Origin of the sequence: Dactylosporangium sp. NPDC048998 (assembly GCF_043197855.1) — a bacterium.
Taxonomy (GTDB): Bacteria; Actinomycetota; Actinomycetes; order Mycobacteriales; family Micromonosporaceae; genus Dactylosporangium.
The window spans coordinates 173,949-287,997 of record NZ_JBICTV010000008.1 but is presented as its reverse complement, the minus strand read 5'-3'; the positions used below and the strand labels follow the sequence as shown (position 1 = coordinate 287,997).

The following is a 114,049-nucleotide window of genomic DNA, read 5'->3' as shown; positions in this document are numbered from 1 at the left end:
CCGGCCTGGTACCGCGGTACTACGCCGGAGCGGGGAGATCGTTCCGCGGTACCGCCGCCGGAGGTCGTTCGGTCTTTACCGTCGTCGACGGGACGCCGGAAATGCGGCGGGTAGAGGCGAGGAACGGCCGATGATCGTGGCACGGCAGCTGACGAAACGGTACGGCGAGAAGACGGCGGTCGACCGCCTCGACTTCGAGGTGAAGCCCGGCATGGTGACCGGCTTCCTCGGGCCGAACGGCGCGGGGAAGTCCACCACCATGCGCATGATCATCGGCCTGGACGCGCCGACCAGCGGGTCGGTGACCGTCAACGGCCGGCGGTACGCGCGCCACACGGCGCCGCTGCAGGAAGTCGGAGCGCTGCTGGAGGCGCGCTCGATCCACCCGGGTCGCACCGCGTTCGACCACCTGATGGTCCTCGCCCACACGCACGGCATCCCGCGGCGGCGGGTCGACGAGATGATCGAGCTGACCGGGCTGCAGTCCGTGGCGCGCAAGCGCGCCGGGTCGTTCTCGCTCGGCATGGGGCAGCGGCTCGGCATCGCCGCCGCGCTGCTCGGCGACCCGGCCACGGTGATGCTCGACGAGCCCGTCAACGGCCTCGACCCCGAGGGCGTGCTGTGGATCCGCAACCTGCTCACCCGGCTCGCCGAGGAGGGCCGCACGGTGTTCGTGTCGTCGCACCTGATGACCGAGGTGGCGCTCGTCGCCGAGCACCTCATCATCGTCGGGCGCGGGCGCCTGCTCGCCGACACCACCGTGCACGACCTGGTGCGCCAGGCCGGCGGCGACGCCGTCGCCGTGGCCACCGCGGACCCGGCCCGGCTGCGCGCCGCGCTCGCCGGCCCCGGCGTGGAGATCACCGGGCGGGCCGGCTCCGAGGAGCTGCGGGTGACCGGGCTCTCGGCGCGGCAGATCGGGCTCGTGGCCGCCGAGCACGGCATCGCGCTGTTCGAGCTCACGCCGAAGCACGTATCGCTGGAGGAGGCGTTCATGGATCTGACGAGGGACGCCGTGGAGTACCACGGCGGCGTGACGACGAGCGGGGTGGCGGCATGAGCACGGTCATGGAGGCGCGCCCGGCGGGAGCCGACGCCGGGCCGGTGGCGCGGCCCGCGTACAAGGTCACCGGGCGGCGGGTGCTCCGCTCGGAGTGGGCGAAGCTGTGGACGCTGCGCTCCACCTGGATCACGCTCGCCCTCGGGCTGGCCGGCCTGCTGGTGTTCGGCAGCATCGCGGCGGTGCGGTACAAGTCGCTGACCACCGCCGGCGGCACCCGGGTGGGCTCGGGGGAGTTCGCCCACGCGACCGCGGTGAGCCTGACGCTGTTCGGCGTGCGGTTCGGCCAGCTGGCGCTCGGCGTGCTCGGCGTGCTGTTCGCCGCCGGCGAGTACTCCACGGGCATGATTCGCTCGACGCTGGCCGCGGTTCCGCGCCGGCTGCCGGTGCTGTGGTCCAAGGCCGCCGTGTACGGCGTGGTCGCCTTCGTCGTGGCCGTCGCCGGCGCGTTCGGCGGGTTCCTGATCGTCGACGCCGTCGTGTCCGGCACCCCGGCCCACATGTCCCTGTCGGACAGCGGCGTCACCCGGTCGCTGCTCGGCGCCGGACTCTATCTGAGCCTCGTCGGGGTGATCGGGGTCGGGCTCGGGATGCTGATGCGCTCGGTCGCCGGGGGCATCTCGGTGCTCGTCGCCACGCTGCTGCTGGTGCCCGGGCTGCTGTCGCTGCTACCGAGCTCCTGGCAGGACAACATCGGCCCGTACCTGCCGAGCAACGCCGGCGAGTCGCTGTACGCGCTGCAGCACGGCCCGGGCATGCTGTCGGCGGGGACCGGCGCGCTGGTCCTGCTGGGCTGGACCGTCCTGGCGCTGGCCGGCAGCGCCTACCGCCTGGTACGCAAGGACGCATGACGATCGCAAGGGGGTCGGTGACGATGAGCTCCGCCGGCACCGACCACCTCGCCGCCCACCCGCTGGTCGACGGGCTCACCGGCCTCGGCCAGCGGCTGCGGCGGCTCGACGCCCGGCGGCCATGGCTGTTCGACGCGGCGGTGGTGGCCGCGGTACTGCTGGTGTTCTGCGCGCCCGACTTCGTCCGCCACAGCGACGATCGGCGGGACCTGCAGATGCTGCTGTACCACCCGGCGCCGGCCGGCACGCTCGCCCTGCAGCTCGGCCTGGTCCTGCCGCTGTTCTGGCGTCGGCGGGCCCCCACCGCCGCGTTCTACACCATCGCCGCCGTGTTCGTCCTGCAGTGGTCGCTCGGCGTGCTGCTGCGCGCCGACGTCGCGCTGGTCATCGCCGTCTACAGCCTGGTGCTGCGGGTGCATCCGGCACGCCTGCCGTGGGCCGGGCTGACCGTCGCCGCGGCGCTGGGGCTGGTCGCGTGGCGGGTCTCCGCCGTGGTGTCGCCGTGGGACGCGCTGTTCTTCCTCTACAGCGCCGCCACCGCGGCCGCCGCCCTGGGCTTCGCCATCCGCATCCGCCGGGCCCAACTGGCCGCGCTGCGCGACCGGGCGCAGCGCCTGGAGATCGAGCGCGACCAGCGCAGCCGGCTCGCGGCGGCCGCCGAACGCACCCGGGTGGCCCGCGAGATGCACGACATCGTCGGCCACAGCCTCTCGGTGATCATCTCACTGGCCGACGGCGGCTCGTACGCGGTGGGCGGCAACCCGCAACGCGGCCGCGAGGCACTCGAGCTCATCGGCGACACCGGCCGGCAGGCCCTCGCCGAGCTGCGCCGGGTGCTCGGCGTCCTGCGCGAGGAGACCGAGGCCGCCGAACTGCACCCGCAGCCCGGCATCGCCGAGATCGGCGCCCTCTGCGAGCGCATCCGGGCGGCCGGGCCCGACGTCGTCTACCGCACCGCCGGCGACGTCGACGCCCTCGACCGCGGGGTGCAGCTCACGGCGTACCGGATCGCCCAGGAAGCGCTGACCAACGCGCTGCGGTACGCGGGGCCTCGCACCGCGCTCGACGTCGGTCTCGCCGCCGGCGGCGAGCGCCTGCAGATCACCGTGCACGACACCGGCCCGCAGCCGCCCGAACACCCGCCGCCGCCGGCCGCGAAGCCCGGGCACGGACTCGCCGGCATGCGCGAGCGCGCCGCCCTCTACGCCGGCACCGTCGAGGCCGGACCGCGCCCCGGCGGAGGCTGGACGGTACGGGCGACCCTCGACCTGACCCCGCTCCCCGCACCCGAAGGCCGGCCATGATCACCGTACTCATCGTCGACGACCAGCCCTTGCAGCGGCTGGGCTTCCGCATGCTGCTGGAGAGCAACGAGGACACGGACGTCGTCGGAGAAGCCGGCAACGGTACCGAGGCGGTGCGCCGCGCCGAGCAGCTGCACCCCGACGTGATTCTCATGGACGTACGCATGCCCGGCATGGACGGCATCGAGGCCACCCGCCGCGTCGTCGCGGCCGGCGGCCGGTCCCGGGTGCTCGTGCTGACCACGTTCGACCTGGACGAATACGCGCACGCCGCGCTCCGCGCCGGGGCCAGCGGCTTCCTGCTCAAGGACGCGCGGCCCGAGGAGCTGCTGGCCGGCATCCGGGCGGTCGCGGACGGCGACGCCGTCATCGCGCCCGCGCTGACCCGGCGGCTGCTGGACCGCTTCGCCGGCCACCTCGGCGCCGACGCCGCGCCGCCGGGCCGCACCGACCCGCGCCTGGCCAGCCTCACCGACCGGGAACGCGAGATCCTGGTGGCGATCGGCACCGGCTGGACCAACCGGGAGATCGCCGAGCGGCTCGTGCTGTCCGAGTCCACCGTGAAGACCCACGTCGGCAAGGTCCTGGCCAAGATCGGCGCACGCGACCGCGTGCAGGCCGTCATCTTCGCCTACGACCGGGGACTCACCCGGCCGAACACCGGCGGATGACCACGGTGGTGTCCGCTCGCTGCCCCAGGGCAGGACACAGCCGTCAGCACACCTGCGGGTAGCGGCACAGGTCGGTCGTGGTGGTGTTGCGGCCCATCGCGCCCGTTGTCGCCGCGGGCAGCCTGTCCGGCGCGTGGCCGTGCTCGACCCAGTCGACGAGGGCGGCGAGCGGGTCGATCGGGACGGGTCCGGGCCCGCCCCCGCAGTGGCCCACGCCCGGGGCGAGGAAGACGCGGTAGAACCGGTCGGTGGCGTCCGCGCCGCCCATGAACGCCTCGACCCGCCGGCGGTAGTCGATCGTGCCCTGCGGGAAGACGACCCGGTCGGCCAGGCCCTGCCAGGTGATCAGTTTGCCGCCGGCGGCGCGGAACGCGGACAGGTCGGGGTCGTCGGTGCCCATGACGGCGTGGTAGCGGGCTCGGGATCGCTGGAACAGCCGCTCGAACCCGACGTGGCCGATCGTGGACGTGTCGAAGCCGGGCCGCTGTTCGAGGAAGTACTTGATCCAGTTGTCCGCGACGGGGAACGGCGCGCCGTGCCGGGGCCCGAAGGGCGACTTCGTGGTGGCGGCCAGCGGGGTGAAGGGCGTGCCGCGCAGCAGGCCGTACCAGAGCTGCCTTCCGGACGTGCTCCGGGGACCGTCCCAGATCTTGCGGACGATGTCGGCGTCCGCCTGGCCGATCCGCACCCGCCTGCCGTGGCAGACGATCGTCCGGCCGACCAGCGTGCCCGGGTCGAAGGCGCACCGCTCGGGCCGGCCGATGATGCCGTCGGTGACGCCGTCCTCGGCGTCGCAGGCGGAGATCGCGGCGCGGTTGAAGGCGTCGAATGCACACGCGGTGGGGTAGACGCCCGCGTCGTGCATCACGACCTGCGGCCAGAACTGGGCGACGGTGAGCCGGTCCCAGTTGATGGCGGGCGCCGCCGCGACGATGCCGTCGAAGTCGGAAGGGTAGCGCTGGGCCTCCATCAGGCCCTGCCGGCCGCCGGTCGAGCAACCGTTCCAGTACGAGTACGCCGCGGGCCGGCCGTAGAAACCGGCCGTCACCTGCTTGCCGACGATGCTCATCTCGTGCACCGAGCGATACGCGAAGTTCGTCAGCAGCCCCTCGTTCACCGTCCCGTCGGGGTCAAGGGCCCAGTCCGGTCGCCCCGAGCTGGCGGTGCGGTCACCGGCGTCGGTCGATGCCGCCGCGTAGCCGCCGCGTATCGCCGGGATGAGCGTGCGTTCGGATCCGCCGGCGGAGAACCCACCACCCCCGACCGCCTGGAAGCGCCCGTTCCATCTCGTGCGCGGCAGCCACAGTCGCACCCGCACCCGGTCGCCGGCACCCGGATGGGTGAGCACGACGGTGACGTCGCAGAAGGCCGGAACGCCCGTGACCAGGTGCCCCCCATCGCTGAGGAAGGCGACCCCGCCCGGGTGCCCGGCCACGGCCACGGTCAGGATGCGCGCACCGGGAACCTGTGGCCGGGCCACGGCCGGGCACCCACGTGCGCCGTCGAGCCCGGCCGGCGCGGGCGCCTCGGTGGCCGGCAGCACCAGAGCGGCCAGCATCGGCAGCGCCTTGAGGCGAGCTGACAGGCGTCTCATCGCTATCCCCCGAGCCGGGTGCCGAGACCGACGAGCACGCGAACGACCCGGCACTCACTGCAGCTATCCGCCTCGGGCTACCCAGCACCGTGCCGCCGATGTCACAGACGGCCGGGTTTGCGGCCCGCGGACGCCGCCTGCCCGGTCTTCGTCGTCGTGCCGGTCGTGGTCATGCCGCCTTCTCCAGCGTGAGCAGGGTGGTCTTCGCGTCGAGGCCGCCGACGTAGCCGCCCAGGCTCCCATCGGTGCGCAGCACCCGGTGGCAGGGCACCACCACCGGCAGCGGGTTGGTCGCGCACGCCGTGCCGACCGCGCGGACCGCCTTCGGGTTGCCGACCTGCTCGGCGACCTGCTTGTAGGTCAGGGTGCGTCCGTAGCCGATGCGGGGCAGGTAGTGCTGCACCGTCTGCCGGAACCCGGCCGACAGGGCGTAGTCCAGCGGCACGTCGAAGGCGTGCCGGGTGCCGGCGAAGTACTCCTCCAGCTCCAGCGCGACCACATCCAGCCGCTTCGGGGCGACCAGGATGCGCGGGCTGATCCTCGCCGCGAGCGTGTCGAGGACCGCGTCGAACCCCTCCCGTTCGTAGGCGACGCGCACAAGGCCGCGCTCGGTCGCCGCCAGCAGCAGCGCGCCGACCGGCGTGTCGACGGTACGGTAGGCCACATCCAGCAGCCCGTTGTCGGCCGCCGCCTGCGCCAGGCGGGCATGCAGAGCCGCCAGATCAGCTTCGGGCACGGACAGCAGGGCGGTCACGTCGGGCTCCCCGGCCTCGCCAACGCCGTTGATCATGGTGTTCATCGGGGTGCTCCTTCCCGTGTCTCGCCCGCGTGATACGTCTTCCGTAATGTCTTGATCCCATCCGCCGCCGCCCGGCGCACCGCCTCCGGGGTCCCGCCGATCAGCTCGGCCGTCTCGGCGTGCGGTAGCCCGCCCAGGTAGTGATACGCCACCGCCAGGCGCTGCCGTTGCGGCAACGACGCGACGGCGCCCCACAGCTCCGCGGACTCCGCGTCCGGGACACCCTCGGTCGAGGCCTGCTCCGGCAGGTCGTCGGTGGGGATCGCGTGCCGGGCGCGGGCCCGGGTCACGTCGATCGCCTTGCGGTGCGCGACCCGGACCAGCCACGCCTCCACGTTCGTGTCCTCGTCCAGCCCGGGCCAGGCGCGCAGGGCGGCCAGGAACGTCTCCGACCAGGCGTCGTCCGCGTCGGTACCCGGGCCGAGCACAGCACGGCACACCCGCAACACGGTCGCGCCGTGCCGCTGCACCGCCTGCTCGAAGCGCTGTCTCATGTTCATCACCCCGTAGACGCGCTCGCGTCCCGGAACGTGAGGCCGGCGATTCAGAACAGGCGTGCTGCCCGTGCCTCCTCCGGCTCCTCCACCTCCAGCAACGCCCGCTTCCGTGTCAAGCCACCCGCGAACCCGGTCAACGATCCGTCCGCACCCACCACACGGTGGCACGGGATGACGATGCTGACCGGGTTGTGACCGACCGACTGCCCGACGCGTTGCGCGAGTTGCTTGCCTCCGAGCCGCTCGGCAAGGGCGCCGTAGGTGGTGGTCTGCCCGTACGGAATCTGCCGCAGCAAAGCCCAGACCCGCTCCGAGAACTCGTCCCCGTGCGTCGAAACCGGCACGTCGAAGCCCCGCCGCGAACCGGCGAGATACTCGCGCACCTGCCGCGCCGCCTCAGCGATCACCGGGTCGGCGTTCGCCTCGACACGCTCGCCGATCTCGGACTCCTTCGGCGGATACCAGTGCTTCGGGAAGTACAGACCCGCAAGCGCCGCACCGTCCGCGACGAACAGCAGCTCGCCGAGCGTCGTCCCGACGAAGGCATGCCTTCGAGTTCCGGCAGTCATGATCCCTCCTCATCTGCAGTTCTACCGTGAAGACGCCGGAGGCCGGTCGGACGTGAGAGACGGTCCTCCTGGTCATGGCGCCGTCAGCTGCGGTGGGCGATGCCCCAGCGCGGGCGGTCGGCCGGCGGCGGTGTCAGGTCGTCGGGCAGGTCCGGGAAGGACGCCGAGTCGTCCTGCGGGGCGTAGCCGGGCAGCGAGTAGCCGTACACCTGGGGCGTGTTGTTCGAGACCCCGTGGTACACCCCGTACGGCACGTCCGCGGTGAGGGCCGCGGCGAACAGGCGGTTGAGGTCGGCCGGGCTCAGCCAGCCGCCGCGCCAGCTCAGGCCGAGCGGGCGGTCGCGGACGCCGCCCAGGCGCAGGCACAGCACGCGCAGGCCCCAGACGTCGGTGTAGCAGCGGGCCAGCTGCTCGCCGAGGACCTTGCTGGCGCCGTACGCGCAGCAGGCGTGCGGCGGAAGGTCCTCGCCGACGAAGGTCCGGCCGGCGTCCACGTGGCCGGCGACCGCGTGCAGCGACGAGGCGAGGATCACCCGTGGTACACCCACGGCCACCGCGGCGTCGAGCACGTTCGCGGTGACGTCGCCGTTCGGCGTGCGCAGCCCGGCCCAGGGGGTGACCGGGTCGGCCTGGGCGGCCAGGTGAACGATCGCGTCGGCGCCCTCGGCGACCGAGCGGGCGAACGCCGGGTCGGCCAGGTCCCCGACGACCAGGTCGGGCCACGACGGGTGGGCGACGACGTCGGTGCGCCGGACGGGGCCTTCGAGGCGCAGGAGCGAGGCGACGCCGCCGGAAGCCCCGGTGAGCAGGATCATCGGATTCCTTCCGTGGAGACCCCGGCCTTCAGGCGGGGGAGGAAACGGACCCCCTGCGGAGCAGGACGGGGAAAGCTGATTCGCCGCCATGGCGGATCGGGGTCTGCCCGCGTGTCACCGCAAGGTTCACAAAATAGATCGGCCAAGATGTGAGGTGTGTGCAGGACGGTGAAGCGGGCGTTCAAGTACCGCTGCTACCCGACCGACGTGCAGGCCGCTGAGCTGGTGCGGACGTTCGGGTGTGTCCGGAAGGTCTACAACCTGGCATTGGCCGCCCGCACCGAGGCGTGGACGTTGCGGCGGGAACGGGTCAACTACAACGCGACCTCGGCGATGCTGACCGCGTGGAAGCAGACCGAGGAGCTGGCGTTCCTCAACGAGGTCACGTCGGTGCCGTTGCAGCAGGCGTTGCGGCATCTGCAGGCGGGGTTCGTGAACTTCTTCGCCGGCCGTGCCCGCTACCCGAGCTTCAAGTCGAAGAAGAAGTCCCGGCGGTCGGCGGAGTACACCACCAGCGCGTTCCGGTTCCGTGGCGGCAGGCTCACGTTGGCGAAGATGGCCGAGCCGCTGGACATCGTGTGGTCCCGGCCGCTGCCGGAGGGGGCTTCGCCGTCGACGGTGACCGTGTCGCAGGACGCGGCCGGGCGCTGGTTCGTGTCCCTGCTCTGCGAAGATCTGATCCCCGACGCCCCGGCGGTGGACACCGCTGTCGGGGTCGACGCCGGGCTGGACAGCCTGCTCACCCTGTCCACCGGGGAGAAGATCCCCAACCTGCGGCACGAGCGCGCCGACCGGGCGCGGCTGGCCCGCGCCCAGCGGAACCTGGCCCGCAAGGAGAAGGACTCCAGCAACCGGGCGAAGGCCCGGGTCAAGGTCGCCCGCGTCCATGCCCGGATCGCCGACCGGCGCCGCGACCACCTGCACAAGCTGAGCACTCGGCTCGTTCGTGACAACCAAACGATCGTGATCGAGGACCTGACCGTCCGCAACATGGTCAAGAATCGCACGCTGGCCCGTGCCATCTCGGACGCGGCGTGGCGGCAGTTCCGGACCATGCTGGAGTACAAGGCCACCTGGTACGGCCGCGAGGTGATCGCGGTCGACCGCTGGTACCCGTCCTCCAAACTCTGCTCGGCCTGCGGCGCGCTGGCCGAGCACATGCCGCTCACCGTGCGGACGTGGACGTGCCGGTGCGGCACCACCCACGACCGGGACGTGAACGCGGCACGCAACCTTCTGGCCGCCGGGCTGGCGGTGACGGCCTGTGGAGCTGGTGTAAGACCTCAACGGGAGTCCTCCCGGACGCGGCGGTCGGCGGTGAAGCAGGAAACCCCTGGGGTGACCCAGGCAATCCCCTCCCTTTAGGGAGGGGAGGATGTCAAGCGCCGAGCCTAACGCCGGGCACGACCTGGTCGTGATGCTGCGCCCGCGGGAGCCGGAGTAGCGTTCCGGTCGTGGATCTTCCAGAGGAACTGCTGCGCCTGCTCGAAGGCGCGAGCCTGTGCTACCTGACCACCCTGATGCCGGACGGCTCGCCGCAGATCACCCAGACCTGGGTCGACACCGACGGCCGGCATGTGCTCGTCAACACCGTGCGCGGCCACCAGAAGGTGCGCAACCTCGAGCGCGACCCGCGTGTCGCCCTCGCCGTCGGCGACCCGGCCGAGCCGCGCCGGTACTTCCAGGTCCGCGGCCGCGTGGTGGCGATGACCGAGGAGGGCGCCGCCGAGCACGTCGACACGCTCTCGCACCGCTACCTCGGCGGGCCCTACCCGTGGTTCGGCGGGCGGGACCAGGTGCGGCTGCTGCTGACGATCGAGCCGGAGCGGATCACCGGCTGACCCCGCCTCGTGTACGGACTACGACCGGGGAGGTACGCCCGAGTGCCTCCCACGGCATGACGACTTCCGGCCCTCCGCGGCGAACCATGGACGGCAGTCAACGAAGGGAGCCGCCCATGTCATCGCCGTACCGGTTCGTCGTCCCGGTGCCGAGGCGCGCCGCCACCGGCTCGGTCGCCGAGGTGTACGCCCGGTCGGCCCGCGAGCTGGGCGCCCTGTTCGCGCCGCACCTGTCGGTCGTGCCGGAGCTGCACGCCGCGCTCTGGGCGGTGCTGCGCGAGTCGCTGCTGGTCGGCGCCGCCCCGCGACACCGCAAGGAGGCGGTCGCGGCCGCCGTGGCGGTGGCGAACCGCTGCCCGTTCTGCATCGACGCGCACACCGCGATGCTGCACGCCACGGGCGAGCACCGCCTGGCCTCGGCGGTCCTCCGCGGCGACACGCCCGAAGACCCCGCGGACGCCGCGCTCGTGGCCTGGGCGATGTCCACCCGCCGCCCGTCCCCGCGGCCGTGGCCGTTCCCGCCCGAGCTGGCCCCCGAATACGTCGGTACCGCCCTGGCCAACCACTGCATCAACCGCTTGGTCGACGCGCTGCGCCCCGGCTCCCCGCTCCCGGGTGGCGCCCTGCGCGACCCGTCCCGGCGGGCTGCCGGCCTGGCCCTGTCCCGCACGGTCCGCCGCACCCTGCCCTTGGGCGAAAGCCTCTCCCTGCTGACCCCCGCCGCGGGTGGCGCTACTTCGGCCGCTGGTGAGCCCGCTTGGGCGGCCGGGGCGCCGGTCGGCACGGCCTGGGTGGCGTTCTCGCGGGCGTCGAAGGCGGGCGGTGCGCTCCTCGGCGACGCGGCTCGCGACGCCCTGTTGTCCGCCGTCGACGCGTGGGACGGCGAGCACCCGGAGCTCGGCAACGGCTGGCTCGACCGCGCCGTCACCGGGGTGCCGGAGGACCAGCTGCCCGCGGCGCGGCTGGCGGTGCTCGCGGCGATCGCGCCGTATCGGCTGACCGACAGCGCCGTCGCGGCCTGGCGCAGCTCGGTCGGCCCGGACGGCGCGGGCCGCTCCGACGCCGACCTGGTGCGGCTGCTCGCCTACGGGGCATTCACCGCCGTAGACCGCCTGGCCGCCGCCGTGAGCCACGCCGACGGCGGCCGGCCGGCTTCGCTCTCCACCGGCTGACACCCGGCCCGCGGGTCGGTGCGCGGCGGGGGAGGGGCGTGCGGTACAAGGTCGGTATGGTTTCGGCCCCGAACGCCGCCGTGCACGGTGCGGCCCTCGTCGACCGCGTCATTCAATCCGTCCGGGCCGACCCCGGCCGTCCCGTGCTCGACTACAACCGGTGGGCCGGGCCGTGGGTCGACGGCGAGCCCGTGCCGCTGGACGGCGTCGCGGCGTTCCCCAGCGGGCGGCCGCTGCCGGCGAGCCTGCGGCGCTGGCTGGCGTTCGACACCACCATGCTGCGCCGGCACGGGTGGTTCGACGAGGCCGGGCGGCTCGCGCCGCGGTCGTTGGCGAGCATTGCGATCGAGGCGTACGGGGAGGCGCTCGGCTCGGTGTACGACACGCCGGCGCTGGCCGACCGGTTCGGCGAGTGCTTCCTGCTGCCGGGCGGCAGCGACTCCCGCCGCGTGCTGGCCACCGGCACGCCCGACGCCGAGGGCGAGTATCCGGTCTTCGCCCTCGACGTCGACGACCTGCCGTGCATCGAGTTGATGTACCCGGGCTTCGACGTGTACCTCGCCGACACCGCGGACGTGCTCGGCGTCGAGCGCGGCCCGGGTTACTCGTCCCTGGCCGCCGACCGCACCTACGGCCCACGCATGCGCGAGCACGCCCGCCACGTCTTCGCCGGCGGCTACTCCGAGGATTTCACCGACTGGTGAGCCGACCGCCGGGGGCACAGTGAATGGTCAATGCTCGTCGTAGTGATCGTCGTGGGTGGCGTGCAGATGCCCCCCATGCACGGCCGACCCGGGGCCGATCGCCAACCACGGCATCGACGAGGTCGCGGCCCACTACGCCGGCATCGCCGGCACGTTCGACCGGCCGCCGATCCTGATCGGCCACTCCTTCGGCGGCATGATCGCCGGCGGAAGGTCGGCGTCGCGCCTTGGGTGCGCCGCGCGAGCGAGGCGATCCGCACGGCTCGCTCCGCTGGCGGCGGGTATGCGCGGAGTGACGGGCACCCGCTACGCTGACATCCCAGTCAGGCACGCCGACGCGCGGGCCCGGACAAGGACAACTGACGGATTTGGGGGTCGCCCGTGGTCGAGCAGGGACCAGGTCAGGACGCGCTGCACGGCGCGCTCGACACGTCCGTTCCGCAGCCGGCGCGCCGGTACAACTACTGGCTCGGCGGCAAGGACAACTTCGCCGTCGACCGCGCATCCGGCGACGAAATCGCGAAGGTGTTCCCGACGGTCCGCACCATGGCCGTGGAAAACCGGCGGTTCCTGCAGCGGGCGACCGGATTCCTGGCCCGCGAGGCGGGCATCCGGCAGTTCCTGGACATCGGCACCGGCCTGCCCACCGCCGACAACACCCATGAGGTCGCTCAGGCCATCGCGCCCGAGTCCCGGGTCGTCTATGTCGACAACGATCCGATGGTCATGGTCCACGCCCGCGCCCTGCTCACCAGCAGCGCGCAGGGGAGGACCGCCTATCTCGAAGCCGACCTCCGCGAGCCTGACAAGATCCTCGCCCACCCGGAACTGCGTGACACGCTCGACCTGTCGCAGCCGGTTGGGCTCATGCTCATCGCGGTCATGCACTTCATTCACGGCCACGGCGCGGTCGCACCGATCGTCCGGCAGTTGCTCGACGCGCTGCCCTCCGGCAGCTACCTCGTCGCCAGCAACGCCACCAAGGACTTCTCACCCCCGCACATCGCAGCCGCCTACGACGCGATGATCGCCAGCGGCCGCACCGACGCATGGCCGCGTGACCGCGCCGAGTTCGCCGAGCTGTTCGACGGACTCGACCTCATCGAGCCGGGCATCGGCGCAGTCAGCGAATGGCGCGCCGAGGCGGAGCCGGAGCCCCGTCCCACCCCCGCCGACGTCGCGGTATACGGGGCGGTCGGCCGGAAGCCGTAGAACGACCCGGACATGGCGCGGATACGCATGCCGCGCGTGCCCCCCGTGGAAATGGCCGGAAAGGGTTACTTTCCGGCCATTGTGGTTGAGGGCGCTGAGCCGCTGGGACGGATCATCTCGCGGGCTGCAGGCGGGTGCTGGCGGCCAGGGCCGGCCGCAGGTCGGTGGACAACCGCAGGCCGGGGCGGTCGGGGGCGGGTGCGGCGGCGAGCAGTTGGCGGACGGCGTCGGGGCCGAGGGCCCGGCAGGCGGCGTGGACGGCGGCCAGGTCCCACGCGTGTGTGCCGACCACGGTGAGGCTGCGCGGCCCGCGTCGCTGAAGGATGCCGCGGACCACCAGCAGCCAGGAGTGGAAGAGGGCGTGGGCGCAGGTGGGGTGGGTGTCGTCGAAGAAGGCGAGGTCGACGAGGCCGGTTTCGTCGTCGAGGGTGGTGAAGATGACGCGGCGCCCGGAGCGGATCGGCGGGGTCTGTATGGCGGCTTTCGCGCCGGCGACCAGGACGGCCGCGCCGTCGGCCTGGTCGGTGAGGCGGTTGGCGGGCAGGGCACGCAGTTCGTCCAGCAATGGGCGGTACTCGGTCATGAGGTGGCGGGATGTGTCCATGCGCAGGAGGCCGAGCTCGGCATGGAGTTTCTCACGGTCGGTCAGGTCGGGCAGCGAGCCGGCGGTGTGGGGGCGGGCGTCGGTGCCGGGGACGGTGAGCTGGGCGGCGTGGACTCGCGGGCGGTGGTGGAGCTGCGCGATGTGCTGGAGGGTGTCGCGGCGGGTGAGTCCCGGGGCGAGCGGGTCCAGGGCCCCGAGTTGGGCGAGGTGCTCGGTAGTCGGCCGGCTGGGGCGGGCGCGCTGCCACAGGTCGGTCAGTGAGGTGTAGGGCTGGCCGGCGGTGATCCGGGCGATTTCGGCGGCGTGGATGCCGTAGAGGTCCGAGAGGGCGAGTCTCAGGCCGTATCCCTGGTCGGGGTGGTGGGGGTCGAGGGGTTCGACGCGATAGTCGGCGCCGGAGCGGTTGACGTCCAGGGGCAGGATGGTGATGCCGTGGCGCCGGGCGTCGGCCAGCAGCACCCGTTTGGGGTACATGCCGGGGTCGTGGGTGAGGATGCCGGCGTAGAACGCGGCGGGGTGGTGGGCTTTGAGCCAGGCGGACTGGTAGGTGGGAACGGCGAAGGCGACGGCGTGGGCCTTGCAGAAGCCGTAGGCGCCGAACGCCTCAAGGATCCGCCAGGTCTGCTGGATGACCGCGGGCCGGTAGCCGCGGGTGCGGGCCTGGGTGGTGAACCACTGGCGCACCTGTTCCTGGCGGGCGGTGTCGGCGAGGGCGCGGCGGGCTTCGTCGGCGGTGGCCCGGTCGCAGCCGGTGAGCTGGGCGATGATCCGGACGACCTGTTCGTGCCAGACGACGACGCCGTAGGTCTCCTTCAGGACGGGCACGAGGTCCGGGTGGGGGTAGTGAGGGCGGCGTAGGCCGTGGCGGCCGGCGATGAAGGGGCGGACCATGTCGGCGGCGACCGGGCCGGGCCGGAACAGGGAGATGTCGACCACGAGGTCGTGGATGGTGGTGGGCTGGAGGCGGCCGATGAGGTCGCGCTGTCCGGGGCTTTCGAGCTGGAAGCAGCCCAGGGTACGGGCGGAGCGGATCAGTTCGAGGGCGGCGGGGTCTTCGGGCGCAACCTGGCTGAGGTCGTCGAGGTCGACGAGGCGGCCGGTGGTGCGGTTGATCTCGGCGACGGCGTGGGCCATGGCGGACTGCATCCGCACGCCCAGGACGTCGAGTTTGAGCAGGCCGAGGTCCTCGACGTCGTCCTTGTCGAACTGTGACATCGCCAGGTGTTCGCCGCTGCTGGGCACCACCGGCGTGCGGTCCATGAGTGTGCGGTCGGACAGCAGTACCCCGCAGGGGTGCATGGCGATCGAACGAGGCAGTGCGTCCAGGGCCTCGACGAGGTCCCACAGCCTGGTGCAGCCGGCGTAGCGGGCGGCGACGGTGCGCAGTTCGGGCAGTTCGGCGAGGGCGGTACGCGCGTCCTTGGCGCGGATGTGGGGGAACGCCTTCGCCAGGAGGTCGGTCTCGGCCGGGTCGAGGCCGAGCGCCGTGGCGGTGTCGCGGATGGCGTGGCGGATGCGGTAGGTCTCAGGCATGGAGACGGTGGCGACCCGTTCGGGGCCGAAGCGGTCGAAGATGGCGCGGTAGACCTCCAGACGGCGGGCGGACTCCACGTCGATGTCGATGTCGGGCAGGGTGGTGCGACGCGGGGAGAGAAAGCGCTCCATGAGCAGGTCGTGCTGGACGGGGTTGGCGGTGGCGATGCCGAGGAGGTGGACGACCAGGGATCCGGCGGCGGAGCCGCGGGCGGCGACCCGGATGCCCAGGCGCCGGGTGTCTTCCACGATCTGGGCGACGGTCAGGAAGTAGGCGGGGCAGCCGAGGTGCTCGATGACGGCGAGCTCCTCCTCCAGGCGCCGCAGCATGGCCGGGTCGTGGTCGTAGCCGCGCTCGGCCATGGCCGCCTGGCAGCGGGTCGCCAGCAGGCGGGCCGCGGTGGCCGGGCTCGCGCCGACCAGCTCCGGTTCGGGGAAGTGGACCTGGCCGAGGCCCAGGTCGCCTTCGGGCTCCACGCGCAGTTGTTCGGCGCAGCGGGCGGTGGCGGCCAGCAGGCGTGCGGCGTCCTGGCCGGCGGCGCGGGCGACGTGCTCGGCGATGGCGGCCATGGCGGAGGGTGGTTTGAGCCAGCGCTCGCCGCGGTCGGTGTGCTGCGGGTCGATGCGGGTCAGGCGGCGGGCGGAGTCCAGGACGTCGGCGACGGGCGCCTGGTCGGGATCGGCGTAGCGGACGGCACCGGCCAGTACCGCCTCGATGCCCGCTTCGGCGGCCAGGTTGAGGGTGCGGGCGGCCAGCGGCAGTGAGCCGGGCCCGGTGCCCCGCGGGTCGTAGTAGGCCGCTTCGAGGCGCAGGCGGGGGCCGAAGATCTCACGCCAGCGTGCCAGCAGGGCCACCGCCCGGTCGGGATGGCCGGCGTGGAGGGCCTGGATGGGTTCGGAGTCGGGGCCGAGGAGTGCGGTCAGGCCGGTGGCGTGGCGCTCAAGGTCGGCCCAGGCGAGCAGGGGCGGGGTTTCGGGATGGGCGTGGGCGGCGCTGATCAGGTGGCACAGCGCGGCCCAGGCGCTGCGGTTTTCGGCGAGCAGGACCACGCGGGGTGCGCTGTCGGCGGCGAGCGCCCGCTCGCGTGCCGTGTGCCGGGTGACGGGCCGGTGGTGTGGCGCGGCGCAACGGGCGTGGGCGAGATCGGCGCCGAACAGCGGGCGCACCCCGGCGGCGGCGCAGGCCTTGGCGAAGCGGATGCTGCCGGCCAGGGTGTCCCGGTCGGTCAGCGCCAGCGCGCTGATGCCACGCTCGGCGGCGCGCTCCGCCAGCCGCCCGGGGAGCGCGGCGCCATAGCGCAGCGAGTACCCCGAGACGACATGCAGGTGCGCGAAAGCGGACACCGCCTCCTCCTCGCGAAGGCTCTGCTACCAGCCTCTCTCAGCGCGGTTTTCCGTTCCCGGTCGACGGCGGCGTACGCCGGCGCGCGGTCACGGTACGGCGAGCGCTTCGGTCGGGGCGAGGCGGGCCGCGCGGATGGCTGGGTAGAGGCCGGCGACGCCGCCGATGACGAGGGTGGCACCGACGGCGGTGGCCTGGGCCCAGCCGGGCACGGTGATCGGCCAGCCCTGGGTCAGTGCGTAGCCGGTGGTGACCGCGACGCCGAGGAGCACGCCGCCGGCCCCGCCGAGGGCAGACAACAGCAGCGCCTCGGTGAGGAACTGGATGCGGATCTGGCCTTTGGTCGCGCCGAGCGCGCGGCGCCAGCCGATTTCCCCGCGGCGTTCGAGCACCGAGATGATCATGGTGTTGGCGACGCCGACGCCGCCGACGAGCAGGGCTACAGCGCCGAGGCCGAGGAGCAACGCGGTGAACGTCTGGTCGGTGGCCTCTTTGACCCGCAGGGCGTCGGAGGGCCGCTCGACGCGGACCTCGTTGGGATGCTCGGGGTTCACCGTGCGGCCCAGCTTCGCGCGCACGTCGTCGACGGCGTGCGGCGCGATCCGGGTGTACATGGTGCTCATGTACCCGTCGAAGCCGAGTTGGTCGCGGGCGACGGGCCAGCCGACGAAGGCGGCGCTGTCGAGCTCTGCCGCCAGCGGTACCGGGGCCAGAATTCCGACGACCGTGAACCATTGCCCGCCGAGCCAGACTCGCACGTCCGGGCCGGCGACATGGATGCCCAGGTATCGGGCGGCGGTGGCGCCGAGGACGACCGCGGTGGTGCGCTCGGTCGCGGTGTTGAGCCAGGCGCCGTCGGCGACTGTCGCGCCGACGGCGGCGCACAGGTCGGTCCGGGCGGCGAGGACCAGGATGCCGTTGGTGTTGCTCGCCGGCACACGGTCGGTGCGGTAGACGGTGGCGTTCACCTTGCCGGTGGCGGAGACATGCTCGACGTCGGGGATGCGGGCGATCATGCCGATCGCCTCGGCCGGCAGTCGCGCCTCGTCGCCGCGCAGGTTGACGCCGGGGGTCACGGTCAGCAGGTTCGTGCCGTAGCGCTCGAGGCGGTGTGCCAGGTCGAGCCGGCTGGAGGCGGTGATGCCGACGACGGCGACCATGGCGGCGATGCCGATGGCGATGCCGAGCGCGGACAACGCCGCGCGGACGGGGCGGGTGCGCAGACCGATCGCGCCGACGCGGGCCACGTCGAGCGGCCGCAGCCGGGCCGGCCGTGGCTCGCCGTCGCGCCGGCGCCGTCGCGGGGGCCGGTGGTCACTCATGCTGGCCTCCGTGCGGCCCACCGGCGGCGGGCATGGTCTCGGACGGGATGTCGGTGCTGTTGGTGTCGGCGATGATGCGGCCGTCGCGCATGACGACCTGGCGCGGCAGTCCGGCCGCCAGCTCGCGGTCGTGGGTGATGACCAGGACCGTGGTTCCGGCCGCGTGCAGGTCTCTGAGCAGCTGCAGGACGCCGGCGCCGGCGGCGCTGTCGAGGTTGCCGGTCGGCTCGTCGGCGAGCAGCAGCGGCGGCGAGCCGACGACCGCGCGGGCGATCGCGACGCGTTGCCGCTCCCCGCCGGACAGTTCGTGCGGGCGGTGTGTCAGGCGGTGCTCGAGCCCGACTCGTTCGAGGGCGGCACGGGCGCGCTCCCGGCGCTGCCGCAGTGGCACGCCGAGGTAGAGCAGCCCGTCGGCGACGTTGTCCAGCGCCGACACACCGGCGGCGAGGTGGAACTGCTGGAACACGAACCCGATGGTGCGGGCGCGAAGTCCCGCGAGCCGGCGGTCGGCGAGTCTGGAGACGTCGTGGCCGGCGACCCGGACGTGGCCGCTGGTGGGACGGTCGAGGGTCCCGGCGAGGTGCAGCATCGTGGATTTGCCGGAGCCGGACGGGCCGACGATCGCGACGAGCTCGCCCGGGCTGACGTCCAGCGAGACGCCGTCGAGGGCCACGACGCCGCCCGGGTACTGCTTACGGACGTCCATCAGGGACAGGATGGTCATTGCCCGGCCACCCCGACCTGAGTGCCCTCGCCGAGGCCGGGCGCGCTGACCTCGACCCGGCCCTGCGCGAACATGCCGACCGTGACCGGCACGATCCGCCGGCCGCCGCCGCTGAACACCTCCACGCCGTAGCCGTCACCGACGGCCAGCAGCGCGACGATCGGCACGGTCAGCACGTCCTTCTTCTCGGCCCGCACCACCACGACGTCAACGGAGTCGCCGTCGTTCCCGCCGAGCGCGGACTGGTCCGCCACGCTGACCGTGAGCACGGTCTTGGTCTGCCCGCCGTCCTGCACCGTCTCCGCGGCGGCCATGGTGCCGTCGATGGTCTTCCCGCCGGCCGGCTGGACCTGAACCTTGGTGCCGACCTTGGCCAGGGCCGCCTTCTTATCGTCGAGCTCGACGGTGACGCTACGGTCGGTGCCGGTCACGGTCAGCACCGGCGTGCCGGGAGCGGCCTGTTCGCCGACGCGCTGCTTCTGCTCCGCGACCCGGACCGGCGCGGCGAGGTAGGTGACCCGGCCAAGCTCCACGAAACCGGTCTCGGCGAGGCCGAGCTTCTTCTGCCACTGCTTGACGGCGACCGCTGTCGAGCCGTCGAAGACGGAGTCGACGGTGAAGCCGCGGTAGCCCAGCGCCCGCAGGTTCTCCTTGAACTGCTTCACATCGGGACCCTTAACACCCACGGCGAGCTCCCGGTACGAGGGGATCTCGCCGAGCAGCACCACGACCGGCTGGTCGTCGACGCGGTACGCGACGTCGCCGCGGCGCAGTAGGGTGCCCGGCGCGGCGACCTTGGTCAGGGTGCCGGTGAGCCGGCCGGCAAAGGGCTCCGCGGTACCGTAGCCGACCTTGCCCGTGAGGTGGACCGCGTCGACGAGCGTGGTGCGGGTCACCGCTGCGGTCTTCGGTGGCGGCGCGGCCGGCGAAGCGTCCCTGGCGCCGCGGCCGCCGTAGCCGAGGGTGGCCAGCACGGCCACCGCGACGGTGACCGCCCCGGCGACGACGCCGATGACGATGCGCCGGCTCATTTCGCCGGCGCCGGGCTGTTGACGGCGTCGCACTCGCGGGCGGCGTCCTCCATGCGCTGCATCGCCGCCTCGTCGCCGACGGGGATGCCAGGCACGTCCAGTGCGCCCGCGGGGTTGGGATCCGGGTAGTCGAGGCCGTGGGCGCGCATGCACTGGGCGTACCGCACCCCTTGTTCGAGTTCGGCGGCGGTGAGCTTGCGCGGCTCCCCGCCGTTGGGCAGGAACTCGCGGCACGCCTGGAACGCCGCGCCGTCGGCGTTGGGTAGTTCCACCGCACCCGAACCGTTGATGGTGCCTGGGGTGCCAAGGTCGCCGGTGACCATGTGTCCGTCGCGGGGGTCGGGCATGTCCACGCCGTGGTCGCGCATGCACTGCGCGAACTTCAGCGCCTGCTCCTGGTCGCTCCCGGCCGGCGCCACCGGGCCGGCGTTCGGCTTGCCGGCGGAGCACGCAACGGTGCCGGACAGGAGGATGGCTGCCAGTGCCAGTGCCGGCGCCACGATCTTGAACTTCGTCATGCCGCCATCGTTCGGGTCCGGCCGTGGTACCACCGTGTCGCGTGACGACACACGGATACCACCTGGCAGGGACCACAATGGGCGGATGACCAGGCTTACTACGATCCGCGGGCGCCTCACGCTGTGGTACGCGGCCGTGTTCGCGGCCACCGGCGCGGCAGTACTCGCCCTGATGTACCTGCTGGTGCGACGTGAGTTCTTCACCGCCAGTGACGCCCTGGTCGCTGATCTTTCGGCCGCGGACGTACCGGCCGCCCTGCCCTGTGACGCCGTCATCGCGGCGACCGTGCAGCCGGTCGCCGCGCTCGAACTGGCCACGACCGTCGCCCGTACCGATGCGCTGCGCACCATCGTCATCGAGACCGGCGGCGTCTTCGCCGCGCTCGCCGCCGTGTCACTGGCGCTGTGCTGGCTGGTCGCCGGCCGCGCGCTGCAGCCGCTGCGGCAGATCACGAACACGGCCGCGGCGCTGTCGCACGACACCATGGACGCCCGGATCGGACTGCGCGGACCGCGCGACGAGGTCCGCACGCTCGCCGACACGTTCGACGCCATGCTCGACCGGCTCGCCCGGGCGTTCCGCGGGCAGCGACTGTTCGTCGCCAACGCCTCACACGAACTGCGTACACCCCTGACCATCATCCGCACCGCCGCGGAAATGGCCCTCTCCCGCCAGACCCGATCCGAGGACGAATACCGCCAGGCACTGCACACGATCGCCACGGCCGCGGCCCGCAGCGACGCAATGCTCACCAGCCTCCTCCAACTGGCGCACACGCAGCGTGGCGCCGCGCGTCAGCCGGTCGACCTCGCCACCGAGGCCGCCACCGTGGTGGCGGCCTGGCCGGCGGACGCCCCGACGATGCACCAGCACCTCGCACCGGCGCCCTGCGTCGCCGACCAGGTGCAGCTGGAGCTCGTGCTGCGCAACCTGCTGGAGAACGCCGCACGCTACAACGTCGCCGGCGGCGCCGTGTGGCTGTCCACCGGCCACGACGCCGACAGCTCGTGGCTGCGCGTCGAGAACACCGGCCCCGTCGTCAATCCGGCCGACGTGGCCGCGCTGCGCCAGCCGTTCCAGCGGGGCGAGGGGCGCAGCGCCGGCTCCTCCGGCGCCGGGCTGGGGCTGGCGATCGTCGAGGCGGTCGTCGCCGCGCACGGTGCCATTTGGACCCTCACCCCACGCGACGGCGGGGGATTGTCCGTGACCGTCACCTTCCCGGCCCGGTGACCTGATGCTGCGGGTCCTGGTCGTCGAGGACGACGCCGTCCTCGCCCGGCTGATCGCCGACGGCCTCCGCGAACACGACATGATCGTCGACGTCGTTCACGACGGCGCCGCCGCCGTCGGCCGCGCCACCGATCTGGTACCGGATGTCGTCGTCCTCGACCGCGACCTGCCCGTCCTGCATGGCGACGACGTGACCCGGGCGCTCATCCGCCGCGGCTCCCCGGCACGCATCCTGATGCTCACCGCGGCGGCGTCGCTCGACAGCCGGGTCGAAGGTCTTCACCTCGGCGCCGACGACTACCTCGCCAAACCCTTCGCCTTCGCCGAACTCATCGCCCGCGTGACCGCACTCGGCCGGCGGGCACCGGGCCGGGTAGCGACCGTTCTCCGCCGCGGCGACCTCACCCTCGACGTCGGACGCCACGAAGTCCGCCGCGGCGGCCGCGCGATCACGCTCACCCGCAAGGAGTTCGGCGTGCTCACCGAGCTGCTGCGTGCCGACGGCGAACTGGTCAGCGCGGAACACCTGCTCGACCGGGTCTGGGACGAACACACCGACCCGTTCACCACCGCCGTGCGCACCACGCTCAAAACCCTGCGCCAGAAAGTCGGCGAACCGGACCCGATCGTCACCGTCGTCGGCCGCGGCTATCGCCTGCCGTGATGGTTGACGCTTGACGTTGCGTTTGAGAGCGCTAACATTCACAGCGTCCACTGTGCGTTCCGATGGTGTCCCACGGGAGATCCCTGGGCTTCGGCAACGATCGGCGCATGGTGTTGACGATCACACGGCACGGCGGCCGTGCACGATCGGCTGCGCCCGCGCCGCCGTTGCAACGCTTGCCACCAACTGTCCCGGCATCGGTCTGCTCGGCGCGGCCGTCGCCAACTCCTGACGCTGGTCGCGGGTGGGCAGCCAGATGTTCGTGAGCCGGCGCGACCGCCATGCCGCGCCGGCCCCGTCCGGGAAAGGAATCCTCATGCCTCAGAACAGTCCTCCGGATCGGCGCTGGCGTGTGGCCGGCCGTCCGGTCGTCGTCGTCGCGCTCATCGCCGGGGCCGCAGCCGTGGTCGTCGGGGCGCAGCACTCCGCCATGGCGGCGGTACCCACCGTCGACGGCTTCAACGCCGGCAATGCCGCGATCGCCTCGGTGGATCTGACCGGTCGGTGGTCGTTCACCCCGGAGGGCCGGGCAACGACGTCGATCACCGTGCCGGGCGGTGGCTGGTACAAGCAGGGTTTCACCGACGTCTCGCACGCCGTGTACTCGCGGACCATCACGGTGCCGAACTCGGCGCAGCCGCAGTCGACGTGGATCGAGTTCGGCGCGGTGAACCATCAGGCGACGTTGTCGGTGGACGGCCAGGTGGTGGCAACACAGACGACGGCCTTCACGCCGACGAACTTCGACATCACCGCCTTCGCCGCGCCCGGCACGACGCACACCATCTCGGTGGACGTGAAGGGCCGCGACGCGCTGAAGAACCCGGCGAACGGCAAGTATCTGGTACCGACGGCCGCGGAATGGTCGGAGGCCGTACCGCAGGGCATCTTCCGCTCCGCGTTCCTGCGCGTCTATCCGGCGGTGTACGTCAGCGACGCCTTCATCCGCACGTCCGTGGCGAACCAGAGCCTCACCTACGACGTGTCGGTGACCAACACCTCGGCGAGCGCCCGCACGGTGACGCTGACCGGCGCGCTGTCCTCCGACGGTGGCGGGTCCTTCACGTATCCGGGGCTGCCCAGCCGTACCGTATCCGTCGCGGCGCACTCGACGACCAGGGTGACGGTCGGTCCGGTCGCCTGGAACCTCGGCACTGGTTCGTATTGGTGGCCGAACGTGCCGTACCGCGCGGGATACCGGGCCCAGCTGCACCGGCTGGCGGTGCACGCCGCGACCGACGACGGGCGCAGTAGCGACGCCCTGTACCGGTTCGGGTTCCGGGAGAGCACGCAGAACGGCGAGTACTACTACCTCAACGGCGTGCGCGTGAACTACCGGGGCGACAACCTCCAGGGCGCCGACTACGACCGCATCGACAACGGCGGCGTCGGCGACGCCTACGACACGCTGCCCGGGTTCCTGCCGCCGTCGGCGGGCAACGGCGGCTGGCCGCAGGCGGTGGACAACTACCAGCGGCTCAACTACAATGTGGTCCGCATCCACCAGGAGCCGGCGAGCCCGTACATGCTCGACATCGCCGACGAGATGGGCCTGATGCTCGTCGACGAGACCGCGATCCGCGGCTCCAACGGCCGCGAGGACTTCCAGGCCGGGCACGACAACATGGTCGGCCATGCGCGGGCGCTGACCCTGCGCGACCGCAACCACCCGGCCGTCATGCGCTGGAGCCAGAGCAACGAACCCGGCCTCAGCGGCGACACCGAGCAGTTCGAGCAGGACCTCTACGCGGCCATGAACGGCAGCGACGGCACCCGGCCGATCATCGTCGACGGCGAGGACCCGAACAAGTATCCGAACATGCGGTACGCCAACTTCGCCTCGTTCCCGCACTACCTGGACGGCCTCGGCGCCTACACCGAGCGGGTGGTGTCCACGCCCGGCCGGCCCGACGGGGAAACCGAGTTCATCTGGCCGAAGTGCAACACCAAGCAGGGTTTCGAGTGGTTCGCCACGCTGACGGCCGCCAAGCGCGGCAAGGACGCCAGCGACCTGCGGCCGTACACGCTGCTGTCGGGCTGGGCCGGGTTCGTGCCCGGCGTGCGGACCACCGACTTCGTTCCCGAGGAGGGCGGGCACCCGGTCTACGGCGCGGACAACCTGCCCGATCCGTGGAGCAACCCGCAGATCCAGCGCATCCAGGCCGGGTTCCACCCGATCGCCGCGATCGACCTGCCGTACTGGTCGGCCTCCGGCATGTCGGACGCCGGCGGCACGTTCCCGCTGCCGCAGGCCGTGGACAGTTACGCCTACAACGCCCCGGTGAACCGGACCATCACCGTCTTCAACGACGACTTCGCCGGGACATCGGTCGGCCTGGCCTGGACCGCCCGGCTCGACCGGCCGGACGGCACGGTCATCGCGTCCGGCACCACCAACCTGACGATCCCGCTCGGCTCCCGGGTCGCCCAGCCGATCTCGTTCACCACCCCGACGAGCGGCTCACGGATCTACCTGACCCTGTCGACAACGAAGAACGGCGCCACGACGTTCACCGACTCGGTCGAGTACTTCACCCTCGGCACCAATGGGTCCAATGTGGACGACGCCGATCCGCGGGTGACGTACACCGGGACTTGGGGGCACGCCACGGGGGAGTCCGGGCCTTACGCCGGCACGAACTCCTACACCGACGTGGCCGGCAACACCGCCACCCTGTCGTTCGTCGGCACCGGCCTCACGCTGCACGCGGTCACCGACCCCGGGCACGGCATCATCGGCGTGTCCGTCGACGGCGGCGCCGAGACGCTTGTGGACGAGTACTCCACCGTACGCACCGGCGACGTGGCAGTGTGGACCAGTCCGCGGCTGTCGTCGGGGACGCACACCGTCCGGATACGCGCGACCGGCAGCCAGCGCGCCGGCGCTACGCACAACTGGGCCACCATCGACCGGTTCGAGATCGCTACCGCTCCGACAGCCGGGACGAACTACCGCATCGTCAACCGTAACAGCGGCAAGCCCCTCGCAGTGGCCGGAAACTCCACTGTGGACGGCGCGGGCGTGGTACAGCAGACCGGCGCCGGCTCGTGGACCGTGGCCACCGCTTCCGGCGGCGCGTACACGCTGCGGTACGTGCCGACCGGAAAGGTCCTCGACGTCAACGGCGGCAGCACGACCGTCGGCCTGCAACTGCAGCAGTGGACCGCCAACGGCGGCACCAACCAGCAGTGGTACCTACGCCCGACGACGGACGGCTACTTCACCATCGTCAGCGCGGCCAGCGGTCTGCTCGCTGACGTCTACGGCCAGGCCACGAACGACGGCGCCCAGGTCGTGCAATGGACCGCAAACGGCGGCATCAACCAGCAATGGCAGCTCGTGCCGGCCTGACGCCCGCGTTCTGTGGAGGTTCTGTCCGTGCCGCTCCCGCACGGGCAGAACCTCCGCCGTCGGCCTCCGGTGAGGGTCTCGGGCTTGTGGAATGGCCGAAAGGGCTCGGTTTGGTCAGGAAAGACAATGAACCCACACGACAAGCTGGGTGTACCAGTTGCCCTCTCCCCGGACGTCAAGGACGCCGAGTTCGACGCGTTGGCCGTACTTGCCAGGAGCAAGGCACACGGGACGGTCGCCCCCATGATTTTCGCCTGCCGCGTCGGTCCATGGAACGTGCGCAACCACTGGGACGCTTTCACCCTCGTCGGGCGTCGCGTAGTCGTGGCCGTCGAATCTGAACGCGATCGCCGTCACATCTCCGTTGTCGGAGTCGGCCGCGACCCCGCTCACCGTCCCCCGCACGACGGTCGGCACTCCTCTGCCGCTCGTCATGGAACAGGTCGCCACCGCCCCGCTGGTGGCACCCAACACGAACACGACGAGAAGTACGCGAGTGCTGGCACGCCTGAGCATTTGAAGGACCTCGCTGCGGCCTCGTGCGGCATCGACCATGGCCTCAGCATAGGGATCACCGCAAATCAGGAGCGCGGGTGCTGGACTCCCAGCTGGGCCTGGGGCATCTGCAGTTCCGCAGCGCATACGATCGCTGCATGCCGGCTGCAGCAGTAACGCGATCTTCCCTTCGAAAGGTCGAGCCCGTCGTCGATCCGCAGACTATGGAACTCCTGCCCGATCGGGCTTGGACCGGTGAGCAGTGGCAACGCATCCAGCTGGGCTACCAGTCGCGCGGCATGGACGAGAAATGGAACGTCTTTGTGGAGGGACACGTCGCACATTTCCTACGGAGTTGGACCGGGCACACGATCTACGAAGCCACGTTCTCCGACACCCCGGCTGGTCACCGCATCACCGCCGCTGTTGTGGAGACGAACCCCGCCAAGCACCGCAGAATCTCCCCCGAGCGTGACCGGATCATGCTCGAGCTCGTCATCGCGGCCATCGTGCTCGGCGAACCCGCCACTGATCTCCGCGCCGAACTGATCAAGCTCGCTCCTCACCGCGGCGACGTCCCGCCAGCCGCAATCCTCCATAGCGCCCTGGGTCTGCGTACCGACGATTGAGACTCGACGAGCCAGCGCCAGGGTCGCTGCGTGCTTGCTGTCGACGGTGCGGTCGCGAGGCTCAAACCCGGCCAGCCTTCCCGACCTGCGATCGCGGTGCGTGTCGTCACGGGGACGGCGGCCGGACCATTGCGTTCTCTGCTGCTACGGCCTCCACAAGATGTGGGCACGGCGAACGAGAGAGCCCACGCGGGGCGCGATGCGGGCGCTGTTCGGCGAGGGTCGAGCCGACCGCGCGGGCGACTGCCTGTGGGGCGGCGTGATCGATCATCCTGGGTGATACTGGTATCCGTGAAACTCGCGGAGGCTCTTGCGCTGCGTGCGGATGCGGCGCGCCGAGTCGAACAGCTCCGGGCCCGCATCACTGCCAGCGCCCGCTTCCAAGAGGGCGAGACGCCCGCCGAGGACGCGGCGGCGCTGCTCGCCGAGGTCGGCGCGGTGCTCGACGAGCTGGAGTCGCTGATCCGGCGGATCAACCGTACCAACGCCGCCACCGTGGTCGACGGCGGCACGCTCACCGATGCGCTCGCCCGCCGTGACGTGCTGCGTCTGCGGCACGGCGTCGTGACCGCCGCTGCGGGCGCTGCGGCGGGGGAGGGGCAGCGCGGGTACCGTCAGCTGCGGTCCGAGCTGAAGATGATCTCGGCGCTGCCGGTGGCCGAGCTGCGGGGTGAGGCCGACGATCTGGCCCGGCAGCTGCGCGAGGTTGACACCCTCATCCAGCGCACGAACTGGGAGGCCGAGCTGCTCGACTGAGACGCGGGACGCGGAGCAGGTAGCCGACGTGAAGGCGTGCACGGACCCGAGAGCCGGCGGGTAATTCGGCTCCTTTCTCCGGCGCGCCGCGGGCAGGCGTGGGGTTCGACTCCCCGATACACACCGCAAGCCCAGCACGGCACACAAGTGACGGCGAACTGAGTACGGCACACCACCGGGTGCAGATTCACGACGGCGAGGGCGGGCAAGGGGCACTCCGCGGCCCGCAACTCGGGTGCCACCGCATCTGCCCGATCGCCCGGATGCCGATCGGAAGCAATAGGCGTTGCTCAGAGGTCGGTGACGCCGTCATGAGCAAGGCCCGCCACGGCGGCGAGGAAGCGCTCGAGGAACTCGCGGAGGTCATCGCCGACCACTGAGATGCCGCGCTCACTGCCGTGATAGATGCCTCGGAGGTACTCGGCATCCCGCAGCCGAAACACCGAGCCGTCCTTGGTTGCGATGGCATACAAATCTCCGCTGCCGTTGCTACCGAAGACCACGATGTCGACGCAATCGATGAGCGGCTCGGCGATCTGATCCGCGTACCCGTCATGATCGAGGCAGCCGATCAGACCGTCAACCGGGTGGAGGAAGTAGCCGTTGCCGATGTCAGGCAACGAGACCGGCCCGACCCATCGCTGCAGCGCGACCAGTCCGTCCGGCGCCCACGGCAGACGCTCTCGCAGCAAGGCAAGCTCCGCCGCAGACGCCCGCGGCCCCACCCGATGATCACCTGCGTCGAAGGGAAACGTCGACGCAACGTCGTCCGGCGGCTGCGACCTGTTCCGTGACGGCGGAGAGGCGCTGGCTGCGAGCAGAAGCGCCTGGGTCAGGGAACGAAGACGACCAGCCGGGTCGTGCCTCCGTCGAGGGCGATGGAGGCGATCTTATGGCCGTCCGGGGAGAGCGCGGCGCCGGAGAACTTTCCGGCTCGCACCAGCCGTACCGCACCGTCGGCCGCGTCCACAGTGTACAGCCCGGCCCGACCGTCGCGAGTGGCCGCGACCGCGAACCGCGAGCCGTCCGGGGTGGCCGCGACCTGGATGACGGCGGAGAAGCCGCCGGCAAGCGGCGTCGCGGCACCGGTGAGATCGGCATCGGCGAGGTAGAGCGTCCACGCCGCCGCGTCGCCGGGGTCGCGGGTGGCCAGTGCCGCGACCTTCGCGGTGCCGTCCAGCGTCACCGGGAAGCTGACCCGCCCGGTCTCGGGGCAGGTCTTCGCCCCCTCGGCGGCCCACCGGCTGGCCGGCCAGGCGAGCCCGTCGAACGACGGCCCGGTCTCGATCGCCTCCAGCCGGTCGCCGGCCAGCCGCACCACGCCGACACACGGCCCCGACCACACCGATGAGTACGCGGTGTCGCCGGACCAGACCACGGCGCCCAGGCCCGGCACCGACCGGAACAGCACCGACGTGGCGCCGCTGCCGCGATCGACGGCGAGCATCCGGGTGGTGAAGACGCCGGCCACGTAGCAGCCGGCGGCCACCGCGAGCTCCCCGCCCGGCCGGCGCTCCGGCCGCAGCAGAGCGGGGTGGCAGCGTTCGGCCTTGACGTCGACGCGCTCCGCGGCCGCCGCGCCGTCGCGCCACCGCCACAGCTGGTGCGGGTCGTTGTCGTCCCTCGGTTCGACCCCGAAGTACAGGCCGTCGGCCAGCCAGAGCGGGCCGTACGGCCTCCCGCTGCTGGCGAAACTCACCGTGGTGGTGATGGCGTCCCCGGCCGGCGGGCCATCGGGGGCGACGGCCGGGCGGGCGCAGCCGGGCAGGGCGAGTGTGGCGACGACCGCCGCCGAGCTGAGCAGGATCCGGGCCGGCACGTCAACGCCCTTGCATGCTGAGGCACAGCCCCACGGTCGTCGTGCGGTCCGGTTGCACAGCTTGCATGATGTAAACCTCCGGATCGCCGTTCTCTTCCCGGGCGTTCATGTCGATCCGCACGCCTGATCAGCGCCCGACGGTGTCGTGTCGCTGCGCGACGAACACGTCCGCCTCGAGGATCCGTCCCGCGAGCCGGCCCGCCTCGTGGATCTCGTCGTCGCTCATCCGGGGCACGATCTTGTGCGCCTCGTGGATGCCGTCGCCGCTGCCGGCGTCGAGCATCTGTAGGTACCATCGCAGCGATTGCACCAGGTCGACCGGCCCGCCGAAGCCGTCGCGGAACCAGCAGGCGGCCGCGAACATGCATCCCTTGTGACCGTGAGCGGCGCCGCGCAGGTACCAGCTCAGCGCTTCCTCATCCAGGTCGAGTGCGCTGAGGCGGTCGCCGAGGGAGGGGTACGACTCGGTGATCCCGGCCGCCGCGGCCTGCCGCAACCAGCGGATCGCCTCCTGCGGGTCATGTGCGCTAACGCCGAGGTTGTACGCCGCGTAGGCATCGCCGGCCTCCGCCGCGGCACGGTAGAGCGTCATCGCCCGCGCCTCGTCCTGCTCCACCGCGGGGTTTCGGTGCAGCAGGAACGCCAGCGCCCGCTGCGCCTCTGGGTCGCCGCGTCCCGCCGGGCCCTCCAGCACCCCCACCCCGGCGAGCGGGTCGCCAAGGTGGAACGCGAGCACCACGCCGAGCAGCGTTGCGGCCCGGTCGTCCCCGTCCGCCCGCGCGCGTAGCCGAGGCCCAACCAGCTCCAGCTCGCGCCACGCCGCCACGCTGTCCGCCTTGGCAGCGCGCAGCAGCCACTGCGTGCCGGTCACCGGGTCGTCTCGGTGATGCAGATACAGCAGTCCGAGGTCGAGCAGCGCCCGTGTATCCCCGCCCTCAACCGCGGCGAGCCACAGCCTTTCAGCCTCAGCGTCATCGACCGCGGTGCCCTGCCCCATAAGGTGCATCAGCCCGAGCATCCGCAGCGCGCCAGCATCACCCCGCTGCGCAGCCCGCGCGTACCAGTCGAGCGCGTCGGCGTACCGCTCCTCATTCGCGCTGATAGCCCCAAGGTTGTACGCCGCCTCCGCGCTACCCAGCGCGGCCGCCCGCTCGTACAGCGCCCGCTTCCGCTGCGCGTCCGCCGGCTCCCCAAGCCCGTCCCCGGCGAGCCGCGCGAGCAGCATCAACGCCGCGACATCGTCGCGGGCTGTCTCCAGCACCGCCCGCCCCGCCGCGTAGTCCTGCCGCTGCACCGCGAGCAGCCCGCGGTCATACGCCGTCAATACCACCACCGCAGTGTACGAACGACGCGGCTCCCCCGCGGTCCCCATCAGCACGCCGCATCGGTCCCACGGTCCCGTTCGGCCAGGCCAGCGATCCGGCCCAGTGAGTCTGCTCTGGTCGGCGTTGCGTGGGCTCAAGCCGCGTCACGGCCCGCGCCTCGGTGCGCGCTTACTTCCGCGCGGCGGGCACGGCGTTGTGCAGCGAGTTGACGTCCTGCGGGTGGGCCGCCGCGTAGTCGGCGAGCGTGTCGTCGCGGATCGCCTGCCACAGCTCGTCCATGTCGGGGTCGCCGATCACGTACGAGGTGTCGCCGATCATCTCCGGGTGCGACGGAGTCCTGAGCCCGACCAGCGAGTCGGCCTTGATGCCGCGCAGCGCGAAGATGAAATCGGCCACGGACGTGCCGTTGGTGTCCACGGTCAGCGACTTGCCGATCGCCTGCAGGACCCGGTCCAGCTTGACCGGGTCGGACAGGGTGCCGGCCGAGGTGGTCTGCTTGAGCACGGCCATCAGAAACTGCTGCTGGTGGCGCTGCCGGTCGTAGTCGCCGTTGGGCAGCAGCTCCCGCTGCCGGACGAAGTCGAGGGCCTGCCACGCGGCCAGATGCTGGCAGCCCGGGTAGTACACCTGCGGCGTGACGCCGGGCACCGGGATCGGCTCGGCTTCGGTCTCCGTGTACGGGGTGGCGAGCTTGCCGCTCTTGTCGTGGCCGATGTGGATCGAGACGGTCTTCTCGTCCACGCACATGTCGACCCCGCCGAGGACCTGCACTGCCTTGGTGAAGCCGTCGAAGCGGGCTTCGACCGCACCGTCGAACCGCAGCCCGGTCAGGTCCGCGACGCTCTGCGACATGAGCGGCATGCCGCCGAAGTTGAGTGCCGCGTCGATCTTCTCCGTGCTGCCCCCGAAATGCGTCGGCGGGTACGGCTTGATCGTGTAGTACAGGTCGCGGGGTACCGAGACCAGGAAGGCGCGGTCCATGCTGCGCGGCACGTGCACAATCAGGATCGAGTCGGCGCGCTCGCCGTTGCTCGGGTCCCAGGCGCGGTAGTTGGACCCGATGAGCAGGAAGTTCAGCGGGCCGGCGACGGCCTGATGCGGCCCGGACCGGGCGTCCCCGAGCAGGTCGGCGTGGTTCACCGCGCGGTCGAACCGGCCGGCGAGCACTGCGGCCGTGACCACCGTGCCGCTGGCCAGGAGCATGGCGGTGAGCACGCATACCAGCAGCGCCCGGCGCCGGCGGATCCGCCGGCGGTGCGCCGATCCGAGGTAGACGCCAGGAGCGGCCCGGCGGCCGTCCGGCCCGGTCGTCCGGCGGTCGTCCAACGTCGTCCGGCGGTCGTCCAACCCGGGGCCGCGCACGCGGCCGACCGCTGGCCCGTTGCCGCGCACCCGGCCGACCGCCGGTGCCGCCGCGATCTCGCTCCGCGGGTCGGCCTTCACACGCCGTGCACGATCGGTCGCCCGTCCCATCTCACCCGCCCGTACGCGCCGTCACCCGCCCGCGCGCCGTACGCGGCCTCGGCACGGGCCCTGGACCTACTCTGGCACCTCTGCCACCGCCTCGTACGTCGGCGCGGCGCGCCTCACCTGAGTGATCCCCCGGTGCGCCAGGCCATCCCAGGCGCCTATCGCCCCGTGATGGTCATGAGCGAGGTCCCGGCGATCCCGTCTATGATCCACTGGCAGCGTGACCGTGACGGAGGAGCGCGAGTGATCGGCGCGATCTTTTTCGATGTCGGCGGGACGATTCTCGACGAGTCCCGCGAGTTCGAGACCTGGGCGGACTGGCTCGGCGTTCCACGGCACACGTTTTCGGCGGTCTTCGGTGCGGTGATCGCCCGGGGTCTGGACTATCAGGAGACGTTCCGGGTCTTCCGGCCCAGCTTCGATCTCGCGGCCGAGCGCGAGCGCCGAGCTGCTGCTGGCAAGCCGGAGTCGTTCGGCGAAGCGGATCTCTACCCCGACGCGCGACCGTGCCTGACCTCCTTGAAGGATCAGGGCCTGTTCGTGGGCTTGGCCGGCAACCAGCCGGCTCATGCTGAGGCGATCCTCCGTGCTCTCGGCCTCCCCGTGGACGTGATCGGCACGTCGGACGGTTGGGGCGTGGAGAAGCCGTCGCCGGCCTTTTTCGAGCGGGTCATTCGCGAAGGCGGTGGCGATGCGTCTTCGATCCTGTACGTCGGCGATCGGCCCGACAACGATGCACGCCCGGCTAGGGAGGCCGGCATGAAGACGTGCCTGATCCGGCGCGGTCCGTGGGGTCACATCCTCGACATCCCAGCCGTGACTGAGCAGTGCCTGTTCCGCATCGATTCGCTGGACGAACTCCCGAGCCTGGTCGCGAAGCACAATGCGGCAAGCAGCTACCTGTAGTCCCCGCGCCCATCGGAGAACCCATGGCACGTCTCGACATCACCTTCGGCCGACCCGAGCTTCGCGCGGTCAAGAAGGCCGCCCTTCGTCGCGATCTTCCCGCGCTCGGTGCGGTGCTGACGGCCGGGCTGGCCGGCCCCGACGACCACATCGAGCGGGTACGTGTCGCCGCGGACACGCTGACCGAGTGGACGGGCAAGTCGGTGCCGGAAGGCCTCGACGACTGGGTCCGCGACGACCCCGACAACCCGACCGCGCTCGTGGTCCGCGGCGCCGTCGAGATCAACCGCGCCTGGGAGGTGCGCGGCAGATTGCAAGCCAGGTATACGAAGCCGCAGCAGCTGCTGGACTTCATCTCGATCCTCGGCAATGCAGAGGCCTACTGCCGGGCCGCCGCACAGTCCGACCCGGGCGACGCCGCGCCGTGGCTGTTCCTGTTGAGCATGGCACGCGGCCAGCAGGTCGGCACCGACGAGGTGGTCCGCCGCCGCGACGAGTTGGAAGCGCGAGCGCCGCAGAGCTTCGTTGGCCATCGCCATGCGATCGCCGCGCTCGGCCCGCAATGGGGCGGCTCGATGCAAGCCGTGGACAAGCAGGTCCGGACGTGGACCGCCGAGGCGCCCGCCGGCTCGCTGCTGCCCGCGCTCGTCTTCGTGGCGGGGATCCAGCGCTGGTGGTCGCATGGCCATCGTCGCGCGTTCGCCCGCGACCCCGAACGCCGTGCCCAGGCGTACCGGGCGAGCGGGTTGCTGCCGATGCAACCCTGCCAGACACCGGACGAGTTCCTGGCGCACAACCACGCCGCGGCCTGGTACGCCCTCAGCCGCGAGCCGAAGCGCGCCAACGACCACTTCAAGCTGCTGCGGGGCCACGTCACCGAATATCCGTGGCGGGATCTCTTGGCGCGGTCTATCCGGCAGGGACCGGTTCCACTGTTCCGGGGCAAACGCGTCAACGCCCTGCTGCGCCTGCCATTCTGACACCACGCCGCTGGTGGAACGCCCCGGCTGGCAGCTCAGACGGACAACAACCGATCGAGCAGGCTGTGGTACTGCAGCACGGTGTCGCGCATGCCCGCGATACTGTCGGACGCCCGCGCGCTGCCGTGTTCGAGCTGCTGTTCGCGGCTGTAGACGCTGTCGGCGAGGGCCTTCAACGCCTCGTCCACCAGTTGCCGAGCCTCGATGACGCTGCCCGGTGGGTCCTCGACGAACCGGTTCTGCACCTTGTGCCAGCGCCGCCGGAAATCCTCGGCCTGCGCAGTGTCCCAGATCCCCGGCAGCTGCGCGGCGGCGTGCTGCGACCGCGGGTCATCGGCCGCCCGTGGCTGGCGGGTTGCCTGCTGCGCGTCCGTTTCGTCCGTTCCGTAGACGTCGCCGCCCGGTGGTGTCGCATAGGCCGGGGCACCGGTAGCGTCGGCTTCCATGGGTGGTGGTGCTTGAAACGGCGGTGCTGCCGCGCTGGCCGCCGCCGGATCGATCGCGTCGTCATACATGGCGACCTCGCCTGTCCTGCTGACACCGCGGAGCCGCCGCCCACGCCGCCGCCGCGAAGGGCGGAATCGGCCGAGCGTCGCCGCTGCGACACCGGCGAGGACCAGCAGGATCAGGAGGATGGCGAGCAGGGCTTCAGTCGACGACATGGCGAATCCCTTCAAACGCAACCAGCTCAGACGCTCGCTCGTTCCGGCTCCGGCCGGCCTCACCTTCTCGATCCGGGCCTACCTACCCTCGAGGCGATCCGGGCCTACCTACCCTCGGGGGTGGGTTGTTCCGCGTGACAGGTCGGCGAATCCGACACGTCCATTCCTCACGTAGCGGGGAACAGGTAGCGGTAGAAGGGTGAAGCCCGGAACTGCCGGCCGTGGTGCCGGCTCGACCAGGTTTCCATTTCCGCGACGCCGGTTGCGCCGGGCAGGTCGATCGAGACCTCGTAATCGGGATGGACGCCGTCGTCGCTGAGGCGCCGGCGGAAGGAGACTCGAACGATGCCGCCGGCATCAACGGGGATGCCCGGCAGGGACAGTGGGACGTACACCGGGGCCCAGCTGCGAGTATCGCTGGTCAGTGTGTCTATCTCGGGCCCTTGCGACAAGACGGCGACCCGGCTCCACAGCAGCAGGCCGGTCAGCCGGGCCGCGGGCACGTCGACGCGAAGATCGGTCATGGTCGTAGCTTCCGCCGTCGGCATGTCCTGCCGGCTGTCGAAGATCGCCGACTCGACCGGCGCGGCCGACGACACTCCGATGTCGTGTACCGGTCCGGCCAGGCAGAGCCGCACGTCGAACGGGTGGCCGACGGAGGTGAAGATCTTCCGCAAGTAGGGCACGCTCTCCGTCGCGATGGCGTAGTCGATGTCGTCGGCCGCGCGCGTGAGGTCCACGGCGACGGCCCACGTCTGCATGCGGAACGGAACCCAGGCGCAGTCGGCGGCGCACAGTCGCGCCCGGGCGTCGGCCAGAACGGCGAGAGCGCCCTCCGCCGAGGCGATGTTGCCGACGATCTCCGAGACGCATACTTCGGCCGGCTCGGGAAGCTCCACCTCCATGGAGCTTCCGGTGATCACGGTGATCCGGTCCGCCATGCCGGCTCGAGACACCGCAAGCCGAGCCTGCGCCGCGACCTCGGCCTGCGCTTCGATCGCATACACGTGCCGGGCTCCGCGGCGCGCGGACTCGATTGCCCACAGCGCGTCTCGTCCCGTTCCGACGTCCAGCACGACCTTGCCGGGCGCGACCCGCCGCAACGCGGTCCGGTATGCATGACATCGTTCGTCGACGGCATCGAATCCGTCGTAAACGCCATCGTCGTAGACCGGGTACTCGCCCATGGACGGAAAGAAGACGGGCCGTTCCGCGGACGCCGGAGCGGTTCGTACCATTGTCACGCCGTAGCACGATATCGTCCGCACCGGCCGCGGAGCCGGTCAGGTGCAGTCGCAGTCCAGGCAGAGCTGCTCGTCGTGGACGTGCTCGTCCGTCAGCTCCTCGTGGATGTACGCGCCGCCGCGCAGCAGGGAGACCACCGCCCCGGCGGCGGACAGGCCGGCGGCGAGCACGAAGACCACGACGAGCCCCTCGTGGAACGGGCCGGCCAGCACCCCGGGCAGGTAGGTCCGGGCGGTCAGCGTCGCCACCGTGGCGGCGGGCAGGGAGTGCAGCACGCCGGCGGCGCTCAGCAGGGCGGTGAGCGGGTTGTACCCGAGGAACGCGGCGAACATCATGCCCACCGGCGGCACGGCCGTGACCCGGTCGATCGCCGGCCCCGGGACACCTTCGGCGGCCAGGGCGCCGTGCAGCGTGGCCGGCAGCGAGTCGGACAGCCCGGCGATGAGCAGCGAGAAGAACAGCCCGATGGACAGCACCATGCCGGCGTTCTGGAAGGTGGCCCGGATGCCGGACGCGACGCCGCGCTGCGCCGCCGGTACGGCGTTCATCACCGCGGTGGTGTTCGGCGCGGAGAACAGCCCCGAGCCCACCCCGTTGAGCAGCAGCAGGGCCGCGAACGCCGGGTAGCGGAAGTCGACCGGGATCAGCAGCAGGCCGACGAAGGTCAGGGCCATGAGGACCAGGCCGCCGGTGGCGAAGAGCTTGGCGCCGTACCGGTCGGACAGGTGGCCGGAGACGGGGCCCGCCGCGATGAAGCCGATCGTGAGCGGCAGCAGGTAGATGCCGGCCCACAGCGGGGTCTCGGCGAAGTCGTAGCCGTGCAGGGGCAGCCAGATGCCCTGCAGCCAGATGATGAGCATGAACTGCAGCCCGCCGCGGGCGATCGCGTTGAGCAGCGCGGCGGCGTTGCCCGCCCAGAACGCCTGAATGCGGAACAGCCGCAGGTCGAACATCGGCTGTGCTACCCGGGTCTCGACCACGCAGAAGGCGACCAGCAGCGCGCAACCGCCGGCCAGGCCGCCGAACACGAGCGGGTTGGTCCAGCCCTCGGTGTGGCCGCCGTACGGCTGGATGCCGTACGTCATCGCCGCCAGCAGCAGGGTCAGGCCGGTCGCCAGGCTCACGTTGCCGAGCCAGTCGATCCGCACCTCGCGCGGCGGCGGTGCGGTGGCGCGCAGGTTGCGATATGCCCAGACCGCGCCGACCGCGCCGACCAGCACGCTGACCCAGAAGATCGCCTGCCAGTGCCACGCCGAGAGTAGTCCGCCGAGGACGAGCCCGATGAAGCTGCCCGCGAGGCCGGCGACCTGGTTGACGCCGAGCGCGGTGCCGCGCTGCCGCGGCGGGAACGCGTCGGTGATGATCGCCGTGGAGTTGGCCATCAGCATCGCGCCGCCGACGCCTTGCAGCAGGCGCCAGCCGATCAGCCACAGCGCGCCGGCGCGCCCGCCCGACGGGGTGAGCGCCAGCGCGACCGAGGCGGCGGTGAACACGACGAAGCCGGCGCGGAAGACGCGCACCCGCCCGTACATGTCGCCGAGCCGGCCGAGGCTGACCACCAGCACCGCGGTGACGAGCAGATAGCCCATCAGCATCCAGAGCAGGTAGCTCACGTTGCCGGGGGCGAGCGGGTCGAGGTGGATGCCGTTGAAGATCGCCGGCAGCGAGATGATCATGATGGAGCTGTTCACGGTGGCCAGGAGCATGCCGAGCGTGGTGTTCGACAGCACCGACCATCGGTTGGAAGCAGGCGGAGCACCCGACATGACCCACCCAGCTACCCCCGGGTCACCGCTGTACGCGGCCGGGCTACCGGCCGATGCCCGTCGCGTTCGGGTCCTGCAGCGCGGCGTCGATGTCGGCCGTCGTCCGAGTCAGGATCTCCTGCACCTGCTCGCGCGACAGCGCGCCCGGTGCGTGCCACAGCTCGGAGAAGCCGTACAGCTGCGGGTGCTGGTCAGACCGCGCGCGCCGGGTGAGCACCGTCGCGCTGTCCGGTCCGATACACACGCGGTGGCATTTCAGGTTCGGCTGCTACGTTCCGCGGCGTGGAGCGGATCGAGTGTCAGTGGTGCCGGCTGCAGAACGCGCCGGGGGCGACGTCGTGCATGACCTGCGGGGCCCCGCTCGACGTCAAGAACCTGGTCAGCGACTCCGGCTGGCGCGAGGCGCCCCGGCTGCGGGACATGACGGAGTTCCGGTTCTCCAACTCCGTCGCACAGGTCGAGGGCGAGTTGGTGCCGGTCATCGACATGGCGCTCGCGCCAGGCGACGCCGTCTACTTCGAGCACCACGTGCTGCTGTGGAAGGACGAGGCGACCCCGGTCACCGCGATGCCGACCCAGGGCGGCATGCGGCGGGTGTTCGGCGGCATGCCGTTCGTGCTGACCCTCGCGCACGGGCCCGGCCGGGTCGCGTTCTCCCGCGACTCGCCCGGCGAGCTGGTCGTGCTGCCGCTGCACCCGGGCATGGAGCTCGACGTGCGCGGGCACGCGTTCCTGCTGGCGACGCACACGATCGGGTACGACTTCATCCGCATCCAGGGCCTGGCCAACGTGCTGCACGGCGGCAACGGGATGTACCTGGACCGGTTCGTGACGACGTCCGCGCCCGGCCTGCTGGTGCTGCACGGGTACGGCAACGTCTTCGAGCGCTACCTGCGGCCCGGCGAGAAGATCATGGTCGAGCCCGGCGGCTTCCTATACAAGGACGCGTCGGTGGGCATGCAGGCGGTGCAGATGCCGGTGAAGACGGGTCTGATGCGCCGCGGCATGTACCTGGCGGAGATGACCGGGCCGGGCCGGGTCGGCATCCAGTCCATGTACGTGCACCACCACTCCGAATGAGGACGTGAGGACGCGATGAGCACCGGACCCGGCGTCCCCGAGGGGTACACCGTCTGCCGCTACTGCCGCATGGCGCACCCGCCGGCCGGCTCGTCCTGCCCGAGCTGCGGCGCCGCGCTGGACGTGCGGCAGGTCGTCACCCGTTCGGGCTGGATCGAGCAGCCACCGATCAAGGACATGGCGCGCATCCAGTTCGGCCAGTCCCGGGTGCAGATCGAGGGCAAGTACGTGCCCGTCGCCGACTTCACCCTCTCCGGCCAGGAGTGGATCTACTTCTCCCACCACGCGCTGCTGTGGACGGATCCCGCGGTACACCTGTCGAACACGTCCCTGGCGGGCGGCTGGAACCGGATGCTCGCCGGCCTGCCCCTGATCATGGTGGAGGCGCGCGGCCCCGGCCGCATCGCGCTCTCCGGGGACCGCCCCGGCGAGCTCATCGCCATGCCGCTGACGCCCGGCCGGCACGTGTGGACCCGCGAGCACCGCTTCCTCACCGCCACCGGCAACGTCACCTACACGTGGCAGCCGACCAACATCTGGTACACCACCGGCTCCGGCGACGACCGGGAGACGCACTACCCGCTGGGCCAGTATGGCGACCTGTTCACCGCGCAGCATGCCCCGGGCCTGCTCCTGCTGCACTCGCCGGGCAACACGTTCCTGCGGGACCTGGCGCCGGGGGAGACGATCCTGGTCCAGCCCGGCGCGCTGCTCTACCGGGACATGTCGGTCCAGATGCACCTGCACCTGGAGTACCCGCGCGGCACCCAGCGATTCTCGTGGCGCTCGTCGTTCAGCCAGCGCAACATCTGGCTGCGTCTCATCGGCCCGGGCCGCGTCGCCGTCTCCTCGGTGTTCCACCACACCAGCTCGCTGGCCGTCACCCGCAACTCCGCCGCCACCGTCCAGCGGTGGTAGAACGGGCCGTCAGGTCCAGTCCGGCGGGTCGGCGGGGTGCAGCCGGGGGTCGTCGGCGGCGAACGTGCGCACCGGGCCGGGGCCGGTGCGCGGGCCCTCGAAGCGGACCGTGACGCGGTCGAGCCCGCTGCCCCAGACCCAGCCCGGCCCGTACTCGTCGTGGCGCACGTCCGCGCCGGTGCGCCACCCCGGCGGGCCAGCCGGGCCGGGCCGCTCCGGCTCGGGCGGCGCGTCCGGTGCCGCGGATGCCGGCGCGTCCGGCGCGGGGGATGCCGGCGCGTCCGGCGCGGGGGAGGCCGGCGACGGCTGGGGCGCCGGGGGCTCGAGCAGGGAGAGCAGGTCGTCCTGGGCGAACTCGGACAGGCCCGAGACGCCGACGCCGAGCAGGCGCAGCCCGCCGGTGACGTCGATGTCGGCCAGCAGCCGCCGGGCGGCCTGCAGGATGCTCTGCGCGTCGTCGGTGGGCTGACCCCGGGTGGTGGACCTGGTGATGGTGGTGAAGTCGAAGTAGCGCGCCTTGAGCGTGATGGTGCGGCCGGACAGCCCGGCGGCGCGCAGCCGTCCGCCGACCTGGGTGGCGAGCAGCCCCAGCTCGGTGGCGAGCCGGGTGCGGTCGGCGATGTCGGTGGCGAACGTCTCCTCCGCCGAGACCGACTTGGTCTCCCGCTCGGCGACGACGGGCCGGTCGTCGTCGGCGTGCGCCAGCCGGAACAGGCCGGCGCCGTGGGCCTGGCCGAACCGGTCGACCAGGTCGTCCCGGCCGACCGCGGCGAGGTCGGCGATCGTGTGGACGCCGGTGCGGCGCAGCCGCTCGGCGGTGGCCGGGCCGACGCCGGACAGGCGGGTCACCGGCAGCGGGCCCAGCAGGTCGCGCTCGGTGCCGGGCGCGACGACCGTCAGCCCGTCGGGCTTGTGCAGGTCGGAGCCGATCTTGGCGATGAGCTTGGAGGTGCCGGCGCCCACCGAGCCGGTGACGCCGCCGGTGGCGGCCGCGATGCCGGCCTTCAGCCGGGTGGCGAGGGCCGTGACGCCCGCGACCGTGAGGTCGTGGCCGGCGGCGGCCAGGTCGATGTACGCCTCGTCGATGGAGACGGCCTCGACGAGCGGGGACAACTCGGCGAGCAGGTCCATGACGACGCGGCTGGTGTTGCGGTAGGCGGCGAAGCGCGGGGCGAGGAACGCGGTGCCGGGCGGGCACCGGCGCCGGGCCTCGGCGACCGGCATGGCGGAGCGGGCGCCGTAGGCGCGGGCCTCGTAGGAGGCGGTGGCCACGACGCCGCGGCCGCCGATGCCGCCGACGACGACCGGTCGGCCGCGCAGCGACGGCTTGTCGCGCTGCTCGACGCTGGCGAACATCGCGTCGAGGTCCACGTGCAGGATGCTGGCCGTGTCCCGCACCCGGTCCCTCCGTCCTGGCCGTCGCTCTGAACGGTAGCGCCGTCAGTAGATCGGACCGTAGACCGGACTGCCCAGCGACACCCCAGCTCAGGGGGCATGATCTTTGACGGTTCTGTTACGTCCAGGTATCCGCGGTGTCCTTGACACGCTCGTCGGCCCTCGCCAAGATGTATAAACCAAGCGCTTGTTAGGTTTTGAATCGAGCGAACAATCCGCGCAAGGCTGACGATTCGTATAATTCCGACAGGGGTACACATGGGCGTTTTAGCGACGAGGTCTCGTCGTATCGTCGGCTGCGTGGCGCTCACGGCGCTCGCGCTGGCCGGCTGCGGCGGCAAGACGGGTGACGAGAAGCCGAGCAACGGTACCGCCACCGGCGCTCCCATCATCATCGGCATGGACGAGGACAGCACCGGGCCCGGCGCGTCGTACAGCACGATCGCCGGCAAGACCATCCGCCTGGCCGTCCAGGACATCAACAACAAGGGCGGCGTGCTCGGCCGGCCGCTGCAGCTGGTCGTCGAGAACGACGAGTCCGACCCGACCAAGGTGCCGGCCGTGCTGCAGAAGCTCTCCAGCCAGGGCGCGAAGGTGCTGCTCCTGCAGAGCGGCAGCGCCGCCGTCGCCCAGGCGAAGCCCACGCTCACGCAGCTCGGCCTGCCCGCCATCGCTCCCACCGGCGTGACCGCCACGCTCGTCGCGCCGCCGGACAACGAGCTCATCTACATGCTGGCCAACACCACCAAGGACTGGGCCGACGTGTACTGCGGCGCGTTCAAGGCCGCGGGCATCAGCAAGCTCGGCGTGCTCACCGACGACACCACGACCATCGCCGGCCTGGACAAGGCCCTGTTCGCCGGCATGGGCTGCGTGGAGTTCGTGGCGACGGAGAAGGGCGCGACCAACGCCAGCGACCTGTCGGCCCAGGTCGCGCGGCTCAAGAACGCCAAGCCGGACGCGGTGCTCGTGACCAGCGTCGGCGGCGCGTTCGAGGTGCTGGCCCAGAACACGCTGGCCAGCCAGATGACCGGCACCAAGCGGTTCTCGCTCGCCTCCATCGGCAACCAGCCCGCGTCGTGGAAGCTCGCCGCGCCCGGCGCGCTCAACGGGCTCATCTTCATGGGCTCCATCAACTCCGAGAACCCGCGCACGCAGGCCCTGGTGAAGCTGCTGCAGGACAAAAACGGCAAGGACTACGACATCACCGCGTACGACGCGCAGGCGTGGGACGCCGTGCAGCTGCTCAAGCAGGCCATCGAGAAGGCCGGCGGGGTCGACGACTCGAAGAAGCTCAACGAGGCCATCCAGAGCATCAAGGGATACCAGGCCACGTTCGGTCAGTCCAACTTCACGCTGAGCTTCGGCGCGGACAAGCACCTGGGCGCGGATGGGCCGTGCGGCCTGTCCCTCGTCGAGTTCGGCTCGGACAACAAGCCGAAAGGTCCCTGGGCGACCTACCAGCCCCCGTGTAGCAAGTAACCCACCACGCCAAATACAGGCCAAATAATCCACCAGGCAAGGAGGCGACGTCGTGGGCCAGATGCAGCTGTGGTTGTCCGCGCTGGAGATAGGGTGCTTCTTCGGCCTGCTCGCGCTGTCCTACTACCTGGTGCTCGTCGGGGCGGGGTTCTTCAACTTCGCCATCGGCCCGTACGCCATGGTCGGCGGCCTCTGCACGTCCTACCTCGTGCTGTACGAGGACATGAACGTGTGGGCCGCCGCCGCGGTGGCGGTGCTCGCCTCCGCAGCCCTGGCCGTGGTCACCGAGCTGGCCGTGGTACGGCAGGTGCAGCGCCGATCCGGCCGCGGTGAGCTACCCGCGCTGGTCGCGGTGGCCGCCGTCCTGTTCGCCATCCAGCAGCTCGGCGGCTACCTCTTCGGCTACACGACGCTGCCGGGTCAGAACCTGTTCACGTTCGACCCGGTGGCGATCGGCGACACCGTCGCGCAGCCGAGCACCGTGCTGCTGCTCGGCTTCACCGTCGTGGCGTTCGCCGCGGCCGCTCTGTGGATCCGCTACACCCGGACCGGCCGGCTGCTGCGGGCCGTCGGCGACAGCACGCATGCCGCCGGCCTGCTCGGCCTGCCGGTCAACCGGGTCCGGCTCATCGCGTTCCTCCTCTCCGGGCTGCTGGCCGGCATCACCGGGCTGCTGTTCGCGCCAAAGGCGGGCGTCAGCTCGCTGTCGGGGCTCAGCTGGGCGCTGTCGGGCTTCCTGGCGATGGTGGTCGGCGGCACCGGGTCGGTGTGGGCCCCGCTCGTCGGCGGCCTGTTGCTGGGCCTGGTGGAGGTCTTCGTTCCGTACTACTTCGGTGGCCAGTCCCACGTCTACGGGCTGCTGCTGGTCGCCCTGCTGTTCTTCGCCTTCAAACCCAGCGGCCTGTTCGTCAGAAGGATCAGAGCTTGACATCATCCCCTCCCTGAAGGGAGGGATTCCCTGGGTCGCCCCAGGGGATTCCTGCTTCACCGCCGACTGCCCCGTCCGGGAGGACTCCCGCTGAGGTCTTACACCAGCTCCACAGGCAGACACCGCCAGCCCGGCGGCCAAGCACAAAGCTAGCACACTGACCGATGAATTCCCTGCGGTGACACGCTGGCAGACGCCGATCCGCCTTGGCGGCGAATCGGCTATGCCTGCCCTGCTCCGCAGAGGGTTCCGTTTCTCCCCCGCCTGAAGGCGGGGGTTCTCACGGAAGGAATCTGGTGAAGCGCGTTCCCGGCTCCCTGGGCCTGGTCTGCGGTGTGGTGGGCGCGGCGCTGATCCTGCTGTGGGTCGGCGCCGACGGCTACCGGCAGACCCTGGTCACCACCACCGCGACCTACGCGCTCGTCGCGCTCGGCATGTACGTGCCGTACCTGATGGCCGGCTCGCTGTCGATGGCCTACGGCGCCTATGCGGGCATCGGCGGATACGCCGTCGGCCTGATCTCGGCCCGCTCCGGCCTGCCGCTGATCCTGGCCTGGGTCGCCGGCCCGGTCGTGGCGGCCGCCGTCGCCGTGCTGCTCGGGCTGGCCACCCGGCGGCTGTCCGGCTTCTTCCTGGCCGCCGTCACGCTGCTGTTCGGCATGGCCTTCACGGCGCTGCTCGTCGACGCCGAGGGCCTCTCCGGCGGCTCCGGCGGCCTCGGCTCCCTGCGCAAGCTCAACCTCTTCGGCTGGGAGCCGACGCACTACCAGATCGTCGTCGGCTCGGTCGTCGTCGTGTGCGTCATCGCCTTCCTGCTCGACCGGCTGCGGATGTCGCCGTGGGGCGTCATCGTGCGCACGATGCGCGACGCGCCCCGCGCCGTCGAGGCGGCCGGCGTGCGGGTGCCGGTCATGAACCTCGTGGCGCTGGCCATCGGCGCCGGGATCGCGGCCGTCGGCGGCGGCCTGTTCACCTACTCGGCCGGCAGCGTCACCCCGGACACGTTCACGCTCAACCTGGTGTTCCTGGCCATCTTCATGCCCCTCATCGGCGGCTCCGCCACCCCGTGGGGCGCGGTGCTCGGCGCGGTCATCGCCGTCGAGCTGACCCTGAACTTCCCGGTGATCCAGACCAGCGGCACGCTGATCCTCGCCCTCGGCGTGCTCGTCATCCTGCTGCTCGCGCCGCAGGGCGTGATCGGCTACGCCGCCCGGCTGGCCCGGCTCGTGGGAGGACGACGTGGCTGAGACGCTGCTGGTCGGCGAGGGCCTGACCAAACGGTACGGCGGGGTCACCGCCCTGCAGGACGTCTCGTTCTCGCTGTCGGCGGGTGAGATCCTCGGGCTCGTCGGGCCCAACGGCGCCGGCAAGACCACCCTGGTCGACCTCATCTCCGGCGCCCAGCCGGCCACCGAGGGCTCGCTCACCCTGCGCGGGCAGCGCCTGTCCGGCCCGGCCGCCCGCCGCGCCAAGGCCGGCCTCGCGCGCACGTTCCAGTACCCGCAGCTGGCCCTGGAACTCACCGTCGCCGAAAACCTGCTGCTCGGCCGGGCCGCCCGCCGGCACGGCACCGTGTGGCAGATGGTCGCCGGCGCGTTCGCCGGCGCCTTCCGCCCGCACACCGGCGCCGACGCCGACGCGGTGCGGGCGCTGGCCGACGAGCTCGGCATCGACCGCCTCGACCGCCCGGCCGGCGACCTCTCCCTGGGTGAGCAGCGCCTCGTGGAGGTCGGCCGGGCGCTGGGCCAGGACCCCCTCGTCCTGCTGCTGGACGAGCCGTTCGCCGGCTCCGACGCGGGCGGCGTGCACGGCATCGTCGAGGTGATCCGCACCGTGCAGCGCCGCGGCCACGCGGTCATCCTCGTGGACCACAACGTCGACCTCGTCGCCGGCTTGGTCGACCGCATCATGCTGCTGGACCGCGGCCGGGCCGTGTTCGACGGCGACCCGCGCGAGTGCCTCGCCAGCCCGCAGATGCAGCAGGTGTACTTCGGCATCACCGACGCTTCGGAAGAGGACGTGCCGCATGTCGTCTCATGAGCTGCGCCTCGAGGGCCTGACCGTCCGCTACGGCCACGCCAGCGCCGTCACCGGCCTCGACCTCACCGCGCCGGGCGGCGTCGTCACCGCCCTCGTCGGCCCCAACGGCGCCGGCAAGAGCAGCGCCCTGCTCGCCGCCTACGGCTCCGTCGCCGCCACCGGCCGGGTCTTCCTCGACGGCGAGGACGTCAGCCGCCTCAAGCCGGCCGCGCGGGCCCGGGCCGGCATCGCCGTGGTACCGCAGGGCCGCCAGCTGTTCCCGAAGCTCAACGTCGCCGACAACCTGCAGGTGATGGCCGAGCTGCTGCGGCTGCCCCGCTCGGCGGTGGACACCGCCGTCGACCGCTTCCCGATCCTGCGCACCCGGCTGCGCAGCCTGGTCGGCGTGCTCTCCGGCGGCGAGCAGCAGATGCTCGTGGTCTCCCGCGCGCTGATGGGCTCGCCGCGGGTGCTGCTGCTCGACGAGATGATGACCGGCCTGGCCCCGCTCGTGGTGCAGGAGCTGCTGCGCACGGTGACGCAGCTGGCCCGCGAGGGCGTCGCGGTCCTCATGGCCGAGCCCGCCCTGGGCGCGGTGCGCGGCGCCGTCGACCGCGGGTACGTGCTGGTCCGCGGCGAGACCGTGGCCACCAGCGAGGACGGCGGTAAGGCCCTCGACGCGGCGTACCAGGCGAAGATGGGGGTCTTGAAGACCGCCGCTCGCTGAGTGCCGGGTCCGCCTGAGGGTATGGTCATTTCGTCAGGCCCGGCAGGGAGGTAGCGAAATGACCTATCCATCGAGCTCGGCCAGCGTTCATGTGACCGGCCGCCGCGTGGTGGCCACGATCGTCGATGCCGTGCTGTTCGGTTGCCTCGGTGGCATCGTCGCGCAGGTGTCCGGCCACGAGACCACGGCCTCGGGCTTCAGCTCCACCCGGCTGTCGCCCGGCGGCAGCGTCCTGTGGTTCGTCCTCGTGGTGCTGTACTACGTGCTGCTGGAGGGACTCTTCGGCCGCACGGTCGGCAAGATGGTCACCGGCATCCGCGTCGTCGACGCGGCGACCGGCGCCGTGCCCGGCATCGGCAAGGCCCTCATCCGCACGCTGCTGCGCATCATCGACGGCCTCTTCGCCTACCTGGTCGGCTTCATCGTCGTGCTGTGCTCGCGAAGCCGCCGGCGCCTCGGCGACATGGCCGCCGGAACCCTCGTCGTCCGGGCCTGACTGGCAGGCTCCGCCTATGGGCTCACCGACCGTGCGGAGGACGTCATTGGGAGCTCTGCCTGCAGGGTGGTCCCGGTCCCGGCCCCGCGGGGGCTGCGGAGCAGGATTCGGCCGCCGAGTGCCTCCGCGCGGTCCTTGAGGCCGACGAGGCCGGTGCCGCGGGTGAAGTCGGCGCCTCCGACGCCGTCGTCGGTGACGGCGACGCGGAGGAGGGCCTGCGCGGTGTCGGTTTCGACGGTGACGGCGACGGTCGAGGCGTGTGCGTGTTTGGCCGCGTTGGTCAACGCCTCGGCGACGATGTAGTACGCACTGACCTCGATGTGCTCGGGCAACCGTGTCTGCGTACGCAGGTGGAGGTCGACCGGGACGGGCGAGCGGCGGGCGAGGGAGCGCAGCGCCGGGCCGAGGCCGCCCTCGTTCAGGATGGCGGGGTGGATGCCGCGTGAGATCTCGCGCAGTTCGTCCAGGGCGCCCGTTGCGCCGGCGACGGCACGGTCGAGCTGTGCGCGGAGCGCGTCGAGTTCGGGTGGCGTGTCCGCCTGGGCCGTGCGCAGCTGGAGTGCGAGGGAAACCAGCCGCTGTTGGGCGCCGTCGTGCAGGTCTCGTTCGAAACGGCGGCGGGTCTGGTCGGCGGCGGCGACGATCCGTGCGCGCGATGCGGTGAGTTCGGCTCGGCTTTCGGCGTTGGCGATGGCGGTGGCGACGAGTTCGGTGAAGTCGGCCAGGCGCTGTTCGGTGTCCTGGGGGAGCCGTTCGCGTCGCGATCCGACGCCGATGGCGCCCCAGACTCGGCCCTCGACCACGATCGGGCTGGCGACCGCTGAGCGGAGTCCGGTGGCGATGTCGTTGCGCACGTCGCGGCGGGCCGCGCGGCCGGTGGCCTGGACCGAGGCCATGGCCGAGTGGGGGTCGGGTTTGCTGCGCGAGCCCGGTTGGGAGCGTTGGAGTCCGTGGCCGCCCAGTATCGTCATGTCGCCGTCTGGCTCGAATCGTGCGATCGCGGTGCTGTCGGCGCCGAAGAGCGCGCCGACCTCGTCGGCCACGGCGGCGAAGACGAGCTCGGGTCCGACCCCGCGGGCGACCAGGGTCGCTACTCGTCGTAGGGCCGTCTGCTCGTCGGCGATGCGGCGGAACTCGGCGTACAGTTGGGCATTGTCGAGAGAGACGGCGAGCTGGCCGGCGATGAGTTTGACGCCGTCGAGCCGTTCGGTGGTGAAGGCACCGCGGATGAGGCGGTTCTCCAGCAGCAGCACCGCTCGCAGCGTGCGGCGGCTGAGGATGGGCACGACCAGCAGCGAGCAGCAGGTCACATCGGAGAAATAGGGGTCGCGGGCGAAGCGGTCGTCACGGGTGGCATCGGCCACGACGAGCGGCACGTGCATGCGGCGGGCGTATCGCAGCACGGACATCGGTAGCACGGATTCATGCCCGGTGCCGAGTTCCGTGCTGACCGGGATGACGCGGCCGTCGCCGCCGGGTGCGGGCAGCAGCCAGGCTTGCCGGTCGTCGCTCCACAACGGCAGGTGTACGTCGGTGGCGCCGGTCATCGCGCGGAGCACGTGGGCTACCCGCGAGTGCAGTCCTTCGATGTTGGTTTCTGAGCTCAGTGCCTGTGACGCGGACAGGATGCCGAGCAGGTCGATCGTTCCGGTCGTGACGGTGGAGCGCCCACGGGAACGATCGCGGCTCTGGTCGGCTTCTGGTCGCAGGGTGGGGTAGGCCCAGTCGAGTTGGTCGACTTTCGCGGTCGCCCCCCATGCGAGGTACTCCTGGCGGGCCTCGGCGAGTAGGTCGTAGCCGGCCTGTTCGAGGCCGTGGGCGAGGTAGAAGCGGGCCGCGTGTTCGGTGATCAGGGCCCGGTGCCATGGCCGGTGGTGCTGGGCCGCCTCGCGCCGGGCGGCGTCGAAGGCGAGGGCGGCGGCGTGGAAGTCGCCGACCGCCCACGCCCGCTCCGCCTCGAGCAGCCGCAGCAGGTGCTGGAAGTTCTCCGGTGCGTCCGTGGCGCGTGCGGCCAGCCAACGCGTCACCTCGTCCAGTTCGGACAGCAGACTGCCACGCTCGCCATCGTGGCTGGTTCGGGCCTGCCCGGCGAGGGCCAGCCCGCGCAGCAGGCGTGCCAGGGCGGTCGCGTAGACGCCCTGGTCAATAGCTGGTAGCAGCATCGCCGCCGCGGTGTGCCGTGCCAGGCCGGCCAGATCATCGAGGATGGCGGCGGCGATCGCACTGGTGATCTGCACCTGGAGCAGCGACTGCGGGCTGTCGGCGTACCGGTCGAAGGGGGCTGCCTCACCGGCCGAGGCGGGGTCTTCGCCGCGCAGCACGCCGGCCAGCCACCGGTACGCTTCGAGCCACTGAACGGTCTGTTCACTGCCGGTACGGTGCACGAAGGCCAGCCCGGCCGCCAGCTGGGTGACATAGTCGTCCAGCGATGGTGTGCATTCCAGCAGGCCCGCCGCGGTCTGGTAGTACGTGTAGCCGGCGTTGGCCATATCACCACCGGCGATCAACCCTTCGCGGGCCTGCTGAGCTGCTTGGACACTGCTTTCGACCGGTTCGAACCAGGAGCACAGCAACGAGTACAGGAAACGCGTGTGCGAGGTGCTGGGCTCGTATCCGCGGGCTTCGCCCAGCGCCAGGAACCGCCGCAGCGTCCGGTACGCGGCAGCGTAGTTGCTGTGCACCGTCATCGCGGCGAAGCTGAGTTGGCTCACCGCGCCGAGCAGGATACGGGCGGGGCCGTGTTCGATCCAGATCCGCAGCGCTTCCAGGCCCAGCCAGCTGGCCGTGGTGTGATCGGCGCCAACGTAGGTCGTCGGCAGGAGGGCGTTGATCAGACGGGCCGCGGCGAGCAGCTTCGGCTCGGTGATCTCCGGCCGAGCCAGCTCGTCGGCGTCGTCGGTATGCTCCAGCCACTGGTACAGAGCATTGAGCCGGTGGCCGAGCTCCAGCTGGAGCCGTTCCGCGGCCGGCATGGCGATGCCCAGTTCACGCAGCGACTTCAGACCGAGCTCGATCGCCTCCGCGAAGCGGTTTCGGTGGGTGAGACTGCGCGCCTGTACCGCCGTGGCGTCTGCACGGTCGAAGGCGGTGGCGCACAGGCCCTCGATCGTGCGGTACTCCTCGTCCGCTTCGTCCAGGCATCCCATGCTGAACAGCGCGGCGTGGCGGCCGGTGTGCACCTCGACCAGCGTGGCGGTCTCATCCGGGTCGATCAGCAGCGCGGCGGCCAGCAGCAGCGCGTCAACCTGCGCGTAGTCGCCGATCAACGTCGCCTGGTCGGCGGCGCGCCGCAGCAGCCCCACCACTTGACGCCGTTCCGCGGGGTCGTCGACCGCGTCGACCACCGGCAGGTACTGCCCCGCCGCGACCGCGAACAACCCCGGCACCCCAGCCAGCCGCCGCGCCATCGCCAACCGCAGGGTCCGTAGCCGCTGCGGGCCCAGCCCGCGCAGGACCGCCTCGCGGATCCGGTCGTGGTGGAACCGCACCGCCGGACGCACCCCGGGCTCCACCACGAGCATGCCGTCGTCGAAGGCGGGGGCCAGCCGCTGTTCCACCACACTCGCCGACTCGGCGGTGGCGGTCTGCAACACGCCCAGCTCGACCCGCCCGCCGAGACCCGCCATCGCCTCCACCATCTGCCGGGACGCCGGCGGTATGGCGTCGACCCGCGCCGCCAGCAGCCCCGCGACGTCGGACTGCCCCAGGCGGGCGCGCACAGCCGCCGCGTCCCATCGCCACCCGGCGGCCGTGGCGGTCAACACGCCGTCGTGTCGCAGCGCGTTGAGCAGCTGCACGATCTCGTACGGATTGCCGGACGTGTACGGGTTGATCACGTCGGCCAAGCCATCCGCCCCGGCCGGCTCCACGTGCAACATCTCGGCAACCATGGCGGCAGTGCCGGATACCGGCAGATTGGCCAGGTGTACGTGCCGGACTCCGGGCTGTTGACGCCACCGGGACAGCGGCGCCGCCAGTGGCCGCGCCGCGTCCACGTCGCCCTCCCGGTACGCACCCACCAGCAACAGACCGTCGATGGGCTCCTCGCTCAGCACGAGGTCGACGACGCCGAGCGGCGTGCGCCCCGCCCACTGCAGGTCATCGACGAACATCACCACCGGCCGTTCCCGCGAAACGACCGCGCGCAACACCTCGACGGCCGCTCGCTGTGCCCGAACCTGTGCGGTCAGCGGATCCCCCTCATCGGGCGGCACCGCCAGCAGGGCCGCGAACTCCGGCAGCACCGCAGCCGTGTGACCCGCGTTCGCGCCGAGCGCCTCCAGGATCCGTTCGCGAAACTCGCCGAGCTCGTCCTCCGGCTCGGCCAGCAACAGCCGACCCAACGCGCGAAACGCCAGATGGACCGCGTCGAACTCCAGATCGCGCCGGTACTGGTCGAACTTGCCCGCCACGAACCAACCATCACGACCCGTCACCACCGGCCGCAGCTCGTCGACCAGCGCCGTCTTGCCCACCCCCGGCGCCCCGCTGACCAGCACCCCGCGACACCGGCCCGCCAGCGCGTCCGCAAACGCCTGCGACAGTGCTGCCACCTCGTCGTCGCGGCCCACCAGCCGTGACGGGGGCAGCAGCCGCAGCGGAACATCCCGCTCGCCGACCCGAAACGCAACCGCACCGGGACGCGCGCCGGCATCCCGCACCCGCTCCAAGTCGTACACCGCGCCGTCGGCGGTCTGGTACCGGTTGTCCGGCTCCTTCTCCAGCAGATGCATGATGATCTCTGACAGCGGTGCCGGTATAGCGCGGTTCACCTGCGCCGGCGGTACCGGTACCCGGGCCAAGTGATCATGCGTGAGTCGCAGCGGGTCCCCGGAACCGAACGGCGGCGCACCCGTCGCCAGCTCGTACAACGTCGCGCCCAGCGCGTACAGGTCCGCACGCTGATCCACCGACAGGCCGGTCCGCCCGGTCTGCTCCGGCGCCAGATACGCCAGCGTCCCCACGATCTCGGTGTGATGCGTGAACTCGGGACGAATCTCGGCCAACGACGTCGCCAACGCAAAATCCACCAAGCACGGCGCACCGTCGCCGGAGACCACGACGTTGGCCGGCGTGATGTCCCGATGCAGCACACCCCGCCGGTGCATCCCCGCCACCGCCCGGGCCAACCCCACCGCAAGCCCGATCAGATCCCCGACCGCCAGCGGCTTCGCCAACCCGGCCATGCTCACCCCACCGGCGTCCTCCAGGACGACCGACTGCGGGTACCCCGCCCCCTCCACCAACTGCGCGACCCCCACAACGCCGCGCAGCCGCTCCAGCATCGCCAACTCGTGCCGCACCCGCCGCTGCGCATCCGATCCCAACGGCTCCTTGCGGATGACCGTGCGCCCTCCGGCAGCCAGCCGAGTGACACGCGTGTGTTCGCTCTGGTGCACGACCTCGTCCCGAACTGGCGGATCCCGGCCCGGCATCGTTCCGCCCGTTCCCATTCGACACCTCCACGCGCACCTCATACCGTGCTTACCCTATTTGCGGCACGGGCGGCCATCGGTGGTGGAAAGTCCTATCTCGGGGTCACCGTGGAGCGTCCTCAGGCGAAGGCCCGGGCCAGCAGGCGGCGGCGCAGGGCGGCCGGGTCGCCGGTGAGCAGGTGGTTGGCGGTGGCCCGCTTGAGGTACCGGTGCGCCGGATGCTCCCACGTGAAGCCGATGCCGCCGAGGAGCTGGATCGCCTCGCGCGTGACCGTGTAGGCGGCCTCGGTGGCGGCCAGCTTCGCCAGCGGGGCGGCGAGCGCGAACTCCGGCGTGCCGGCGACCTGCAGCGCGTGGCGGGCGGTGGACGTGGCCTGCTCCAGCAGCACGTACAGGTCGGCGACGCGGTGGCGCAGCGCCTGGAACGTGGCCAGGGGCACGCCGAACTGGTGGCGGGTGCGCAGGTGCTCGACCGTGGCGCGCAGCGAGGCCCGGGCGACGCCGACCGAGTCGGCGGCCAGGGCGGCGTGCAGCACGTCGAGGGCGTGCGGCGCGCCGCCGCGGGCGACGAGGCGGGCCGGGGAGCCGGTCAGGATCACGGTGGCCTGGCCGCGGGTCGTGTCCAGGGTCGGCGTCGGCCGCACGACCAGGGTGTCGGTGACGTAAAGGTCGCCGCCGGCCTCGACGACGAACACGTCGGCGAGATCGCCGTCCAGCACGTGCTCGACGCGGCCGTCCAGGACGTGGCCGTCGCCGGTGGGCACCGTTTCCACGGTGCCGCCGAGGGCGAGGGCGCCGACCGTGGTGCCGGCGGCCAGCGCCGGCAGGAGCTCGGCGGCGGCCGGCAGCGCCGGGTCCAGCGACAGGGCGGTCGCGGTGATGGACAGCAGCGGCGCGGACAGCAGCGTGGCGCCGGCCTCCTCCAGTGCGATGCCGGCCTCGACCGCGGTCGCGCCGAAGCCGCCGTGCTCCTCGGGGACGGCCAGGGCGGTGAGGCCGAGCTCGCCGGTCAGCCGGGCCCAGCTGTACCCGGGGGAGGCCAGGAACTCGCGGACCGAGTCGCGCAGGGCGACCTGCTCGGGGTCGAACTCGCCGGCGAACGCGGTACCGAACTCCACTGTGGACACTCCTAGCGTCGGGCGCGGCCGAGGAGCGACTCGGCGATGATGTTGCGCTGGATCTCGTTGGAGCCGCCGTAGATGGTGTCGGCGCGGGTGAACAGGAACAGCCGCTGCGCGTCGGTCAGCTCGTAGGGCGCGTCGCGCAGCAGGGTCGCGGCCGGGCCGTCGACCTCCATCGCCAGCTCGCCGAGGGCCTGGTGCCAGTTCGCCCACAGCAGCTTCGCGACCGATGCCGCGGCCGGGTCCGGGTCGGTGGCCGACAGCGTGCGCAGCGCGTGGTGGCGCAGCCCCTGCAGGCCGGCCCAGGCGGTGACGATCCGGTCCGCGATGAGCGGGTCGGCGAAGGTGCCATTGGCCCGGGCCCGGTCCACGATGGACTCCAGCTCCCGGGCGAAGCCGAGCTGCTGGCCCAGCGTCGCCACGCCGCGCTCGAAGGCGAGGGTGCTCGTCGCCACCCGCCAGCCGTCGCCGGGCGCCCCGACGACGTTGCCCGCCGCGGTGACGGCGCCGTCGAAGAAGACCTCGTTGAACTCCGAGGTGCCGGTCAGCTGCACGATCGGCCGGACCTGCACGCCGGGCTGGTCCATGGGCACGAGCAGGTACGACAGCCCGGCCTTGCGCACCCCCTCGCCGGTGCGGGCGAGCACGAAGCACCAGTCGGCGATGTGCGCCAGCGACGTCCACACCTTCTGCCCGGTGACCCGCCACTCGCCCCCGTCGAGGACCGCCCGGGTCTGCACGCCGGCCAGGTCGGAGCCGGCGTCCGGTTCGGAGTACCCCTGGCACCACAGCTCCTCGGCGCGCGCGATCGGCGGCAGGAACCGGGCCTTCTGCTCCTCGGTGCCGTGCGCGATGAGCGTGGGCGCGAGCAGGTACTCGCCGACGTGGCTGAGCCGGCCGGGGCCGCCGGCGCGGGCGTACTCCTCGAAGAAGACGACCTGCTCGGCGATGCTCGCGCCGCGGCCGTACGGTCGCGGCCAGCCCAGGCCGATCCAGCCACCGGCGCCGAGCTCGCGTTCCCAGCGGGCGCGCAGCTCGAGGTGCTCATGCTCGCGGCCGGGCCCACCGGTGCCGGCAAGGGCGGCGAACTCGCCGGTGAGATGCTCGGCGAGCCAGCGCCGTACCTCGTCGCGAAAGTCAGCTGCCATAGACGGCCGCCGGTTGCGGTGCGCGGGCGAGCAGGTCGCGGATCACGGGGCCCAGCTCGGCCGGGTCCCAGCGGCGTGCGGCGTCGGCGGCGGGGCCGTGCTGCCAGCCGTCGGCGACGCTCACGCTGCCGCCGGAGACCTCGAACACGCGGCCGGTGACGAAGCCCGCCTCCGCGGAGGCGAGCCACACGACAAGGGGCGAGACGTTCTCCGGCGCCATCGCGTCGAAGCCCTGCTCGGGCGCGCGCATCGTGTCGGCGAAGACCTCCTCGGTCATCGCGGTGCGGGCGCTGGGTGCGATCGCATTGACGGTGACGCCGTAGCGGGCCAGCTCGACGGCGGCGACCTGGGTCAGCGCGGCGACGGCGGCCTTGGCGGCGCTGTAGTTGACCTGCCCGACGCTGCCGAGCAGCCCGGCGCCGGACGTGGTGTTGACGACCCGGGCGGCAACGGGGGTGCCGGCCTTGGCGAGGGCCTTCCAATGCGCGGCCGCGTGTCGCAGCGGCGCGAAGTGCCCCTTGAGGTTCACCCGCACCACGTCGTCCCACTCGGCCTCGGTGACGTTGGTGAGCATCCGGTCGCGGGCCAGGCCGGCATTGTTGACGAGCGCGTCCAGCCGGCCGGTCGCCGCGACCGCCCGCTCGACGAGGGCGGCGGCGAAGTCCCAGTCGGCGATGTCGCCGGGCGCGGCGAGCGCCTTCCCGCCGGCGGCGGCGCACTCGGCGGCGACCGCGTCGAGACGGTCGGCGTCGAGGTCGTTGAGGACCACGTGGTGCCCGGTCGCGGCGAACGCCAGGGCGTGCGCCCGGCCGAGCCCCTGCCCGGCACCGGTGATGACGACCGTTCTCATACCCCAAGGACCTCCCGCTGGTATCGACGTACCTTGTCCCGCACCCCGACCGGATCGTTCGGGTCGGCCCGGATGACCACCCGCGCGACGCCGAGCGAGCGCAGGGTCTCCAGCTCGCCGCGGTTGCCCGGGGCGCGCATCGTGACCTCGACGTCGTCCGGGTCGCGGCCGACGGCGCGGCACTCGTCGCGCAGCGCGGCGCGCAGCTCGGCGAAGGCGTCGCCCCGCACCCCGAGCGGGTACCAGCCGGCGCCGAAGCGGGCGGCGCGGCGTACCGCCGCCCGGCTGTGCCCGCCCACGACGATCGGGACCGTGCCACGGACCGGGCGGGGGCGGCTGTGCACCGGGCCGAACGACACGAACCGGCCCTCGTACCGCGCCGGCGCGCCCGTCCACAGCGCGTGCATCGCCTCGAGGTACTCGTCGGCGCGGGCGCCGCGCTCGGCGAAGGGCACCCCGAGCGCGTCGTACTCCTCGCGCAGCCAGCCGACGCCGATGCCGGCCAGCAGCCGCCCGCCGCTGAGCACGTCGACCGTGGCGAGGCGCTTGGCCAGGTCCACCGGGTTGTGCTCGGGCAAGATGAGCATCGCTGTGCCCAGGCGCAGCGTCGTGGTGTGCGCGGCGGCGAAGGTCAGCCAGTGCAGCGGATCCGGGATGTCGTCGTGCGGGCCGAGGCTCATCCGGCCGCTCGGGTCGTACGGGTACGAACTGTCGTACTCGTCCGGCACGACCACGTGCTCGACGGCCCAGACCGACTCGCAGCCGAGATCTTCCAGCAGCCGCACGAACCGCGCGATCGTGGCGGGGTCGGCGCCGCCGTTGCTCGGCATGACCCCGAGTTTCAGCTCCACAGCGGGTACTCTACCAAACGCTTGCTTGGTAACGTACCCGCCATGCAGCAGGATTTCGCCGACCGCGACGGCGTCGCGGTGGTCACCGGCGCCACCGGCGGGATCGGCGCCGCCGTCGCCGCGATGCTCGCCGAGCGCGGCAGCGCCGTGGTGCTCGCCTACCGCTCCGACGCCGCCGCCGCGGAGGCACTCGCGCAGCGGCTGCCCCGCGCGAGCGCGGTCCAAGCCGTCCAGGCCATCCAAGCCGACCTGACCGACCCCGCCGCCTGCGCCGAGCTGATCGCGCGGGCCGGGCGGGTGCACACGCTCGTGCACGCGGCCGGCCCCCACGTGCCGATGGTGCACCTGAGCCGGGTCGAGCCGGAGCGCTTCGCCGAACAGGTCGCCCAGGACGTGCTCGCCTGCTTCAACGTGGTGCGCGCGGCCCTGCCGGCGCTGCGGGCCGCGCGCGGCAGCCTGGTCGCGGTGACGACCGCGGCGACCCGGCGGTTCCCGGTCCGCGACGGGCTTTCCGCGGTACCGAAGGGCGCCGTCGAGGCGCTCGTGCGCGGCATCGCCGCGGAGGAGGGCCGCTACGGCGTGCGCGCCAACTGCGTCGGCCCGGGGATGCTCACCGACGGCATGGCGACCCGGCTCATCGCCTCCGGCGACCTGGACGAGCGCGCGCTGGCGGTGGCCCGCTCCAACATCCCGCTGCGCGCCTTCGGCACCGCCGCCGACGTGGCCGAGGCGGTGTGCTTCCTGGCCAGCGACCGGGCCCGGTTCGTCACCGGCCAGAAGCTCGACGTCGACGGCGGTTACTCGGTCTGATCCGAGCAGGCGCCCAGCTTCTTCTTCCCCGCGCCCCCGCGCGCGGCGATGGCCTGCCCTTGAAACCCGCCTTCCCCGGCGACGCGCAAGTCCAGCGCGCGCGTACGGGTGGTACGGCAGCCCGTGGCACCGTGCACGCCGAGTTGATGTGTTCCCAGTGCGCGCGGGGATGTCCGGCGCCCTGGCCTCGTTTCAGGCCGGCTGCGTTTCAGGCCGGCTGCCCGAATGGACGACGGCGACCGTGGGTGCCTCTTCGTCCCCCCGTACTCCTCACATAGACCACGCCCGCGCCATGTGACAGCAATCAGTAATCAACCTATTGCACGGAATGGCTCGGGCGAGCCGATCGCGGCATGATTATGCGCCATTTGCGTCATCGGCAGCCGTCGGGGCTACGATTTCGGGTCGGTTGCGGGATAATCGGTATATGCGGCAGCTACAATTGTTTACCAGGTCTGAATTGGCTGCCATGCGGGACCGGACCAAGTCACCTCGCTATTCTCCAGCAATCGAGGAATTCCGTCGGGAACACGCTCGGCATCGGGCCTGGGGCCTGGCCAGACGGCACGCCGAGAAACTCCGCCGAGCACGCGCCGCCGCCGCGCAGACCAGCCCCGCCGCCGACGGCGACGACCGGAACAGTTCGGTGAACGAACCGCCATCGCCATCGCCATCGCCATCGCCATCGCCATCGCCATCGCCATCGCCACCGGACGTGGCGCGGGAGCGGGCTGGGTACGTCGCGGGCGATGCCGGTCCGGGCGACCGCGCCGCGGTCCTGCACCCGACACACGCCGCCGAGCAACCCGGTTCCACCCCGGAGCGTAGGCCCACGCCCACCACCCCACCGGCACCAGCACGCCGGCCCGACGGCGCGGCACCGCGAAGAAATGCCGACCGAAATCCGCGCCCGTCGGCATATGACAGCCGTCCCCGAAACATGGCACGCGCGAAACCGGTCAAGCCCTATCCCGACGGACCACCGGCCCGACGTTTCCGAAACCTCAACAAGGACGCCGGACGAGACACGCGCGCGTTCAGCAAGCGGGTCCGTGCACCTGATCTCGGCGTGCTTCGTTGACATCGCCGTCATGACTCCGGCCGTGCTCGGGCACGCGGGCGTGGTGCGCCGCTGCCGGGACCGCGCCGGCGCCTGTCACTCGCTGGGCCCGGCTACGATCGGCCGCATCTCGCCTACGTTGACGCCCTTTGCTGAGCACGCCTGGTTCGCCCACGGCACGAATACCGTGGCTGTCTCGTCCGGCGGATACACGCGGAAACCGGCCGCCTGCACGGTATGACAGTTCGACCCGGAAAGTTCGGGCTTCGCGTGCCGTATCCGCTCGATTCCCCAAGTGTCTCGAGGTGCGGCCGAGCCGACCTGACCGGCTCCGCGTCGGGCATGACCTCGCCGCGGGAAGTCGACGCGCGGGCCCTCCTCGCCCGCCATCTGCCCGAGGCCGTCGACGAGCGCGGCCTGCCGGTGGCACATTCGGCCCGGGTGGTCGAGTACGACATCCCCGACCGGGCCGGCAACGGTACCGGGGAACTGGGGGTCGTGCCGCTGACCACGGTCTGTGATCCGGGTGTGGCCCGTGCTGACGAACTCGCCGAGGGCCCCGCGTGCGCGGGGAGCCGCCCACCTACGGCAACGCCGGCGGCGCGCTGGCCGTGACCGGCCGCGATACCCGGATCGCGCGCGTCGGAGCGCTGCTGGGTCACGGACCGGCGCTGCTGGTCTGAGGGCCGGCCTGCGGGCGGGACGTGTCGGAGTACCGCGGCAGCTGCCCGCCGCCGTCGACGACCAGCGACGCGCCGGTCAGGTACGCGGCCAGGGGCGAGGCCAGCAGCAGCACGGCGTCGGCGATGTCCTCGGGCGTGGCCAGGCGGCCCAGCGGTACCGTGGCGGCGACCGCGGCCACGGCGGCCTCGTCGCCGTAGTGCGCCGCGTTGTCCTCGGTGCGCACCGGGCCGGCCGTCACCGTGTTGACCCGCACCTTCGGCGCCCACTCCAGGGCGAGGGCCCGGGTGAGCACCTCCAGGCCGCCCTTCGCCGCCGCGTAGGCCGCGGTGCCGGGCGCCGGGCGCAGCGCGGAGACGCTGCCGATGTTGACGATGAGCCCGCCCCCGGGCTGGTCCTGCATGACGGCGTTGGCGGCCTGGGCGACGAAGAACGGCGCGAGCAGGTTGAGCCGCACGACCGCGGTGACGAGGTTGGGCGACGCCGTCGCGGCCGGCGCGGGCGGGGAGCCGCCGGCGTTGTTGACGACGAGGTCGAGCCGCCCGAACGCCGCCACCGCCGCCCGCACGAGCCCGGCGGCCTCCTCCGGATCGCGCACGTCGGCGCGCTGGAACGTCACCCCGGCGGGCAGGTCGCCGGGGTCGCGGCGGCCGCAGACCAGCACGCGGTACCCGGCGCCGGCCAGGCGCGCGGCGATGGCCCGCCCGATGCCCCGGGTCCCGCCGGTCACCAGGGCACCATTCCGGCGCTGTGGCTCAGAGTCGTTCGATGATGGTGACATTGGCCGTTCCCCCGCCCTCGCACATGGTCTGCAGCCCGAAGCGCCCGCCGCTCGCCTCCAGCTCGTGCAGCAGCGTCGTCATGAGCCGGGCCCCGGTCGCGCCGAGCGGGTGGCCCAGCGCCACGGCCCCGCCGTTGACGTTGACCCGCGCCGGGTCCGCGCCGGTCTCGGCCAGCCAGGACAGCACCACCGGTACGAACGCCTCGTTGATCTCGACGAGGTCGATCTCGCCGATCGTCAGCCCGGACCGCGCCAGGGCGCGGGCGGTGGCCGGGATCGGTCCGGTGAGCATGAAGACCGGGTCGTCGGCGAGCACCGACAGGTGGTGGACGCGGGCCCGGGGGCGCAGGCCGTGCTCGCGCACCGCGCGGGGCGAGGCGACCAGCAGCGCTGCGGCGCCGTCGGAGATCTGGCTGGCCAGCGCCGCGGTGACGATCCCGTCGGGGGTGAGCGTCGGCAGGCCGGCCATCTTCTCCAGGGTGGTGTCGCGGCGGGGACCCTCGTCGCGGGCGACCCCGGCGATCGGCTCGATCTCCCGCTCGAAGCGCCCGGCGTCGATCGCCGCGGCCGCGCGGCGGTGGCTCTCCAGCGCGTAGCGCTCCATCTCCTCGCGGGTCAGCGACCACTTGCGGGCGATGAGCTCGGCCGCGCGGAACTGGCTGATCTCCTGCTCGCCGTAGCGGGTCAGCCAGCCGGCCGAGCCGCGGAACGGGTCGTCGAAGCCGTACTGCCGCCCGGCCAGCATCGCCGCGGAGATGGGGATCGCGCTCATGTTCTGCACGCCGCCGGCCACGACCAGGTCCGCCGTGCCCGACATGACCGCCTGCGCGGCGAAGTGCACCGCCTGCTGCGAGGAGCCGCACTGCCGGTCCACGGTGACCCCCGGGACGTGCTCGGGCAGGCCGGCGGCGAGCCAGCTGGTGCGCGCGATGTTGCCGGCCTGCGGCCCGAGCGCGTCGACGCAGCCGAAGATCACGTCGTCGACCGCGGCCGGGTCGATGCCGGCCCGTTGCACCAGCGCGCCGAGCACGTGCGCGCCGAGGTCGGCCGGGTGGATGCCGGCCAGCCCGCCGCCGCGCCGGCCGACCGGGGTGCGGACCGCCTCGACCAGGTATGCCTCCGTCATGCCACTGCCTCCGCTTCGCTCCGGCAGCGGCACGAGGTGGAATTCCCGATGAGCGGCCACTCCGCTCCGCTCCGTACCGCTCATGCTCAGACCTTACCAAGCGAGCGCTTGGTTGGTAAGGTGCCATCCATGGAACCGTTGGACGCCCGCACCATCCCCGATCTGGTACGGGCCGGCGCCGCGCACTACCGCACCCGCGAGGCGATCGTCGACGGCGAGGTGCGGCTGAGCTACGCCGAACTCGGCACGCAGGTGGCGCGCTTCGGCGAGGCCGTCGCCGCGCGGGGCGTGGCCAAGGGCGACCGCGTCGCGCTGTGGGCGCCCAACGGCTGGCGGTGGATCGTCGCCGCCCTCGGCATCGTCTCAGCCGGCGGCGTGCTCGTGCCGCTGAACACGCGGTTCAAGGGCCCCGAGGCCGCCTACATTCTTGCCCGCAGCGGCGCCCGGCTGCTGCTCGTCGACGACGGGTTCCTCGGCAACCGCTACATCGAGTCGCTGACCGAGGCCGCCGCCGAGACCCCGCTGCCCGGGCTGGCCGAGACCGTGCCGCTCGCCGACTGGGACGCCTTCACCGCCGTCGGCCGGCCGGTCGACGCCGCGGTCCACCCCGACGACCTCTCGGACCTGTTCTTCACCAGCGGTACCACGGGCAACCCCAAGGGCGCGATGCTCACCCACCGGCAGAGCACCGAGCTGTACGTCGCCTGGAGCCAGCTCGCCGGCCTGCGCGAGGGGGACCGGTACCTGCTGGTCAACCCGTGCTTCAACACCTTCGGCTACAAGGCCGGCGTGATCGCCTGCCTGCTGCGCGGCGCCACCATCGTGCCGCAGGCCGTGTTCGACGTCCCCACCAGCCTCGAGCTCGTGCAGCGCGAGCGGATCACCGTGCTGCCCGGCCCGCCGACGCTGTACACCTCGATGCTCGACCACCCCGGGCGCGCCGGCTACGACCTGTCGAGTCTGCGGGTCGCGGTCACCGGCGCGACGACCGTGCCGGTGGTGATGATCGAGCGGCTGCGCTCCGAGCTCGCGCTGCAGACCGTGCTCACCGCCTACGGGCTCACCGAGTCGTGCGGTACCGCCACCATGTGCCGGCCCGACGACGACCCGGTCACGGTCGCCACGACCTGCGGCGCCGCGGTGCCCGGCGTCGAGGTCCGGGTGGACGACGCGACCGGCGAGGTCCTGGTCCGTGGCTACAACGTGATGCGGGGGTACTTCGACGACCCGCTCGCCACCGCCGACGCGATCGACGCCGACGGGTGGCTGCACACCGGCGACGTCGGCGTGCTCGACGAGCGGGGCTACCTGCGCATCACCGACCGGCTCAAGGACATGTTCATCGTCGGCGGGTTCAACGCCTACCCGGCCGAGATCGAGCAGGTCATCGCCCGGCACCCGGCCGTGGCCGAGGTCGCCGTCGTCGGCGTGCCCGACGAGCGGCTCGGCGAGGTCGCCCGCGCGTTCGTGGTGACCCGCCCCGGGCCGCCGCCCGACCCCGACGAGCTGGCGTCGTACTGCCGCAGTCGGCTGGCCAACTACAAGCAGCCCCGGTCGTTCGTGTTCGTGCCGTCCCTGCCGCGCAACGCCAGCGGCAAGGTGCTCAAGACCAAGCTTCGGGCAGGTGCGCGATGAGCCTCGGATTCTCACCCGGCGACACCGTCCTCGTCACCGGCGGCGCCAGCGGCATCGGGGCGGCGACCGCCGCGCTCGCCGCCGGGGCCGGGCTGCGCGTGGTCGTCTGGGACCTCGCGCCCGCGATAGTCCAGCGGCCCGGCGGGGCCGTCGTGGACGTGCGCGACCCGGATGCCGTCGCGGCCGCGCTGGCCGCCGCCGGGCCGGTGCGCTACCTCGTCAACAACGCCGGCCCGGCCAGCGGCGGCCCGCCGCTGCCGTTCACCGACGGCCTGGCGTTCACCGCCGGCAGCGTCGAGCTGGTCACCTCGGCGTGGCTGGCCACCGGGCCGCCCGACGGCGCGGCCGTGGTCAACGTCGCCTCCGTCGCCGGCAACCTCGTCGGCACCGACTCGCCGTGGTACTCGGCCGGCAAGGCCGCGATCGCTGGGTACACCCGCCATCTGGCCACCCGGGTGGCGCCGCGGGTGCGCGCCAACGCCGTCGCCCCCGGCTTCATCGACACCCCGCGCATGGCCGGCTTCGCCGACACCCCGCTCGGCCGCTCGCTCATCGAGCGCAACCCGATGCGCCGCGCCGGACGCCCCGAGGACGTCGCCGCGGCCGTGCTGTTCCTGCTGTCCCCGGCCGCCGCCTACGTCAACGGCGTGCTGCTACCCGTCGACGGCGGCTGGACCGTCTCGCAGTGAAAGGGGTGTCCCGCTTGGACGCCGTGATCGTCTCCGCCGTGCGCTCGCCGATCGGCCGGGCCTACAAGGGTTCCCTCACCGGCGTGCGCGCCGACGACCTCGCCGCGCAGATCGTCGGCAAGGCCCTCGCCCGGGTGCCCGCCCTCGACCCCACCACCCTCGACGACGTCGTCATGGGCTGTGCGCAGCCGGCCGGCGAGCAGGGGTACAACCTGGGCCGCCAGGTCGCGATGCACCTCGGCCTCGACATGGTGCCCGGCACCACCGTCCAGCGCTACTGCGCCTCCTCGCTGCAGGCGATCCGGATGGCCTTCCACGCCATCCGGGCGGGGGAGGGGCACGCGTTCGTCGCCGCCGGCGCCGAGGTCGTCTCGCACTACCCGGCCGGCAAGGCCGACGGCATGCCCGGCACCCGCAACCCGCGCTGGCCCGAGCGCGGGTCCACGCTGCCACCGATGCCATGGCGCGACCCGCGGGAGACCGGGGAGCTGCCCGACGTGTACATCGCCATGGGCGAGACCGCCGAGAACGTCGCCTCACTGTGCGGGATCACCCGCCGCGAGCAGGACGAGTTCGCGGTGCGCAGCCAGAACAACGCGGAGAAGGCGCAGGCCGACGGCTTCTGGGACCTCGACATCACCCCGGTCACCCTGCCCGACGGCACCGTGCTGAGCCGCGACGACGGCCCCCGCCCCGGCGTGACGCTGGAGAAGGTCGCCGCCCTGCAGCCGGTCTTCCGCCCCGACGGTACCGTCACCGCCGGCAACTGCTGCCCGCTCAACGACGGCGCCGCGGCCGTCGTGGTGATGAGCGCCGCCCGCGCCCGGGAGCTGGGCCTGACGCCGCTGGCGCGGATCGTGGCCACCGGCGTGTCCGCGCTGAGCCCCGAGATCATGGGCCTCGGCCCGGTGGAGGCGAGCCGGCGGGCCCTGGCGCACGCCGGCATGTCGATCGGCGACGTCGACCTCATCGAGATCAACGAGGCGTTCGCGGCGCAGGTGATCCCGTCGGTCCGGCAGCTCGGCGCCGACCCGGAGCGGGTCAACGTGCACGGCGGCGCGATCGCCGTCGGGCACCCGTTCGGCATGACCGGCGCGCGCATCGCCACGACGCTGCTCAACGGCCTCGTCCACCGCGACGCGCAGATCGGCCTGGAGACCATGTGCACCGCCGGCGGCCAGGGCATGGCCATGATCGTGGAGCGCTTGTCATGACCGGTCCGGAGCGAAGCGTAGGTGACGGTATGACCGGGCACCTGGACGGCAAGGCGGTGGTGGTCACCGGCGCCGGCCGCGGGCTCGGCGCCGCCTACGCCCGGCTCGCCGCGGCCGAGGGCGCGGCGGTGGTGGTCAACGACGTCGACGCCGGCCTCGCCGGCGCGGTCGTCGCGGAGATCCGCGCCGCCGGCGGCCGGGCCGAGGCCGCCGTGGGCTCGGTGGCCACCTGGGAGGGCGCCGGCGCGATCATCGGCGCCTGCGTGGACGCGTTCGGCGCCGTCGACGGCCTCGTGAACAACGCCGGCATCTTCCGCCTCGCGGACCCCACCGAGCAGGACCCGGCCGACTTCCGCACGATCCTGGAGGTCAACGTGCTGGGTACCGCGTACTGCGGCCTGCACGCCATCCGCGCGATGCTGCCCCGCGGCACCGGCTCGATCGTGAACGTGACCTCCGGCTCGCACGCGGGCTCGGCCGCGATGGGCGCCTACGGGGCGAGCAAGGGCGCGGTGGCCTCGCTGACCTACTGCTGGGCCGCCGACCTGGCGGGCACCGGCGTGCGCGTCAACGCGGTCTCCCCGAACGCGCACACCCGGATGGCGGACGCCTACGAGGCGTACCTGGGCGACGCCGCCCGGGGCCAGAACGTCCACAAGCCGCCGGCCCAGAACGCCCCGGCGGTCGTCTTCCTGCTCTCCGACGCCGCGGCCGCCCTGCACGGCCAGGTGGTCCGCATCGACGGCGACGAGCTGTCGATGATCGCCCACCCCACCGTTCAGGGCAACGGCGTCCACGACCCGTCCTGGACCGTCGCCGCGGTGGCCGCCGCCTTCGCCGCCGGCGAGGTCGGCCCGCTCAGCCCGGTCGGCCTCCACCGCGCCGCTTGACCGAAACATCGGGCTGGTACGGTCCGCAGCCATGCATGCCGAGCCGCTCGACCGCCTGCTGGCCGCCTACCCGCCGCTGCGCCCGGCGCCTGAGCGCGACTGGGCGGCGTTCGAGGAGCGCTTCGGCCGCCCGCTGCCGGCCGACTACAAGGCGTTCGTCGACGCGTACGGGCACGCGCGGTTCGGCGAGTTCCTCACCGTGTACGTGCCGGACGGCGTGTCGGAGTTCGTGGAGTTGGACACCCAGCGCGCGTTCGCCGGGCTGAAGGCCGAGTACCTGCTGGAGACCGAGGGCGAGCTGCTCGGCACGCCGGCCCTGCCGGTGGACCCGCGGGAGCTGCTGCCCGTCGCGGGCACCGCCAACGGCAACTCGGTCTATTGGCACGCCCCGCCCGGCACGGCGCCGGACGCGTGGACGATCGCCGTGGACCAGGCGCGCGGCGACACCTGGTTCCTGTTCGACGGCGGCATCGTGGCCTTCCTGGTCGCCGTGTTCGTCGACGGGCTGCGCGTGACAACCTTCCCGGACGGCCTCGACGCGAGCGTCAGCGGCGGGACAGGCCGTCCAGGAACAGCGACGTGCAGTCCTCCGCCAGCCGGGTGATCGGGTAGGCCGCCGTCGGCTTGAACCAGCGCACCGACAGCCACACGGCGTCACGCATCAGCCGGTACAGGATCTTGGGGTCCAGGTCGTCGCGGATCACGCCCTGGGCGATGCCGGCCTCGATAACCTCCAGCCAGGTGGCCTGGACCTCCTTGCCGGCGTTGCGCAGGTATCCGAACCGCTCGATCTGTATCAGGTAGTTGACGTCGTTCTGGTAGATCTCGGTGGCATGCGGGTGTGCCTCGACCACTTCGAGCGACGCCACGATGAGGTCGTGCAGCCGGGTCCGCGGGTCGGTGTCCGCGGCCATCACCCGCTTGTACCGCGTGCGCAGGTCGTCCAGGTACGAGGTGACGATCTCGTCGACCATCGCCTCCTTGGACTCGAAGTGGTGGTACAGGCTGCCGGAGAGGATGCCGACCTCGTCGGCGATCTCGCGCACCGTGGTCGCCGCCACGCCCTTGTTGGCGAACAGCGCCGCCGCGCTGGCGAGAATCCGCTCGCGTCGGTCCCCAGATTCCCGCGCCATTCCGTGTCCTTTGCAGAGAAGAAGATGTATCCCGCCGACCCAAGCACGGAGTGTACCGACCCGGTGAGAAACCGAGTGTAGCGTAATCAAGCAAGCGCTTGGTACGGTCGTGGGGCAAGTCAGCCTGCGGGAGTAAGGCGGCCGAACAGAGCAATGGCGAATAAACAGATGTCCCCAGACGAGGTCGTGGCCCGGCTACGCTCCGGCATGACCATCGGGATCGGCGGGTGGGGGTCGCGGCGCAAGCCCATGGCCCTGGTCCGGGCGATCCTGCGCTCCGACCTCACCGACCTGACCGTCGTCAGCTACGGCGGACCCGATGTCGGCCTGCTGCTGGCCGCGAAGAAGATCCGGCACCTGGTGTACGGATTCGTGTCCCTCGACACGATCCCGCTCGAGCCGCACTTCCGTGCGGCCCGGCAGGCGGGCGCGGTCGAGGTTTCCGAGTACGACGAGGGCATGCTGCGCTGGGGGCTGTACGCGGCCGCCTGCCGGCTGCCGTTCCTGCCCAGCCGGGCCGGGCTCGGCTCCGACGTGCTACGGATCAACCCGGCGCTGCGGACCGTCGCCTCGCCCTACGGCGACGAGGAGCTCCTGGCGGTGCCGGCGATCCACCTCGACGCGGCGCTGGTGCACCTCAACCGCGCCGACGTGTACGGCAACGCGCAGTACCTCGGCCCCGACCCGTACTTCGACGACCTGTTCTGCACCGCAGCCGAGCAGGCGTACGTCTCGGTCGAGCGGATCGTGCCCACCGCCGAACTGACCCGGGAGGCGCCGGTGCAGTCCCTGCTGCTGCAGCGGTGGATGGTGCACGGCGTGGTGGAGGCCCCCGGCGGCGCGCACTTCACCTCGTGCGAGCCGGACTACGGCCGCGACGAGGCGTTCCAGCGCGAATACGCGACGGCGGCCGCCGACCCGCAGCTGTGGTCGGCCTTCTACGACCGCTATCTCAACGGCGACGAGGACGCCTACCGCGCCGCCGTGCAGCACCGGGAGGTGGCCGCATGACAACCGCGAACCGCGCCGAGGTGTGCGTCGTCGCCTGCGCCGAGGCATGGCGCGGCGACGGCGAGATCCTGGCCAGCCCGATCGGTGTCGTGCCGCTCATCGCGGCCCGGCTGGCCCGCGCCACGTTCGAGCCCGAGTTGCTGCTGTCCGACGGCGAGGCGATGCTGGCCCAGGGCACGTGGGCGATCGGCGCGCCGCCGCCGGTGATCGAGGGCTGGATCCCGTTCCGTGCGGTGTTCGACCTGATCTACGGCGGGCGCCGGCACGTCATGATGGGCCCGAGCCAGATCGACCGCTACGGCAACACGAACATCTCCGCCATCGGCGACTTCGCCCGCCCGACCCGGCAGCTGCTCGGCGTGCGCGGCGCGCCCGGCAACACCGTCAACCACCCGACGAGCTACTGGGTGCCGCGCCACGGCCGGCGCTCGTTCGTGGCGGCCGTCGACATCGTCTGCGGCGTCGGCTACGACCGGGCGGCGGCGCTGCCCGAGGCCGGTCGCTTCCACGAGGTGCGGCGGGTGGTGAGCAACCTCGGCGTGTTCGACTTCGCCACCGCGGACCACAGTATGCGGCTGGTGTCGGTCCACCCGGGCGTGACGGTCGCCGAGGTGCTGGACGCCACGGATTTCGAGCTGGTCGTACCCGCCGAGGTGCCCGAGACCCGCGAGCCCACCGAGGACGAGCTGACCCTGATCCGCGAGGTGATCGACCCCAACGACGTGCGCGCACGGGAGGTGGCGGGTTGAGCCCCGAGGCCCTGCGCACGCCGATCTGCGAGCTGTTCGGGGTCCGGTACCCGATCGTGCAGACCGGCATGGGCTGGGTCTCCGACGCCCGGCTCACCGCCGCCACCGCGAACGCGGGCGGGCTGGGCGTCCTCGCCAGCGCCACGCTGTCCTACGACGAGCTGGCCACCGCGATCGCCGACGTGCGGGCGCGTACCGACCGGCCGTTCGGGGTCAACCTGCGCGCCGACGCGCCGGACGCCGCCCGCCGGGCCGACCTGCTCATCCGCGAGGGGGTGCGGGTCGCCTCGTTCGCGCTCGCGCCCAAGCCCGAGCTCATCGACAGGCTGAAGTCCGCCGGGGTGGTCGTGGTGCCCTCCGTCGGCGCCCGCCGGCACGCCGAGAAGGTCGCCGCCTGGGGCGCGGACGCCGTGGTCGTGCAGGGCGGCGAGGGCGGCGGGCACACCGGCCCGGTGCCCACGTCGCTGCTGCTGCCGCAGGTCGTCGACGCGGTGGACATCCCGGTCGTCGCCGCCGGCGGCTTCTACGACGGCCGCGGCCTGGTCGCCGCGCTCGCCTACGGCGCGGCCGGGATCGCCATGGGCACCCGGTTCCTGCTCACCACCGACAGCCCGATCGCCGAGGACGTCAAGCGGCGCTACCTCGCCGCCTCCGTCACCGGCACGGTCGTCACCGACGCGCTCGACGGCGTGCCCCAGCGGGTGCTGCGCACGCCGTTCGTCGACGCCCTGGCCGGGCGGGCGTCCGGGCGGCGGCTGGCGAACGCGATCGGCAACGCCCGGGCGTTTCGCAGGCTGTCCGGCCGGTCGTGGCTGTCGCTGCTGCGCGAGGGGCGCGCGATGCGCGGTCACGGGCTGCGCTACGACCAGGTGCTGCTCGCGGCGAACACGCCGATGCTCATCCGCGCCGCGATGGTCGAGGGCCGCGCGGACGCCGGGGTGATGGCCAGCGGCCAGGTGGCCGGGCTCATCGACGACCTGCCCAGCTGCGCCGAGCTGATCGAGCGGATCATGGCCGAGGCCGCCGCCGTGCTGAAACGGCTCGCCTGATGCCCGCGTACTCCATCGAGGGCGTCATCCCGGTCGTGCACCCCACCGCCTACGTGCACCCCACCGCCGTGCTCATCGGCGACGTCCACGTCGGCGCGGGCTGCTACGTCGGGCCGCTGGCGAGCCTGCGCGGCGACTTCGGCCGCATCGTCATGCTGGAGGGGTCCAACCTGCAGGACTCCTGCGTCTTCCACACCTTCCCGGGCACGACCGCGGTGCTCGGCCGCGCCGGCCACGTCGGGCACGGCGCGGTCCTGCACGGCTGCCGCATCGGCGCGGGCGTGCTCGTCGGCATGAACGCCGTCGTTATGGACGACGCGGAGATCGGCGACGAGGCGTTCGTCGGCGCGCACGCGTTCGTGAAGGCCGGGTTCGTGGTGCCGCCGCGCACCCTCGCCGCCGGGTCGCCGGCCCGCGTGGTGCGCGAGCTGACCGCGCAGGAGATCGCGTGGAAGGCCAACGGCACCCGGGTGTACCGGGAGCTGGCCGTGCGCAGCCGGGAGACGCTGCGCGAGGTCGCGCCGCTGGCCGAGGCCGAGGCGGACCGCCCGGAGCTGTCCACCTCGGCGGCGACGGCGGTGCCGCTCGGCGTCGCCCGTTCTGGTCAACCAAACAAGCGCTTGGTAGAGTGACGCCATGGTGAGCAAGACCCCCGGCCACGGCCTGCTCGCGGGCCGCACGGTGCTCGTGACCGCCGCCGCCGGCACCGGCATCGGGTTCGCGACGGCGGAGCGGTGCGTCGAAGAGGGCGCGACCGTCGCGATCAGCGACCGGCACGAGCGGCGCCTGGCCGAGGCCGCCGAGCGCCTGGGCGTGCTCGCGGTGCCGTGCGACGTCACCGACGAGGCCCAGGTGCAGCGCCTGTTCGACACCGTGACCGACCGGCTCGGCGGCCTCGACGTGCTGGTCAACAACGCCGGGCTCGGCGGCACCGCCAGCATCGTCGACATGACCGACGAGCAGTGGGGCTCGGTGCTCGACGTGACGCTCACCGGCACCTTCCGCTGCACCCGGGCGGCGCTGCGGCACATGATGCCCCGCGGCCGGGGAGTGGTGGTCAACAACGCCTCGGTCATCGGCTGGCGGGCTCAGGAGGGGCAGGCGCACTACGCCGCGGCCAAGGCCGGGGTCATGGCGCTCACCCGCGTCTCCGCCGTCGAGGCGGCCAAGGCCGGGGTGCGGGTCAACGCCGTGGCGCCCAGCCTGGCGATGCACCCCCACCTCGCCAAGGTCACCACCGAGGAGCTGCTCGGCGAGCTCGCCCGGCGCGAGGCGTTCGGCCGGCCCGCCGAGCCGTGGGAGGTGGCCAACGTGATCGTCTTCCTGGCCAGCGACTACAGCTCGTACATGACCGGCGAGGTCGTCTCCGTCAGCAGCCAGCACCCCTGAGGAATCCCATGGTTGACGACAGTGCCGCCGGCGTGGCCGGCGAACCGTTCACCCTCGACGTCGAGCGCGGCAAGATCCGCGAGTTCGCGCGGGCCACCCGCTCGGCGAACCCGGCTTACCTGGAGGCGGAGGATCCCGTGGTACCGCCGACATTCCTCACCACCGCGTTCTTCTGGCAGTCCGGGGCGAGCGACCCGTGGGAGGCCGTGGCCATGGACCAGCACAAGGGGCTGCACGCCGAGCAGGAGTACGTCTTCCACGGCCCGCCGCCGCGCGCCGGCACTCGGCTGACCGGGCGGTCCCGCATCGAGTCGGTGACCCGCAAGGAGGGCCGCTCCGGCCCGCTCGCGTTCGCCGTCATGGTGACCGAGTTCCACGACGAGACCGGCCGGCTCGTCGCCACCGCCCGGCTGACCGGGGTGGAGACCGGATGAGTGCGCTGGTTGTCGGCCCGCTGACCCGCACCGACCTGGTCCGCTACCAGGGCGCCTCGGGCGACTTCAACCCGATCCACCACGACGAGGGTTTCGCCCGCGAGGCCGGGCTGCCCGCGCCGCTGTCGCTGGGCATGCTGCAGGCCGGGTTCCTGGCCACCTGGGCCACCGACCGGTTCGGCGCCGAGAACGTGCGCGCCTTCCGGGTCCGCTTCGCCGCCCGGGTCTTCCCCGGCGACACCGTCACCTGCGACGGCGCGGTCACCGCCCGGCGCACCGGCGCGGACGGCGAGGCGCTGCTCGACATCGACATGACCTGCACGAAACAGGACGGGACCGTCGCCGTGTACGGCTGGGCGACCTTCGCGACAGATGAGGACGAATGATCGAGTCCACCTTGGACGACCGCGGCGTCGCCGAGATCGTCATGAACAACCCGCCGGTGAACGCGCTGCCCGTCAAGGGCTGGTTCGACCTCGCCGCGGCGCTGCACGACGCCGGCACCGACCCGGCGGTGCGGGCCGTCGTCCTGCGCGCCGAGGGCCGCGGCTTCAACGCCGGCGTCGACATCAAGGAGCTGCAGGCCGCCCGCGACTTCGGCGCACTCGTCGGGGTCAACCGGGGCTGCGCCGCCGCCTTCGCCGCCGTCTACGACTGCCCGGTGCCGGTGATCGCCGCCGTGCACGGCTTCTGCCTCGGCGGCGGCATCGGCCTGTGCGGCAACGCCGACATCATCGTCGCCGCCGACGACGCCACGTTCGGGCTGCCGGAGGTCGACCGGGGCGCGCTCGGCGCGGCCACCCACCTGTCCCGGCTGGTGCCGCAGCACAAGATGCGCGCCATGATGTACACCTCCGCCACCGCGACCGCCGCCGAGCTGCACGCGTTCGGCTCTGTGCTGCGCGTGGTGGCCCGCGACGACCTGCGGGCGGCCGCCCTCGAGGTCGCGCACGACATCGCCGGCAAGGACCCGGCCGTCATCCGCGCCGCCAAGGAGTCGCTGAACGGCATCGACCCCTGGGATCCGAAGCGCAGCTACCGGTACGAGCAGGGCTTCACCTTCGAGATCAACCTCACCGGCGTCGCCGACCGCGTCCGGGACGAGTTCGGCCGGTGATGCTCGCATGACTGGCGTCGACCTCACCGACACCCCCGCCGAGGCCGAGTTCCGGGCCGAGGCCCGCGAGTGGCTGCGCGCCAACGTGCCCGCCACGCCGCTGCCCTCCGGCGACACCCGCGAGGGCTTCGCCGCCCATCTGGAGTGGGAGCGGCGCCTCTTCGATGCCCGCTGGGCCGTGGTGTCCTGGCCGCGGGAGTACGGCGGGCGCGACGCCTCGCTGTGGGAGTGGCTCGTCTTCGAGGAGGAGTACTACGCCGCCGGGGCGCCGCAGCGGGTCACCCAGAACGGCATCTTCCTGCTCGCCCCGACGCTGTTCGAGTTCGGTACCGCCGAACAGCGCGACACTCTCCTGCCCCGCATGGCCGCGGCGCGGGACCTGTGGTGCCAGGGCTGGTCCGAGCCCGGCGCCGGCAGCGACCTGGCCGCGATCGCCAGCCGCGCCGAGCGGACCCCGGGCGGCTGGCGACTGACCGGCCAGAAGACCTGGACCACCCGCGGCGCGTTCTGCACGCACCTGTTCGGGCTGTTCCGCACCGACCCCGCCGCGCCCCGCCACCGAGGCCTCACCTACTTCCTCGTCCCGCTGGACGCCGAGGGCGTCACCGTGCGCGGCTTCGGCCGCCTCGACGGCGACGAGGGCTTCGCCGAGGTCTTCTTCGACGACGTGTTCGTGCCCGACTCGGCCGTGCTCGGCGGCGTCGACCAGGGCTGGCGGGTGGCGATGGCGACCACCGGCTCCGAGCGCGGCCTCACGCTGCGCTCGCCCGGCCGGTTTCTGCACACCGCCGAGCGGCTCATCGCCCTCGCGATCGCCCGCCGGGACCGGCTGCGCCCGGCGACCCGCGAGCGCGTCACCCGCGCCTGGCTGCGCGCCCGTGCGTACCGCCACTTCACCCTGCACCAGGTGACGGGGCTCGTCGAGGGCCGCCCGCCCGGCGCCCGGGCCAGCCTGAACAAGCTCTACTGGTCGCAGCTGGACATCGACCTGCACGAGGTCGCGCTCGAGCTGCTCGGCGCCGAGGCGATCCTGGACACGCCGTGGACCCGCGGCTTCCAGTTTTCCCTCGCCGGCCCGATCTACGCCGGCACCAACGAGATCCAGCGCAACATCGTCGCCGAGCGGGTGCTCGGCCTGCCCAGGGCCTGAAGGGGGAGCCGTGCGCTTCGCGCCGACCGACGAACAGGCGGCCCTCGCTGACGCCGTCCGCGAGCCGCTCGCCGCCGCCGACTGGGACGCTCTCGCCGCGATGGACGTCTTCGCCGCCCTGGTCCCCGCCGACGCCGGCGGGCTGGGCCTGGCCGAGACCGACCTGGTCGGGGTGCTGGAGGCGGCCGGGTATGCGGCCGCGCCGCTGCCGGTGTCCGCCACCGCGTTCGTCGCCGCGCCGCTGCTGGCGGCCGCGGGCGACCCGCGCGCCGCCGACGTGGCCGCCGGCCGGTCCAGGGTCGCGCTCGCCGGCCTGGACGATCCAGTCGGCCTGGCCCCCTTCGGCGGGCACGCCGACTGGATTCTCCATCTCGACGGCGGCAGCGCCCGCCTCGGCGCCGCGGCCGGTGCGCCGGAGTCCACCGTGGACACCACCCTGGACGCCGTGCGGTCGACCGGGGCCGAGGTCCTCACCGGTGACCCGGCGCTCGTGGGCCGCGCGCGGCTGCGCGCCGGGCTCGCCCTCGCGGCCGAGCTGGTCGGGCTCGGGCGGCGGATGCTCGACCTCACCGTCGGGTACGTCAAGCAGCGCCACCAGTTCGGCGTGCCGGTCGGCAGCTTCCAGGCCGTCAAGCACCACCTCGCCGACGCCGCGCTCGGGCTGGAGTTCGCCGCGCCCGAGGTCCTCGCCGCCGCGTGGGCGGTCGAGCACGACGCCGACGCGGTCCGGGCCGTCGACGCCGCGGTCGTGCTCGCCGCCGAGGCCGCGCACGCCACCGGCCGGGTCGCGATCCAGTGCCACGGCGCCATCGGCTACACGGTGGAGTACGAGCTGCACCGGTACGTCAAGCGCGCCTGGGCCCTGGAGGCCCTCTGCGACACGGGCGCCCGCCTCGACCGCCTCGCCGCATCCCTCGACCTACCGGAGGCCACCCATGAGTGAAGACGACGTGGTGCTGTACCGCACCGACGGGCCGGTGGCCGTCGTGACCATGCACCGGCCGCAGTACCGCAACGCCCAGAACTCCAAGATGACGTACGCCCTCGACGACGCGTTCTACCGCGCCGCGGACGACGACGAGGTGAAGGTCGTCGTCCTCGCCGGCGCCGGCGAGCACTTCTCGGCCGGCCACGACATCGGCACGCCCGGCCGCGACGTCGACACGACCTTCCCGCGCCGCGCCGGGCTGTGGTGGGACCACGTCGGCAAGGAGGGCGCCGAGAGCCGCTACGCCCGGGAGTCCGAGGTGTACCTCGGCATGTGCCGCCGCTGGCGCGAGCTGCCCAAGCCGACCATCGCGATGGTGCAGGGCGCCTGCGTCGCCGGAGGGCTCATGCTCGCCTGGTGCTGTGACCTCGTCGTCGCCGCCGACGACGCGTTCTTCGCCGACCCGGTGGTGCGCATGGGGATCCCCGGCGTCGAGTACTTCGCCCACCCGTGGGTCATGGGCCCCCGCTACGCCAAGGAGTTCCTCTTCCTCGGCGAGCGGGTGCCGGCCGAGCGCGCCCTCGCCCTCGGCATGGTCAACCGGGTCGTGCCCCGCGCCGACCTGGAGTCGTCCACGATGGACATCGCGCACCGGATCGCTGCGATGCCGCGGCTCGGCCTGGCGCTGGCGAAGAAGGCGGTGAACCAGGCCGAGGACCTCATGGGCCTGCGCGCGGGCATGGACTCGGTGTTCGGGCTGCACCACGTCGCCCACGCGCACAACGCCGAGGTCGGCAAGGACGCCCTCGCCGGGCACGACGCCCGCTCCATGCGCGACGGCGGCCGGTCGTGACACAGCAGCGCTACCTCGGCAGCGTCGCCCTGGTCACGGGGGCCGCCTCCGGCATCGGCGCGGCCACCGTGCGGCGGCTGCTGCGCGAGGGCGCCCGGGTCGCGGCCCTGGACCTGACCGCCGTCCAGGACAGCGCGGACGTGCTGCCGCTGGCCTGCGACGTGCGCGACGAGGCGCGCGTCGCCGACGCCGTGGCGCGCGCGGTCGCCTGGGGCGGGCGGCTCGACGTCGTCGCCAACGTCGCCGGGGTCGCCTCCTACCAGCACACCGGCGACGTGACGCTCGCCGAGTGGGAACGGATCCTGGGCGTGAACCTCACCGGCACGTTCCTGGTCAGCCGGGCCGCCCTGCCGCACCTCGTCGCCGCGCGCGGGGCCATCGTCAACGTGGCCTCGCTCGCCGGGGTGCGCGGCTGGCGGTACAGCGCCGCGTACTCGGCCGCGAAGGGCGGCGTCGTCGCGCTGACCAGGTCCCTCGCCGTCGAGTTCGCGCCCGACGGTGTGCGGGTCGCCTGCGTGTGCCCCGGCTCCGTGGACACGCCGCTGCGGGCGGGCCTGACGCCGGTACCGGACATGCATCCGAGGCTGGCCGGGCGCGGCGGGGCGCTCGTCGACCCGCCGGTCGCGGACCCGGCCGAGGTCGCCGCCGCGATCGCCTACCTCGGCGCGGCGGAGGCCCGCTTCGCCACCGGTGCGGTGCTGCGGCTGGACGGGGGAGCCGGTGCCTGAGCCGTCCACCATCGCCGACTTCGTCCGCGGCAACGACCCCGACGGCGTCGCCTTCCACGCCCCCGAGGGGACGTTCACCTGGCGCGACTACGACGAGCTGTCCTCCCGCCTGGCACAGTCCTACGCGGACGCCGGGTTCGTGCCCGGCGACCGGCTGGCCGTGCTGGTGACCGGCGGCGCGCTCACCCACGTGGCCTACCTCGCCGCGCAGAAGGCCGGCCTGGTGACCGTCGGCATCGGGCCGCGCGCCGGCGACGCCGAGATCACGCACCTGCTGCGCAAGACGGGCGCGGTCGCCCTCGCCACTCGCGAAACGCACCGCGGGCGCCCCGGCGCCGAGATCGCCGCCCGGTGCGGCGCGGCCCGCCATGTCGTGCTCGACCTCGACGCGCTGCCCTCGCCGCTGCCCTCGCCGCCGGACGGCGGCCGGGGACTCGCGGCGGACGACGTCTTCTTCCTCAACTCCACGTCGGGGACGACCGGGGTGCCCAAGGTCGTGCGGCAGACCATGGACAACCGGAAGTACTTCGGCCCGCTCGCGCACGCCGCCGGCCGGTTCGGCCCGGACGAGGTGTTCGCCAGCGTGCTGCCGGCGCCGTACGGCTTCGGGCTGTGGAGCGCGCACGTGGTGCCGGCGATGTACGGCTACCCGACCGTGCTCACCGCCGAGTTCGACGCGGCGCAGACGCTGCGGCTCATCGCCGAGCACCGGGTCACCGTGCTGTGCGCGGTGACCGCCCAGTTCATCATGCTGCTCAACGACCCCGGGTTCGCCGCGGCCGACCTGTCGTCGCTGCGGGTCATGTTCACCGGCGGCGAGCGCGTGCCGCTGGTCCGGGCCCGCGAGTTCGAGGAGCGCACCGGCTGCGCCGTGCTGCAGTTCTACGGCTCCAACGAGGCCGGGCCGATCTCGGTGACCACCGTGGACGACCCGCCGGAGCGCCGGCTGACCACCGCCGGCCGGACGATCCCGGCGATGCGGGTGCGGCTGCTGGCCGGCGGCAGCGAGATGTCCCAAGACGCGGCCGAGGGGCAGATCGCCGCGAACGGGCCCGGCTGCACGCCCGGCTACCTCGACGACGAGGCCGCCAACGCCGCCCTGTTCCGCCCGGACGGCTGGCTGCTGACCGGCGACCTCGGCGCGGTGGACGAGGAGGGGTACCTGTCGATCACCGGGCGGATCGCCGACTTCATCATCCGCGGCGGGCACAACGTCAGCGCGCTCGTCGTCGAGGAGGCGGTCGCGAGCCACCCGGCGGTGGCGGCGGTCGCGGTCGTCGCCGCGCCGGACCCGGTGCTCGGCGAGCGGGCGTGCGCCTACGTCGTGACCCGCGCCCCGCTCACCCTCGACGATCTGCGGGCGCACCTGGACGCGGGCGGCGTGACGAAGCAGAACTGGCCGGAGCGCTTGGTGACGGTGCCGCAGCTGCCGCTGGGCACCGGCGGCAAGGTGGACAAGGCCGCCCTGCGTGCCGACGCCGCGGTGCGCTTCGCTACGGCGCCAGACTGACCAGCGTCTGCGCCACCTGTCCGTCGCCGGCCGGGCGGCCGTCCACGGTGGCGCGGACGTCGAAGAGGTACCGGCGGCCGCGCGCCTCGGCGAGCACGGCCGTCACGGTCACCTCCTGGCCCACGTACGCCGGGCCCGTGTGCCGCACCCCGATCCACGTGCCCAGCGAGGCGGTGGCCGGGCCGAAGTGCGGGCGGAGCACGTCGGCGGCGGTGTCCTCCATGAACGCGATCAGCGACGGGGTGCTCAGCACCGGCTCGGCGTCCGGCACGTGGTCGGTGGTGACCGCCGCGGTGACGGGGAACAGCCTGGTGCACGCCGCGCCCGCGCGCAGGTCGGCGCGCAGCAGGGCGTGCGGGCGGGGCGTGCGCGCCGGGCCGCGGCGGACCTTGAGGTCGGCGATGATGCGCTCGCCCCGGGCGATGCGCACGGTGGCCGCGTCGCCGGTGCGGGTCAGGACCCGTGCCGACGGCGCCCCGCCGACCGGGTCGCCGTGCCAGATCAGCTGCTCGACGTGGCAGCCGGTGGGTAGCGGGATCGGCGGGAGGGCCGCGCTCACCGGCACGTCGAGGGACTTGCCGATCGGGGCCTGCCAGATGTCGTCCACGCTCGCACTCCCGCCTTGACACCGTTGATCTGCCGGGAACAGAATGACACAACCAAGCGCTTGTTTGGTAGATGGAAAGGGGAGCACGTGCAGTTCCCACCCGGAACGGCCCCGGCGCCCGGGAGCGTTCACGAGCGTTACGTCGCCGACCGCCTCGCCGAGGTGGGCCGGTGGGGCGAGGAGAACCTCCCGGACGTGGTCCGGCGCCACGCCGCGAAGAATCCCGACGGGCTCGCGTTCATCGCTGCGGACGACCGCATGACGTGGCGGCAGTTCGACGCCTGGTCGACCGCATTCGCGCGCCGGCTGGCCGAGGCCGGCCTGCCGCGCGGCGCCCGGGTCGGGGTCCTGCTGCCCGACGGGGTCGCCGTCCATGTGGTGTACCTGGCCGCCATCAAGGCCGGCGTCGTCGTGGTCGCGATCGGCCCGCGGGCGGCGCGCCTCGAGGTCCGCCACCTGCTCACCGTCGGCGGGGCGACGGCCCTGGTGAGCCTCGCGGACCACCGCGGCGAGCCGGTCGCCGATCTCGTCGACGGCCTCGGCATCACCACGCACATCGCCATCTCCAACATTTCCGATTTTTCCGAAACGTCGGATATATCGCTCGACGGACGCGAGCTCGGGCTCGGCGAGATCCACCTGCTCAACTCGACGTCCGGCACCACCGGCATGCCCAAGTGTGTGGTGCACAACCAGAACCGCTGGTTCTACTACCACGAGCTCGCCGTCGAGTGCGGCGACCTGCGCGCCGACGACGTGTTCCTGACGCTGATCCCGGCGCCGTACGGCTTCGCGCAGTGGACCGCGAACTTCACGCCCACCCTGCTCGGCGCGCCCACGGTCGTCATGCCCCGCTTCGACGCCGACGAGGCGCTGCGCCTCATCGAACGCGAGCGGGTCACCGTCGTGTGCTGCGTCAGCACCCAGTTCATCATGATGCTCAACTCACCGGTGCTCGAGCACGTCGACCTGTCGTCGCTGCGCTGCATGTTCACCGGCGGCGAGGCGGTACCGTTCGAGCGGGCCACCGAGTTCGAGCGCCGCACCGGCTCGAAGGTCCTGCAGTTCTTCGGCTCCAACGAGACCGGCGCCCTGTCCCGCACCTCCGTGCGCGACACCACCGACCAGCGCCTGCGCACCGCCGGCCGGATCATCGACGCGATGCGGGTCCGCCTCTTCGCCGACGATGGCACCGACGTGACCGCCGCCGGTGGCCCCGGCCAGGCCGCGTGCGCCGGCCCGGCGACGTGCCTGGGCTACTTCGCCGACCCGGAGGCGAACGAGAAGCTGTTCACGCCCGACGGCTGGATGCTCACCGGCGACATCTGCACCATCGACGCCGACGGCTACCTGCGGGTGGTGGACCGCAAGTCCGACTTCATCATCCGCGGCGGCAAGAACATCAGCGCCGCCGCGGTCGAGGACCAGGTCGGCACCCACCCGGCGGTCGCCATGGTCGCCGCGGTCGCCATGCCCGACCCGACGTTCGGCGAGCGCGTCTGCGCCTTCGTCGTCCTGCGCGAGTCAGCCACCCTCGACCTGGACGCCCTGCGCGCACACCTGGACGCCCGCGGCGTCTCCCGGGAGAACTGGCCCGAGCGCCTAGAGATCGTCGACGACCTGCCCCGCGGCTCCGGCGGCAAGGTCGCCAAGGCCCAGCTCCGCCAGCGCCTGCGTTAGTGCCCGGCCAGACCGGCACCGGCCGTTGCCTAGGATGGCCCCGTGCCAGGCGATTCCGGGCGTTTCCGGTCCGTGCATGACGTGCGCCAGCCGGTCGGCGGGGTGGAGGTTGACTTCGGTGCCGGTCCGCGGCGGCTGGCGGCCGGCACGGTGGTGCTGGACCTGACGCCGGCCGGCGGGCTGGTGCCGGCGGAAGGCCCGATCGACTGGACACAACTGGACAAGCTGCCGCATTGCCGCACAGTGGAGTGGTCCGGCCCGGATCGGGGCGTTGTCGACGCCGTTGCCGGCCGCCTCGGCATTCGCTTCCTGTATTGGAGCGACGCCGTCGGCGATCTCGACCTCCGGCGGACGCATCTGGGCACGGTCCGGCTGAACGGTGCCCAGCTGCGCAGCGTCCGGCTGCCCCGATTGATCGAGACCGTACTGCTGCTCCGACCGCCGGCCGGCCTCCAGGTCGAGGCGCCCAATGAGGGCCGCCGCGTGGCGCTCCGGCTGTTTCAGTACGGGCCCGACGTCGTGATACCCACCGGATTGCGCCGCGCGCCGGAGGTCTGGCTCTGGGTCGGCGGCGAGTTCTCCGCGGCGGCCCTGGCGGCGCTGTCGGACCTGGAACATCTCACGCTCACCTTCGACGCTCCGCCGGGAGTCCTCACCGACCTGTCCCAGTTGCGGCAGCACCCCCGAATGCACACCCTGCAGCTGGACGACGCCTACGGTCTGGACCCGGCAGCGCTGCCGGAGCTCCCGCAGCTGCGGCATCTCGTGCTCAACGGAACCAGGCGGACCATCGCCACCACACTGCGGCAGCGGTTTCGGCGCGGCCCGGTCGAGCTGTCGGTCAACGGCGCGAAATCGCAGGCATGGCTCGCAGCGCACATGGACAATCCGTTCCGGGACTGGGTGGAGGACTCCAAGGCGTTCGGGCAAGCCGCATGCAAGGCATACACCCGGGCATGGCGGGCGATCGAGGCCATCGAGCCGGAGGCGCCGGACCGGCTCACCGCCGCCGAGCGCGCGCTCCGCGACCTCGTGGCTGATCTCAACACCATCGACAGCGAGCACGGACTGATCGACACCATCTACCGAGAACAGGCCTGGGACGTCTTCCTCGACCTCGCCAAGCGCCTGCACATTCCCGAACCTCAAGCCGGCGAATGGTTCAACGAATCCCGCCGATTCTGATCCACGACAGCTACCACCGACCGAATCCAAGGCGTTGCAGAACACGGGGTCGAGCACGCCCGCCCGCCTTTCTACGCGTGGACCTGGTAGGCGTCGGGACGCGGTTTGCTGTTCGCTGCAGACGGAGCCCGGACTGTGGTCATGGCGGCATGGATGCAGCCAGCGGTCGCGGCGGATTCCGGTGGATAGTCGTCGGCGATCAGCCGCCTACCAGCTGCTCCGGTGTCGCCGCGGGCGGACCACTCGGCCGTCTCTTGCGCTAGATCATCCGTCGGCTGATGCGGCACCGTGCGCCGGGTGCACGTGCATGCACGCGTGCAGATCGTGATCTGGAGCGGCTGCTCACGGACGTGAGTGGGTTAGGCAAGTCCCTCGCGCTCGCCCCCGATTGGTCGAGCGCGAGGGGCGCGCCGTCAGGTTGTGAGTTCGCCGGACGAGCGGACCGCGGCGTTCAGCAGCGGCGCGGGCAGGACGGCGGCCGCGGCGGGTGGGAGCGGGCGGCCGTCGCGGCGGGCGACGCGGAAGACGTGGCGCTCGCCCGGCAGCAGCGTGACCAGGGCGTCGTCGACGGCCAGGGCCGGTGGTTCGGCGCCGAACGCCGCGGCCAGGCGGTCGGCGAAGACGCACACGTCGCGCAGGATCGTGCCGGCGGTGACGCCGACGCGCAGCTCGCCGTCCACGACCTCGATGTCGACGCGGCGGTCGGGCGGCAACGCCGTGCGATCGCGGTCCGGACGGAACACCCACGTCGTGCGCGAACCGTCGGCGTCCACGACGAGCAGCTCGGCGCGCGGGTCGCCGGGCAGGCCCACCTCCGCGCCGATGGCCAGGCGGGTGAGGCCGCCCGGCGGGCACTCGGGGCGCGGGCGGGCGCGGGCGAGCTCCCGGCCGTCCGGGCCGACCCGGCGGATCAGCACGTCCGGGCGCCACGGCGTGGGAGTGTCGTTGGCCAGGACGAGCACGAGGCCCTCGTCGCCGGTCGGGTCGTGGGTCGGGCCCGGGCGGACCGGCTGCACGGTGGCCAGCCGCGGGGCGAACGCGCGGCGCAGGGCGTGCCACAGGGGTTTCTCGATGCCCGCACCGTCCACCGCGGACCAGCTGATCGCCGGCCAGCAGTCGTTGAGCTGCCACACGACGACGCCGCCGCAGCGGTCGCGGGAGCGCAGCCATTCGACGCCGGCGGCCACCGCGCGGGCCTGGACGAGCTGGGTCGCGAAGTGCCAGTCCGCGCCGTCGGTCGGGGTGGGTACGTGCGGCTGGAGTCCGCGGGCCAGCTTGTGCAGGCCGTCGATGGCGCGCAGGTGGTGGCGGGTCAGCGGCGAGGCCGGGCCGGGCGTCTCGCCGTCGAGGACCCGCTCCAGCGTCGTCCACGCCGCCGGGCCGCACCAGCCCATCTCGGCGACGAACGACGGGTCGTGGTCGCGGTAGTGGACGTAGTCGGCCTCGTTCCAGGCGTCCCACAGGTGGCTCGGGCCGTGGGCGTCGGCCGCCGGGTCGCGCTCGACGGTGCCCGACCACGGGGAGTTCGGCAGATACGGGCGGGTCTGGTCCAGCCGGGCCAGCACGCCGGGCAGGACGTCCAGGTAGTAGGCGGCGCCCCAGCCGCGCTCGCCGAGCTGGTCGCCCCAGCCCCAGTGGTGGCGGCCGAGGACCGTCTCGTTGCCGCCGCACCACAGCACGAGGCTCGGGTGGGACGACATCCGCGCGACCGCCTGCTCGGCCTCGGCCGTCACGAGCGCCGTCATCTCCTCGTCCTCGCAGTACGCCGCGCAGGCGAAGAGGAAGTCGTGCCAGACCAGGACGCCACGCTCGTCGCAGGCGTCGAGGAACGCCTCGGTCACGAAGTGCCCGCCGCCCCACACGCGCAGCAGGTTGGCGTTGCCGGCGACGGCCTGCTCGATGCGGGCCGTCACCCGCTCGGGCGTCGCCCGGCTGGCGAGGGTGTCGTCGGGGATCCAGTTGTAGCCGCGCACCCGGACCGGGCGGCCGTTGACGACGAGCGCCCAGCGGGTGCCCAGCGCGTCCGGCGTCTCGTCGACCGCCACGCTGCGCAGGCCGATCCGGGCGGTGGCCGCGTCGAGCGTGCCGCCGTCGTGCTCGAGCTCCACCTGCAGGCGGTACAGCGGCTGCCCGCCCAGCCCGATCGGCCACCACAGCTCGGGCTCGACCACGAGCAGCGTGATCGCGACCTCGTCGCCGCCGGCGACGCTCGTCCCCGCCGCGGCGGGGAGACCGGCGGGGTCGATCAGCTCGGCCCGCACGCGCGCGCCGGCGGGCGCGTCCACGCGCGCGTGGACCGTGACGCTCGCCGCGCCGCGGGCGTCGAACCGGACGAGGGGCCGGACGTGCTCGATGCGCCCGGTGTAGGTCTCCAGGCGGATGTCGCGCCAGATGCCGGCGGTGACGAAGTGCGGGCCCCAGTCCCAGCCGAAGTTCGCCGCGGCCTTGCGCACGTGGGCGTACGGCTCGTCGTAGGGGCTCGGCAGCGGCCCGTGGGCGCGCTCGTGGGCGTGGGCGGCGTCCCAGGCCGAGGCGAAGCGCACCTCGACGACGTTGTCGCCGGGCCGCAGGACGTCGTCGACGCTCCAGCGGTACGCCAGGTGCTGGTCCCGCGCCGCCCCGACGAGCTGCCCGTTGACGTACACCTCGGCGATCGTGTCGAGGCCGTCGGCGACGAGGTCGGTGCAGGCGCCCGGCGTGGGCGACCAGTGGAAGTGCCGCCGGTACGTCCACTGCGCCCGGCCGACCCACATCTGGGCCAGCTCGCCCCAGCCGGCGTCGGGGTCGGTGATGAGGCCGGCGGCGAGCAGCGCCGTGTGCACCTCGCCGGGCACCCGCGCGGGGATCGCCGCGGCGCGGATCGCGTCGGGGACCTCGTCCGGGCCGCCCGCCCAGTGCAGTTGCCACTCGCCGCCGAGGTCGAGCCGGGTGAGCGCGGTCGTGGTCGCTTGCGTGGTCAGTGTCATCCTTTGACCGCCCCTGCGGTGAGTGCTTCCTGCATGCGGCGGCTCGACAGCGAGTACGCGATGTACACCGGCAGCAGCGTGAGCACGGTGCCGGCGGTGAGCACGCCGAAGTTGGTGGCGTCGGACACGAGGGTCGGCAGCGCGACCTGGACGGTGCGCACGTCCGGCCCGGTGCCGGTGATGGTGAGCGAGAAGAGGTACTCGTTCCAGAACGTGAGCAGCTGCAGGATCGTCACGCTGACCACGCCCGGCATGGCGATCGGGATGAACACGCTGACGAGCAGCCGCCAGTGCCCGGCGCCGTCCAGCGCCGCCGACTCGACCAGGGCCCGCGGTACCGTCCGCATGAACTGCGTGAGCAGCAGCACCGACAGCGGCAGCGCGCTGGCCGGCAGGAACAGCATCTGGAATTCGCGCGTGTAGAACAGGTCCATCCGGATCGCCAGGATGACCGTGGGGATCAGCGCCGCGAACGGCGGGATGAGGAAGCCGGCGGAGAAGGCCGCGGTGACCGTGCGGGCGAGGCGGTTGTCCTGGCGGGCCAGCGCGTAGGCGGCCGGCACCGCGAGGGCCAGCGTCAGTACGATCGCCACGACCGAGATGAGCAGCGAGTTGAGCAGCGCCTGGCCGAGGCCGGCGGTGCGCCAGGCGGTGGCGAAGTTTGCCCACAGCCAGTGCGACGGCAGCGCGAACGGCCGCGTGAAGATCTCGATGTTGGTCTTGAGGGCGCTGACGACGAGGTAGTACAGCGGCAGCGCGAGCAGCAGCGCGTAGAGCCATGACAGGACCGTCGCGACGGGCGTGCCGGCGCGCCGCGGCCGCGCGCGGGTGGCGTTCGGGGTGGTCATCGGGTGTCCTCCGTTGAGCTGCGCAGCAGTGCGCGGATGAGCAGCATCCCGGCGACGCCGAGGACGAGGAGCGCGACGCCGACCGCCTGGCTGTAGCCGAGGTCGCGCTGGGCGAACGCTTTGGCGTAGACCAGGTAGGACAGCGTCGTCGAGGAGGTGCCGGGGCCGCCCTTGGTGAGCAGCAGGATCAGGGCGGCGGAGGTGAACAGCGTCCAGAGGTACTGCAGCATCGCCAGCGTCCGCACGTAGTCCTTGACCATCGGGAACGCGATCTGCCACATCGTGCGCAGGCGCCCGGCGCCGTCGATGCGGGCCGCCTCGATCACGTCGGCGGGCACGCTGGCCAGGCGGGCGGCGAACAGCACCGCGGTCCAGCCGATGCCGCGCCACAGGTCGATGGCGACGAGGCTGGGCAGCGCGGTGGCCGGGTCGGCGAGCCAGGGCGTGACCCAGGAGTCGAGGCCGAGCAGGCGCAGCACGCCGTTGACGCCGCCGTCGGGGGACAGCACCCCGTAGAAGATCATGCCGGTGACGGAGATCGAGATGAGGCCCGGGGAGAAGTACAGCACCGACAGGACGCGGTAGCCGCGGGGCTTGGTGCTGAGGTGGTACCCGAGCATGAACGACAGCGGGATCATGACCGGGATCACGACGGCGACCTGGATGGCGCTGTTGCGCACCGCATCGAAGAACGCCGGGTCGTCCAGCACGTGCCCGATGTTCTCGGTGCCGACGAACGTCGGCTCGTACAGCAGCCCCTTCCACCGCAGCGTCGCGATGACGAACATGGCGGCGAGCGGGCCGACGGAGAACACGGCGAACCACACGAGGGACGGGACGGTGAGCCAGAGGACGTGGGGCGAATGTAAGCCGCCGCCCCGGCGCCTTCGCCGGCCGGGCTCAGCCGGGCGCGGCGCGGCGGTGCCGGCCAGGACGCTGGTCGATGACATCGTGGTTTCCTTCTGCGCGGGGGTGGGGGCCGCCGACGGCGGGCGGCCCCCGGTCGACGGGCGGTTCGCGGACTAGTCCTTGGTGGCGGTGTCGAGGCCGGCGCAGATCTGCTGCGGCGTCGACTTGCCGTACGCACCGGTGAGGACCTGGATGATCCGGTCGGACGCGGCACCGATCCACACGTCGGGCAGCACGGCGTAGTCCACGCCGGCGTCCAGGCCGAGCGACTGCGACAGCAGCGGGTTGGTCGCGTACGAGGCGAAGTCGCCGGTCGTCGGCGGCAGGATGCCGGCGTCCTTGACGAACTCGCCGACCGCGGTGTCCGCGTAGAACTTCGTGACCAGGCGCTTGACGTTGTCGATCCGGCCGGCCTCGGCGCCGCGCTTGGTGATCATGAAGCCGACGCCGGTGAAGCCGTGGTACGCCGTCGGCTTCTTGAACGTCGAGCCGCTCGGCACCGGGAACCCGCCCAGCGTCGTGTGCTTCTCGATGCCCGTGCCGGATGCGACGGACTCGCTGTACGCCCACGACCCGGCCGGCATGATGGCCGCCTTGCCCGAGTAGTACGCCGCGTACATGCCGTCGGCGATGAGCCCGGCGGCGTTGTCGACGAACACGCCGCCGTCGCGCAGCTGGGTGAACAGCTTGATGCCGTCCATGACCGAGGGCGTGGCGCAGTAGCCGCCCTTCTGCATGACCTTCTGCATCGTCGCGGCGTCGGTGTAGGACTCGGCGATCTGGTAGAAGAGCTTCTGCCCGGTCCAGTCGTTGCCGCCGACGGTGAGCGGCCCGATGCCGGCCGCGCGCAGCTTGCCGGCGGCGGCGACGAGCTCGTCGGTGGTGGCCGGGATCTTGTCCACGCCGGCCTTCTTGAGCAGGTCGGTGTTGTACCACAGCGGCCAGCTGAACCCGGAGAACGGCAGGCCCTGCAGCTTGCCGCCGGGCGCCCCGCCGACGCGCCACTCGTCGAGCGCGGCGGGCTTGAGCTTGTCGGCGAGGCCCCAGTCCGTGACGTACTGCTCGGCCGGCACGGTGACGCCGGCGTCGAGCCAGCCCAGCGTCTTGTCGAAGAGGTTGACGATGACGAGGTCGGGGGACTTGCCGGCGGCGACGGCGTTCTCGACCTGGTCGTCGATGGTCTCGAGGCCCTCGGTGACGTTGACCTTGATGCCGGTCTCGGCGGTGAACGCCTGGAAGACGCGGTTCTGCGCGGCGGCGGCGGAGTTGCCCGACGACCAGCGGGTGACGACGTCGATGGAGTCGGCCGCGGACGCGGGCTCGCCAGAGCCGCAGGCGGCGAGGGCGGGGCTGAGAGCGAGGAGGCTGACGAATGCGGCCACGGCGCGAGCGGCCCGCGGCCTGGTGCGGTGGTCCATAGGGATTCCTTCACGTCTTGTGCAGGGGAGGGTGACAGCGCGTCGAGATGGACGACAGGCGCTGTTGACGCATGAGGGAATGGGGGTGTCCCGGAAGGTGCTGGCTCACAGCGTCGCCGACGGCAACGCTGAAGTCAACAACAAAGATTTTTAATCTATGAAAGCTCGCGGCTGGAGCCCCGGACGATCAGGCGGGCCGGCGCGGCCTTGACGGTGCCCGGGGCGGCGCCCGACAGCGCGCCGGCGAGCGTGTTGCCGACGAGCTCGCCCAGCTCCTGCACGTCGTGGCTGACCGCGCTGAGCGGCGGCACGGCCAGCTGGCACAGCGCGGAGTCGTCCCAGGCGACCAGCGACAGGTCGGCCGGCACGGCCAGGCCCAGGCGGCCGGCCTCGTGCAGCGCGCCGAGCGCCATGACGTCGTTGTCGAAGACCAGCGCGGTTGGGCGGTGCCGCAGCGCCGCGAGCTCGGCGACCGCGCGCACCCCCGCCGCCTCGGAGTAGTCGCCGTCGAACGATGTCGTGCGTACGCGGTGCTCGGCGGCGACCGCCTCGAACGTGCGGCGCCGGATGATCGTGTGTGCCATCGGCGCCGGCCCGCCGACGTGGCCCAGGTGCGTGTGCCCGGCCGCGACCAGCTCGGCGACGACGTCGCGCATGGCGACCTCGTCCTGCGTCCATACCGCGGGCAGCCCGTCGGCGGTGACCGGGTCGCCGATGACGACGCACGGCAGGCCCAGCCGCTTGACGACGGCGACGCGCTCGTCGCCGGGCAGCAGGTCGATCAGGATGAGGCCCTGGACCTGGCCGTACTGCGCCCAGGCCCGCATCCGCTCGACCGCCTGCGGGACCGTGGCCACGACCTGCAGCAGCACCGGCACGCCGAGCGGGGCGAGCACGCGCTCCATGCCGGCGATGAACTCGTGGAAGAACGGCTCGGCGCCGAGCACCTCCGCGTCCCGCACGAGGGCGAGCCCCACCGGCGTGCCCTGCTGCGGGGTCGGCACCGCGGCCATCGGCTCCTCCTCGTGATTTACCCTACGTCCCCGTAACGTAGTCGTGCGACAGCGTACGGCGAGACGAGAGGCGGTGAGCGTGGCGCGACGGGAGTCTGCGGCCGCGGGACCCGGTAGCCGTGCGCTCATCGTGGACCTCATCCGCTCCTCCGGGCCGATCAGCCGGGTGGAGCTGGTCAACGCGACCGGCCTGACCCAGCCGACGATCTCGAACATCGTGCGCCGGCTCATCGACGACGGGGTGGTGCGCGAGACGGGCGACACGGTCGCGACCCGCGGCAAGCCCCGCGCCATGCTGGTCATCAACTCCCGCGCGGCCTACGGCGTCGGCATCCACGTCGGCGCGGACACGCTGACGTGCGTCGTGACCGACACCCGGGGCGGCACCGTCGGCCGGCAGCTCGTCGCCGGCCCGGCGGACGGGCGGCCGGAGAGCGTGGCCGCGCGGCTGGCCACGCTGTATCACGACGTCACCCGCGGCCTCGGCCTGCCGCCGCAGAGCGTGGCCGGCATGGCCGTGGTCGGGCCGGGGCCGGTCGACGTCGCGCGGGGCCGCTTCGTTGCCCTGCCCGGCCCGCAGCGCCCGGCCGGCCTCGACCTCGCGCATGCGCTGACCGGCCGCCTCGGCGTGCCGGTGCTGGTCGACAGCGACGCCGCCGCGGCCGCCGTGGGCGAGTTCTGGGGGCGGCAGGTCTCCCGGGAGCGCACCTTCGGCTGCCTGTACATGAACTCGGGCATCGGCTCCGGCGTCGTGCTCGACGGGGCGCTGCACCGGGGCGCGAGCTCCAATGCGGGCAAGCTCGGCCACATCCCCGTGGTCCGCGACGGCGAGCGGTGCCACTGCGGCAACCGCGGGTGCCTGGAGCAGTACGCGGCGCCGCGCGTGCTCGTCGCCCGGGCCCGGGCCACCCGGGGCCTGGCCGACCGGCTGCGCATCCGCCCCGAGGACCCCGCGGCGCGGGCCTTCGACGTGCTCGCCCGCGCTGCGATCTACGGCGACGAGCAGGCCCGCGCGCTGCTCGACGAGTCGGCGGCGCTGCTCGCCGAGGGCGCGCTGGTGCTGGCCAACCTGTGGGACATCGACACGCTCGTGCTCGCCGGACCGGGCTTCGCCGTGGCCGGGTCGATCTACGTCACCGAGATCCGCCGCCGCCTCGCCGAGCGCGCGTTCGCGCGGGAGGTGCACGACGTGCGGGTCGACCTGTCGAGCAACCCGCGCGACTCGGCGGCGATCGGCGGCGCGGCCCTGGTCCTGCAGGGGTCGGTCGCGCCCGGCCACGGCCCCGAGGTGGCCGCGCGGCCCTAGCGCGATGCGCCGGCCGCGGGTACGGTGCTCAGGTCAGCCGCCCGCCACAGGTTGACGTCGCTCGAAGTGCATCATAGATTAATAATGTAACTTATTCGGGTACATCCCGGGGTCTTTCGGCAGCCCCGAGGACACCGCCGCTTCCGCCATGTTCCGGCCGGGCCGCCCGCCAATCCCGCCTGAAGCCTCGCCAGGCGCGCGGGCGACGCTGCGTCGCTGCCAACCGTGACCGGCGATCACGTTTGGGAACCCCCTCCCAAAGGAGCCCCATGACACACAGCAGAACCCGGCGGGCCGCCCGCATCGCCGCCGGGATCACAGCGCTCGGCGCCGTCGTCGCGGTCGTCACGGTCGCGGTGCCGTCGATCGCGGCCCAGACTGCGGCGGCCGCGGCGCCGCGCGTCATCCACGTCGCCAAGAACGGCAACGACGCCAACGCCGGCACGCAGGCCGCCCCCTACCTGACCATCAATCGCGCCGCCCAGGACGCCCAGCCGGGCGACAAGGTGGTCGTGCACGCCGGGCTGTACCGCGAGACGGTCAAGCCGGCCCGCGGCGGCACCGACGAGGCGCACCGCATCACCTACACCAACGCCGGTGACGGCGAGGTCGTCGTCAAGGGCTCCGAGGAGATCCACACCTGGGCGCGCGGCAGCGGCAACGTCTGGAGCGTCACCCTGCCCAACAGCTACTTCGGCGACTACAACCCGTACGCGACGGGGCAGCCGATGGGCGGCGGGGGCGACGTCTTCCCCGGCTACACCGCCGGCGACGTCTACCTCAGCGAGCAGGCGTACCTCGAGAAGCCCGCCCTGAGCGACATACAGAACGCGCCCGGCACCTGGTACTCGCAGGTCTCGGGCGGCAACACGACGATCTGGGCCAACTTCAACGGCGCCGACCCCAACGCGAAGCTCGCCGAGATCAACGTGCGCCGCCAGATCTTCGCTCCGGACGCCTGGGGCCTGGGCTACATCACCGTCGACGGCTTCACCGTGAAGCACGCGGCCAACACCTACTCCGACTTCCCGAGCAGCCCGTCGCGGCGCCAGGCCGGCGCGATCAGCGTCAACGGCGGCCTGCGCTGGATCATCCAGAACAACATCGTCGTCAACGCCCGCACCATCGGCATCGACATCGGCCTCGGCAACGACGAGTGGGCCGGCAACCGCCCCGGCACCACCCGCACGAACTTCCACGACACCGCCAAGTACGGCTCGCACATCGTGCGCAACAACTACATCGCGAAGTCCGGCCAGTCCGGCATCGCCGGCGTCTTCTCGTGGAACTCCCAGATCCTCTACAACATGATCGAGGACACCAACTACCGCAACGAGTTCAGCGGCGCGGAGACGGCCCCGATCAAGGTGCACTACATGAACCAGGGCCTCATCAAGGGCAACTACGTCAAGAACTCCAGGGGCGGCAACTCCGCCGGCATCTGGACCGACTGGGGCAACCAGAACGTCCGCATCACCGGCAACATCGTCATGAACTGCCCGTGGGGGTACTACGCCGAGGCCGTGTTCGGCCCGATCCTCGTGGACAACAACGTCTTCATCGGCAACAGCGACATCCGCACGCTGGACGCCACCGGCATCGTGTTCGCCAACAACCTCTTCATCGACAACGGCCGCATCAACATCGACGGCTCGGGCCGCGATGCCTACTACTTCCAGCCCGGCACGATGAACGAGGCGACCGCGCTCACCTCGCCGATGAAGGACTTCTGGTACAACAACCTCGTCCAGGGCTCGACCCTGCCCGACAACGCGACGAACAAGACGCACGTCAAGGAGGGCAACTTCACCGGCGCGCTGTCCAACGTCCGCTACACGGCGAGCAACACGCAGATGTCGCTGAGCTTCGACCTCAACGCCGCCGGCATCACCGGCCTGACCCCGGTCACGCGGGCCCGGGTCGGCACCATCCCGCGGGCCAACGAGAGCATCGCCGCCGACGTGACCACCGACTTCCTCGGCGCGCCGATCAGCTCGACGAACGCGATGGCCGGCCCGTTCGCCGCCGCGCACGGTGGCTCCAACACGTTCGCGCTGTGGCCGCCGGCCGGCCAGACCGTGCCGAAGCCGCCGGCGCCGCCGTCCGACGTGCCGGTGAACCTGTCGCGCAACTCGGGAGCCCGCGCCGTCGCCTCCTACCAGGACGGCGCGCTGACGGCCGCCAACGCCATCGACGGCAACGTGTCGACGCGGTGGTCCAGCGATCACAGCAACGACAACAACGCCTGGATCTACGTCGACCTCGGCGCCGCCTATCCGGTGTCCACGGTGAACCTGTTGTGGGAGACCGCCTACGCCAAGGCGTACAAGATTCAGGTCTCCGACAACGCGGCACAGTGGACGGACGTCTACTCGACCACCGCCGGCGGCGGTGGCTCCGAAACGGTCGCGGTCAACCGGACCACCCGCTACGTGCGGATGCAGGGCGTCACCCCGAACACGCAGTGGGGCTACTCGCTGTGGGAGTTCGAGGTGTACGGCACCGCGACGAGCCCCGGTACCGGCCCGACGTTCTACGCCGACGCGAACTACACCGGCGCCTCGGCGACCCTCGGCGTCGGCAACTACGACCTGCCGCAGCTGCAGGCGGCCGGCATCGCCAACGACAGCATCTCGTCGATCCGGGTGCCGGCCGGCTACGTGGTGACCGCCTACGCCGACGCCGGCTTCTCCGGCACCGTCTGGACGTTCACCGCCGACGCCCCGAACCTCGTCAACACCGGCAACAACGACGCCATCTCCTCGCTGCGCATCACCACCCGGTGACCCCTGACCGCCATCAGGAAGGAAACCCCATGAGACTGGGCATGAAACGGCGACTGCTCGGCGTCGCCCTCGCCGCGCTGATCGTGGTCCCGGCCGTGGTGCGGCTGCCCTCGGCAGCAGCCGACACGCCGGTCAACCTCGCCCGCAATTCCGGAGCCCGCGCCGTCGCCTCCTATCAGGACGGCGTGCTGACGGCCGCCAACGCCATCGACGGCAACGTGTCGACGCGGTGGTCGAGCGATCACAGCAACGACAACAACGCCTGGATCTACGTCGACCTCGGCGCCGCCTATCCGGTGTCCACGGTGAACCTGTTGTGGGAGACCGCCTACGCGAAGGCGTACAAGATTCAGGTCTCCGACAACGCGGCACAGTGGACGGACGTCTACTCGACCACCGCCGGCGGCGGTGGCTCCGAAACGGTCGCGGTCAACCGGACCACCCGCTACGTGCGGATGCAGGGCGTCACCCCGAACACGCAGTGGGGCTACTCGCTGTGGGAGTTCGAGGTGTACGGCACGGGCTCGAGCGGCGGTGCCGGGTCGGCGACCCTCGCCCCGTCGACCACCTACCCGCAGACCTACACCGACTGGGCCAACGGCCTCCTCGCCGGCAACGGCAAGCAGGGGATCATCGTGTTCGGCAACCCGCGCAACGAGACCACCGTCTTCGACGACAAGGACTTCTTCATGGCGCGGACGGAGGCCCGGCCGCACCGGACCTTCAACACCGTGAGCGCGAGCGACATCAACCGGATCCGCGACCTGCTCATCGCCGGGCAGTACCGCGACGCGAACACGCTCGCCGCCAATGTCCAGGGCTACCAGGGCGGCGGCGAAGGCAGCAAGCACCCGGGCTTCAAGATGACGATGCAGCTCGCCGGCAGCGGCACGATCAGCGACTACGTCCGCTCCACCGACTACTCCTCCGGGGTCGTGGCGGTGAACTGGACCGACGGGCAGGGCCGGTGGGAGCGCGACTCGTTCGTGTCGCGGACCGACGGGGCGACGGTGCAGTACCTGCCGGCACCGTCCGGGCAGCGGCTCAGCGTCAAGCTCGGCCTGTCCATCGACCCGGGCATGAACATGCTCAACAAGGGCGTCACGTACACCAACAACTCCGACACCAGCTTCCTCAACCTGCGCGCGAAGTACGCCGCCGGCACCTACAACGCCGGCTACGAGGGCGTCACCCGGATCGTCACCGACGGCACGAAGAGCATGGACGGCACCGACGTGTCCGTCACCAACGCGACCTACGTGCTGCTGCTGACGCTCACGCAGCGGTACAACGGGACGTACAACGGCGGCGTCCCGGCCGAGCAGGAGTGGAACAAGCAGCCGCTCCAGTCGCGGCTCAACGCGCTCAGCAGCGACTACCGGACGCTGCTGAACCGTCACGTCGCCAAGCACAACGAGATCTTCAACCGGGTGTCGTTCGACCTCGGCGCGAGCGCGCAGGACCGCGCCAAGTCCACCGAGCAGCTCCTGGCGGAGCAGAAGAACTCCTCGACGCCGATCCCGGCGCTGTACGAGCGGATGTTCTACGCCGGCCGGTACCACCTGCTGGCGTCGAGCAACGAGACCGCCGCCCCCGACCTGCTCGGCAACTGGACCGGCGACAGCAACGTCGGCTGGGACGGCTACTACCACCTCGACGCGAACCTCAACCTGCAGATCTCCGGCGGCAACGTCGGCAACATGCCCGAGGCGATGGCCGGCTACTTCTGGCTCAACAAGCAGTGGCAGACCGACTTCCGCACCAACGCCCGCAAGCTGCTGGGCACCCGGGGCATGCTCACCGGCGGGAACACCCCCAACGCCGAGGGGCTCATCTCGAACATCAACTTCGACTACCCGTACCAGTACGTCACCGGCGGCGAGTCCTGGCTGCTGTACCCGTTCTGGGAGTACTACCAGGTGACCGGCGACAAGACGTTCCTGGCCAACCAGTACTACCCGCTGATCCGCGACATGGGCGACTTCTACGAGGACTTCCTCGTCAAGAAGGACGGCAACGGCAACTACATCCTCGCCGGGTCCATCTCGCCGGAGAACACCCCGCCCGGCGGCGTGCCGCTGGCCGTGAACTCGGTCTACGACATCTCCGGCGCGCGGTTCGCGCTGTCCACGCTCATCCAGACCAGCCGGGCGCTCGGCCGGGACGCCGACAAGATCCCCGTCTGGCAGGAGAGGCTCGACCACCTGCCGCCGTACATCGTCAACAACGACGGGGCGCTGGCCGAGTGGGCCTGGCCCGACCTCGCGAACAAGAACAACTACCAGCACCGGCACTCCAGCGGCCTCATGCCGGTCTGGCCGTACCGCGAGATCACCCCGGAGACCAACCGGGCGCAGTACAACGCCGCCCAGGTGTTCCTGCAGAAGAAGGACACCGGCAGCTACGAGAACGCCGGCCACGGCCTGCTGCACGGCGCGCTGATCGCCGCCGACCTCAACAACGCCGACTCGGTCAACGCGAAGCTGCTGCGGTTTGCCAAGGACGACTACTACTACAGCGGCATGGCCACGTCCCACTACAACAACCACGGCGTGTTCGCCACGGACGTGGTCAACTCCGTGCCCACGATCATGATGGAGATGCTCGCGGCGACCCAGCCCGGGACGCTGGAGCTGCTGCCGGCCCTGCCGAAGGGCCTGAAGAAGGGCTCGATCTCCGGCATGCTGGGCAAGGGCCAGTTCAAGATCGACAACCTGACGTGGGACACCGACGCCCGCAAGGCGAAGGTGACGCTGACGTCCTCCATCGACCAGAACCTGACCCTGATCCAGCGCTCCGGCATCGCCTCCGTCACCGCCGACGGCGCCACGGTGCAGAGTTCCCCGCTCGGCGGTATCGCCCGTGTCCTGCCGCTGCAGAAGGGCAGGACGGTCACCGTCGACCTGACGCTCAGCGCCGCGACCGTCAACCTGGCCCTGGGCAAGCCCGCCACGGCCTCGTCGTCGTCAAACGCCCAGCAGGGCCCGGCCGCCGCCTTCGACGGCGACCTGTCCAGCCGCTGGAGCGCCAGCGAGGACCCGAACAACTGGCTGCAGGTCGACCTCGGCGCCACCTACAACCTGCGCGAGGTCGACCTGCGCTGGGAGGCCTCCTACGCGAAGGCCTACAAGCTCCAGGCGTCGACGGACGGCTCGACCTGGCGCGACATGTACACCCAGTCGAACTCGCCCGGCGGCACCGAGAAGATCACCGTCACCGGCCCGGCCAGATACGTCCGCATGCAGGGCGTGACGAAGTCCGGGCAATGGGGCTACTCGCTGTACGAGATGGAGGTCTACGCGTAACGCGCCGTCCGCGGCACCTGGCCGGCCGGCCAGGTGCCGCGGCCCGGGCGGCGGCTCAGGCCGGGCGGAGCAGGTCCCGCAGGCGAGTGCGCTGAATCTGGCCCGTCGCCGGAGTGCGGGGGATCGCCGGCACCACCGCCACCCGCCGCGGCACCTTGAACGACGCGAGGCGGCCGTTCACGTGCTCGCGGACCGCGGTGACGGTCGGAGCCTCGCTGCCCGGCGGCACGACGACGACGGCGCAGACGATCTCGCCCCAGCGGGGGTCCGGCAGGCCGACCACGGCCACGTCGAGGACGCCCGGCAGGCCGCGCAGCGCGTGCTCGACCTCGGCCGGGCCGACCGACTCGCCGCCGGTGCGGATCACCTCGCGGGTGCGGCCGGTCAGGAAGAGGTAGCCCTCGTCGTCGAGGCGGCCGACATCGCCGGAGCGGTAGACGCCGTCGAGCGGGTCGGCGCCGAGGTAGCCGTTCATGAGCGCCGGGCCGCTGGTGCAGACCTCGCCGTTCTCATCCAGCCACAGGGCGTTGGGGGTCGCGGGGCGGCCGACGCTGCCGGGCTTGCGGGCCAGGTCCCAGTCGTGCAGGGCGGCCATGCGGCCGGCCTCGGTCGAGCCGTACAGGATCGTGGTCGTCGTGCCGGGCAGCCGGGCCTTGATGCGCTCGACGAGGTCGGCGGCGACGCTGGACGTGCCGGTGTCGGCATGCCGCAGCGAGCGCAGGTCGGCGCGGCGGTGCTCGGGGTCGAGCAGCCGCTCCCACACGGCCGGGATGCAGTACAGCGCGGAGGGGCGGCGGCGCTGGACCACGTCGATCATGTCGGCGGCGTCGGCACGGCGGACCAGGTGCACGGCGGTGCGGTGCTGCCACGCCTCCATGACGTAGTGCCAGCCGCCGTAGTGGTACAGCGGGAAGGTGCACACCACGCCGCCGTCGCCGCGCAGGCCGCTGGTGAACGTGCCGCCGCCCGGCGCCGCGCGCAGCCAGCTGGCCCGGTGGCTGACCAGGGCGCCCTTCGGCGCGCCGGTGCTGCCGCTGGTGAGGTACAGGATGTGCGGCTCCCGGTCGTCCAGCGGCACCGGGGCGAAGCCGCCGGCGCCGCCGTCCAGAATGGACGGTGGCCGGACCGGTTCGGTGAAGTCCACATCGGACACGACCAGCCGGGGGTCCACATAGGAGCGGACGCGGTCCCGCTCCGCGACCGGCAGGAACGGGTTGACGGGCGCGAAGACGGCGCCGAGCCGCGCGCAGGCCACGAACACCTCGACGGAGCGCAGGGTCGGGGTCACGCACCACAGCACCGTGTCGCCGCGGGTGACGCCGAGGCCGGCGATGGCGTTGGCGGTGCGGTCGGCCGCGGCGTCGAGCTCGCGGAAGGTCAGCTGGTCGGGGCCGAGCGTGGCGGCCACGGCACTCGGGACCGTCAGCGCGGCCGTGGTGACGATGTCCCCGATGAGCAGGCTCATGCCGACACCTCCGCTTCGCTCCGGCACCGGCATGAGCTGTACCTGCGTTTCCGATTCGCGGCCACTCCGCTTCGCTCCGTACCGCTCATGCGCGCCCCCAGTCGAAGAGGTCCACCTGGGCGGGGCCGAGCGCGCCGTACCGCCCCTTGTCGCGGGTGATCTCCAGGGCCTCCGGCAACGCCTCGACGCCGGTCAGGCGGTGGGTGATCAGGCAGGACACGTCGACGTCGCCGCGGCCGACCAGGCGCAGGGCGTGCTCGAAGGCGCCGCTGCCGGGGGAGTAGCCGCCGGCGCCCGAGCGGGGGTGCAGCAGGGTCACCGAGCGCTCCCGCAGCCGGGCGATGGGCGCGGGGGCCTGATCGGGGAGTACCGACACCATCACAATGCTGCCGCCACGCCGCACGCAGGCGGCGGCCAGGCCGAAGGTGTCGGCGCCGGCGGTTTCGAAGACCACGTCCGCGCCGATGCCCTCGGTGGCGGCGAGGACCTCGGCGGCCACATCGCCGGAAGCGTCGAGGACCAGGTCGGCGCCGGCCCGCTCGGCCAGTTCCCGCTTCGCGGGGCTGCGGCCGCTGACCATGACGAGCCCGGCGTTGCCGTGCCGGGCGACCTGCGTGTGCAGTACCCCCATGACGCCGGCCCCGATGACCAGCACGCTGTCGCCGGGGCGGACACCGGCGGCCGCGTGGCCGTGGATCGCGCCGGCGAGCGGCTGGATCGCGGCGGCCTGCGCGGCGCTGACGCCGGCGGGCACGCGCACGAGGGTCCGCGCGGGGACCACGACGCGCTCGGCGAAGGCGCCGGGGCCGGTGAAGCCGAGGACGGCGGGGGAGGGGCAGGCGTCGGGGCGATCCCGCCGGCAGGCGGCGCAGCGGCCGCACGCCGCGGTCTCCACGGCGGTGACCCGCGCGCCGGCCCAGGACTCCTCGACGCCGGGCCCGAGGGCCCCGACAACGCCGGCGAACTCGTGGCCGCCGAAGCGGGTGGGGCCGGCCGCCAGGCGGTCGGCGAGCACGGCATGCATGGCGACCGGCTCGCCGGCCAGCAGCATGCACTCGGTGACGCTCGGCTGGACGCATGCGACGTCGACGACGACCTCGCCCGGCCCGGGCACGGGGTCGGGAACCTCCTCGACGGCCGCGTCGCCGAAGCCGCGCAGGACCAGAGCCCGCATCCGTGACCTCCCTTGACGTTGCGGTTAGATTTTGTATTCAATATTCAAACCGCGTCAAGATTCAATCAGCGTTCAAGGCCGAACCGCCGGGAGGCGCCCATGGAGCGCGAGGTGCTCGTCACGGGCATCGGCGGGCAGGGAATCCAGCTGCTCGCCAAGACCCTTGCCCTGGCCGCCACCCAGGAGGGGCGATACGCCATGCTCGCCGCGGACTACGGCGGCGAGATGCGCGGCGGCCCGTCCAAGGCCGGCGTGGTCATCGGCGACGCCCCGCTGCGGGCGTTGCCGATCCTGCCCTCGGCCTGGTCGGCGATCTTCGCCCATCACCGCCACGCGGAGGGCGTCGAGGAGCGGCTGCGCGCCGGTGCGCTGGTGGTGGCCAACACGCCGCTGGTCGACCCGGAGACGTTCCGCGACGACCTGCGCGTCTTCGCCGTGGACGCCCTCGCTGTCGCCCGGCGGGTCGAGGCGCCCAACGCGTCCGGGTTCGTGCTGCTGGGCGCCTACAACGCGCTCACCGGGCTGGTCGGGGCGGCCGCGCTGGTCTCGGCGATGGAGGAGCTGCTCCCGCCGTACCGCCGCCAGCACGCCGCCGCCAACGCGCGCGCCCTGGAGGCGGGCGCCGAGGCCCTGCAGGGGGTGTGCACATGACGCTGGAACTGCTGGAGGGCAGCGCCGCGATCGCCGAGGCCGCGATCGCCGCCGGCTGCCGGTTCTTCGCCGGCTACCCGATGTCGCCCTTCACCGGCCTGCTGGAGCAGATGTCGCGGCGGCTGCCCGCGGCCGGCGGGGTGTGCCTCAACGCCGAGAGCGAGATCGAAGGCGTCAACATGACCCTGGGCGCCGCCGCGGCCGGCGCGCGCGCCGCCACCGGCTCCTGCGGCCAGGGCATCGCGCTCATGCAGGAGGCGATCGCCGAGGCCGCGCTCAACGAGACCCCGTTCGTCGTGTTCAACCTGGCCCGCAACCAGCAGGACTACTTCCAGGCCACCCGCGGTGGCGGCTGGGGCGACTACCGGACCATCACGCTCGCGCCGAAGGACATCCCCGAGGCCGTCGAGCACACCCAGCTGCTGTTCCACCTCGCCGACAAGCACCGCGCGCCGGTCATGCTCTACGGCGACCCGCTGCTGGCGCAGACCCGCGTCGGCGTCGACGTCCAGCGCCGCGACTTCGGCGAGCTGCCGCCGAAGGACTGGGCGCTGGACGGCACCGGCGGCGGCACGGGCCGCAGCCGGCAGGTGTGGACCTGGGCGATGGGCAAGGCCACCGAGCCCGGCCCCGGCCCCGACGGGCACTGGCGGGCGATCGCCGAGAAGTTCGACCGCATCGGCGAGCTCGAGGCCCGGCACGAACAGTCCGATGTGGACGACGCGGAGACCGTGGTGGTGTCGTTCGGGTCGGCGGCCAAGTTCGTCGAGCACGTCGTGGCGGAGCTGCGCGCCGAGGGCCACCGCATCGGCTGGTTCCGGCCGGTGACCCTGTGGCCGTTCCCGGGCGACGCGCTCGCCGCCGCCACCCGCACCGCCGGCCGGGTCCTCGTCTTCGAGCTCAACGCCGGGCAGATGGTCGACGACGTGCGCATCCACGCCCACGACCGGCGGGCCGTGCGCTTCGTCGGCGGGGTCAGCATCGCCGAGTCCGGCCTGTCGTACGGCCCCCTGCTCGACGCCCCCGTGATCCGCCGACGCATCCTGGAGGCGCTATGACCGATCCGGAGCGGAGCAGAGGGGCCGGTCATCATGGGCTCAGCACGAAAGTCGTGCGGCCGGAGCGAAGCGGAGGCCGCATGACCGATGTGACGATCGATACCGCCCGGCCGCCGGAGCGCGCCGCCCGGCAGGTCGCCGACTTCAAGCCCAGCCTCATTCTCGGCGAGCACTCGCTGTGCCCCGGCTGCGGGGAGCCGGTCGCGCTGCGGGTGCTGCTGGAGGTGTTGCAGGAGCTGGACATCGTGCAGCGGACCATCGGCGTCGTGGGGCACGGCTGTTACGGCAGCTTCGTGCGCATCATGGACGTCGACGTCCTGCAGTGCCTGCACGGCCGCGCGCCGTCCTGCGCCACCGGCATCAAGCGCGTGCGCCCCGGCGTCGCCGTGTTCACCCTGCAGGGCGACGGCGACATGGCCAACGAGGGCCTGCAGGAGGTGCTGCACGCGGCCGCCCGCGGCGAGAACATCACCTGCGTGATGCTCAACAACGGCGTCTTCGGCGACACGGGCGGGCAGCAGACCGCCACCACCGTGCTGGGCCAGCGCACCAAGACCAGCATCGACGGCCGCGACCCGGAGGCCCACGGCTACCCGATCCCGGTCGCCGACCTGGTCGCCGGGCTGCGCGGCGTCGGCTACGTGGCCCGCGGCGCGGTCTCCACCGCCGGCTCGGTCCTGCAGACCAAGCGGATGCTGCGCCGGGCGTTCGAGACCCAGCTGGCCGGCGGCGGCTTCTCCCTGGTGGAGATCCTCACCATGTGCCCGACCGGCTGGTTCGTCCCCACCGCCGAGGGGCCCACCTATCAGCAGGGCACCATGGAGCAGACGTACCGGCTGGGGGAGCTGGTGGCCGGGTGAAGCTCGAGCGGTCCAACACCAGCGAGGCCGTCGCCGCCTACGTGCTGCGGCGCCTCTTCGACGGCGACCTGCGCAGCGGTCAGCGCCTCGACCTCGACGCCATCGCCGAGGAGCTCGGCGTGAGCCGCGTGCCGGTCCGCGAGGGCCTCATCCAGCTGGAGCGCGACGGCCTCGTCGAGCGCGCACACTACCGCCGGGCGTTCGTCGCCGAGTTCGACGACGCGACCGTGCGGGAGGCGTTCGAGCTGTACGGCATGCTCAGCGCTCTGACCAACCGGCGCGTCGCCCGCCGGCGCGACCCGGCCGTGCTGGAGGCGCTCGCCAAGCTCGATGAGGCCCTCGCCGGCTGCGACGGCCCCGACGAGTTCGAGTCCCTCGCCCGCGAGTTCCGCCGCGTCGTCAACGTCGCTGGCGCCGGCAACCACCTGCGGGCGCTGCTGCGCACCTTCAGCGGCCTCGTGCCGGTCGCGGCCCGGTTCTCCATCGACGACGCGCTCGCCGACGAGCGGGCGGCGCTGCACGCGGAGTACGTGGCCCTGCGCGACGGCGACCCGGACGCCGCCGGCGCCGCGGCCCTGGCCCACCTGCGCCTGACCGCCGACAATGCGATCCGGGCGCTGCGCCGCCGCGGGGTCTTCCCGCCCGGCGACCGTTCGGACACCGACGGCCCCGGCTGGGCCGACGCCGCCCGGATCGTGGAGGGGAGCCAGGCATGAGCAGCCGTAGCACTCGCGGGACCCTGGTCATCGACGTCGAGCGGTGCAAGGGCTGCGAGCTGTGCATCGCCGCCTGCCCGCCGGACGTGCTCACCATGTCCAGCGCCCTCAACGAGCAGGGGTACCGCTACCCCGAGCTGCACGAGGGCTGCACCGGCTGCACCGCCTGCCAGCTGGTCTGCCCCGACTACGTGTTCTCGGTCTACCGGTACACCGACACCCGCAGCGCCTAGCGTGCGTGGTGGCTCGATGACGTACGGCTACAGGATCGCGCCGCGAGGTGCCAGTTCCAGGGTCGCCACCCCGCGCCCGTACAGGACAACCACCCGGTCGCCGTGGCGGGTGCGGATCATGCCGGAGTCGCTGGCGAGGGCGGTGATCGCGTGCTCGGCCACCTCGGCGACGCCGGAGGTGCCGGGCTCCTCGTACGCGACGTCCAGACTGTCGCCGGTGATCAGCCGAACACGCAGGACAACCTCTGCCATAACGGTCAGCCTACGCGTTCCACCAATGACGCTCAGTTATCGAGGGTGAGCAGGTCGGCCAGTCCGAAGCTCGGTCCGGCGGCTGGCAGGGTCGGCTCCCAGCGGTTCCAGACTCAGGTAGCTGGCCGGGTCGGCGCGCAACAGTCCGATCAGAACCTCCGCCACGATCCGGCCGCCGACCGGGCCAAGCCGTCCACGGCGCGCACCAGGCTGAGGCAATGGTCGCGGGCGGCCACGCGGCTCAAGACACTCTCACGCACCTCGGTCGTCCTCCACCGGCTGGCCGAGGTTGTCACACCCCGCGCGCCTGTCCTGTCTGACGGAGGGTAGGGGGCACTCCCCGTCGGACATCCAGCATCCGAGAACCAGGGAGGTCAAGAACATGAAGATCGCTGTCATCGGTGGGACCGGGCTCATCGGATCGCAGGTGGTCAGGATCCTGAACGCAAGGGGGCACGAGGCGGTACCGCACTCGCCGTCCACCGGTGTGGACCTGCTCGGCGGGCAGGGCCTGTCCGAGGCGCTGGCGGGCGCCGACGTCGTCGTCAACCTGACGAACTCGCCGACCTTCGACGAGGCTTCGCCCGCGTTCTTCCAGGCGACCATGGACAACCTGCTCACGGCCGCCAAGGCCGCCGGCGTCGGCCACGCGGTCGTCCTCTCCGTCGTGGGCGCCGAGCAGGTGCCGGACCTGGTCTACTACCGCGCCAAGGTGCTGCAGGAGAACATCCTCAAGGCCGGCCCTGTGCCGTACTCGATCGTCCGCGCCACGCAGTTCTTCGAGTTCATCGACGCGGTGCTGTCCTGGACCGCCGACGAGCACACCGTCCGCCTGCCCGCCACGCTCGTGCAGCCCATGGCCGCGGCCGACGTCGCCCAGGCCGTGGCCGGCGTCAGCGTGGGCGCCCCGCTGCAGGGCACCCGCAACGTCGCCGGCCCCGAGGTCTTCGCGCTCGACGAGCTGGGCAGGATCACCCTCGCCGCCCGCGGTGACCACCGCACCGTCGTCACCGACGACAGCGCCGGCATGTTCGCCGCCGCCTCGGGCGACGCCCTCATCGCCAAGGAAGGCACCGCCATCGCCAAGACGACCTACCGGGAGTGGCTCGCGCGCTGACGCAGCAGGAGCGACGTGCCACCGATCCGGCTGTTGCGGTGCCGGCGTGTGGACGCCGTGAGTCCGTCGCGGAAGGTCCCTGCTGAGGCTACGAGATCTTTCGGCGGTAGATGCTCATGGCGAAGGCGTACGCGATGACGAGGATGCCGATGCACCAGGCCAAAGCGATCCAGATGTCGTTGCTGACGGGCTGCTGGGTGAACAGGGCGCGTATCGCGTTGACGATCGACGTGACCGGCTGGTGTTCGGCGAAGGCGCGCACTGGGCCGGGCATAGTGGCGGTGGGCACGAATGCCGAGCTGATGAACGGCAGGAAGATGAGCGGGTAGGAGAACGCGCTCGCGCCGTCAACGGACTTCGCGGACAGGCCGGGGATGACGGCGATCCAGGTTAGCGCCAGGGTGAACAGGATGAGGATGCCGGCGACGGCGAGCCAGGCCGGCGCTCCCGCCCCCGAGCGGAAGCCCATGAGGAGGGCGACGAGCACGACGACCACGACCGAGATGAGATTGGCGACCAGCGAGGTCAGCACATGGGCCCACAGCACGGACGACCGCGCGATCGGCATGGACTGGAATCGCTCGAAGATACCGCTCTTCATGTCCAGGAAGAGCCGGAACGCGGTGTAGGAGATGCCGGAGGCGATCGTGATGAGCAGGATGCCGGGTAGCAGGTAGTCCACATAGGAGTCCGACCCGGAGTTGATCGCGCCGCCGAATACGTACACGAACAGCAGCATGAACGCGATCGGCATGATCGTGGTGGTGATGATGGTGTCCAGGCTGCGAGTGATGTGACGCAAGGAGCGTCGCGTCAGGACGGCGGTGTCGCCGAAGAAATGCTTGGTCATCGTTGTTGTTCCTTACTTGTCCGTGCCGACGTTGCGGGAGTCGCCGTTCGCGCCGGCGCCGACGAGGGTGAGGAAGACGTCTTCGAGGGTGGGCTGCTTCTCGACGTATTCGACCTTGGCGGGCGGGAGGAGCTGCTTGAGGTCGGCGAGGGTGCCGTTCACGATGATCCGTCCTTCGTGGAGGATCGCGATCTGGTCAGCGAGCTGTTCGGCCTCGTCGAGGTACTGGGTGGTGAGCAGCACCGTGGTACCCCGACCGGCAAGCTCCTTGACCGACTGCCACACCTCGATGCGGCCCTGGGGGTCGAGCCCGGTCGTCGGTTCGTCGAGGAAGATGACCGGCGGATTCCCGACCAGGCTCATCGCGATGTCGAGGCGGCGGCGCATGCCACCCGAGTAGGTCGACACCTTCCGCGCGGCCGCGTCGGTCAGCGAGAAGCGCGCGAGCAGGTCGTCCGCGATCTTGCCCGCACCCTTGAGATGCCGCAGCTGGGCGACGAGCATGAGGTTCTCCCGCCCGGTGAGGATTTCGTCGACGGCGGCGAACTGTCCGGTGAGGCTGATGGACTCCCGCACGTTCGCCGCTTGCTTGGCGACGTCGAACTCATGCACCCTGGCGGTCCCCGCGTCGGCCTTGAGCAGTGTGGACAGGATCTTCACGACCGTGGTCTTCCCCGCCCCGTTCGAGCCGAGCAGGGCGAAGATGCTGCCCCGCGCCACGTCGAAGTTCACGCCGCGCAGTACATGCAGCTTGTCGTACGACTTCTGCAGCCCCCGCACCTGGATCGCGGGCCCTTGGACCTGATCGGGGATCAATTCGAGGCTTCCCTTCCGGGGGTGGTGATGCGTCGGATGATGACGTTGCCGTAGTTGGCGTGCAGGTGAAGTTCGACCGAGCGTTCGCTGGCAGCGGCCGCCGGGTCGGGGGTGAGTTCGTTACGGACCCGGCCGTGGGCTGAGCTGGCGTCGATCCAGGCCGCGATGCCGGTCGGGACACCGACGTCGACGTCGGCATGGCCGTTGTCGAGCCGGATCGTCCCGCCGCTGACTTCCCGGACGCGGATGGGTCCGTGGGCGCTGCGCGCGGTCACGTCGCCGAGGGCCCGGTCGATGGTGAGCGCCCCGGACGTGGCGACCTCCACGTCGCCGGCGGCGGTACCCAGCTCCATGCTTCCGTGCGAAGCGCGCAGCCGAGCATCGCCGTGCACCTCGGCGATGCGCACCACACCATGGCCGGCGGTGACGTCGAGCCGGCCGGTCACCTCGGCGATATCGGTGCTGCCGTACGGCGCGTCGAGGACGAGATTGGCGACGGTGTCGGCGGTGACGCCGCCGTACTTGGCCACGATTCGAGCGTCCCCGAGCACGCCGCGGGCCCGCACCGACCCGTAGGCGTTCTCGATCGTGACCCGCGACCCGGTCGGGACTTCACAGCGGACGTCGACCGAGTCGCCCTTGCCGAACAGGTTGAGCCGACGCGGGACCTTGACCCGCACCCGGCCGCTGTCGAACGAGACCGTGGACTCGCGGGCGAGGGACTCATCGCCGCTGCGGCCGGGTTTGCTCGGCACGACCTCGACGACGGCGCCGGGCCGATCCGAAGCGACGATGTCAACGAACGCGACACCGGCCGTGACGTCCAGGTCGATCGGACCGGAAACGTCGTAACTGGGCATGACTGACCTCCACATGGGCGTGCCGGATCAGTCCCGCCTTGCGACGGGACTAGGCAATTGCTTGCTTGTTCGGCTCCGCAAGCGTCGCCGGGGTTGGATAGGTAGGGACTAGCGGGCCCAGCCGGTAAACCTGTCTCCCTGCTTGGTCTCGCGCCGCGAGGCGCGACGGACGTTTGGTTCCAGGGCGGCGGCAATCGCGCGGACGAACCACGAGTTCACCGACACACCCTCCTCGGCCGCCGCCTGCTCGACCCGGGCCTTGAGCCGGTCCGGCAGCCGCAGCGTGGTGCGAGAGGTCACCGTGTCGTCGAGCGGCTCGGCCGGCACCGCGACCTCGAGCGTGGACGGACCATCCGGATCCGTCGCCGACGCCTCGGGGCGAGACACCACCAGGTGCGGATCGCGTCCCCGCAGCACGACATCGACCGACCCCGGCGCGATCTCCCGCGTAATCTCGCTGGCCACATCGCTCACGACCCCCAACAGCGTCAGCCGCACCGCGGCGTCGAGAGCGGCACTGAGCCGCTCGGCGACGGCCCGCGTGTCTGCGTCACCGTTCTCGGCCGTCGCAGCCAACTGCGTCTGGAGGTCGGAGACGTACCGCTCGAGGTCCATGACACCAATCTAGCACCACCGTGGTGTCACTGCAATCATGAATGACACCACGTGACACCACTGTGGGTTGCAGTGGACACGCGTCGGGGTGACATGGGTCGTGAAGGAGACGGTCCGGCCGTGTTCAGGTGGTGTTTCGGTCCGATTGATTGCGTGAGGGGCGCCAGAATCCCTTTCCGTCCGTTCAGAGGAGACTCCATCGATGGCCACCGGCGGAACCATCCCTTCACCTGAGCCTGCGCCAGGCGACAGCGCCGGGCAGGTCACCGGCCTTACCCGGCGCCGCGTCCTGCAGGGCGCGGGCTTCGCCGCCGGCGCCTTGGCCCTCGGCGGGCTCGCCGGGCCGGTCAGCCGGGCATTCGCCGACAGGTCGGACGAGTATGTCCTGCCCACGGGCTTCCACGGCGACATGTCCGACCTCAAGCACGTCGTGATCCTGATGCAGGAGAACCGGTCCTTCGACCACTACTTCGGCCAGTTCCCCGGCGTCCGCGGCTTCGGCGACAAGCAGGCGCTCACCTTCCAGGACGGCACGAACGTCTTCCAGCAGAAGGACAGCGCCGGGAAGATCGTCACGGCGAAGGTCGACGACGGTCCCTGGGGCAACGACCACGGGGCGTGGGGTGACGTCGACCACCGCAAGTGGGACCTGTGGGTGCGGCACAACGGCGGCAGCTGCATGAACTACCACTCCGGCGGCTACATGAGCTTCTACCACTCGATGGCCGCGCAGTACACGATCTGCGACCAGAACTTCTGCTCCGAGTTTGGCCCGACCGACCCCAACCGCAAGTACCTGTGGAGTGGTACCGCCAACAGCGAGACCGGCAACACGGACGAGTCCAACTACAGCCGTCCGTGGATCACCGTGCCCGAGCAGCTCCAGCAGGTCGGTATCGACTGGCGCCTTTACTCGGACAACAGCGGCAACGGGCGGCAGGGCTACATCAGCAGCTGGGTCGGCGACTACGGCGACAACGAGCTGAAGTACTTCAAGGGGTTCGACCCGAAGGGGCTCAGCCCCGACGACCCGAAGCTGCAGCCCGGCACCGGCCTGATCTGGCGCGGCAACTGCACGTACTACTCCGGTATGTCCTCGCCGAACGACGACTCCGAGCAGAACCTCGACGTCGTCCTGAAGGACTTCCATGACGCGTGCCAGCCGGGTGCGGCGTTCCCGCTGCCCGCAGTCTCCTGGATCGTTGCGCCGTACGGCTGGAGTGAGCACCCGTCCGCCGACACGCTGCACGGCGAGCGCTACGTCAAGCGGGTGATCGACATCCTGCAGGGCAACCCGGAGATCTGGAACCACACGCTCTTCATCCTCAACTACGACGAGAACGACGGGAAGTTCGACCACGTGCTGCCGCCGTGGCCTGAGGCGGGTACGGCGGGCGAGTACGCCGGCTCCTACCCGCTCGGCTTCGGTCCGCGCGTGCCGATGCTGCTCGTCTCGCCGTGGACTCGCGGCGGCTACGTCGCCTCGGAGGTCTTCGACCACGTCTCGTCGATCAAGTTCCTGGAGAAGTGGGCCGCCTACCTCGGTAAGCCGTTCACCTGCCCCAACATCACCGAGTGGCGGCGTTCGATCGCCGGCGACCTGACCAGCGCGCTCGACTTCGCGCATCCGCAGGTCGGCCCGGTGAACTTCCCGAATCCGGTCGACGAGCAGCCGGTGTCGGTCCCTGCCGACCACATGAAGCCGCGGCCGCTCTCGTTCCACCCGCACGCCACGCTGTCCGAGGACCGGGTCACGGGCAAGGTCACCGCCACCATGACTCTGGCCGGCGGTCCCGACGGCAAGGCCGTCAGCTTCCAGGCCTTCCCGGACAAGTACCGGGCGTTCTCCAGTACGCCGTTCACCGTCAAAGCGGGCGCGCCGCGCGAGTACACCTGGGACAGCTCGACCACGGACGGCAAGTACGCGTTCTCGATTTACTGCAACGACGGATTCGTACGCTCGTTCGCCGGGCAGCTCGTGCCCGCGGGACAGCAGGACCTCGGCATCCCGCGTGTCGACGTCGACCTGAAGATGGCCGAGAACGGCCAGGAGGGCAAGGTCAAGGTCACGCTGCACAACGACGGCACCGAGCCGGTGCGCTACGAGCTGAGCGCGTACGACTACCTGGGCGGCACCCAGGTCGTTCACCTCGATGGCGGCAAGTCCAAGGTCGTCCCCTGGCCGACGAAGGACGGGTACTACGACCTCGTCATCACCGCTGACACCGGCACTGGCTGGACCCAGCGGTACGCCGGCCGCGTCGCCACGATCGGAAAGCGCTGAGGTCCCGATGATCCGCATGCTTCGCACCCGCGTCGCCGTCGCGATGACGGCGGTGGTCGCGCTCCTCGTCGCACCTCTGGTCACGGCGTCGGCCGCGCCGGCCGCGCCGGCCACCTTGGCGTCTACTACCGAGGCCACTCCGGCCCTGAGCACCCCGACCACGACCGTGGCCGCCGGTGCCCCGATCACCTTCAGCTACTCCGCCCCGGCCGACCGGGTCTCCCGCACCAACTGGATCGGCTTCTACAAGCCCGGTCAGCAGCCGGGCCAGGTCGGGTCGACGTACTGGGTGTACACGGCGACCAACAGCCAGACCGTGCCTGGCACGGCGATCGCCAGCGGCACCCTGCAGTTCCCGGGCGTGGCTGCTGGAACCTACGAGGTCTACTTCCTCTACAACGACGGCTACACGATCATCGGCTCGAAGATCACCATGACCGTGGTGAACGCCCCGCTCGCCACGTCACAGACGACCGCCGTGGTGGGTACGCCGGTATCCCTTTCCTACCAGGCGCCCTCCAATCAGCTGAGCACGAGCAACTGGGTCGGCTGGTACCGCGGCAAGACGACCTGCGGCGCGGGATCGACGTACTGGCAGTACACCCAGACTGGTACGCACAACTACCCGCCGGCCGGTTCGTCACCCGTCGCCAGCGGCACGCTGACCTTCACCGGCATGACCGTCGGGTCGTACGCCGTCTGCCTGCTCTACAACGACGGGTACACGATCATCGGATCGCCCCTCATCGTCAACATCGTCTACCCGACCAATACGGTGAGCGTGACGTCCTCCGGCCACGGCACCGCCTCGGCATCGTCCAGCGCGGTGACGCCGGGCGACAAGGTCACGCTGACCGCGACACCTGACAGCGGCTACAAGTTCGCCGGTTGGCACGTGACCAGCCCGAGCGACCTGACGATCGCGGCCGACGGCACCTTCACCATGCCGAACGGGGCGGTGGCCGTGGAGGCCACGTTCGCCCCTGACTCGGCGACCGTGCACTTCGACGGCAACGGCGCCGACGGCGGGACCATGGCCGACCAGCCGGTCCAGTACGGCGTCGCCTCGCCGCTGAGCGCCAATGGCTACACCCTGAGCGGCTCCGACTTCGCCGGCTGGGCCACCGGCCCCGTCGGGCCTGTCGTCTATGCCGATGGCGCTGACTTCACCGACCGCGTCCCGACCGATGGTGCGTCGATCACGCTGTACGCGCGCTGGCGCGCACACGGGCAGTACCTCGTATCGATCGATGACGCCGACCATGGAAGCGGTACGCCGTCGGTCCGCTCGGCCGCACCCGGTGACTCCGTCAAGCTCACGCCATCGGCCGCGACGGGCTACCACCTCAACGACTGGCAGGTGTCGAGACCGTCCAGTCTCACCATCGACGCTGCGGGCAGCTTCACCATGCCTGCGGCCGATGTCGTAGTCGTGCCGCGGTTCGAGGCCAACACGTACAAGGTCGTCTTTGACCGCAACGGCGCTGAGGCCGGTACGACGGACGCCAGTACGTTCACCTACGACACCGCGGCCGCGTTGGCGCCCAACGGTTTCGTCCGGGACAACTACCGCTTCGCCGGCTGGAGCACGACTGCGACCGGAGCGGTCGTGTACGGCGATCTGGCATCGGTGAAGAACCTGACCGCCGAGAACGGTGGAGTCGTCACGCTGTACGCCCAGTGGGTCAAGCTCGCGGTTCAGGCCGGCAACTGGCCGAGCCTGCCCAAGGGCTTCGTCACCGATACCTTCAGGGTTCCGGCGGTGCCCACCTCTGGGGCCGTCAGCCAGCCGCTGCTGGGCTTGTGGAACGGCGCGGCGCCGACCTCGTTCACCAAGGTCTCGGGTGATGCGTGGCTCGACGTGACCGCCGACGGCACCGTCACCGGAACCGCGCCGGACCGCCGGCAGAAGAATGCCGGAGAGATCACGGTCTCGGCCACGAGCGGCGGTACGACCGCGACGATCCTGGTCGAGGTGCTGGTCGCGGCCCCCAACACGTCGCCGGACTTCAAGGCGGCAACGTGGAATTCCTGGAACGCGGGCAGCAAGGTCACTGATGCGATTGGCAAGAACCTCGCTGTCATCGCCGCTCGCGGTGTCGGAGTCATCGGCTTCCAGGACGGCGGCTATGCGATGGCGCAGTCCGTCGGCGCCGCCCTGGGATGGTCCGTGCACGGAATTGGTGATCTCGGCATCGTGTCGTCGTACCCGATGACTCCCGGTACGACGACAGTCTTCCCGACCGCGTCGGCTCCGGCTGTCGCGGAGACGGTCAGCGTCGGCGGCAAGCCGGTACGGATCTGGGACGTCCACCTCGACGAGTCGAACTACGGTCCGTACAGCACCTGCTTCGACGGCGCCGACGTCGCGTCCGTAGTCGCCAAGGAGACGTCGACGACCCGGTACGCCCAGGCGCAGGCTGTCGCCAAGGCCATGGCCACCGACCTCCGGTCGGGTACGCCGCTCGTCCTGCTCGGCGACCTGGCGTCTCCGTCCGGGACCGACTGGACCACCGCCACGTCAGCGTCGCACTGCAAGGCGGGTGCGGTCGACTGGCCGGTTCCCGCTGTGTTCCGTGCGGCGGGCCTGCTCGACTCCTACCGGACCGCGAACCCGGACCCGAGCGCCAAGCCCGGCATCACCTGGTCGCCGGTCATCAACACCAACGCCAACGGGAAGCCGGAGCCGCAGGACCGGATCGACTACGTCGACTACACCACCTCCGGCGGCCTGGAACTGGTCTCTTCCGACACCCTCTTCGTCGGCCGCCCGTCGGCGACCAACCCGTCAGCCAACTCCTGGCCCAGCGACCACGCCGCAGTAGTAACCACCTTCCACCTCACCACCAAATCCCACTAAGCACCAACCCTCGAAGTGGGGGCGTAGCCCGCGGGTACGCCCCCACAATGAGGCCGCCGGTTCGCCGCACCGCGGCGCCGGGCGGCGGATATTTCTGCGCTCGGGCCTCACGGTGGCCGGCGGTTTCAGTTCCCTCAGTCCACCCTCACCCCACCGTGATGTGGAGCCGGCGGGCCAGGGATGGCTGGTAGGCGCGGTGCGTCCCGTTGAGATCCAGCGGCCGGACCGGCCTGTTTACGGTCACTCAAAGTTATCTATTGACCACGAGGTCGCCGCATCCTATGTTCTTGCCTCATTACGGATCTTGAACGGGGAGGCAAGGGTGGGCTTCGGTCGCGTGTCGGTGTTCGGTTCGATTCTTCGGTTGGGCCGGGCGGTGCGGGGCGGTTGGGGCCGTACGTTGGCCGTGGCCCTTGTGTTGGCGTTGATGGTGACGGTGGTGGATTTGTCGAGGTCGCCGGTTCGGGCGTCGGCGGCACCATCTCAGTTGCAGCAGGCGTCGGCGGCGCCGGATGTGCCGTTGGAGCGCCCGGATGAGCAGGCTGCTCTGGTTACCGCGCGGGTGACGGGTAAGCGGGTGCGGATTGCGGACGCGACCTCGGAGACGGTGGTCGCGATGGCGAATCCGGATGGCAGCGTGAGCGTGGAGTCGGCGGTGGAGCCGCAGCGCGCGCGGGTGGCGGATGGCCGCTGGGCGGATGTTGATCTGCGCCTACGGCCGGGCGCTGATGGGCGATTGCGGCCGGCGGTGTCGGTCGCTGATGTGCGGTTCTCGGCTGGTGGCAGTGGACCGTTGGTGGAGTTGGTGCGGGACGGGCATTCCATGACCCTGTCGTGGCCTGGAGTGTTGCCGGCCGGGGTGGTGGCCGCCGACGCGGTGACGTATCCGGAGGTGTTGCCGGGGGCGGATCTGGTGTTGCGGGCGACCAGGACGGGTTTCACCCATGTATGGGTGTTGAAGAGCGCGGCGGCGGCGGCGAATCCGGCGTTGCGGCAGATCCGGTTCCGCCTGGGTGGGGACACGCGGGTGTCTGGGTCGGCGGATGGCTCGTTGCGCGCGATGGTCGGTGACCGGGTGATGGCGTGGTCGCAGCCGGCGTCGATGTGGGACTCGACGGTGCCGCTGCAGATGTCGAAGGGGGCTGATTCGCGGAGGGGCCGGGTCTCGGAAGATCCGGTGCCGGCGGCGGAGGCGCTGCGATCGACGTCGGAGGGTGCGGGGGATGGGGCACAGGTCGGGGTGGTGGGCACGCAGGTCACCGGGGATGGCGATCTGGTGCTGACGCCCGACCGGGGGCTGCTGGACGATCCCGCCGTGTCGTATCCGATGTTTGTTGATCCTTCGTGGAGTGTGTCGGCGTCGACGTGGGCGTATGCGACCAGCAACAACGAGTCGAACGACACGACGTCGGCGCGGGTCGGGTTGAACTCGACGACGGGCGCGTTGTACCGGTCGTTCTTCTCGTTCCCGATGACGTCGGGCAGTGTGAGCCTGCCGGGCAAGTACATCCAGTCGGCGACGGTGCAGATGAACCTGGAGCATTCGTGGTCGTGTGGTGACACTCCGACGCATCTGTACCGCACGCCGGCGATCAACGCGTCGCCGAAGGCGTCGTGGTCGTCGATGACGTTGTCTGTGTGGTTGGCGTCGGCGGGGTCGCATGCGAACAAGGCTGGTGGCTGCGGCGCGAACCAGCCGGACATGCTGGTCAATTTCACCAACTCGGCGTTGACCGCGGACCTGCAGTTTGGCGCGGACCGCAGTTGGCCCAGCTACACGGTGGGGTTGTGTGCGTGCGACTCGGCCGGACAGTACGAGAGCACCCAGGATCGGTGGAAGAAGTTCTACACCAATGGCGGCAAGCTGCTGGTGACGTACACCTCGTATGCGACGGTGAACGCCCTCTCCACGGTGCCGTCCGCGGCGTGTGCGACGGGATCGGACAGGCCGTTCATCAACACCAAGACCCCGCAGTTGAAGGCGCAGGTATCGGATCCGGAAGGTGCCCAGGTCACCGCGAAGTACGAGTGGTGGGTGACGAACGGCGCGTTGATCGGGTCGTCGTCGCAGGGTCCGGCGGCGTCGGGGTCGTGGACGACCGCGGTGGTGCCGTCGGGCGCGTTCGCCGAGGGTGGCACCTACTCGTGGCGGGTACGGGGCAACGACGGGATTGTGGACGGTCCGTGGTCGTCGTTCTGCGAGTTCACGGTGGACACGGTGGCGCCGTCGGTGCCTCCGAGCGTGTCATCGAGTAACTATCCGGAGGGGCAGTGGGCCGGCGGGGCCGGCACAGCGGGGAGCTTCACATTCGGCGCCTCCGGCGTGTCGGATGTGGCCACTTACGAGTACGGGCTGGACGTCAACCCGCCGAACCAGACCGTGAACGCGTCCAGCCTCGGCGGGGGCGCATCGGTGTCGGTGCCGGTCAGCAACGACGGACCCCACACGCTGAACGTGCGGTCGGTGGACCGGGCCGGCAACACGTCGGCGACCAGGTCGTACGCGTTCAATGCGGGGTCGGCCGGGGTGACCGCGCCGAAGACCGGTGACATCACCGCCGCGAAGACGGCGATCACCGCGGTCGGCTCGCCGGGGATCACGTCGGTGACGTATCAGTGGCGCCGCGGCGACGCTGACGCGTGGACCAACATTCCGGCGTCGGACGTGACCAAGGCCGCTGGTGGAGGCGCGGTGACCTGGCCGCTGGCCTCCGGCACGGGTGGGCAGTTCGAGAAGTTGAACTGGGACGTGGCCAAGACCCTCAAGGATGCTGAGGGCGGCCCGGACCCGCTGGACGGGCCGCTGCAGCTGCGGGGGCTGTTCAACGGCGGCGCGGCGTCCAGCCCGGTCGTGATCACGTTCGACAAGGACAACGCCTCCGCCGCGACCACCACGGTTGGCCCATGCAAGGTGAACCTGATCACCGGTAACTGCACCCTGAGCGACTCAGACGTGTCGGTGAGATCGTACGAGTCCGACCTGACGGTGACCCGTAGCTTCAACACCCGCCGGGCGGCACAGACCGATTCGGCCAACATGTTCGGCCCCGGCTGGGTCTCCAGCGTAGCTGTCGAGGAAGCCGGCGCCCCGTACACGGGCCTGACCCGGTTCGGGTCGCTGGTACAGGTCGGCCTGCCCGACGGTGACACGATCGGGTTCGCGAAGAAGGCCAACGTCACCGGCGGGGAGTCCTTCGACCCGGAGATCGGGATGGAGGTGCTCAAGCTCACCTACACCACCGCATCGGATGCGTACACGTTGACCGACCAGGACGGCAACACGGTCATGTTTACCCGGGTGTCCGGGGCGCCGGCCGGCGCCTACTCTCCGACCGCGATCACGGTTCCCGGTTCGGGGCAGACCA

The 114,049-nt window shown here is 71.8% G+C and carries 99 protein-coding genes and 1 pseudogene (1 of these 100 running past the window's edge); 58 read left to right on the top strand and 42 right to left on the bottom strand.

Annotation, left to right across the window (positions count from 1 at the left end; translation table 11 throughout):
- Positions 1–130 precede the first annotated feature (130 nt).
- Genes ACGFI8_RS21540 through ACGFI8_RS21525 form a run of 4 tightly spaced genes read left to right on the top strand, consistent with a single transcriptional unit; the run spans position 131 to position 3,886 of the window.
- Complete coding sequence (locus tag ACGFI8_RS21540) at positions 131–1,060, top strand: ABC transporter ATP-binding protein (protein WP_392807283.1); 930 nt, start codon at positions 131–133, stop codon at positions 1,058–1,060.
- Positions 1,057–1,911, top strand: coding sequence for an ABC transporter permease (locus ACGFI8_RS21535; protein ID WP_392807282.1), 855 nt, complete (start codon positions 1,057–1,059; stop codon positions 1,909–1,911). Before ACGFI8_RS21540 ends, ACGFI8_RS21535 begins: the two co-directional genes overlap by 4 nt.
- Complete coding sequence (locus ACGFI8_RS21530; RefSeq protein ID WP_392807281.1) at positions 1,908–3,215, top strand: sensor histidine kinase; 1,308 nt, start codon at positions 1,908–1,910, stop codon at positions 3,213–3,215. Before ACGFI8_RS21535 ends, ACGFI8_RS21530 begins: the two co-directional genes overlap by 4 nt.
- The gene (locus ACGFI8_RS21525) at positions 3,212–3,886 is read left to right on the top strand and encodes a response regulator (RefSeq protein ID WP_392807279.1); all 675 of its coding nucleotides are present in this window, start codon (positions 3,212–3,214) and stop codon (positions 3,884–3,886) included. The genes ACGFI8_RS21530 and ACGFI8_RS21525 overlap by 4 nt, the downstream gene beginning before the upstream one ends.
- A 43-nt stretch (positions 3,887–3,929) precedes the next feature.
- Here the strand turns inward: ACGFI8_RS21525 and ACGFI8_RS21520 are convergent, their stop codons facing one another.
- The 5 genes from ACGFI8_RS21520 to ACGFI8_RS21500 all read right to left on the bottom strand — a co-directional run bounded on the left by ACGFI8_RS21520 (position 3,930) and on the right by ACGFI8_RS21500 (position 8,160).
- Positions 3,930–5,480: a tannase/feruloyl esterase family alpha/beta hydrolase gene (locus tag ACGFI8_RS21520; RefSeq protein WP_392807277.1), complete on the bottom strand. Its 1,551-nt coding sequence runs from the start codon at positions 5,478–5,480 to the stop codon at positions 3,930–3,932.
- A 169-nt stretch (positions 5,481–5,649) separates the two neighbouring features.
- Complete coding sequence (locus tag ACGFI8_RS21515; RefSeq protein WP_392807275.1) at positions 5,650–6,279, bottom strand: methylated-DNA--[protein]-cysteine S-methyltransferase; 630 nt, start codon at positions 6,277–6,279, stop codon at positions 5,650–5,652.
- Entirely contained in the window at positions 6,276–6,773 is a 498-nt protein-coding gene (locus tag ACGFI8_RS21510) for an RNA polymerase sigma factor (RefSeq protein WP_392807274.1), read from the bottom strand. Before ACGFI8_RS21510 ends, ACGFI8_RS21515 begins: the two co-directional genes overlap by 4 nt.
- Positions 6,774–6,823: 50 nt before the next feature.
- Positions 6,824–7,345, bottom strand: a complete 522-nt coding sequence (locus ACGFI8_RS21505; protein WP_392807272.1) for a methylated-DNA--[protein]-cysteine S-methyltransferase — start codon at positions 7,343–7,345, stop codon at positions 6,824–6,826.
- An 83-nt stretch (positions 7,346–7,428) separates the two neighbouring features.
- Entirely contained in the window at positions 7,429–8,160 is a 732-nt protein-coding gene (locus ACGFI8_RS21500) for an NAD-dependent epimerase/dehydratase family protein (RefSeq protein WP_392807270.1), read from the bottom strand.
- A gap of 168 nt (positions 8,161–8,328) precedes the next feature.
- Here ACGFI8_RS21500 and ACGFI8_RS21495 point away from each other — a divergent pair, with 168 nt between their 5' ends.
- From ACGFI8_RS21495 to ACGFI8_RS21475, 5 genes are all read left to right on the top strand, one after another.
- The gene (locus ACGFI8_RS21495; RefSeq protein ID WP_392807269.1) at positions 8,329–9,525 is read left to right on the top strand and encodes an RNA-guided endonuclease InsQ/TnpB family protein; all 1,197 of its coding nucleotides are present in this window, start codon (positions 8,329–8,331) and stop codon (positions 9,523–9,525) included.
- A gap of 89 nt (positions 9,526–9,614) precedes the next feature.
- Positions 9,615–10,001, top strand: coding sequence for a PPOX class F420-dependent oxidoreductase (locus ACGFI8_RS21490; RefSeq protein WP_392807267.1), 387 nt, complete (start codon positions 9,615–9,617; stop codon positions 9,999–10,001).
- Positions 10,002–10,117: 116 nt separating this feature from the next.
- Positions 10,118–11,173 (top strand): carboxymuconolactone decarboxylase family protein, encoded by a 1,056-nt coding sequence (locus ACGFI8_RS21485; RefSeq protein ID WP_392807266.1) that lies wholly within the window; start codon positions 10,118–10,120, stop codon positions 11,171–11,173.
- A 56-nt stretch (positions 11,174–11,229) separates the two neighbouring features.
- A complete protein-coding gene (locus ACGFI8_RS21480) occupies positions 11,230–11,877 on the top strand; it encodes a hypothetical protein (protein WP_392807265.1) in 648 nt (215 codons plus the stop codon).
- 381 nt (positions 11,878–12,258) lie between these two features.
- Positions 12,259–13,089, top strand: a complete 831-nt coding sequence (locus ACGFI8_RS21475) for an SAM-dependent methyltransferase (protein WP_392807263.1) — start codon at positions 12,259–12,261, stop codon at positions 13,087–13,089.
- A 112-nt stretch (positions 13,090–13,201) separates the two neighbouring features.
- Here the strand turns inward: ACGFI8_RS21475 and ACGFI8_RS21470 are convergent, their stop codons facing one another.
- The 5 genes from ACGFI8_RS21470 to ACGFI8_RS21450 form a co-directional block, all read right to left on the bottom strand.
- Positions 13,202–16,570 carry a DNA polymerase III subunit alpha gene (locus ACGFI8_RS21470; RefSeq protein ID WP_392807261.1) on the bottom strand — a complete coding sequence of 1,123 codons (3,369 nt, stop codon included), beginning with the start codon at positions 16,568–16,570 and terminating at the stop codon, positions 13,202–13,204.
- Positions 16,571–16,657: 87 nt separating this feature from the next.
- Entirely contained in the window at positions 16,658–17,890 is a 1,233-nt protein-coding gene (locus ACGFI8_RS21465; protein WP_392807260.1) for an ABC transporter permease, read from the bottom strand.
- Entirely contained in the window at positions 17,883–18,608 is a 726-nt protein-coding gene (locus ACGFI8_RS21460) for an ABC transporter ATP-binding protein (RefSeq protein ID WP_392807368.1), read from the bottom strand. Before ACGFI8_RS21460 ends, ACGFI8_RS21465 begins: the two co-directional genes overlap by 8 nt.
- Positions 18,609–18,610: 2 nt before the next feature.
- Positions 18,611–19,645 (bottom strand): peptidoglycan-binding protein, encoded by a 1,035-nt coding sequence (locus tag ACGFI8_RS21455; protein ID WP_392807258.1) that lies wholly within the window; start codon positions 19,643–19,645, stop codon positions 18,611–18,613.
- Positions 19,642–20,163 (bottom strand): hypothetical protein, encoded by a 522-nt coding sequence (locus tag ACGFI8_RS21450; protein WP_392807256.1) that lies wholly within the window; start codon positions 20,161–20,163, stop codon positions 19,642–19,644. The genes ACGFI8_RS21455 and ACGFI8_RS21450 overlap by 4 nt, the downstream gene beginning before the upstream one ends.
- 85 nt (positions 20,164–20,248) lie before the next feature.
- Between ACGFI8_RS21450 and ACGFI8_RS21445 the strand changes: the two genes are divergently transcribed.
- Both ACGFI8_RS21445 and ACGFI8_RS21440 read left to right on the top strand, forming a co-directional pair.
- Entirely contained in the window at positions 20,249–21,394 is a 1,146-nt protein-coding gene (locus ACGFI8_RS21445) for an ATP-binding protein (protein ID WP_392807255.1), read from the top strand.
- Positions 21,395–21,401: 7 nt separating this feature from the next.
- Positions 21,402–22,058 (top strand): response regulator transcription factor, encoded by a 657-nt coding sequence (locus tag ACGFI8_RS21440; protein WP_392807367.1) that lies wholly within the window; start codon positions 21,402–21,404, stop codon positions 22,056–22,058.
- 120 nt (positions 22,059–22,178) lie between these two features.
- Here ACGFI8_RS21440 and ACGFI8_RS21435 read toward each other — a convergent pair whose 3' ends face one another.
- Positions 22,179–22,376 (bottom strand): hypothetical protein, encoded by a 198-nt coding sequence (locus ACGFI8_RS21435; RefSeq protein ID WP_392807253.1) that lies wholly within the window; start codon positions 22,374–22,376, stop codon positions 22,179–22,181.
- Between ACGFI8_RS21435 and ACGFI8_RS21430 the strand changes: the two genes are divergently transcribed.
- Positions 22,375–25,410: an RICIN domain-containing protein gene (locus ACGFI8_RS21430; RefSeq protein ID WP_392807251.1), complete on the top strand. Its 3,036-nt coding sequence runs from the start codon at positions 22,375–22,377 to the stop codon at positions 25,408–25,410. The two genes, ACGFI8_RS21435 and ACGFI8_RS21430, sit on opposite strands and share 2 nt — an antisense overlap.
- A 114-nt stretch (positions 25,411–25,524) precedes the next feature.
- Here the strand turns inward: ACGFI8_RS21430 and ACGFI8_RS21425 are convergent, their stop codons facing one another.
- Positions 25,525–25,965, bottom strand: a complete 441-nt coding sequence (locus ACGFI8_RS21425) for a hypothetical protein (RefSeq protein WP_392807250.1) — start codon at positions 25,963–25,965, stop codon at positions 25,525–25,527.
- 38 nt (positions 25,966–26,003) lie between these two features.
- On the opposite strand from ACGFI8_RS21425, the gene ACGFI8_RS21420 reads away from it, so the two are divergent.
- Both ACGFI8_RS21420 and ACGFI8_RS21415 read left to right on the top strand, forming a co-directional pair.
- On the top strand, positions 26,004–26,534 hold the full coding sequence (locus tag ACGFI8_RS21420; RefSeq protein ID WP_392807248.1) for a hypothetical protein: 531 nt from the start codon (positions 26,004–26,006) through the stop codon (positions 26,532–26,534).
- A 291-nt stretch (positions 26,535–26,825) separates the two neighbouring features.
- Entirely contained in the window at positions 26,826–27,290 is a 465-nt protein-coding gene (locus ACGFI8_RS21415; RefSeq protein ID WP_392807247.1) for a DIP1984 family protein, read from the top strand.
- A 290-nt stretch (positions 27,291–27,580) separates the two neighbouring features.
- Here the strand turns inward: ACGFI8_RS21415 and ACGFI8_RS21410 are convergent, their stop codons facing one another.
- The 4 genes from ACGFI8_RS21410 to ACGFI8_RS21395 all read right to left on the bottom strand — a co-directional run bounded on the left by ACGFI8_RS21410 (position 27,581) and on the right by ACGFI8_RS21395 (position 31,877).
- On the bottom strand, positions 27,581–27,982 hold the full coding sequence (locus ACGFI8_RS21410; protein ID WP_392807245.1) for a hypothetical protein: 402 nt from the start codon (positions 27,980–27,982) through the stop codon (positions 27,581–27,583).
- 140 nt (positions 27,983–28,122) lie between these two features.
- Complete coding sequence (locus ACGFI8_RS21405; RefSeq protein ID WP_392807243.1) at positions 28,123–29,109, bottom strand: TolB family protein; 987 nt, start codon at positions 29,107–29,109, stop codon at positions 28,123–28,125.
- A gap of 127 nt (positions 29,110–29,236) precedes the next feature.
- Entirely contained in the window at positions 29,237–30,439 is a 1,203-nt protein-coding gene (locus tag ACGFI8_RS21400; RefSeq protein WP_392807241.1) for a tetratricopeptide repeat protein, read from the bottom strand.
- A gap of 163 nt (positions 30,440–30,602) precedes the next feature.
- Positions 30,603–31,877 (bottom strand): LCP family protein, encoded by a 1,275-nt coding sequence (locus ACGFI8_RS21395; protein ID WP_392807239.1) that lies wholly within the window; start codon positions 31,875–31,877, stop codon positions 30,603–30,605.
- Between the two features lie 270 nt (positions 31,878–32,147).
- Here ACGFI8_RS21395 and ACGFI8_RS21390 point away from each other — a divergent pair, with 270 nt between their 5' ends.
- Positions 32,148–32,810 (top strand): HAD family hydrolase, encoded by a 663-nt coding sequence (locus tag ACGFI8_RS21390; protein ID WP_392807237.1) that lies wholly within the window; start codon positions 32,148–32,150, stop codon positions 32,808–32,810.
- 23 nt (positions 32,811–32,833) lie between these two features.
- The gene (locus ACGFI8_RS21385; protein ID WP_392807235.1) at positions 32,834–33,790 is read left to right on the top strand and encodes a hypothetical protein; all 957 of its coding nucleotides are present in this window, start codon (positions 32,834–32,836) and stop codon (positions 33,788–33,790) included.
- A 35-nt stretch (positions 33,791–33,825) separates the two neighbouring features.
- Here ACGFI8_RS21385 and ACGFI8_RS21380 read toward each other — a convergent pair whose 3' ends face one another.
- From ACGFI8_RS21380 to ACGFI8_RS21365, 4 genes are all read right to left on the bottom strand, one after another.
- Complete coding sequence (locus ACGFI8_RS21380) at positions 33,826–34,452, bottom strand: hypothetical protein (RefSeq protein WP_392807233.1); 627 nt, start codon at positions 34,450–34,452, stop codon at positions 33,826–33,828.
- A 167-nt stretch (positions 34,453–34,619) separates the two neighbouring features.
- Positions 34,620–35,696: a hypothetical protein gene (locus tag ACGFI8_RS21375; protein WP_392807231.1), complete on the bottom strand. Its 1,077-nt coding sequence runs from the start codon at positions 35,694–35,696 to the stop codon at positions 34,620–34,622.
- Positions 35,697–35,735: 39 nt separating this feature from the next.
- Positions 35,736–37,427 (bottom strand): MFS transporter, encoded by a 1,692-nt coding sequence (locus ACGFI8_RS21370; protein WP_392807229.1) that lies wholly within the window; start codon positions 37,425–37,427, stop codon positions 35,736–35,738.
- A gap of 79 nt (positions 37,428–37,506) precedes the next feature.
- Positions 37,507–37,707, bottom strand: coding sequence for a hypothetical protein (locus ACGFI8_RS21365; protein WP_392807228.1), 201 nt, complete (start codon positions 37,705–37,707; stop codon positions 37,507–37,509).
- A gap of 38 nt (positions 37,708–37,745) precedes the next feature.
- Between ACGFI8_RS21365 and ACGFI8_RS21360 the strand changes: the two genes are divergently transcribed.
- Positions 37,746–38,543 carry an AIM24 family protein gene (locus ACGFI8_RS21360; RefSeq protein WP_392807226.1) on the top strand — a complete coding sequence of 266 codons (798 nt, stop codon included), beginning with the start codon at positions 37,746–37,748 and terminating at the stop codon, positions 38,541–38,543.
- Between the two features lie 15 nt (positions 38,544–38,558).
- The gene (locus ACGFI8_RS21355) at positions 38,559–39,461 is read left to right on the top strand and encodes an AIM24 family protein (RefSeq protein ID WP_392807225.1); all 903 of its coding nucleotides are present in this window, start codon (positions 38,559–38,561) and stop codon (positions 39,459–39,461) included.
- A gap of 9 nt (positions 39,462–39,470) precedes the next feature.
- Here the strand turns inward: ACGFI8_RS21355 and ACGFI8_RS21350 are convergent, their stop codons facing one another.
- Complete coding sequence (locus tag ACGFI8_RS21350; RefSeq protein ID WP_392807223.1) at positions 39,471–40,859, bottom strand: DNA polymerase IV; 1,389 nt, start codon at positions 40,857–40,859, stop codon at positions 39,471–39,473.
- 297 nt (positions 40,860–41,156) lie between these two features.
- Here ACGFI8_RS21350 and ACGFI8_RS21345 point away from each other — a divergent pair, with 297 nt between their 5' ends.
- The 6 genes and pseudogenes from ACGFI8_RS21345 (at position 41,157) to ACGFI8_RS21320 (ending at position 46,508) form a co-directional block, all read left to right on the top strand.
- Positions 41,157–42,338: an ABC transporter substrate-binding protein gene (locus ACGFI8_RS21345; protein ID WP_392807221.1), complete on the top strand. Its 1,182-nt coding sequence runs from the start codon at positions 41,157–41,159 to the stop codon at positions 42,336–42,338.
- A gap of 61 nt (positions 42,339–42,399) precedes the next feature.
- Entirely contained in the window at positions 42,400–43,266 is an 867-nt protein-coding gene (locus ACGFI8_RS21340; protein WP_392807365.1) for a branched-chain amino acid ABC transporter permease, read from the top strand.
- A 296-nt stretch (positions 43,267–43,562) separates the two neighbouring features.
- On the top strand, positions 43,563–44,513 hold the full coding sequence (locus ACGFI8_RS21335) for a branched-chain amino acid ABC transporter permease (protein ID WP_392807219.1): 951 nt from the start codon (positions 43,563–43,565) through the stop codon (positions 44,511–44,513).
- On the top strand, positions 44,506–45,306 hold the full coding sequence (locus tag ACGFI8_RS21330; RefSeq protein WP_392807217.1) for an ABC transporter ATP-binding protein: 801 nt from the start codon (positions 44,506–44,508) through the stop codon (positions 45,304–45,306). The genes ACGFI8_RS21335 and ACGFI8_RS21330 overlap by 8 nt, the downstream gene beginning before the upstream one ends.
- Positions 45,307–45,336: 30 nt before the next feature.
- Positions 45,337–46,012 (top strand): annotated as a pseudogene (locus ACGFI8_RS21325) (ABC transporter ATP-binding protein); the annotation flags it as partial.
- Between the two features lie 58 nt (positions 46,013–46,070).
- Positions 46,071–46,508 (top strand): RDD family protein, encoded by a 438-nt coding sequence (locus tag ACGFI8_RS21320; RefSeq protein ID WP_392807216.1) that lies wholly within the window; start codon positions 46,071–46,073, stop codon positions 46,506–46,508.
- A 14-nt stretch (positions 46,509–46,522) separates the two neighbouring features.
- On the opposite strand, the gene ACGFI8_RS21315 is transcribed toward ACGFI8_RS21320, so the two are convergent.
- From ACGFI8_RS21315 to ACGFI8_RS21295, 5 genes are all read right to left on the bottom strand, one after another.
- Positions 46,523–51,943: an AAA family ATPase gene (locus tag ACGFI8_RS21315; protein WP_392807363.1), complete on the bottom strand. Its 5,421-nt coding sequence runs from the start codon at positions 51,941–51,943 to the stop codon at positions 46,523–46,525.
- A gap of 119 nt (positions 51,944–52,062) precedes the next feature.
- Complete coding sequence (locus ACGFI8_RS21310; protein WP_392807214.1) at positions 52,063–53,061, bottom strand: acyl-CoA dehydrogenase family protein; 999 nt, start codon at positions 53,059–53,061, stop codon at positions 52,063–52,065.
- 11 nt (positions 53,062–53,072) lie between these two features.
- Positions 53,073–54,212 carry an acyl-CoA dehydrogenase family protein gene (locus ACGFI8_RS21305; RefSeq protein ID WP_392807212.1) on the bottom strand — a complete coding sequence of 380 codons (1,140 nt, stop codon included), beginning with the start codon at positions 54,210–54,212 and terminating at the stop codon, positions 53,073–53,075.
- Positions 54,202–55,062, bottom strand: coding sequence for an SDR family oxidoreductase (locus tag ACGFI8_RS21300; RefSeq protein WP_392807210.1), 861 nt, complete (start codon positions 55,060–55,062; stop codon positions 54,202–54,204). The genes ACGFI8_RS21305 and ACGFI8_RS21300 overlap by 11 nt, the downstream gene beginning before the upstream one ends.
- Positions 55,059–55,913 carry an LLM class F420-dependent oxidoreductase gene (locus tag ACGFI8_RS21295; RefSeq protein ID WP_392807208.1) on the bottom strand — a complete coding sequence of 285 codons (855 nt, stop codon included), beginning with the start codon at positions 55,911–55,913 and terminating at the stop codon, positions 55,059–55,061. Before ACGFI8_RS21295 ends, ACGFI8_RS21300 begins: the two co-directional genes overlap by 4 nt.
- 42 nt (positions 55,914–55,955) lie before the next feature.
- Between ACGFI8_RS21295 and ACGFI8_RS21290 the strand changes: the two genes are divergently transcribed.
- Both ACGFI8_RS21290 and ACGFI8_RS21285 read left to right on the top strand, forming a co-directional pair.
- Entirely contained in the window at positions 55,956–56,723 is a 768-nt protein-coding gene (locus ACGFI8_RS21290) for an SDR family NAD(P)-dependent oxidoreductase (RefSeq protein WP_392807206.1), read from the top strand.
- Between the two features lie 1,402 nt (positions 56,724–58,125).
- Positions 58,126–58,398, top strand: coding sequence for a hypothetical protein (locus ACGFI8_RS21285; protein ID WP_392807204.1), 273 nt, complete (start codon positions 58,126–58,128; stop codon positions 58,396–58,398).
- A 43-nt stretch (positions 58,399–58,441) separates the two neighbouring features.
- On the opposite strand, the gene ACGFI8_RS21280 is transcribed toward ACGFI8_RS21285, so the two are convergent.
- Both ACGFI8_RS21280 and ACGFI8_RS21275 read right to left on the bottom strand, forming a co-directional pair.
- Positions 58,442–59,245 carry an SDR family oxidoreductase gene (locus tag ACGFI8_RS21280; RefSeq protein ID WP_392807202.1) on the bottom strand — a complete coding sequence of 268 codons (804 nt, stop codon included), beginning with the start codon at positions 59,243–59,245 and terminating at the stop codon, positions 58,442–58,444.
- Positions 59,220–60,371: an acetyl-CoA C-acetyltransferase gene (locus ACGFI8_RS21275; protein ID WP_392807200.1), complete on the bottom strand. Its 1,152-nt coding sequence runs from the start codon at positions 60,369–60,371 to the stop codon at positions 59,220–59,222. The genes ACGFI8_RS21280 and ACGFI8_RS21275 overlap by 26 nt, the downstream gene beginning before the upstream one ends.
- A 129-nt stretch (positions 60,372–60,500) precedes the next feature.
- Between ACGFI8_RS21275 and ACGFI8_RS21270 the strand changes: the two genes are divergently transcribed.
- From ACGFI8_RS21270 to ACGFI8_RS21250, 5 genes are read left to right on the top strand one after another with little or no spacing between them, the layout of a single operon-like run.
- Complete coding sequence (locus ACGFI8_RS21270) at positions 60,501–62,006, top strand: FadD3 family acyl-CoA ligase (RefSeq protein ID WP_392807198.1); 1,506 nt, start codon at positions 60,501–60,503, stop codon at positions 62,004–62,006.
- On the top strand, positions 62,003–62,695 hold the full coding sequence (locus ACGFI8_RS21265; protein ID WP_392807196.1) for an SDR family NAD(P)-dependent oxidoreductase: 693 nt from the start codon (positions 62,003–62,005) through the stop codon (positions 62,693–62,695). The genes ACGFI8_RS21270 and ACGFI8_RS21265 overlap by 4 nt, the downstream gene beginning before the upstream one ends.
- Before the next feature lie 5 nt (positions 62,696–62,700).
- On the top strand, positions 62,701–63,909 hold the full coding sequence (locus ACGFI8_RS21260; protein ID WP_392807195.1) for an acetyl-CoA C-acetyltransferase: 1,209 nt from the start codon (positions 62,701–62,703) through the stop codon (positions 63,907–63,909).
- 29 nt (positions 63,910–63,938) lie between these two features.
- Positions 63,939–64,799 carry an SDR family NAD(P)-dependent oxidoreductase gene (locus ACGFI8_RS21255; RefSeq protein ID WP_392807193.1) on the top strand — a complete coding sequence of 287 codons (861 nt, stop codon included), beginning with the start codon at positions 63,939–63,941 and terminating at the stop codon, positions 64,797–64,799.
- A 31-nt stretch (positions 64,800–64,830) separates the two neighbouring features.
- Complete coding sequence (locus ACGFI8_RS21250; protein WP_392807192.1) at positions 64,831–65,403, top strand: SMI1/KNR4 family protein; 573 nt, start codon at positions 64,831–64,833, stop codon at positions 65,401–65,403.
- On the opposite strand, the gene ACGFI8_RS21245 is transcribed toward ACGFI8_RS21250, so the two are convergent.
- Positions 65,345–65,932 carry a TetR/AcrR family transcriptional regulator gene (locus ACGFI8_RS21245; RefSeq protein WP_392807190.1) on the bottom strand — a complete coding sequence of 196 codons (588 nt, stop codon included), beginning with the start codon at positions 65,930–65,932 and terminating at the stop codon, positions 65,345–65,347. The genes ACGFI8_RS21250 and ACGFI8_RS21245 overlap by 59 nt on opposite strands.
- Positions 65,933–66,085: 153 nt before the next feature.
- Between ACGFI8_RS21245 and ACGFI8_RS21240 the strand changes: the two genes are divergently transcribed.
- The 13 genes from ACGFI8_RS21240 to ACGFI8_RS21180 are packed head-to-tail and all read left to right on the top strand — an operon-like array spanning position 66,086 to position 76,850.
- Entirely contained in the window at positions 66,086–66,943 is an 858-nt protein-coding gene (locus ACGFI8_RS21240; protein WP_392807188.1) for a CoA transferase subunit A, read from the top strand.
- Positions 66,940–67,692, top strand: coding sequence for a CoA-transferase subunit beta (locus tag ACGFI8_RS21235; protein WP_392807187.1), 753 nt, complete (start codon positions 66,940–66,942; stop codon positions 67,690–67,692). The genes ACGFI8_RS21240 and ACGFI8_RS21235 overlap by 4 nt, the downstream gene beginning before the upstream one ends.
- Positions 67,689–68,741 carry an NAD(P)H-dependent flavin oxidoreductase gene (locus tag ACGFI8_RS21230; RefSeq protein ID WP_392807186.1) on the top strand — a complete coding sequence of 351 codons (1,053 nt, stop codon included), beginning with the start codon at positions 67,689–67,691 and terminating at the stop codon, positions 68,739–68,741. The genes ACGFI8_RS21235 and ACGFI8_RS21230 overlap by 4 nt, the downstream gene beginning before the upstream one ends.
- Complete coding sequence (locus tag ACGFI8_RS21225) at positions 68,741–69,373, top strand: gamma carbonic anhydrase family protein (RefSeq protein ID WP_392807184.1); 633 nt, start codon at positions 68,741–68,743, stop codon at positions 69,371–69,373. The genes ACGFI8_RS21230 and ACGFI8_RS21225 overlap by 1 nt, the downstream gene beginning before the upstream one ends.
- Positions 69,374–69,377: 4 nt before the next feature.
- Complete coding sequence (locus ACGFI8_RS21220) at positions 69,378–70,130, top strand: SDR family oxidoreductase (protein WP_392807183.1); 753 nt, start codon at positions 69,378–69,380, stop codon at positions 70,128–70,130.
- 8 nt (positions 70,131–70,138) lie between these two features.
- Positions 70,139–70,564 carry a MaoC family dehydratase N-terminal domain-containing protein gene (locus tag ACGFI8_RS21215; RefSeq protein ID WP_392807181.1) on the top strand — a complete coding sequence of 142 codons (426 nt, stop codon included), beginning with the start codon at positions 70,139–70,141 and terminating at the stop codon, positions 70,562–70,564.
- Positions 70,561–70,950 carry a MaoC/PaaZ C-terminal domain-containing protein gene (locus ACGFI8_RS21210; RefSeq protein ID WP_392807179.1) on the top strand — a complete coding sequence of 130 codons (390 nt, stop codon included), beginning with the start codon at positions 70,561–70,563 and terminating at the stop codon, positions 70,948–70,950. The genes ACGFI8_RS21215 and ACGFI8_RS21210 overlap by 4 nt, the downstream gene beginning before the upstream one ends.
- A complete protein-coding gene (locus ACGFI8_RS21205; protein WP_392807177.1) occupies positions 70,947–71,681 on the top strand; it encodes an enoyl-CoA hydratase family protein in 735 nt (244 codons plus the stop codon). Before ACGFI8_RS21210 ends, ACGFI8_RS21205 begins: the two co-directional genes overlap by 4 nt.
- Positions 71,682–71,688: 7 nt before the next feature.
- Positions 71,689–72,831: an acyl-CoA dehydrogenase family protein gene (locus ACGFI8_RS21200; protein ID WP_392807175.1), complete on the top strand. Its 1,143-nt coding sequence runs from the start codon at positions 71,689–71,691 to the stop codon at positions 72,829–72,831.
- A 10-nt stretch (positions 72,832–72,841) separates the two neighbouring features.
- The gene (locus ACGFI8_RS21195; RefSeq protein ID WP_392807172.1) at positions 72,842–73,774 is read left to right on the top strand and encodes an acyl-CoA dehydrogenase family protein; all 933 of its coding nucleotides are present in this window, start codon (positions 72,842–72,844) and stop codon (positions 73,772–73,774) included.
- A complete protein-coding gene (locus tag ACGFI8_RS21190; RefSeq protein WP_392807170.1) occupies positions 73,767–74,612 on the top strand; it encodes an enoyl-CoA hydratase in 846 nt (281 codons plus the stop codon). Before ACGFI8_RS21195 ends, ACGFI8_RS21190 begins: the two co-directional genes overlap by 8 nt.
- Complete coding sequence (locus ACGFI8_RS21185; protein ID WP_392807168.1) at positions 74,609–75,340, top strand: SDR family NAD(P)-dependent oxidoreductase; 732 nt, start codon at positions 74,609–74,611, stop codon at positions 75,338–75,340. Before ACGFI8_RS21190 ends, ACGFI8_RS21185 begins: the two co-directional genes overlap by 4 nt.
- Positions 75,333–76,850, top strand: coding sequence for a class I adenylate-forming enzyme family protein (locus tag ACGFI8_RS21180; RefSeq protein WP_392807167.1), 1,518 nt, complete (start codon positions 75,333–75,335; stop codon positions 76,848–76,850). The genes ACGFI8_RS21185 and ACGFI8_RS21180 overlap by 8 nt, the downstream gene beginning before the upstream one ends.
- Here the strand turns inward: ACGFI8_RS21180 and ACGFI8_RS21175 are convergent.
- Entirely contained in the window at positions 76,834–77,457 is a 624-nt protein-coding gene (locus ACGFI8_RS21175) for a thioesterase family protein (RefSeq protein WP_392807165.1), read from the bottom strand. The two genes, ACGFI8_RS21180 and ACGFI8_RS21175, sit on opposite strands and share 17 nt — an antisense overlap.
- 87 nt (positions 77,458–77,544) lie before the next feature.
- On the opposite strand from ACGFI8_RS21175, the gene ACGFI8_RS21170 reads away from it, so the two are divergent.
- Together ACGFI8_RS21170 and ACGFI8_RS21165 are read left to right on the top strand one after the other, a co-directional pair.
- A complete protein-coding gene (locus ACGFI8_RS21170) occupies positions 77,545–79,137 on the top strand; it encodes a class I adenylate-forming enzyme family protein (protein ID WP_392807164.1) in 1,593 nt (530 codons plus the stop codon).
- 81 nt (positions 79,138–79,218) lie between these two features.
- Complete coding sequence (locus tag ACGFI8_RS21165; protein WP_392807162.1) at positions 79,219–80,322, top strand: hypothetical protein; 1,104 nt, start codon at positions 79,219–79,221, stop codon at positions 80,320–80,322.
- A gap of 413 nt (positions 80,323–80,735) precedes the next feature.
- Here the strand turns inward: ACGFI8_RS21165 and ACGFI8_RS21160 are convergent, their stop codons facing one another.
- From ACGFI8_RS21160 to ACGFI8_RS21140, 5 genes are all read right to left on the bottom strand, one after another.
- Entirely contained in the window at positions 80,736–83,288 is a 2,553-nt protein-coding gene (locus ACGFI8_RS21160; RefSeq protein WP_392807161.1) for a glycoside hydrolase family 2 protein, read from the bottom strand.
- A complete protein-coding gene (locus tag ACGFI8_RS21155) occupies positions 83,285–84,136 on the bottom strand; it encodes a carbohydrate ABC transporter permease (protein ID WP_392807158.1) in 852 nt (283 codons plus the stop codon). The genes ACGFI8_RS21160 and ACGFI8_RS21155 overlap by 4 nt, the downstream gene beginning before the upstream one ends.
- Positions 84,133–85,086 (bottom strand): carbohydrate ABC transporter permease, encoded by a 954-nt coding sequence (locus tag ACGFI8_RS21150; protein ID WP_392807156.1) that lies wholly within the window; start codon positions 85,084–85,086, stop codon positions 84,133–84,135. Before ACGFI8_RS21150 ends, ACGFI8_RS21155 begins: the two co-directional genes overlap by 4 nt.
- Before the next feature lie 72 nt (positions 85,087–85,158).
- On the bottom strand, positions 85,159–86,463 hold the full coding sequence (locus ACGFI8_RS21145; RefSeq protein ID WP_392807155.1) for an ABC transporter substrate-binding protein: 1,305 nt from the start codon (positions 86,461–86,463) through the stop codon (positions 85,159–85,161).
- 155 nt (positions 86,464–86,618) lie between these two features.
- A complete protein-coding gene (locus ACGFI8_RS21140; RefSeq protein WP_392807153.1) occupies positions 86,619–87,476 on the bottom strand; it encodes a LacI family DNA-binding transcriptional regulator in 858 nt (285 codons plus the stop codon).
- Between the two features lie 73 nt (positions 87,477–87,549).
- On the opposite strand from ACGFI8_RS21140, the gene ACGFI8_RS21135 reads away from it, so the two are divergent.
- The 3 genes from ACGFI8_RS21135 to ACGFI8_RS21125 all read left to right on the top strand — a co-directional run bounded on the left by ACGFI8_RS21135 (position 87,550) and on the right by ACGFI8_RS21125 (position 94,873).
- Positions 87,550–88,782 carry an ROK family protein gene (locus ACGFI8_RS21135; RefSeq protein ID WP_392807152.1) on the top strand — a complete coding sequence of 411 codons (1,233 nt, stop codon included), beginning with the start codon at positions 87,550–87,552 and terminating at the stop codon, positions 88,780–88,782.
- 269 nt (positions 88,783–89,051) lie between these two features.
- Positions 89,052–91,568, top strand: a complete 2,517-nt coding sequence (locus ACGFI8_RS21130; RefSeq protein ID WP_392807150.1) for a discoidin domain-containing protein — start codon at positions 89,052–89,054, stop codon at positions 91,566–91,568.
- Between the two features lie 29 nt (positions 91,569–91,597).
- Positions 91,598–94,873, top strand: coding sequence for a discoidin domain-containing protein (locus tag ACGFI8_RS21125; protein ID WP_392807148.1), 3,276 nt, complete (start codon positions 91,598–91,600; stop codon positions 94,871–94,873).
- A 55-nt stretch (positions 94,874–94,928) separates the two neighbouring features.
- On the opposite strand, the gene ACGFI8_RS21120 is transcribed toward ACGFI8_RS21125, so the two are convergent.
- Both ACGFI8_RS21120 and ACGFI8_RS21115 read right to left on the bottom strand, forming a co-directional pair.
- Positions 94,929–96,338, bottom strand: coding sequence for a class I adenylate-forming enzyme family protein (locus ACGFI8_RS21120; protein ID WP_392807146.1), 1,410 nt, complete (start codon positions 96,336–96,338; stop codon positions 94,929–94,931).
- An 85-nt stretch (positions 96,339–96,423) separates the two neighbouring features.
- Complete coding sequence (locus ACGFI8_RS21115) at positions 96,424–97,512, bottom strand: zinc-binding dehydrogenase (RefSeq protein ID WP_392807144.1); 1,089 nt, start codon at positions 97,510–97,512, stop codon at positions 96,424–96,426.
- A 99-nt stretch (positions 97,513–97,611) separates the two neighbouring features.
- Between ACGFI8_RS21115 and ACGFI8_RS21110 the strand changes: the two genes are divergently transcribed.
- From ACGFI8_RS21110 to ACGFI8_RS21090, 5 genes are all read left to right on the top strand, one after another.
- Complete coding sequence (locus ACGFI8_RS21110; protein ID WP_392807143.1) at positions 97,612–98,163, top strand: 2-oxoacid:acceptor oxidoreductase family protein; 552 nt, start codon at positions 97,612–97,614, stop codon at positions 98,161–98,163.
- Positions 98,160–99,221 (top strand): hypothetical protein, encoded by a 1,062-nt coding sequence (locus tag ACGFI8_RS21105; RefSeq protein ID WP_392807142.1) that lies wholly within the window; start codon positions 98,160–98,162, stop codon positions 99,219–99,221. The genes ACGFI8_RS21110 and ACGFI8_RS21105 overlap by 4 nt, the downstream gene beginning before the upstream one ends.
- Positions 99,222–99,301: 80 nt before the next feature.
- Positions 99,302–100,081: a thiamine pyrophosphate-dependent enzyme gene (locus ACGFI8_RS21100; RefSeq protein ID WP_392807140.1), complete on the top strand. Its 780-nt coding sequence runs from the start codon at positions 99,302–99,304 to the stop codon at positions 100,079–100,081.
- Positions 100,078–100,797: a GntR family transcriptional regulator gene (locus ACGFI8_RS21095; protein WP_392807138.1), complete on the top strand. Its 720-nt coding sequence runs from the start codon at positions 100,078–100,080 to the stop codon at positions 100,795–100,797. Before ACGFI8_RS21100 ends, ACGFI8_RS21095 begins: the two co-directional genes overlap by 4 nt.
- On the top strand, positions 100,794–101,030 hold the full coding sequence (locus ACGFI8_RS21090; RefSeq protein WP_392807136.1) for a ferredoxin family protein: 237 nt from the start codon (positions 100,794–100,796) through the stop codon (positions 101,028–101,030). The genes ACGFI8_RS21095 and ACGFI8_RS21090 overlap by 4 nt, the downstream gene beginning before the upstream one ends.
- A gap of 27 nt (positions 101,031–101,057) precedes the next feature.
- Here the strand turns inward: ACGFI8_RS21090 and ACGFI8_RS21085 are convergent, their stop codons facing one another.
- A complete protein-coding gene (locus ACGFI8_RS21085; protein WP_392807134.1) occupies positions 101,058–101,282 on the bottom strand; it encodes a hypothetical protein in 225 nt (74 codons plus the stop codon).
- A gap of 382 nt (positions 101,283–101,664) precedes the next feature.
- On the opposite strand from ACGFI8_RS21085, the gene ACGFI8_RS21080 reads away from it, so the two are divergent.
- The gene (locus ACGFI8_RS21080) at positions 101,665–102,399 is read left to right on the top strand and encodes an SDR family oxidoreductase (protein WP_392807132.1); all 735 of its coding nucleotides are present in this window, start codon (positions 101,665–101,667) and stop codon (positions 102,397–102,399) included.
- Positions 102,400–102,487: 88 nt separating this feature from the next.
- Here ACGFI8_RS21080 and ACGFI8_RS21075 read toward each other — a convergent pair whose 3' ends face one another.
- From ACGFI8_RS21075 to ACGFI8_RS21060, 4 genes are all read right to left on the bottom strand, one after another.
- A complete protein-coding gene (locus ACGFI8_RS21075) occupies positions 102,488–103,249 on the bottom strand; it encodes an ABC transporter permease (RefSeq protein ID WP_392807131.1) in 762 nt (253 codons plus the stop codon).
- Between the two features lie 12 nt (positions 103,250–103,261).
- Positions 103,262–104,065: an ABC transporter ATP-binding protein gene (locus ACGFI8_RS21070; protein WP_392807129.1), complete on the bottom strand. Its 804-nt coding sequence runs from the start codon at positions 104,063–104,065 to the stop codon at positions 103,262–103,264.
- Positions 104,062–104,925: a DUF4097 domain-containing protein gene (locus ACGFI8_RS21065; protein ID WP_392807127.1), complete on the bottom strand. Its 864-nt coding sequence runs from the start codon at positions 104,923–104,925 to the stop codon at positions 104,062–104,064. The genes ACGFI8_RS21070 and ACGFI8_RS21065 overlap by 4 nt, the downstream gene beginning before the upstream one ends.
- A gap of 108 nt (positions 104,926–105,033) precedes the next feature.
- Entirely contained in the window at positions 105,034–105,540 is a 507-nt protein-coding gene (locus ACGFI8_RS21060) for a toxin-antitoxin system HicB family antitoxin (RefSeq protein ID WP_392807126.1), read from the bottom strand.
- 202 nt (positions 105,541–105,742) lie between these two features.
- Between ACGFI8_RS21060 and ACGFI8_RS21055 the strand changes: the two genes are divergently transcribed.
- From ACGFI8_RS21055 to ACGFI8_RS21045, 3 genes are all read left to right on the top strand, one after another.
- Positions 105,743–107,824 (top strand): alkaline phosphatase family protein, encoded by a 2,082-nt coding sequence (locus ACGFI8_RS21055; protein ID WP_392807124.1) that lies wholly within the window; start codon positions 105,743–105,745, stop codon positions 107,822–107,824.
- Between the two features lie 16 nt (positions 107,825–107,840).
- Positions 107,841–110,684 (top strand): InlB B-repeat-containing protein, encoded by a 2,844-nt coding sequence (locus ACGFI8_RS21050; protein WP_392807123.1) that lies wholly within the window; start codon positions 107,841–107,843, stop codon positions 110,682–110,684.
- Between the two features lie 196 nt (positions 110,685–110,880).
- Positions 110,881–114,049: the start of an RHS repeat-associated core domain-containing protein gene (locus ACGFI8_RS21045; RefSeq protein WP_392807121.1), read on the top strand. Its footprint extends 3,326 nt past the window's final position; only the first 3,169 of its 6,495 coding nucleotides appear in the window; it begins with the start codon at positions 110,881–110,883; the stop codon falls past the right edge of the window.

Coding starts and splice junctions, on each gene's coding strand:
- ACGFI8_RS21130 (WP_392807150.1), top strand. CDS start 89,052: ATGACACACAGCAGAACCCGGCGGGCCGCCCGCATCGCCGCCGGGATC.
- ACGFI8_RS21205 (WP_392807177.1), top strand. CDS start 70,947: ATGATCGAGTCCACCTTGGACGACCGCGGCGTCGCCGAGATCGTCATG.
- ACGFI8_RS21315 (WP_392807363.1), bottom strand. CDS start 51,943: ATGCCGGGCCGGGATCCGCCAGTTCGGGACGAGGTCGTGCACCAGAGC.
- ACGFI8_RS21425 (WP_392807250.1), bottom strand. CDS start 25,965: ATGGTCGATGCCGCACGAGGCCGCAGCGAGGTCCTTCAAATGCTCAGG.
- ACGFI8_RS21210 (WP_392807179.1), top strand. CDS start 70,561: ATGAGTGCGCTGGTTGTCGGCCCGCTGACCCGCACCGACCTGGTCCGC.
- ACGFI8_RS21505 (WP_392807272.1), bottom strand. CDS start 7,345: ATGACTGCCGGAACTCGAAGGCATGCCTTCGTCGGGACGACGCTCGGC.
- ACGFI8_RS21075 (WP_392807131.1), bottom strand. CDS start 103,249: ATGACCAAGCATTTCTTCGGCGACACCGCCGTCCTGACGCGACGCTCC.
- ACGFI8_RS21485 (WP_392807266.1), top strand. CDS start 10,118: ATGTCATCGCCGTACCGGTTCGTCGTCCCGGTGCCGAGGCGCGCCGCC.
- ACGFI8_RS21155 (WP_392807158.1), bottom strand. CDS start 84,136: ATGACCACCCCGAACGCCACCCGCGCGCGGCCGCGGCGCGCCGGCACG.
- ACGFI8_RS21525 (WP_392807279.1), top strand. CDS start 3,212: ATGATCACCGTACTCATCGTCGACGACCAGCCCTTGCAGCGGCTGGGC.
- ACGFI8_RS21065 (WP_392807127.1), bottom strand. CDS start 104,925: ATGCCCAGTTACGACGTTTCCGGTCCGATCGACCTGGACGTCACGGCC.
- ACGFI8_RS21510 (WP_392807274.1), bottom strand. CDS start 6,773: ATGAGACAGCGCTTCGAGCAGGCGGTGCAGCGGCACGGCGCGACCGTG.
- ACGFI8_RS21385 (WP_392807235.1), top strand. CDS start 32,834: ATGGCACGTCTCGACATCACCTTCGGCCGACCCGAGCTTCGCGCGGTC.
- ACGFI8_RS21150 (WP_392807156.1), bottom strand. CDS start 85,086: ATGTCATCGACCAGCGTCCTGGCCGGCACCGCCGCGCCGCGCCCGGCT.
- ACGFI8_RS21080 (WP_392807132.1), top strand. CDS start 101,665: ATGAAGATCGCTGTCATCGGTGGGACCGGGCTCATCGGATCGCAGGTG.
- ACGFI8_RS21305 (WP_392807212.1), bottom strand. CDS start 54,212: ATGGCAGCTGACTTTCGCGACGAGGTACGGCGCTGGCTCGCCGAGCAT.
- ACGFI8_RS21280 (WP_392807202.1), bottom strand. CDS start 59,245: ATGTCACCATCATCGAACGACTCTGAGCCACAGCGCCGGAATGGTGCC.
- ACGFI8_RS21355 (WP_392807225.1), top strand. CDS start 38,559: ATGAGCACCGGACCCGGCGTCCCCGAGGGGTACACCGTCTGCCGCTAC.
- ACGFI8_RS21535 (WP_392807282.1), top strand. CDS start 1,057: ATGAGCACGGTCATGGAGGCGCGCCCGGCGGGAGCCGACGCCGGGCCG.
- ACGFI8_RS21110 (WP_392807143.1), top strand. CDS start 97,612: ATGGAGCGCGAGGTGCTCGTCACGGGCATCGGCGGGCAGGGAATCCAG.
- ACGFI8_RS21120 (WP_392807146.1), bottom strand. CDS start 96,338: ATGAGCCTGCTCATCGGGGACATCGTCACCACGGCCGCGCTGACGGTC.
- ACGFI8_RS21515 (WP_392807275.1), bottom strand. CDS start 6,279: ATGAACACCATGATCAACGGCGTTGGCGAGGCCGGGGAGCCCGACGTG.
- ACGFI8_RS21125 (WP_392807148.1), top strand. CDS start 91,598: ATGAGACTGGGCATGAAACGGCGACTGCTCGGCGTCGCCCTCGCCGCG.
- ACGFI8_RS21105 (WP_392807142.1), top strand. CDS start 98,160: ATGACGCTGGAACTGCTGGAGGGCAGCGCCGCGATCGCCGAGGCCGCG.
- ACGFI8_RS21050 (WP_392807123.1), top strand. CDS start 107,841: ATGCTTCGCACCCGCGTCGCCGTCGCGATGACGGCGGTGGTCGCGCTC.
- ACGFI8_RS21340 (WP_392807365.1), top strand. CDS start 42,400: ATGCAGCTGTGGTTGTCCGCGCTGGAGATAGGGTGCTTCTTCGGCCTG.
- ACGFI8_RS21060 (WP_392807126.1), bottom strand. CDS start 105,540: ATGGACCTCGAGCGGTACGTCTCCGACCTCCAGACGCAGTTGGCTGCG.
- ACGFI8_RS21435 (WP_392807253.1), bottom strand. CDS start 22,376: ATGAGGATTCCTTTCCCGGACGGGGCCGGCGCGGCATGGCGGTCGCGC.
- ACGFI8_RS21270 (WP_392807198.1), top strand. CDS start 60,501: ATGGAACCGTTGGACGCCCGCACCATCCCCGATCTGGTACGGGCCGGC.
- ACGFI8_RS21320 (WP_392807216.1), top strand. CDS start 46,071: ATGACCTATCCATCGAGCTCGGCCAGCGTTCATGTGACCGGCCGCCGC.
- ACGFI8_RS21465 (WP_392807260.1), bottom strand. CDS start 17,890: ATGAGTGACCACCGGCCCCCGCGACGGCGCCGGCGCGACGGCGAGCCA.
- ACGFI8_RS21160 (WP_392807161.1), bottom strand. CDS start 83,288: ATGACACTGACCACGCAAGCGACCACGACCGCGCTCACCCGGCTCGAC.
- ACGFI8_RS21530 (WP_392807281.1), top strand. CDS start 1,908: ATGACGATCGCAAGGGGGTCGGTGACGATGAGCTCCGCCGGCACCGAC.
- ACGFI8_RS21430 (WP_392807251.1), top strand. CDS start 22,375: ATGCCTCAGAACAGTCCTCCGGATCGGCGCTGGCGTGTGGCCGGCCGT.
- ACGFI8_RS21090 (WP_392807136.1), top strand. CDS start 100,794: ATGAGCAGCCGTAGCACTCGCGGGACCCTGGTCATCGACGTCGAGCGG.
- ACGFI8_RS21275 (WP_392807200.1), bottom strand. CDS start 60,371: ATGACGGAGGCATACCTGGTCGAGGCGGTCCGCACCCCGGTCGGCCGG.
- ACGFI8_RS21540 (WP_392807283.1), top strand. CDS start 131: ATGATCGTGGCACGGCAGCTGACGAAACGGTACGGCGAGAAGACGGCG.
- ACGFI8_RS21300 (WP_392807210.1), bottom strand. CDS start 55,062: ATGAGAACGGTCGTCATCACCGGTGCCGGGCAGGGGCTCGGCCGGGCG.
- ACGFI8_RS21220 (WP_392807183.1), top strand. CDS start 69,378: ATGGTGAGCAAGACCCCCGGCCACGGCCTGCTCGCGGGCCGCACGGTG.
- ACGFI8_RS21520 (WP_392807277.1), bottom strand. CDS start 5,480: ATGAGACGCCTGTCAGCTCGCCTCAAGGCGCTGCCGATGCTGGCCGCT.
- ACGFI8_RS21215 (WP_392807181.1), top strand. CDS start 70,139: ATGGTTGACGACAGTGCCGCCGGCGTGGCCGGCGAACCGTTCACCCTC.
- ACGFI8_RS21250 (WP_392807192.1), top strand. CDS start 64,831: ATGCATGCCGAGCCGCTCGACCGCCTGCTGGCCGCCTACCCGCCGCTG.
- ACGFI8_RS21240 (WP_392807188.1), top strand. CDS start 66,086: ATGGCGAATAAACAGATGTCCCCAGACGAGGTCGTGGCCCGGCTACGC.
- ACGFI8_RS21445 (WP_392807255.1), top strand. CDS start 20,249: ATGACCAGGCTTACTACGATCCGCGGGCGCCTCACGCTGTGGTACGCG.
- ACGFI8_RS21145 (WP_392807155.1), bottom strand. CDS start 86,463: ATGGACCACCGCACCAGGCCGCGGGCCGCTCGCGCCGTGGCCGCATTC.
- ACGFI8_RS21140 (WP_392807153.1), bottom strand. CDS start 87,476: ATGGCCGCGGTGCCGACCCCGCAGCAGGGCACGCCGGTGGGGCTCGCC.
- ACGFI8_RS21200 (WP_392807175.1), top strand. CDS start 71,689: ATGACTGGCGTCGACCTCACCGACACCCCCGCCGAGGCCGAGTTCCGG.
- ACGFI8_RS21115 (WP_392807144.1), bottom strand. CDS start 97,512: ATGCGGGCTCTGGTCCTGCGCGGCTTCGGCGACGCGGCCGTCGAGGAG.
- ACGFI8_RS21245 (WP_392807190.1), bottom strand. CDS start 65,932: ATGGCGCGGGAATCTGGGGACCGACGCGAGCGGATTCTCGCCAGCGCG.
- ACGFI8_RS21055 (WP_392807124.1), top strand. CDS start 105,743: ATGGCCACCGGCGGAACCATCCCTTCACCTGAGCCTGCGCCAGGCGAC.
- ACGFI8_RS21290 (WP_392807206.1), top strand. CDS start 55,956: ATGCAGCAGGATTTCGCCGACCGCGACGGCGTCGCGGTGGTCACCGGC.
- ACGFI8_RS21190 (WP_392807170.1), top strand. CDS start 73,767: ATGAGTGAAGACGACGTGGTGCTGTACCGCACCGACGGGCCGGTGGCC.
- ACGFI8_RS21455 (WP_392807258.1), bottom strand. CDS start 19,645: ATGAGCCGGCGCATCGTCATCGGCGTCGTCGCCGGGGCGGTCACCGTC.
- ACGFI8_RS21500 (WP_392807270.1), bottom strand. CDS start 8,160: ATGATCCTGCTCACCGGGGCTTCCGGCGGCGTCGCCTCGCTCCTGCGC.
- ACGFI8_RS21225 (WP_392807184.1), top strand. CDS start 68,741: ATGCCCGCGTACTCCATCGAGGGCGTCATCCCGGTCGTGCACCCCACC.
- ACGFI8_RS21255 (WP_392807193.1), top strand. CDS start 63,939: ATGACCGGGCACCTGGACGGCAAGGCGGTGGTGGTCACCGGCGCCGGC.
- ACGFI8_RS21085 (WP_392807134.1), bottom strand. CDS start 101,282: ATGGCAGAGGTTGTCCTGCGTGTTCGGCTGATCACCGGCGACAGTCTG.
- ACGFI8_RS21285 (WP_392807204.1), top strand. CDS start 58,126: ATGACCTCGCCGCGGGAAGTCGACGCGCGGGCCCTCCTCGCCCGCCAT.
- ACGFI8_RS21235 (WP_392807187.1), top strand. CDS start 66,940: ATGACAACCGCGAACCGCGCCGAGGTGTGCGTCGTCGCCTGCGCCGAG.
- ACGFI8_RS21265 (WP_392807196.1), top strand. CDS start 62,003: ATGAGCCTCGGATTCTCACCCGGCGACACCGTCCTCGTCACCGGCGGC.
- ACGFI8_RS21450 (WP_392807256.1), bottom strand. CDS start 20,163: ATGACGAAGTTCAAGATCGTGGCGCCGGCACTGGCACTGGCAGCCATC.
- ACGFI8_RS21380 (WP_392807233.1), bottom strand. CDS start 34,452: ATGTCGTCGACTGAAGCCCTGCTCGCCATCCTCCTGATCCTGCTGGTC.
- ACGFI8_RS21480 (WP_392807265.1), top strand. CDS start 11,230: ATGGTTTCGGCCCCGAACGCCGCCGTGCACGGTGCGGCCCTCGTCGAC.
- ACGFI8_RS21100 (WP_392807140.1), top strand. CDS start 99,302: ATGACCGATGTGACGATCGATACCGCCCGGCCGCCGGAGCGCGCCGCC.